At 38.6% G+C, this 115,343-nt stretch carries 108 protein-coding genes (2 of these 108 only partly in view); 74 read left to right on the top strand and 34 right to left on the bottom strand.

Annotation, left to right across the window (positions count from 1 at the left end; all coding sequences use genetic code 11):
- Positions 1-192: the 5' end (the start) of a glutamate--tRNA ligase gene (gene gltX, locus ACOQO1_RS14155; protein WP_420604338.1), read on the bottom strand. The gene continues 1,329 nt to the left of window position 1, outside the view; 192 of the gene's 1,521 nt are visible here — the first part of the coding sequence; it begins with the start codon at positions 190-192; the stop codon falls past the left edge of the window.
- A 129-nt stretch (positions 193-321) separates the two neighbouring features.
- On the opposite strand from gltX, the gene ACOQO1_RS14150 reads away from it, so the two are divergent.
- The 7 genes from ACOQO1_RS14150 to ACOQO1_RS14120 all read left to right on the top strand — a co-directional run bounded on the left by ACOQO1_RS14150 (position 322) and on the right by ACOQO1_RS14120 (position 11,116).
- Positions 322-3,771, top strand: a complete 3,450-nt coding sequence (locus ACOQO1_RS14150; protein WP_420603532.1) for a hypothetical protein — start codon at positions 322-324, stop codon at positions 3,769-3,771.
- Positions 3,764-4,183: an rRNA maturation RNase YbeY gene (ybeY, locus tag ACOQO1_RS14145; RefSeq protein ID WP_420603531.1), complete on the top strand. Its 420-nt coding sequence runs from the start codon at positions 3,764-3,766 to the stop codon at positions 4,181-4,183. The genes ACOQO1_RS14150 and ybeY overlap by 8 nt, the downstream gene beginning before the upstream one ends.
- Positions 4,184-4,185: 2 nt before the next feature.
- Positions 4,186-6,054 (top strand): tRNA uridine-5-carboxymethylaminomethyl(34) synthesis enzyme MnmG, encoded by a 1,869-nt coding sequence (gene mnmG, locus ACOQO1_RS14140; protein ID WP_420603530.1) that lies wholly within the window; start codon positions 4,186-4,188, stop codon positions 6,052-6,054.
- 95 nt (positions 6,055-6,149) lie between these two features.
- Complete coding sequence (locus tag ACOQO1_RS14135) at positions 6,150-6,695, top strand: hypothetical protein (protein ID WP_420603529.1); 546 nt, start codon at positions 6,150-6,152, stop codon at positions 6,693-6,695.
- Positions 6,673-7,503 (top strand): class I SAM-dependent methyltransferase, encoded by an 831-nt coding sequence (locus ACOQO1_RS14130; protein WP_420603528.1) that lies wholly within the window; start codon positions 6,673-6,675, stop codon positions 7,501-7,503. Before ACOQO1_RS14135 ends, ACOQO1_RS14130 begins: the two co-directional genes overlap by 23 nt.
- 240 nt (positions 7,504-7,743) lie before the next feature.
- On the top strand, positions 7,744-8,253 hold the full coding sequence (locus ACOQO1_RS14125; protein ID WP_420603527.1) for an OmpH family outer membrane protein: 510 nt from the start codon (positions 7,744-7,746) through the stop codon (positions 8,251-8,253).
- A 160-nt stretch (positions 8,254-8,413) separates the two neighbouring features.
- Positions 8,414-11,116 (top strand): hypothetical protein, encoded by a 2,703-nt coding sequence (locus ACOQO1_RS14120; protein ID WP_420603526.1) that lies wholly within the window; start codon positions 8,414-8,416, stop codon positions 11,114-11,116.
- A gap of 29 nt (positions 11,117-11,145) precedes the next feature.
- Here the strand turns inward: ACOQO1_RS14120 and ACOQO1_RS14115 are convergent, their stop codons facing one another.
- The 10 genes from ACOQO1_RS14115 to ACOQO1_RS14070 form a co-directional block, all read right to left on the bottom strand.
- A complete protein-coding gene (locus ACOQO1_RS14115; RefSeq protein ID WP_420603525.1) occupies positions 11,146-13,137 on the bottom strand; it encodes an amidohydrolase family protein in 1,992 nt (663 codons plus the stop codon).
- 106 nt (positions 13,138-13,243) lie between these two features.
- Positions 13,244-13,594, bottom strand: coding sequence for a cupin domain-containing protein (locus ACOQO1_RS14110; RefSeq protein ID WP_420603524.1), 351 nt, complete (start codon positions 13,592-13,594; stop codon positions 13,244-13,246).
- A 91-nt stretch (positions 13,595-13,685) separates the two neighbouring features.
- Positions 13,686-14,477 (bottom strand): helix-turn-helix domain-containing protein, encoded by a 792-nt coding sequence (locus ACOQO1_RS14105; protein ID WP_420603523.1) that lies wholly within the window; start codon positions 14,475-14,477, stop codon positions 13,686-13,688.
- 93 nt (positions 14,478-14,570) lie between these two features.
- Positions 14,571-15,209: a class I SAM-dependent methyltransferase gene (locus ACOQO1_RS14100; protein ID WP_420603522.1), complete on the bottom strand. Its 639-nt coding sequence runs from the start codon at positions 15,207-15,209 to the stop codon at positions 14,571-14,573.
- Positions 15,210-15,251: 42 nt separating this feature from the next.
- A complete protein-coding gene (locus ACOQO1_RS14095; protein WP_420603521.1) occupies positions 15,252-16,202 on the bottom strand; it encodes an alpha/beta hydrolase family esterase in 951 nt (316 codons plus the stop codon).
- Between the two features lie 127 nt (positions 16,203-16,329).
- Positions 16,330-17,109, bottom strand: coding sequence for a sterol desaturase family protein (locus ACOQO1_RS14090; protein WP_420603520.1), 780 nt, complete (start codon positions 17,107-17,109; stop codon positions 16,330-16,332).
- 76 nt (positions 17,110-17,185) lie between these two features.
- The gene (locus ACOQO1_RS14085) at positions 17,186-17,749 is read right to left on the bottom strand and encodes a Crp/Fnr family transcriptional regulator (protein ID WP_420603519.1); all 564 of its coding nucleotides are present in this window, start codon (positions 17,747-17,749) and stop codon (positions 17,186-17,188) included.
- 178 nt (positions 17,750-17,927) lie between these two features.
- Positions 17,928-18,437, bottom strand: coding sequence for a YdcF family protein (locus ACOQO1_RS14080; RefSeq protein WP_420603518.1), 510 nt, complete (start codon positions 18,435-18,437; stop codon positions 17,928-17,930).
- An 18-nt stretch (positions 18,438-18,455) separates the two neighbouring features.
- The gene (locus ACOQO1_RS14075; protein WP_420603517.1) at positions 18,456-18,851 is read right to left on the bottom strand and encodes a DoxX family protein; all 396 of its coding nucleotides are present in this window, start codon (positions 18,849-18,851) and stop codon (positions 18,456-18,458) included.
- Positions 18,852-18,863: 12 nt separating this feature from the next.
- Positions 18,864-20,015, bottom strand: coding sequence for an ATP-binding protein (locus ACOQO1_RS14070; protein ID WP_420603516.1), 1,152 nt, complete (start codon positions 20,013-20,015; stop codon positions 18,864-18,866).
- A gap of 132 nt (positions 20,016-20,147) precedes the next feature.
- Here ACOQO1_RS14070 and ACOQO1_RS14065 point away from each other — a divergent pair, with 132 nt between their 5' ends.
- The 3 genes from ACOQO1_RS14065 to ACOQO1_RS14055 all read left to right on the top strand — a co-directional run bounded on the left by ACOQO1_RS14065 (position 20,148) and on the right by ACOQO1_RS14055 (position 24,091).
- On the top strand, positions 20,148-21,338 hold the full coding sequence (locus ACOQO1_RS14065) for a phosphoglycerate kinase (RefSeq protein WP_420603515.1): 1,191 nt from the start codon (positions 20,148-20,150) through the stop codon (positions 21,336-21,338).
- 119 nt (positions 21,339-21,457) lie between these two features.
- Positions 21,458-23,092: a LysM peptidoglycan-binding domain-containing protein gene (locus tag ACOQO1_RS14060; protein WP_420603514.1), complete on the top strand. Its 1,635-nt coding sequence runs from the start codon at positions 21,458-21,460 to the stop codon at positions 23,090-23,092.
- 12 nt (positions 23,093-23,104) lie between these two features.
- Complete coding sequence (locus ACOQO1_RS14055) at positions 23,105-24,091, top strand: DUF4837 family protein (RefSeq protein WP_420603513.1); 987 nt, start codon at positions 23,105-23,107, stop codon at positions 24,089-24,091.
- A gap of 87 nt (positions 24,092-24,178) precedes the next feature.
- Here ACOQO1_RS14055 and ACOQO1_RS14050 read toward each other — a convergent pair whose 3' ends face one another.
- The 3 genes from ACOQO1_RS14050 to ACOQO1_RS14040 form a co-directional block, all read right to left on the bottom strand.
- The gene (locus ACOQO1_RS14050) at positions 24,179-24,349 is read right to left on the bottom strand and encodes a DUF6747 family protein (protein ID WP_420603512.1); all 171 of its coding nucleotides are present in this window, start codon (positions 24,347-24,349) and stop codon (positions 24,179-24,181) included.
- A gap of 268 nt (positions 24,350-24,617) precedes the next feature.
- Complete coding sequence (locus tag ACOQO1_RS14045; RefSeq protein ID WP_420603511.1) at positions 24,618-26,729, bottom strand: OmpA family protein; 2,112 nt, start codon at positions 26,727-26,729, stop codon at positions 24,618-24,620.
- Between the two features lie 175 nt (positions 26,730-26,904).
- A complete protein-coding gene (locus ACOQO1_RS14040) occupies positions 26,905-27,099 on the bottom strand; it encodes a twin-arginine translocase TatA/TatE family subunit (RefSeq protein ID WP_420603510.1) in 195 nt (64 codons plus the stop codon).
- A gap of 169 nt (positions 27,100-27,268) precedes the next feature.
- Here ACOQO1_RS14040 and ACOQO1_RS14035 point away from each other — a divergent pair, with 169 nt between their 5' ends.
- The 27 genes from ACOQO1_RS14035 (at position 27,269) to purD (ending at position 62,526) form a co-directional block, all read left to right on the top strand.
- Positions 27,269-28,138, top strand: a complete 870-nt coding sequence (locus ACOQO1_RS14035) for a M23 family metallopeptidase (RefSeq protein WP_420603509.1) — start codon at positions 27,269-27,271, stop codon at positions 28,136-28,138.
- On the top strand, positions 28,138-29,634 hold the full coding sequence (locus ACOQO1_RS14030) for a GH3 auxin-responsive promoter family protein (protein WP_420603508.1): 1,497 nt from the start codon (positions 28,138-28,140) through the stop codon (positions 29,632-29,634). The genes ACOQO1_RS14035 and ACOQO1_RS14030 overlap by 1 nt, the downstream gene beginning before the upstream one ends.
- Before the next feature lie 782 nt (positions 29,635-30,416).
- A complete protein-coding gene (locus ACOQO1_RS14025; protein ID WP_420603507.1) occupies positions 30,417-32,141 on the top strand; it encodes an Ig-like domain-containing protein in 1,725 nt (574 codons plus the stop codon).
- Between the two features lie 612 nt (positions 32,142-32,753).
- On the top strand, positions 32,754-34,439 hold the full coding sequence (locus ACOQO1_RS14020; RefSeq protein WP_420603506.1) for a DUF6909 family protein: 1,686 nt from the start codon (positions 32,754-32,756) through the stop codon (positions 34,437-34,439).
- Position 34,440: 1 nt separating this feature from the next.
- Entirely contained in the window at positions 34,441-35,427 is a 987-nt protein-coding gene (locus ACOQO1_RS14015) for a hypothetical protein (RefSeq protein ID WP_420603505.1), read from the top strand.
- Between the two features lie 25 nt (positions 35,428-35,452).
- Positions 35,453-36,496, top strand: coding sequence for a dTDP-glucose 4,6-dehydratase (gene rfbB, locus ACOQO1_RS14010; protein ID WP_420604337.1), 1,044 nt, complete (start codon positions 35,453-35,455; stop codon positions 36,494-36,496).
- A gap of 31 nt (positions 36,497-36,527) precedes the next feature.
- Positions 36,528-37,394, top strand: a complete 867-nt coding sequence (gene rfbA, locus ACOQO1_RS14005; RefSeq protein ID WP_420603504.1) for a glucose-1-phosphate thymidylyltransferase RfbA — start codon at positions 36,528-36,530, stop codon at positions 37,392-37,394.
- Positions 37,395-37,940 (top strand): dTDP-4-dehydrorhamnose 3,5-epimerase, encoded by a 546-nt coding sequence (gene rfbC, locus ACOQO1_RS14000; protein ID WP_420603503.1) that lies wholly within the window; start codon positions 37,395-37,397, stop codon positions 37,938-37,940.
- Complete coding sequence (rfbD, locus tag ACOQO1_RS13995; RefSeq protein WP_420603502.1) at positions 37,937-38,794, top strand: dTDP-4-dehydrorhamnose reductase; 858 nt, start codon at positions 37,937-37,939, stop codon at positions 38,792-38,794. The genes rfbC and rfbD overlap by 4 nt, the downstream gene beginning before the upstream one ends.
- Before the next feature lie 36 nt (positions 38,795-38,830).
- Entirely contained in the window at positions 38,831-40,255 is a 1,425-nt protein-coding gene (locus tag ACOQO1_RS13990) for an oligosaccharide flippase family protein (protein ID WP_420603501.1), read from the top strand.
- Positions 40,255-41,415: a hypothetical protein gene (locus tag ACOQO1_RS13985; RefSeq protein WP_420603500.1), complete on the top strand. Its 1,161-nt coding sequence runs from the start codon at positions 40,255-40,257 to the stop codon at positions 41,413-41,415. Before ACOQO1_RS13990 ends, ACOQO1_RS13985 begins: the two co-directional genes overlap by 1 nt.
- Before the next feature lie 68 nt (positions 41,416-41,483).
- The gene (locus tag ACOQO1_RS13980; protein ID WP_420603499.1) at positions 41,484-42,263 is read left to right on the top strand and encodes a hypothetical protein; all 780 of its coding nucleotides are present in this window, start codon (positions 41,484-41,486) and stop codon (positions 42,261-42,263) included.
- 24 nt (positions 42,264-42,287) lie between these two features.
- Positions 42,288-44,513, top strand: coding sequence for a T9SS type A sorting domain-containing protein (locus ACOQO1_RS13975; protein ID WP_420603498.1), 2,226 nt, complete (start codon positions 42,288-42,290; stop codon positions 44,511-44,513).
- A gap of 1 nt (position 44,514) precedes the next feature.
- A complete protein-coding gene (locus ACOQO1_RS13970; protein ID WP_420603497.1) occupies positions 44,515-45,840 on the top strand; it encodes a PhoX family protein in 1,326 nt (441 codons plus the stop codon).
- Positions 45,841-45,936: 96 nt separating this feature from the next.
- On the top strand, positions 45,937-47,100 hold the full coding sequence (locus tag ACOQO1_RS13965) for an O-antigen polymerase (protein WP_420603496.1): 1,164 nt from the start codon (positions 45,937-45,939) through the stop codon (positions 47,098-47,100).
- 42 nt (positions 47,101-47,142) lie between these two features.
- A complete protein-coding gene (locus ACOQO1_RS13960; RefSeq protein WP_420603495.1) occupies positions 47,143-48,870 on the top strand; it encodes an O-antigen ligase family protein in 1,728 nt (575 codons plus the stop codon).
- 285 nt (positions 48,871-49,155) lie between these two features.
- The gene (locus tag ACOQO1_RS13955; RefSeq protein WP_420603494.1) at positions 49,156-50,508 is read left to right on the top strand and encodes an MBOAT family O-acyltransferase; all 1,353 of its coding nucleotides are present in this window, start codon (positions 49,156-49,158) and stop codon (positions 50,506-50,508) included.
- Positions 50,509-50,519: 11 nt separating this feature from the next.
- On the top strand, positions 50,520-51,458 hold the full coding sequence (locus ACOQO1_RS13950) for a hypothetical protein (protein WP_420603493.1): 939 nt from the start codon (positions 50,520-50,522) through the stop codon (positions 51,456-51,458).
- A 214-nt stretch (positions 51,459-51,672) separates the two neighbouring features.
- A complete protein-coding gene (locus ACOQO1_RS13945) occupies positions 51,673-52,998 on the top strand; it encodes an MBOAT family O-acyltransferase (RefSeq protein ID WP_420603492.1) in 1,326 nt (441 codons plus the stop codon).
- Between the two features lie 83 nt (positions 52,999-53,081).
- Positions 53,082-54,728 (top strand): alginate O-acetyltransferase AlgX-related protein, encoded by a 1,647-nt coding sequence (locus ACOQO1_RS13940; protein ID WP_420603491.1) that lies wholly within the window; start codon positions 53,082-53,084, stop codon positions 54,726-54,728.
- Between the two features lie 56 nt (positions 54,729-54,784).
- Positions 54,785-55,516, top strand: a complete 732-nt coding sequence (locus ACOQO1_RS13935) for a glycosyltransferase (RefSeq protein ID WP_420603490.1) — start codon at positions 54,785-54,787, stop codon at positions 55,514-55,516.
- Between the two features lie 87 nt (positions 55,517-55,603).
- Positions 55,604-56,743, top strand: a complete 1,140-nt coding sequence (locus ACOQO1_RS13930) for an NAD-dependent epimerase/dehydratase family protein (RefSeq protein WP_420603489.1) — start codon at positions 55,604-55,606, stop codon at positions 56,741-56,743.
- 11 nt (positions 56,744-56,754) lie between these two features.
- The gene (locus tag ACOQO1_RS13925; protein WP_420603488.1) at positions 56,755-57,747 is read left to right on the top strand and encodes a hypothetical protein; all 993 of its coding nucleotides are present in this window, start codon (positions 56,755-56,757) and stop codon (positions 57,745-57,747) included.
- 48 nt (positions 57,748-57,795) lie between these two features.
- Entirely contained in the window at positions 57,796-58,776 is a 981-nt protein-coding gene (locus ACOQO1_RS13920; RefSeq protein ID WP_420603487.1) for an NAD-dependent epimerase/dehydratase family protein, read from the top strand.
- Between the two features lie 78 nt (positions 58,777-58,854).
- Positions 58,855-60,207 (top strand): undecaprenyl-phosphate glucose phosphotransferase, encoded by a 1,353-nt coding sequence (locus ACOQO1_RS13915; protein WP_420603486.1) that lies wholly within the window; start codon positions 58,855-58,857, stop codon positions 60,205-60,207.
- Positions 60,208-60,209: 2 nt separating this feature from the next.
- On the top strand, positions 60,210-61,196 hold the full coding sequence (locus ACOQO1_RS13910; protein ID WP_420604336.1) for a UDP-glucuronic acid decarboxylase family protein: 987 nt from the start codon (positions 60,210-60,212) through the stop codon (positions 61,194-61,196).
- 58 nt (positions 61,197-61,254) lie between these two features.
- Positions 61,255-62,526: a phosphoribosylamine--glycine ligase gene (gene purD / locus ACOQO1_RS13905; RefSeq protein ID WP_420603485.1), complete on the top strand. Its 1,272-nt coding sequence runs from the start codon at positions 61,255-61,257 to the stop codon at positions 62,524-62,526.
- Here purD and ACOQO1_RS13900 read toward each other — a convergent pair.
- A complete protein-coding gene (locus ACOQO1_RS13900; RefSeq protein WP_420603484.1) occupies positions 62,521-62,742 on the bottom strand; it encodes a DUF6341 family protein in 222 nt (73 codons plus the stop codon). The genes purD and ACOQO1_RS13900 overlap by 6 nt on opposite strands.
- Positions 62,743-62,781: 39 nt before the next feature.
- Between ACOQO1_RS13900 and ACOQO1_RS13895 the strand changes: the two genes are divergently transcribed.
- Genes ACOQO1_RS13895 through ACOQO1_RS13885 form a run of 3 tightly spaced genes read left to right on the top strand, consistent with a single transcriptional unit; the run spans position 62,782 to position 65,389 of the window.
- Positions 62,782-63,714, top strand: a complete 933-nt coding sequence (locus ACOQO1_RS13895) for a DUF6427 family protein (RefSeq protein ID WP_420603483.1) — start codon at positions 62,782-62,784, stop codon at positions 63,712-63,714.
- A 36-nt stretch (positions 63,715-63,750) separates the two neighbouring features.
- A complete protein-coding gene (locus tag ACOQO1_RS13890; RefSeq protein ID WP_420603482.1) occupies positions 63,751-64,356 on the top strand; it encodes a DUF4254 domain-containing protein in 606 nt (201 codons plus the stop codon).
- Complete coding sequence (locus ACOQO1_RS13885; protein ID WP_420603481.1) at positions 64,340-65,389, top strand: glycosyltransferase family 9 protein; 1,050 nt, start codon at positions 64,340-64,342, stop codon at positions 65,387-65,389. The genes ACOQO1_RS13890 and ACOQO1_RS13885 overlap by 17 nt, the downstream gene beginning before the upstream one ends.
- On the opposite strand, the gene ACOQO1_RS13880 is transcribed toward ACOQO1_RS13885, so the two are convergent.
- The gene (locus ACOQO1_RS13880; RefSeq protein ID WP_420603480.1) at positions 65,386-66,003 is read right to left on the bottom strand and encodes a TetR/AcrR family transcriptional regulator; all 618 of its coding nucleotides are present in this window, start codon (positions 66,001-66,003) and stop codon (positions 65,386-65,388) included. The two genes, ACOQO1_RS13885 and ACOQO1_RS13880, sit on opposite strands and share 4 nt — an antisense overlap.
- A 309-nt stretch (positions 66,004-66,312) precedes the next feature.
- Between ACOQO1_RS13880 and ACOQO1_RS13875 the strand changes: the two genes are divergently transcribed.
- The 9 genes from ACOQO1_RS13875 to ACOQO1_RS13835 all read left to right on the top strand — a co-directional run bounded on the left by ACOQO1_RS13875 (position 66,313) and on the right by ACOQO1_RS13835 (position 74,062).
- Positions 66,313-68,412 carry a M48 family metalloprotease gene (locus ACOQO1_RS13875; protein WP_420603479.1) on the top strand — a complete coding sequence of 700 codons (2,100 nt, stop codon included), beginning with the start codon at positions 66,313-66,315 and terminating at the stop codon, positions 68,410-68,412.
- Between the two features lie 128 nt (positions 68,413-68,540).
- A complete protein-coding gene (locus ACOQO1_RS13870) occupies positions 68,541-69,407 on the top strand; it encodes a Nif3-like dinuclear metal center hexameric protein (protein ID WP_420603478.1) in 867 nt (288 codons plus the stop codon).
- A 36-nt stretch (positions 69,408-69,443) separates the two neighbouring features.
- Positions 69,444-69,950, top strand: coding sequence for a hypothetical protein (locus tag ACOQO1_RS13865; protein WP_420603477.1), 507 nt, complete (start codon positions 69,444-69,446; stop codon positions 69,948-69,950).
- Positions 69,951-70,053: 103 nt separating this feature from the next.
- The gene (locus tag ACOQO1_RS13860) at positions 70,054-70,548 is read left to right on the top strand and encodes a hypothetical protein (RefSeq protein WP_420603476.1); all 495 of its coding nucleotides are present in this window, start codon (positions 70,054-70,056) and stop codon (positions 70,546-70,548) included.
- 183 nt (positions 70,549-70,731) lie between these two features.
- A complete protein-coding gene (locus tag ACOQO1_RS13855; protein ID WP_420603475.1) occupies positions 70,732-70,932 on the top strand; it encodes an AmiS/UreI family transporter in 201 nt (66 codons plus the stop codon).
- A gap of 52 nt (positions 70,933-70,984) precedes the next feature.
- Positions 70,985-71,476 carry a hypothetical protein gene (locus tag ACOQO1_RS13850; protein ID WP_420603474.1) on the top strand — a complete coding sequence of 164 codons (492 nt, stop codon included), beginning with the start codon at positions 70,985-70,987 and terminating at the stop codon, positions 71,474-71,476.
- 66 nt (positions 71,477-71,542) lie between these two features.
- The gene (locus ACOQO1_RS13845; protein WP_420603473.1) at positions 71,543-72,418 is read left to right on the top strand and encodes a HEPN domain-containing protein; all 876 of its coding nucleotides are present in this window, start codon (positions 71,543-71,545) and stop codon (positions 72,416-72,418) included.
- 51 nt (positions 72,419-72,469) lie between these two features.
- Complete coding sequence (locus tag ACOQO1_RS13840; RefSeq protein WP_420603472.1) at positions 72,470-73,186, top strand: hypothetical protein; 717 nt, start codon at positions 72,470-72,472, stop codon at positions 73,184-73,186.
- A 3-nt stretch (positions 73,187-73,189) separates the two neighbouring features.
- Complete coding sequence (locus tag ACOQO1_RS13835; protein ID WP_420603471.1) at positions 73,190-74,062, top strand: hypothetical protein; 873 nt, start codon at positions 73,190-73,192, stop codon at positions 74,060-74,062.
- A gap of 42 nt (positions 74,063-74,104) precedes the next feature.
- Here the strand turns inward: ACOQO1_RS13835 and arsS are convergent, their stop codons facing one another.
- From arsS to ACOQO1_RS13815, 4 genes are all read right to left on the bottom strand, one after another.
- Positions 74,105-75,193, bottom strand: coding sequence for an arsenosugar biosynthesis radical SAM (seleno)protein ArsS (gene arsS / locus ACOQO1_RS13830; protein WP_420603470.1), 1,089 nt, complete (start codon positions 75,191-75,193; stop codon positions 74,105-74,107).
- A gap of 66 nt (positions 75,194-75,259) precedes the next feature.
- Entirely contained in the window at positions 75,260-75,595 is a 336-nt protein-coding gene (locus ACOQO1_RS13825; RefSeq protein ID WP_420603469.1) for an arsenosugar biosynthesis-associated peroxidase-like protein, read from the bottom strand.
- Between the two features lie 190 nt (positions 75,596-75,785).
- Positions 75,786-76,487, bottom strand: a complete 702-nt coding sequence (locus tag ACOQO1_RS13820; protein WP_420603468.1) for a TIGR04282 family arsenosugar biosynthesis glycosyltransferase — start codon at positions 76,485-76,487, stop codon at positions 75,786-75,788.
- 390 nt (positions 76,488-76,877) lie between these two features.
- A complete protein-coding gene (locus ACOQO1_RS13815) occupies positions 76,878-77,927 on the bottom strand; it encodes an FAD-binding oxidoreductase (RefSeq protein WP_420603467.1) in 1,050 nt (349 codons plus the stop codon).
- Between the two features lie 124 nt (positions 77,928-78,051).
- Between ACOQO1_RS13815 and ACOQO1_RS13810 the strand changes: the two genes are divergently transcribed.
- Together ACOQO1_RS13810 and ACOQO1_RS13805 are read left to right on the top strand one after the other, a co-directional pair.
- On the top strand, positions 78,052-79,521 hold the full coding sequence (locus tag ACOQO1_RS13810) for a DUF5687 family protein (protein WP_420603466.1): 1,470 nt from the start codon (positions 78,052-78,054) through the stop codon (positions 79,519-79,521).
- A 64-nt stretch (positions 79,522-79,585) separates the two neighbouring features.
- Positions 79,586-80,281: an ABC transporter ATP-binding protein gene (locus ACOQO1_RS13805; protein ID WP_420603465.1), complete on the top strand. Its 696-nt coding sequence runs from the start codon at positions 79,586-79,588 to the stop codon at positions 80,279-80,281.
- Between the two features lie 45 nt (positions 80,282-80,326).
- Here the strand turns inward: ACOQO1_RS13805 and ACOQO1_RS13800 are convergent, their stop codons facing one another.
- The 5 genes from ACOQO1_RS13800 to ACOQO1_RS13780 are packed head-to-tail and all read right to left on the bottom strand — an operon-like array spanning position 80,327 to position 82,346.
- A complete protein-coding gene (locus ACOQO1_RS13800; RefSeq protein WP_420603464.1) occupies positions 80,327-80,698 on the bottom strand; it encodes a SnoaL-like domain-containing protein in 372 nt (123 codons plus the stop codon).
- 38 nt (positions 80,699-80,736) lie between these two features.
- On the bottom strand, positions 80,737-81,396 hold the full coding sequence (locus ACOQO1_RS13795; protein WP_420603463.1) for a DUF2461 domain-containing protein: 660 nt from the start codon (positions 81,394-81,396) through the stop codon (positions 80,737-80,739).
- 12 nt (positions 81,397-81,408) lie between these two features.
- The gene (locus tag ACOQO1_RS13790; RefSeq protein ID WP_420603462.1) at positions 81,409-81,699 is read right to left on the bottom strand and encodes a putative quinol monooxygenase; all 291 of its coding nucleotides are present in this window, start codon (positions 81,697-81,699) and stop codon (positions 81,409-81,411) included.
- Between the two features lie 3 nt (positions 81,700-81,702).
- Positions 81,703-82,029: a TfoX/Sxy family protein gene (locus ACOQO1_RS13785; RefSeq protein ID WP_420603461.1), complete on the bottom strand. Its 327-nt coding sequence runs from the start codon at positions 82,027-82,029 to the stop codon at positions 81,703-81,705.
- Positions 82,030-82,031: 2 nt separating this feature from the next.
- Entirely contained in the window at positions 82,032-82,346 is a 315-nt protein-coding gene (locus ACOQO1_RS13780; protein WP_420603460.1) for a hypothetical protein, read from the bottom strand.
- A 111-nt stretch (positions 82,347-82,457) separates the two neighbouring features.
- Here ACOQO1_RS13780 and ACOQO1_RS13775 point away from each other — a divergent pair, with 111 nt between their 5' ends.
- The 20 genes from ACOQO1_RS13775 (at position 82,458) to ACOQO1_RS13680 (ending at position 101,418) form a co-directional block, all read left to right on the top strand.
- A complete protein-coding gene (locus ACOQO1_RS13775; protein WP_420603459.1) occupies positions 82,458-83,471 on the top strand; it encodes a GlxA family transcriptional regulator in 1,014 nt (337 codons plus the stop codon).
- 160 nt (positions 83,472-83,631) lie between these two features.
- Entirely contained in the window at positions 83,632-86,142 is a 2,511-nt protein-coding gene (locus tag ACOQO1_RS13770; RefSeq protein ID WP_420604335.1) for a tetratricopeptide repeat protein, read from the top strand.
- 7 nt (positions 86,143-86,149) lie between these two features.
- Positions 86,150-86,581: a bactofilin family protein gene (locus ACOQO1_RS13765; RefSeq protein ID WP_420603458.1), complete on the top strand. Its 432-nt coding sequence runs from the start codon at positions 86,150-86,152 to the stop codon at positions 86,579-86,581.
- Positions 86,559-86,789 (top strand): AtpZ/AtpI family protein, encoded by a 231-nt coding sequence (locus tag ACOQO1_RS13760; RefSeq protein ID WP_097044397.1) that lies wholly within the window; start codon positions 86,559-86,561, stop codon positions 86,787-86,789. The genes ACOQO1_RS13765 and ACOQO1_RS13760 overlap by 23 nt, the downstream gene beginning before the upstream one ends.
- Entirely contained in the window at positions 86,786-87,196 is a 411-nt protein-coding gene (locus ACOQO1_RS13755; protein ID WP_420603457.1) for a DUF6168 family protein, read from the top strand. Before ACOQO1_RS13760 ends, ACOQO1_RS13755 begins: the two co-directional genes overlap by 4 nt.
- A gap of 101 nt (positions 87,197-87,297) precedes the next feature.
- Positions 87,298-88,434: a F0F1 ATP synthase subunit A gene (gene atpB / locus ACOQO1_RS13750; protein ID WP_420603456.1), complete on the top strand. Its 1,137-nt coding sequence runs from the start codon at positions 87,298-87,300 to the stop codon at positions 88,432-88,434.
- A 32-nt stretch (positions 88,435-88,466) separates the two neighbouring features.
- A complete protein-coding gene (atpE, locus tag ACOQO1_RS13745) occupies positions 88,467-88,658 on the top strand; it encodes an ATP synthase F0 subunit C (RefSeq protein ID WP_045801726.1) in 192 nt (63 codons plus the stop codon).
- An 83-nt stretch (positions 88,659-88,741) separates the two neighbouring features.
- Positions 88,742-89,242, top strand: a complete 501-nt coding sequence (locus ACOQO1_RS13740; protein ID WP_420603455.1) for a F0F1 ATP synthase subunit B — start codon at positions 88,742-88,744, stop codon at positions 89,240-89,242.
- A 3-nt stretch (positions 89,243-89,245) separates the two neighbouring features.
- Entirely contained in the window at positions 89,246-89,785 is a 540-nt protein-coding gene (gene atpH / locus ACOQO1_RS13735) for an ATP synthase F1 subunit delta (protein WP_420603454.1), read from the top strand.
- A gap of 2 nt (positions 89,786-89,787) precedes the next feature.
- The gene (gene atpA, locus ACOQO1_RS13730) at positions 89,788-91,368 is read left to right on the top strand and encodes a F0F1 ATP synthase subunit alpha (protein ID WP_420603453.1); all 1,581 of its coding nucleotides are present in this window, start codon (positions 89,788-89,790) and stop codon (positions 91,366-91,368) included.
- A 77-nt stretch (positions 91,369-91,445) separates the two neighbouring features.
- Positions 91,446-92,306, top strand: coding sequence for an ATP synthase F1 subunit gamma (atpG, locus tag ACOQO1_RS13725; protein WP_420603452.1), 861 nt, complete (start codon positions 91,446-91,448; stop codon positions 92,304-92,306).
- Positions 92,307-92,474: 168 nt separating this feature from the next.
- Positions 92,475-94,025, top strand: coding sequence for an arylsulfatase (locus ACOQO1_RS13720; RefSeq protein ID WP_420603451.1), 1,551 nt, complete (start codon positions 92,475-92,477; stop codon positions 94,023-94,025).
- Between the two features lie 160 nt (positions 94,026-94,185).
- A complete protein-coding gene (locus ACOQO1_RS13715) occupies positions 94,186-95,655 on the top strand; it encodes a lipopolysaccharide biosynthesis protein (protein ID WP_420603450.1) in 1,470 nt (489 codons plus the stop codon).
- On the top strand, positions 95,645-96,079 hold the full coding sequence (dut, locus tag ACOQO1_RS13710) for a dUTP diphosphatase (protein ID WP_420603449.1): 435 nt from the start codon (positions 95,645-95,647) through the stop codon (positions 96,077-96,079). Before ACOQO1_RS13715 ends, dut begins: the two co-directional genes overlap by 11 nt.
- A 34-nt stretch (positions 96,080-96,113) precedes the next feature.
- Positions 96,114-97,130 (top strand): sugar phosphate nucleotidyltransferase, encoded by a 1,017-nt coding sequence (locus ACOQO1_RS13705; protein ID WP_420603448.1) that lies wholly within the window; start codon positions 96,114-96,116, stop codon positions 97,128-97,130.
- Positions 97,131-97,165: 35 nt separating this feature from the next.
- Positions 97,166-97,642, top strand: a complete 477-nt coding sequence (locus tag ACOQO1_RS13700; protein WP_420603447.1) for a hypothetical protein — start codon at positions 97,166-97,168, stop codon at positions 97,640-97,642.
- 5 nt (positions 97,643-97,647) lie between these two features.
- Complete coding sequence (locus tag ACOQO1_RS13695; protein ID WP_420603446.1) at positions 97,648-98,568, top strand: tetratricopeptide repeat protein; 921 nt, start codon at positions 97,648-97,650, stop codon at positions 98,566-98,568.
- Positions 98,568-99,353: a DUF4292 domain-containing protein gene (locus ACOQO1_RS13690; RefSeq protein ID WP_420603445.1), complete on the top strand. Its 786-nt coding sequence runs from the start codon at positions 98,568-98,570 to the stop codon at positions 99,351-99,353. Before ACOQO1_RS13695 ends, ACOQO1_RS13690 begins: the two co-directional genes overlap by 1 nt.
- Positions 99,354-99,420: 67 nt before the next feature.
- Positions 99,421-100,578: a murein hydrolase activator EnvC family protein gene (locus ACOQO1_RS13685; protein ID WP_420603444.1), complete on the top strand. Its 1,158-nt coding sequence runs from the start codon at positions 99,421-99,423 to the stop codon at positions 100,576-100,578.
- Positions 100,579-100,581: 3 nt separating this feature from the next.
- On the top strand, positions 100,582-101,418 hold the full coding sequence (locus tag ACOQO1_RS13680; protein ID WP_420603443.1) for an aldo/keto reductase: 837 nt from the start codon (positions 100,582-100,584) through the stop codon (positions 101,416-101,418).
- 4 nt (positions 101,419-101,422) lie between these two features.
- Here the strand turns inward: ACOQO1_RS13680 and ACOQO1_RS13675 are convergent, their stop codons facing one another.
- Together ACOQO1_RS13675 and ACOQO1_RS13670 are read right to left on the bottom strand one after the other, a co-directional pair.
- Positions 101,423-101,935 (bottom strand): acyl-CoA thioesterase, encoded by a 513-nt coding sequence (locus tag ACOQO1_RS13675; protein WP_420603442.1) that lies wholly within the window; start codon positions 101,933-101,935, stop codon positions 101,423-101,425.
- Positions 101,936-101,993: 58 nt separating this feature from the next.
- Entirely contained in the window at positions 101,994-102,938 is a 945-nt protein-coding gene (locus tag ACOQO1_RS13670; RefSeq protein WP_420603441.1) for an SPOR domain-containing protein, read from the bottom strand.
- 105 nt (positions 102,939-103,043) lie between these two features.
- Here ACOQO1_RS13670 and dprA point away from each other — a divergent pair, with 105 nt between their 5' ends.
- Positions 103,044-104,150, top strand: a complete 1,107-nt coding sequence (gene dprA, locus ACOQO1_RS13665; protein WP_420603440.1) for a DNA-processing protein DprA — start codon at positions 103,044-103,046, stop codon at positions 104,148-104,150.
- Between the two features lie 9 nt (positions 104,151-104,159).
- On the opposite strand, the gene ACOQO1_RS13660 is transcribed toward dprA, so the two are convergent.
- The gene (locus ACOQO1_RS13660) at positions 104,160-108,035 is read right to left on the bottom strand and encodes a carboxypeptidase-like regulatory domain-containing protein (RefSeq protein WP_420603439.1); all 3,876 of its coding nucleotides are present in this window, start codon (positions 108,033-108,035) and stop codon (positions 104,160-104,162) included.
- A 29-nt stretch (positions 108,036-108,064) separates the two neighbouring features.
- Positions 108,065-109,213 (bottom strand): FecR family protein, encoded by a 1,149-nt coding sequence (locus ACOQO1_RS13655; protein ID WP_420603438.1) that lies wholly within the window; start codon positions 109,211-109,213, stop codon positions 108,065-108,067.
- Between the two features lie 133 nt (positions 109,214-109,346).
- Between ACOQO1_RS13655 and ACOQO1_RS13650 the strand changes: the two genes are divergently transcribed.
- On the top strand, positions 109,347-109,907 hold the full coding sequence (locus ACOQO1_RS13650) for an RNA polymerase sigma factor (RefSeq protein WP_420603437.1): 561 nt from the start codon (positions 109,347-109,349) through the stop codon (positions 109,905-109,907).
- 2 nt (positions 109,908-109,909) lie between these two features.
- Here the strand turns inward: ACOQO1_RS13650 and trpS are convergent, their stop codons facing one another.
- Together trpS and ACOQO1_RS13640 are read right to left on the bottom strand one after the other, a co-directional pair.
- Complete coding sequence (gene trpS, locus ACOQO1_RS13645) at positions 109,910-110,878, bottom strand: tryptophan--tRNA ligase (RefSeq protein ID WP_420603436.1); 969 nt, start codon at positions 110,876-110,878, stop codon at positions 109,910-109,912.
- A gap of 82 nt (positions 110,879-110,960) precedes the next feature.
- Positions 110,961-111,203 (bottom strand): GlsB/YeaQ/YmgE family stress response membrane protein, encoded by a 243-nt coding sequence (locus ACOQO1_RS13640; protein WP_420603435.1) that lies wholly within the window; start codon positions 111,201-111,203, stop codon positions 110,961-110,963.
- A gap of 58 nt (positions 111,204-111,261) precedes the next feature.
- Here ACOQO1_RS13640 and ACOQO1_RS13635 point away from each other — a divergent pair, with 58 nt between their 5' ends.
- Positions 111,262-111,996, top strand: a complete 735-nt coding sequence (locus ACOQO1_RS13635) for a lysophospholipid acyltransferase family protein (RefSeq protein WP_420603434.1) — start codon at positions 111,262-111,264, stop codon at positions 111,994-111,996.
- A gap of 11 nt (positions 111,997-112,007) precedes the next feature.
- Here the strand turns inward: ACOQO1_RS13635 and ACOQO1_RS13630 are convergent, their stop codons facing one another.
- The 3 genes from ACOQO1_RS13630 to ACOQO1_RS13620 form a co-directional block, all read right to left on the bottom strand.
- A complete protein-coding gene (locus tag ACOQO1_RS13630) occupies positions 112,008-113,171 on the bottom strand; it encodes a histidine kinase (protein ID WP_420603433.1) in 1,164 nt (387 codons plus the stop codon).
- A gap of 177 nt (positions 113,172-113,348) precedes the next feature.
- On the bottom strand, positions 113,349-114,938 hold the full coding sequence (locus ACOQO1_RS13625) for a hypothetical protein (protein ID WP_420603432.1): 1,590 nt from the start codon (positions 114,936-114,938) through the stop codon (positions 113,349-113,351).
- Between the two features lies 1 nt (position 114,939).
- Positions 114,940-115,343 carry the 3' portion of an RNA polymerase sigma factor gene (locus ACOQO1_RS13620; protein WP_420603431.1) on the bottom strand. 127 nt of this gene lie beyond the right edge of the window, so 404 of the gene's 531 nt are visible here — the last part of the coding sequence; its start codon lies beyond the right edge, outside the window; it ends in the stop codon at positions 114,940-114,942.

The following is a 115,343-nucleotide window of genomic DNA, read 5'->3' as shown; positions in this document are numbered from 1 at the left end:
GTTTAAAGCCTCAACAATATAATCCTCGGCGCCTTCCACATATCTATTTTGATCGGTGTCCTCAATACGAAGCACAAAATCTCCGTTATGTTTTTTAGCGAACAAGTAGTTGAAAAGGGCAGTACGAACACCGCCAATATGTAATGGTCCAGTTGGACTGGGGGCAAATCGAACCCGTACTTTTTGACTCATCATTATAATTTGAACGGCAAAGATACTATTTGACAGGGCAGTAAAAAACTGGAAATTAAAGGTGATTTAACAAAATGTTTTCAGGACTATTCAGAGCTATCGGGTATCTTGGTAATAAAATGACCCAATTTGGAAGGTTACAATAACATTATAAGAAAGCTCAACGAGTTTACAAGAAGGTATTACATCAAACAATTGATCAAGGGAGGTTTGTTGTTTATGGCTCTTGGACTATTATTTTTCCTAGCGGTTATGTCATTGGAATATATGCTCTGGCTAAACCAGAATTGGCGTTTGTTTCTGTTTTTGATTTTCATACTGGTTGAGTTGGCCCTGTTGTACAAGTTTATTTTGATTCCCATATTTTATCTTTTTAAGGTGAGAAAAGGACTGTCAAACAAAGAGGCTGCAAGACTGATCGGCAAGCATTTTCCAAACATTGATGACAAGCTTTTCAATTTATTGGAACTTTCTGAAAACCAAGAAAGGTCAGAGCTGTTGTTGGCCAGTATTGAACAAAAGAGTCAAAACCTGAATAGTTTTTCCTTTGCCAAAGCGGTCAATTTAAAAGAAAGTGTTGGCTATGCTAAATATGTAATTGTGCCAATTGCCATAATTGCCATAATTTGGCTTTCGGGAAATATTGCTTCTTTTTTTAGTTCGTATACCCGGGTGGTTAATTATGATGTTGCTTATCAACAACCCGCTCCGTTTGTGTTTAGGGTATTGAATGATAAGTTAGAGGTGTTGGATAACGAACCCTTGACCGTTCAAGTGGAAACAATAGGGAATGTTAAGCCGGAGAATGTTTTTATGGTAATTGATGGAGATGAGTTGTTGCTTCAAAAGAAAGAAAATCTGTTCATACATACTTTTGAAGCACCGGTCAGGGAGACCAATTTTTACCTTACTGCAAATGGTTGGGATTCCAAAGATTATAGCATTAAGAGTTTTAGCACGCCTGCGCTTGTTGATTTCAAAATGAATTTGATTTATCCAAAATATACGGGGCGTGTTGCTGAAGTTGTTACAGGAACGGGTAATGCTATAATTCCTGAAGGAACAAAAGTGACTTGGGAGATTGAAGGGAGAAATGTTGAGGATATCAAGATGAATTTAAGGGACACCATAATTTCTTTTGTTGGGGTAGGTGATAGCTTTAAGACAGAAAAAAGCATTTACAATAATTTCTCTTATGAGTTGAGCACATCGAATGCCAATGTTCGCAATTTTGAAAGGTTGGGCTATCAGTTGGAGGTTGTAAAGGATGCTTATCCCGTTGTGCGGGTCGAACAGCTTTTGGATTCCATTAATCCCAATCAATCTTTTTTCACTGGACAGGCATCCGACGATTACAGAGTGAATACAATTCGAGTTGTTTGTTACCCGTCGGATGATAGGGAAGATATTCAGAGAGTTGTTTTGGAATCGCCAAAATCCAATGTACACCAGTTTTATTATACGTTTCCTTCTGGATTTGAACTTGAAGATGGTAAGAATTATAAATTGTTCTTTGAAGTTGTTGATAATGATGGACTTAGGAATGGAAAGCTCACCAAAAGTAAGGTTTTTGATGCCTCACTACTTGATGATAATCAGCTGAAAAACAAGGAATTAGAGTTTCAGAACAATGTTTTGAACAATCTTGACAAATCATTGGAGAGGTATAAGGAACAGCGGGAAATACTTTCCAAAATCAATGATAAGCAAAAGGAAGAGAACAGCTTAAATTTTGATGATAAGAATGAGATAAAGGACTTTTTACGCAAGCAGGAGGAACAGGAGCAATTGATGGAAAAATTTAGTAGGCAGCTCAAAGAAAGTTTGAATAAGGAGGAAGGTTCTGATGAGATGAAGAAAATGCTGAAAGAAAGATTGGAGAGACAAGAATTGGAAGCCAGAAAGAACGAGAAACTATTGGAAGAGTTGAACAAGCTGTCTGAAAAAATCAACAAAGAAGAACTGAAAAAAAAGCTAGAAGAGTTGGGTAAGAAGCAGAGTTCAGGGGCCAGAAATTTGGAGCAGATTTTGGAACTCACCAAACGCTATTATGTGACGGAAAAAATGTCACAACTTTCTAAAAAGTTGGATAAACTTTCCGAAAGACAGGACATGCTCTCAAAGATGAAGATGGATGAGCAGTTGGATAATAAACTTCAAAAAGAGGAGAACGAGAAGTTTGAAGAGTTATCAAAAGAGCTTGACACACTCAGAAAGGACAACGAAAAGCTTAAAAAACCTTTAGACCTTGATGTAACTCCAAGAGATCAGGAATCCGTTAAAAAGGATCAGCAGGATGCACTCGAGGAAATCAACAAGCACCAAGGAAGTGAGGAGTCATCTGAAAGCCAAGAGAAACAAAATTCGGGAAATAAGGTTTCCCAGAAGCAAAAGTCTGCGGCGCAAAAGATGAAGGAGATGAGTGAGGCGATGCAACAAAGTGCCATGGGTGGAGGAGGCTCATCTGATGCGGAAGATGCCGAAATGCTGCGACAGATTTTGGATAATCTGGTCACCTTTTCTTTTAAGCAGGAAAACTTGTTTGATACTGTTGAAAATGCTGATGCTGACGTTTCTCAATTTTCAAGAACGGTTAGGGACCAAAAAGAATTGAGAAGATTATTTGAACATGTTGACGATAGTTTGTTTGCGCTTTCATTACGTAGGGCTGAATTGTCAGAATTTGTGAATGAGCAAATCACGGAGGTGTATTATAATATTGACAAGTCTTTGGAAAGTATTGCGGAGAATCAGATTTTTCAGGGAGCATCGTATCAGCAATATGTAGTTAATGCCACCAATGCTTTGGCGGATTTTCTTGCGAATGTGTTGGACAATATGCAGCAAAGTATGAAACCAGGTCAGGGAAGTGGACAAAGCGGTCAAGATTTTCAACTTCCAGACATCATACAAGGACAAGAAGGAATTGGAGAAAAGATGAACGGTTCAAGTCAAGGTAAAAAGGGAGAATCTGGAGAGACAGGAAAAGAGGGCCAAGGAAAAGAAGGAGAATCTGAAAACGGAAGTAGGGGTGATGATGGAACCAAAAACGGAAATGGTCAAGGTGAAGGACAGAACGGCAAGGATGGAATTAAAGGAAATGGAAATGAAGGTGCTGGAGGTAAAGAAGGTGATGGAGCTGTTGGTTCTGGAAATAGTGAAATGGGATTGAGCGAGATATATGAGATTTATAAAGAACAGCAATATTTAAGACAGCAATTGGAAAAACAGCTGGAGGATATGATTAATAATGCTGATAGAAACTTGGCTAAAAAGTTGATTCAACAAATGGAGAATTTTGAGAATGACCTATTGGAAAATGGAATCACGCAGCGTACCCGTAACAAGGCAAACACGATTCAACATCAGCTGTTGAAACTTAAAAATGCTTCATTAAAACAAGGTAAACAAAAGGAGAGAGAAAGCAACACCAACCAGAATAGATTTTCCAATCCGATTACTACCAAACCGGAAGTGCTTAAGGAGCACAAAAACGACATTGAAATATTAAATAGACAAGCATTACCTTTGCGGCAAAATTACGATAAGAAGGTAAAGGTTTATTTTAAGAATGATTGATTTCCATTTCAAGTCAGAGTTTGGCTTAGATAATAAAACGAAATTTTCCGATTGGATAACTAGGATTATTGTTTCTGAGAACTTTGAGGCAGGGCAGATTGACTATATATTTTGCTCTGATGATTATCTGTTGAACATCAATCAGGAGTATTTAAATCACGACACCTTTACAGATATTATCACCTTTGATTATTCAAATGGGAGTACTATTTCTGGAGATGTTTTTATCTCAACGGATAGGGTTAAAGAGAACGCTGAGACCTACAAAGTTGGTTTTGAAGATGAACTTTTACGAGTGATGAGTCATGGTGTTTTACACTTAATGGGGTATGGTGATAAGATTGAAGAGGAGCGCAAATTGATGCGGGAAAAAGAGGATGAAAAGATAAAATTGTTCCACGTGGAACCATAGTTATGTTTGAGAAGGAATATGATGTTATAGTTGTTGGTGGAGGCCATGCCGGGGCGGAGGCAACCGCTGCTGCTGCTAATATGGGGTCAAAGACTTTATTGGTCACGATGAACTTGCAGACCATTGGACAGATGTCTTGCAATCCTGCCATGGGAGGAATTGCAAAAGGGCAAATCGTTAGGGAGATTGATGCACTTGGGGGTTATAGTGGAATTATAACGGACAAGTCAGCCATCCAGTTTAAGATGTTGAATAAATCCAAAGGACCTGCCATGTGGAGTCCAAGGGCGCAAAATGACAGAATGCGTTTTGCGGAGGAGTGGCGGATTGCATTGGAAAGTACCCCTAATGCGGATTTTTATCAGGAGATGGTTTCTGGATTATTGGTGGAAAAAGACAAGGTGGTTGGTGTTAGAACCTCACTTGGAATTGACATTCGGGCCAAAGCAGTTGTGTTGACCAATGGCACCTTTTTAAATGGGCTTATTCATATTGGTGAGAAACAGTTTGGAGGGGGAAGAGCAGGTGAAAAAGCGGCAACTGGAATTACGGAGCAGTTGGTTGATTTTGGTTTTGATAGCGGTAGAATGAAAACAGGAACTCCGCCGCGTGTAGATGGAAGGTCGTTGGATTATTCAAAGATGATTCCACAGCCTGGTGACGAAAACCCGGATAAGTTTTCTTATTTAAACACGCCTATTTTAAAGGAACAACGGGACTGCCACATGACGCATACCAGTGCTTTGGTTCATGATTTGTTGCGTGAGGGTTTTGATCGCTCTCCAATGTTCAATGGGAGAATTCAGAGTATTGGCCCAAGATATTGTCCATCTATTGAGGATAAGATCAACCGTTTTGCGGAGAAAGATTCTCATCAAATTTTTGTGGAGCCAGAGGGCTGGCATACAGTTGAAGTTTATGTAAATGGATTCTCTACATCACTGCCGGAGGATGTGCAGTATAAAGCTTTGAAATCCGTTAAAGGATTTGAGAACGTAAAATTCTTTAGGCCAGGATACGCCATCGAGTATGATTATTTTCCGCCGACACAATTAAAGCACACCTTGGAAACCAAGTTGATCAACAACCTTTATTTTGCTGGTCAGATTAATGGAACTACCGGATATGAGGAAGCAGCTTCCCAGGGATTGATGGCGGGAATCAATGCGCATTTAAAAATCAATGAAAAGGAATCTTTTATTCTAAAAAGAGACGAAGCGTATATAGGCGTGCTCATTGATGATTTGATCACAAAGGGCACTGAGGAACCCTATCGTATGTTTACTTCTAGGGCTGAGTATAGAACATTGCTCCGCCAAGACAATGCGGATTTGAGGTTAACTCCGAAAAGCTTTGAACTTGGCTTGGCTACAGAGGAGCGCATGAAGCTAATGGAAGAGAAACAGGAGAAGTCGGATAAGTTTGTGGAATTTTTTAGGAAGACAAGCTTTGTTCCTGAAGAGATAAACCCCATTTTGGAATCCGTTTCTTCATCAAAGGTTAAGCAATCCGATAAACTTTTTAAAGTGTTTTCCAGACCAAAGGTTACCATGGACCACATGTTGAGTTTAAACTCGGTTTCGGAATTTGTAAAGAAAAATGAATTCAATGCAGAAGTTTTGGAGCAAGCGGAAATACAAGTAAAGTATTCAGGCTACATTGAAAAAGAAAAAAACAATGCGGACAAACTCCATAGACTTGAAAATGTAAAAATTCCGGAAAACTTTGATTATTCTAAACTAAAATCTCTTTCATATGAGGCAAGAGAGAAGTTGGAAGCGATACGTCCGGTTACTATTTCACAAGCTTCGAGAATAAGCGGTGTATCTCCTTCTGATGTTAGTGTACTTCTTGTATTTTTAGGACGCTAGGTATTTTTTGTTCCACGTGGAACATTTTTAGCTTGAATCAACTTCATTTGTTGTGGCTTGGTTTTTGATTCACAAAATCAATCAAACCAAAAACAATGAAACACCATCTACTCCTGCTTGTTTCGGTCATATGTTTAAGTTCATGTATTCCGCTCAGAATAGCTCCTACTATAAAAGACTATAAAGTGTCAAAAGGTAAAAGCTTTAAAAGAAGCCTACCTAAAAAGACCATGTTTATTTTTGAAGATCCCAAGGATGAAAATGAATTCTATAATTACGTGAACACCAAATTTCAATTGGAAGATTATTATGTGGATGTTGAAGTGCCTTTTGAAGTGAAAGGAGATGAATTTTATTTTTCCTTTTATGAAGTGGAGATTCCAACAAAGACCATCAATTTAATTCCGTTAATGATTGATGGCATTCTAGACCAAGCAGCAGATATGGATCCAATGTTGGAAGAAGCTCATACATCAAGAATAGGAAATTGGTATATAGCCATTGAAGTTTTTAGCTATACAGAGAAAGATTGTTTACATGAGGATTCCATTTTTAGACCGCAGCTTTTAACGTATCTTTCGCAACTCAAAAAAGAGTATTTGAATACTGTCAACTACAATGAAGTTGTTTTTAAAAACTAAAGATTTTTCAGTTTCAAAAGAAGGCTTTGAATTGCTGTTTGATACTGAGTTGGAGATGCTGGTTACCCATCCTCAACCAGAGAATCTTGCTTCTTACTACGAAAGTGAAACATATATTTCGCATACCGATTCCAAGGCTTCGCTAACGGACAGGTTATATCAGTTGGTGAAGCGGTATAGCATCAAAAAAAAGATTCAACTTGTTGAAAATCAAATAGTTAAATCAAAAAAATTACTCGATTTCGGTGCTGGAACGGGAGATTTTTTGGCTCAATCCAAAGCTAAGGGGTTCAAAGTCAACGGAGTAGAGCCAAATGATAAAGCGAGAACCCATGCGGCTAAAAAGGGTATTCCCTTATTCAAGGATGCAACGGAAATTCAAAATGAAACTTTTGATGTAATTACCCTGTGGCATGTACTCGAGCACCTACCCAATTTAGATGAACAGCTTGAACAATTCAATACATTGCTAGATGCAAATGGAACTTTGATCGTAGCTGTACCCAACTATAAATCGTATGACGCCAAACACTATGGTTCCCATTGGGCGGCATATGATGTGCCAAGACACCTATGGCACTTTTCAAAAACTTCCATTATCAGACTTTTTGATAAACACCGTATGGAAGTGGTTTCTATAAAGCCCATGATTTTTGATGCGTTTTATGTTTCACTACTTTCGGAAAAATATAAAGGCAACAAAATGTATTTGATCAATGCATTTTTTGTTGGACTATGGTCAAATCTCCGCGCATATTTTTCAAAAGAGTTTTCATCCCTTATCTATATAATTAAAAAGAAGAACTAGGCTTTTCCAAGCACTTTCTGGTCATTTCTACACCTGTTGCTTGGAATTACCCTGTTTAAAAAAGAAAAGCGCTCTGAGGTGGCTATTTACAATCAAATTAAATAAAAATATTCTATTCCATTTTAGGAAAATGATAGATGTTTTCTATTTACAAAGAAATGCCCTTTTTTGGATTCCATGTCAGATAATGTTAGTCATTAAAAAAGCTTTTCTATTTTTGCGCATCTTTAAACTGGAGAAATGAAAAAAGGTATAGTATTATTTATAGTTGCATTAACGGTAGTGGCTTGTCAGCAAAACAAGATTGGTTATGTAGACAATGTAAAGTTGATGGATGGCTATCAAGAAAAGATTGATGTAGAAGCCAAGTTCAAAACCAAAGTTGAGGCATTGACCAAAAAGAGGGACAGTATTTCCCAGGCATTTCAATTGGAGCTTCAAGCCTTCCAGACGAAAGCCCAAAAAATGTCTCAGAAAAACGCGCAGGAAGAATATGGTCTGTTACAACAAAAAGGACAATTTGTTGGGCAACAGCTACAACAAGAAGAGCAGCAATTGCAACAACAAAGTCAAACCGAAATGGATTCTTTGGTGAGTAAGGTAAAGAAGGAAATTAAAGCTTATGGAGCCGCAAATGGTTACACGTACATTTTAGGTGGAGGCGATGGTGGCGCTGTGCTTTATGGCGAGGATGCAAACAACCTTACCGAAGGTGTGCTTAAGATCCTAAATGACAAATACAAAAAATAGATTGAACTAATCTATTAAGTTGAAAGGCCCATTCTTTAGAATGGGCCTTTTTTTATTCATATTTCCCAATAAAACCCTAATCCCTAAATACGTTTCGACTCAATTTTGTAGTTTCATGCTTGTCTCAATGATGGCCGCAATGCACACAATTTCTTGCCTGTTGAAAAGAAGAACGAGGATGCTTATGGCAACCTGTATGCTTTTCAATGTTGTTTCTTTTTCGCAAGCAACAACAAACTTAGCTCCGGATGTAGATGTTCCTGAAAAAGTGTACTTACAACTAAACTCCAAAGAGTTTACTTCTGGACAAACCATTTGGTTCAAAGCTATTGTTACAGATTCCAGAAATCACATGCCGTCCAATCTTAGTGGAACACTTTATGTTGATTTAATAGATCAAGAAGGAAAGATAGTGGCCCATAAATTTTTAAAACTGACCGAAGGCATCGGCAACGGATTCATTGACCTAAAGGAGGATTTTAGCGGTCGGTTTTTAATAAGAGCCTATACCCGATGGAACCAGAATTTTGGCGATGATTTTTTGTTTGAGCAATATGTACAAGTCCATCCCCTAAAAAAACAACTGCATAAAAACCCATTTGAGAATCTTACAATAACCAATAATGAAGAAGGAAAACTTCTTTTATCAGGGAATCTGGATTTTGGTGAAAGGGAACAGGTTGCCCCAAGTGAAATAACTGTCCACTTGGATTGGGTCAAAGGCCGGGATTCAGCTCTGGTAAAAAGAAAAGGAGAGAACACCTATTTTATGGAATACCAAATCTCAAAAGGAACACCTTGGGTAGAGCTAACCCTTAAAAACCCTGTTGGATTTGATTATACCAAAACAGTTGTTCTAAATGACACTTTTCTTGATGTGCAATTTTTCCCTGAAAGTGGCAAAATGGTAAACGGATTCCAAAATAAAATAGGTTTTAAGGCGGTGGGATATGATGGAAAAGGAAAGAGAATCCAAGGAGAAGTTTTTGACAATCACGGAAATAAAATAACAGCTTTTGAAAGCAATTCTTTGGGGATGGGCACCTTTTATATGAAACCTGAGGGCAATATGACTTATCATGCTAGTATCATCTCGGAACAGCGTTCACCTGCAAATACTATATTCCCATTGCCCAAGGTTCATGCTTTGGGCAGTTCTCTATCCATTGAGCGCATAAAAGACAAAATTAGACTTGGTGTAACTTCCAATGAGCTTAAAGAAAATATTGTTATCAAAGCCAGTTGCAGAGGGGTAGACCATTATTTAATAGAAGGCAAATTGCAAAAGGGGCAATTGGTCTCTGAACTACCGTCCAATAGTTTTCCTGATGGCATCATTGTTTTCACTTTGATGGACAAAAAGAACACACCCATTGCGGAGCGACTTTACTTTAATGATTCTGGGATGGATGAGCTGCAGATTGAAATCGAAACGAATAAGCCCAAATATGGACAGCGGAAAAAAACGGAATTGAATGTCCAGGTATTGGATCAGAACAACAATTATTCCACTGCAAACATTTCCGTATTAGTGGTCAATAAGTCTCAATGGCGTGAAGGTATTGATGGCTTTATTCTGTCCCATTTTCTTTTGGAATCAGAATTAAGAGGAAACATTGAAAATCCAGGGCATTATTTTGATAAAACAAATACTAGTCGCCATGATGATATGGACGCTTTGCTGCTCACCCAAGGTTGGCGCAACTATAAATTTCCAGCAAAAAGACAAGGAAACCGGTTTTTTTGGCCAGAGTCGGGCCTTACAGTAAGAGGCCGGGTCAACACTCTAGGCTCGAAAAACAAAACAGATAGCCCAACTGATCTAACATTGGCCACTTTTGGAAATGAAACATCAATTTATACCCAAAGAACTGATAGCTTGGGAAATTTCCAGTTTTTGTTGGACGACAGCTTTGGTAAAAATATGAGGATAATGCTCCAGGCAAATTCCAAGGAAAAGAGAAAGAAGAACCATAGAATAGCAATAGACAAGTACCCCGAACCAAAAGTCAATTATAAGTACAAGCCATTTTTTCAAAAACCCGATACCACAACCAAAGTTTTAATAAGCGAACAGCAAAGACGCAATAGAATGGAAGTTGTTTTTGATTCCCTTTTCGGAGTAACCCAGTTGGATGAAGTGATTGTTGAAGATGTAAGATTAAATCCAGAACGCAGAGCACTTTATGAAAAATATGGAAAGCCCGATGTAATTATAACCGGCGATTCTTTAAAACAAAAGGAAAAAAAGTGGTCTTATGGTCTGTACAGCGTTCTTATGTTCAATTATGGCGATGAAGTTCAAATTGAACATTTTCCAGATGGATTTATGTTGGCACATATTGCCGGAGGACCCACATTGCTAATGGTTGATGGCAGGCTGTTGCAAAGGCACGAATATGACCGTGTTCCCCAAATGCCAACAGGAATCATAGAAAGTATAGATTTAATAAAGTTTGCTAAATTTTTTAAATCCAGGTACCTAACCGTATTTCCTGAAACCAATGTTTTGGAAGCACCATATGTGGGCCATATTATTTCCATAAACACCAAAGGGAAAGTGGGCTTACAAGGTTCGGACAAACCCAAACCGGGAACTCTTGATACTACTTTGGACTTGTTCTCGCCCATAAAGGAATTCTATACACCCAAATACGACAAACCTATCCCTGCCAATGAGCAAAAACCCGATCTAAGATCATTGGTTCATTGGAAACCTAACATAAATACTAATGCAATGGGAAAGGCAACAGAAAGTTTCTACAATGGGGATGTCCCCGGAGATTATGTCATCATTGTGGAGGCAATTTCCAAAGAAGGACAACTAGGCTATCAAACGAAGACGTTTTCCGTTGAGGAATAAGCGACGATTCATTTATCAACCCTTTGTGCTTATTTAAAGTGCTTCACTCCCAAAGATTGATATAGGTGTTCTGGGCGATAGATATTTCCATTTTTAATGGTAAGTTCCACGCGTCTGATGTCGCTTATATTTTCTGCTGGATTTCCATCTACCAAGATAAGGTCCGCTAGCTTTCCTTTTTCAATGGAACCGAGTCTGTCATCGGTATGAGTTACCCTTGCCGAGGTCAAAGTTGCCAGTTTGAGAACATCTGCTGCCGGGATTCCAGCTCTAACGTAATTTTCCAATTCCTTGTGCAATGCAAATCCGGGTGTTGCATCAGTGCCTGGAAGTATGGTAATTCCATTCATATGCAATTCATAAACGATATCCAATAGCTTGGAAAAAGAATCTTTGTATTGTTGTTCTTTCCCTTCGGGAATTGGCAACCCTCCCGAATAATAATTTCTACTGACCTGAATGGGAAGTCTATCCAAGATAGTTTCAAATTGTGGATCAGGTTCGCCAGCTTTCGTAATGAACATTCCTTCAAAAATGGAAACAGTGGGGTCAATTTCAATGTCTTTGTCCTTTAAAAGTTGGACGAATGCCTTGAATTCATCACCCTTTAAATCCAAATTGTGCGTATGCTCCGCAACAGCCGAAAAGCGCAAAGGAGTTCGGGTATCAATGGTGTCCGAAAGAAAATTCAGCGCCAGCATATTTACATGCTGAATTTCATCAAAACCATCTTTTATGGCATCTTCTGCCAACATATGGGCAGGGATATGACCACTCAACTTTAGACCAAGATCATGGGCTTTTTGAGCAAGGGGCTTGACCCAAGAAGGATCTATGGAACTATAAAGTTTGATTTGATGGTAACCCTTATCCTTGAAATTCTGGATGGCCTCCAAGCCTTCCTCAATATTGGTTATGGTCAATCCCGGACCGGCAAAGGGCCCTTTTTGATCAATGAATCCAGCCATGGTGACAACACGGGGGCCAATACTGCTATTTTCATCAAACTCCTTTTTCATTTCGATAAGTTCCATGGAATTGGCCATATCCCGAATTGATGTTACTCCCGCAGCTAGATGTAAAATACCGTCCTCGCGTTGCACATGGCAGTGATTGTCAAATAGGCCAGGTAATAACATTTTGTTTGTTCCATCAATAATTGTGGCTTCTGTTGGCAATGAATTCTCATCAGTTGAAATAGCCTCAATGGTATTGCCGTTGATGAGCACATGATGATTGGGTAAGGTTTCACCTGTATTGGAATCAAAAAGATTTACATTTTTAATGATGACGGGGCCGGTTGGCTTTTCCGTCAACTCCTTGGCCAAGGTTTTAAAAAACGAGTTTTCCTTTTCGGTTTGAATGGCCAAAAGCTTTTCAATATGTGCGACATTTTCTTCCTCAATTTTGGTGATCCAAGAAGATATGGAAGCAAAAACCCTGTCGTCAGTATCAATCCAAACATAAGATGGTACAAAACCAAAGCCTGTAATCTCCAAAAGACGCAAAGTATTGCCACCCACTTCAGCTTCTTGAATACTAATAATTTTGGCCGTTCCATTTGGCAATAGTTCAACAGAATGGTTCGGCGAAGCCAATAATCTTCTGATCAATAATTCTGTATCTCCCAATGTACCATTTGTACTGGCGTAAAATGCACTTCCATTGGATGCTTTTTCGCCTTTTTCGGAGGTGCTTTTCCATTGCGCTTTTCCATCACCAAAACTAAAAACCTCAGAAATGGTGTCCTTTAAATAGTTGACACCCGAAATTTCGAGGGAAGTAATAAAACCATCCTCATTTAGTTTAATTTTTTCTTCAATTTCCGGACCTCTTCCCCGATCATTATATTCATAGGTGTAGATATAATTTCCATCTGCATCTAAAGTGCTGGCATGGGTTCCCGCTAGATTACCTTGGATGTATACTTTGTACTCCTTTGGAGTATAATCCTGTTTCTGGTCTGAGGAATTGCAAGCAACCATTAGTAGGATGATGAAAAGGGAAAGGACAGTTTTCATGGTTTCGAGTTTTAGAAGTTGTCAATTGCTGACACCTTCAAATATACCAGATAAAAGTTGTCTTTTACGACAACTGCCAAAACCTCAGAAATTTAGCAGAATGAAACTATAAAATTTCTACCTCTTCTGGAACTATGAAGTAAAGAATGCAACCTGTTTTGGATGTGACGCCATGTTTGAAATTTGGAGGGGTGTACAGGTAATCGCCTTGTTTTAGGGTTGCCCCTTCAATGGTACAACTGCCCTCCAAAACCAATAATTCCTCTCCAGCGGGGTGGTTGTGATAGGGATAGCTTGCTCCCTTTTCAAATTTCAATAAAAAACTGGGTGGCCTACCCTCTTCTGTAAACCGCAAGGGCTTTACATAAATTCCAGCGGTTTCAATACCTGGCTCTTGCAGCGGTTTCCATTCCATGGAATCCGTTTCCACGATGTAATCTTTAATTTTTGTTTTCATATTGTTTTCTATTAGCGATAAATGGATAAAACAAAAGTGGGACAACCCCCTAAATTAAGGAATGGACAATTCTACAAAACCCATGTAAATTTTAAAACTTAAGTTGCTTAACAAAAGCTTGCGGAGATAGGCCCGAATGTCTTTTAAAAAAATTTGAAAAGTAGAAAGGGTCGTTAAAACCAAGAAGATGGGCAGTTTCCTTTACGGACAAATTTTCATAGAAAAACAACCTTTTGGCCTCTGAGATTATCAACCCATGAATAATCTGCCTAGCCGTTTTACCAGCATGTTGTTTGGAAAGCTCGTTCAATTTTCGCTCCGTTGTCATAAGTTTGTCGGCATAATATTTTAGGGGCAGGTCATGCTCAAAATCGGCTCTTGCCAGTTCTAGGAATTTCAAGAAAAGGGCAGTTGGTTTCCACACTTCTCCACCATGTAGAATTTTAGAACGGTTTATTTCTACCAACAGCAATTTAATTCTGGAATGAACAGACTGTTGGTATTGATATGGTTTTTCCTTCAGCTCTTTTTCAATGGTTTTCAAATGATTCTCAACAGTGTTTGGATCGTCCAATGTGATGACCTCGTTCCTATCGAAGTGACAGAAAAGGCCGTTTTGAAATATGAGTTCGATATCAGCATCATCTTTACAGAAAAAATCTAAAGTAAATTGGAGCACCACTCCTTGTGCATTGGAAATGTCTTTGAACTTGTGGAATTGACCGGAGGTGATTGTGGTAAGTGAATTAGCTTCAACTTCAAAATGGACACCATCTATTTCCATTTCCATTTGTCCCGTGGAACACCAGACCACCAAATACTTTTTGATTCTTTGATGGTTTTTGGGTAACAGACCGGAATTAAATCGTAAGAGTTCAACCATGGTTTTCTCCTTCAACCAAAAGTAATAATAGTTTTAATTGTGGTGGAGGTATAAAGGCAGTGCTAGAATCAAGAACGACATTGGTGAATATTGCTACTTTGTTGCCCGCCCTCTAATTTGAGGTATTATGGGAATAAATGGGGAATAGGAATTGTATTCTTCCAATACCAAAGTGCTAAAACCGGCTGATTCCAACAGTGATTTTGTATCCCTGTTGGTATTACAGCCCTCAAAAAACCAATGCCATGGTTTATGAGTCAAGTTTTGAATCAGTTCTAGCATGGTATTTTTTCTTGCCTTTACATGTTCGATAAACACAAAAACACCGGAGGGTTTTAATATTCGCTTTATTTGTTCTATACATTTAACCGGATCGGAGACTGTACACATAACAAGGGTGCATGCCACAAAATCAATGGAATTGTCTGGCAAATCAATGGATTCTCCCACAATGGTTTTGATTTCAAGATCTATCCCATATTTCTGGGCACTTTTTTTTAAGTTTTTATGCATATGGATATTGGGCTCTATGGCAATTAATTTTGTTCCTTTTTTAAGGTATCTCATATTAGCGCCAGCTCCAGGACCAATTTCTACTACTGTTTTAGGGTGATTCTTGAAAAGCTTCCTTTTTGATTTACCAAAAAGATAATCCATATACCCAGAAAGCGCTTTAAAAGTCCAGGAATTAATAGGGCCTAGAATGGCGTTACTTTTAAATTCAACACTCATGACATTAAAAAGTTGTTTTGATTATAAATATGTTAGGACCAATTATTTCCCCAACCCTTGGCGGTCTTGATATTGAATCTTATAAAAAAAGTTGATAACAATTTCTGGAATATTGATTTGCTTTTCCATTTCACCTCCAAGTTGAGGCCATTTCTTGGTGTTTGGATTGGGAAAGGAATATCCCCCTTTCATGATTTTCAAAAGCGAAACCATTTTGTTCTTTTCCTCAGAAGAGTAATCATATCTAATGGCTTGGGAATTTGATTTTTCAATGGACGTAACAATGGGCTTTGGAGCTGCTCCATTGTTTCCAAGCAAGTTTATCCAATGATTCAACGTTTCATTTGTGGATTTCACTTTTCCTATTGCAATTTTATTTAACGAGCTAACCTTGTTACCATTATCTGGAGTTATGGTATCTGCAATATCGTTTATGATGATAATAGAAACCGGTTTACTCGCTAAGGAACGACTACCATTGGAACTTAAAGACATATTTGTTCCTATAACCGCAAACCCTTTAAAAGCATCAGGAGCTGCCTGGGCCAATTTGTAGCACATACTTCCGCCATTGAAATAGCCAACGGCAAAGACGTTTTTGCGATCAATATGATATCTTCTTTCCATTCTTTGAACAATGGATTTGGCAAAGCCCACATCATCAACATTTTTTTGACCATGGTTCCAGACATTTTTATATCCTTGGGGATAAACAACTATGGTGCTGGCTGTTTTATCTGCTAGTTTGTTAAACTCAAAACCGGTGACCTCTTGAATAACTTTTGGGGTCATGTTGTTGTCGTGGAAAACCAACACCAATCTGGAATTATTTGAAGGAAACTGTGGAACATGGTATTCAAAAACCCTCCAAATGCCATCAACCAGGATGGAGTCTTTAATAATGTTTTTTTCATGGCCCAATTGCGCATTTGTAGTTGATATGCACAGCACTAAAAAAAGCATTGGCCAAACAAGGTTTTTTATACATTTCATGGCTTTGTTATTTTTATTGATAGGAGTTCTGCATTTATTGTTTCTTCTTCTGTGTATTTGAATGTGGGTTTTGGGTTTTTCTGCTTGCTACTTCTGCCCCAACCGAACCACATTACCTTGAAGCTTTTCATGAACTTTTCTTTGAGGTTATATCCTTAAACCGAAGCATTTCAAATATGCGATTGGATGCCCCAAAATAATATCCTGTCTCATGCTGGTAGGTTTTTGGATTTTTAAAAGTGCCGAACAACATATCTATGATGGCCAAGTCGGTATAATTGTATTTGTGGATTCCCCTAGCGTGATGTAGGTTATGGCTTTCAGGGCGTTGAATTATATAACCAATCCATCGAGGAGTATTGATATTGGAATGTTGGAAAACACCGAAGAAAGTCAACGATAAAACAATTATGGTTATGGCCTGAGGAGTCAACCCCATGATCAAGGCAAAGCTTACAGAACCAACTAAGGAAAGCCCAATCATGTCATTAATGCTCAGCATAAAAGCGCTAGGCACATCGATTCTTTCGGCACTATGATGTATTTGATGCGAAACCCTGAACAGGAAATCTGATTTGTGCATGCTTATGTGCCATCCATATTGAACCAGTTCAAAAACCAATAAACCAAGAATAACTTGTAAAAAAATAGGCAGGGAACTTAAATCAACCAATTGATGGGAAGCAAAAAAATCATCCCATAACAAGGGGAAGTAAGTGGTAAGAAGCATGTAAGCCAAAAAGAAAACCAAGCCCCTTAACTTCCAAAATTTAATTTTTGGGAGTTGTCGCGCTGGGAACATGAATTCCCAAAGAAACAGTCCACCAAAAATGACATAAACAATGAGCGAAATAGGGTCTAATAATATTTCTAGAGGTGTGGGTAATTGTGAAAATATTTCTTCCATAATCTTTAGTTTAAAAATTCGACCACAAATGTATATGCGGTAAAAAACTTAAACTAAAAAATGGACTTGACCTATGTTAGGAATTCATTTTCTTTCGTATTCTACTAAGGCTTTCAGGGTGTATGCCCAAGTATTTTGCAACCTTATTGACGGGGATAAAGGAAATATAATCGGAATGTGTTCGGAACATTTCTGCATATCTTTCCTCAGCGGTTTTTGTTAAAAGATCCTTTTCTCGATTAGACTTTCTTATATAGCCCTGCTCGGTACAAACCCTCCCAAACTTGTTTGCTTCAAGAGAAAACTCATAGGCCGGCAAAAGATCTTCACGTTTCAGCACTTCAATTTCACAATCCATCAAAGTGGTTATTTGAACATCGGTTGGTAGCTGGTCTAAAAAAGAAGTGTAACCACAAAACAGTTCAGCTTCAAAAAAAAAGTCTATAATCTTCTCTGTCATATAACTTTTGATGGTCATTTCAACGATTCCCTTGTTCATAAAGTACAGAGAATCTTCAACCTGCCCATACGTTGTTAAACAAGTTCCTTTCTCAACTCTTATGGTTTTCAAAGGAAAAGGCAAGTCTTCATAAGTAAACGAAGTGTTTAAAACGGCGTTGTAAAAATCAACAAACAGCATTTTACGTGGTTCTTATAAGGCAACTATTAAATTACTGTTTTTTTTGTTGAGTTCTATAGATTGAAATAGAATACAAATGAGATAAACCAAAAGAGTTTTTATGAGAATCATAAATTTTTGCTTCTTCCAAAGAAAATTGTAGTTTCTCGGAAATTAGGTGGAGGATTATGGAAATGTTCTAATAGTACAATCCATTTTCAAGAATTGCGGCTACAGCCTTTTTTTCATGAGCCAACAAAGCATCATATTCGTCTTTGTCCAATTTGCAGGAAACGCCAACAAATTGCATGGCGAACCCCTCTAATATTTCGTTGAAAATCAATTTTACCCTTACCAAATGGTAACCCGAGGTAATGATGGTAAGCGACACATCATCTTTGAGCGCGGATAAAATGGTTTTGACCTTAACAGCATCGTCAACCGTATTTTTAGACAGCGCAAAATCCAAAAAGGCATGTTCCAGAAGTCCTTTTTGTATTAGATATGTTTTTGCATAATGGGCATGCGGATAATCTGCAGTATTAAAATGAGGCCCCCAGCCACCTGTGCAGAGCACTAAACTTTCTTTTTCAAACAAATCAAGGCAACGATCTAGTCGGCTTTTGGAAATGGAACTTAATTCTCCTGAAGCTGAGTTTGGTGAGCCTAGGACAATCAAGACTTTTTTTATGGTTTTTCCACTAGCCAAGTGATGATTTTTAGATTGTTATTGCAACAGATAAATCAGAAAAATAGTTGGAATAAAATAGATCACAATGGTTTTTGCGCCTTCATAATCTTTGGCGACCCTTTGTCCAAAAAGCAGGAATAAAAGAGTAATTGCCGAAAGCAGCGCACCACAAAAGGCCATATTGCTTTCTCCAGAAGCTATAAATTGAAAGGCTCCCACAGCACATAAAATACCTGAAACCATTTCCATCAGCAATATAATTCCCAACAAGGCCGGAACCATTCCGTTGAAAATACTTTTGGAGAAATGTTCCTTGAGCCAAGTGACGTTTCCCTTCCAATCCATGATTTTATCAATGCCACTTTGTAATAAGGTAATGGTTAAAAAAAGCAGTAGAAGAATTTGGGTTGCATTAGAGAGTATATGTTCCATTGTTAGTTAGTTTTATGCTGCCTTGGTATGTAGCAACCGAGTGAGTTTTATAGAAAGGTCAGTGAATATGATTTTGGAGTTGCCATTGCGCTCCACGTGAAAAATGGCTTTTTCCAATTCTTCAACTATTTGCTCAATATTGTTTTCATGAACATAAGGAGCAAACTTGGACAGCGCAAAATTTTCCAGATGTATCTTAAGATACACCAGCTCATCAGCTTTATAATTTAACAGAAGAGCTTGCCGCATAGCCCTTAAGCAGTAGTTTAAAAATTGCTTTTGAACCTCCCTTCCGGTTTTGGCAACCTCATCGCTCCAAAGAATCAATTCTTGGATTGCCCCTTTATTTCCTTTGGCCTTAAAAGCACTTCGCACCCACTGCACAAACCAGCGCTCAAAAACCAGATCTTCCGAATCTTTGTTTAGTAAATCCAGTGCTTTATTAAAATTACCGTTGGCTTCATGGGCTATGGAATTGGCCTCGCTTTCAGGAATTCCCTGAGTTAAGAGTGCATTGGCAATCGCATTTTCTGCAAGCGGAGGAAAATGCAAAATCTGACAACGAGACCGAATGGTATTTATTATTTGCTCCTCCTCTTCGGCGACCAAAAGCAGCACCGTTTTTTCCGGAGGCTCTTCAATCAATTTCAAAAGTTTGTTGGCTGCCGCGATGTTCATCTTTTCGGCCATCCAAATAATCAAAATTTTATATCCGCCCTCATACGATTTCAAAGAAAGCTTTTTGACCACATCCAAAGCTTCGTCCACACCAATCTGCCCCTGTTTTTTTTCAATGCCAATGAGACGGTACCAATCAAACAGATTGCCATAAGGTTGTTCCATAACAAAGAGCCGCCAATCTTCCAAATAATGGTCACTGACCGCATGGGATTTTATCTTGTCCGAAGTAGCAACTGGAAAAGCAAAGTGAAGATCAGGGTGGGAAAGTGAATTGCATTTGATATTACAGACCTCGTTTTCTCCATTATTTTCACCACCTGTATTTCCGCAAAGTAGGTATTGCGCATAGGCAATGGCCATGGGCAGCGTTCCAGTGCCCTCTCTACCAACAAACAATTGTGCGTGGGCCACGCGGCCAGATTCGGCCGTAGAGACCAAATGGTTTTTGATATGCTCAAGGCCCAAAACATCTTTAAATAGCATATTTCAAAGATACATTTTTTAGGTTCTGATACATGGGGTGCTTTTTTTGTTGGAACTTTAAAAATATGAGCGGCTCAACCAATCTGGAAAGCAGGAAATCTTTACATTTGACCTCGCCATAAAATCAAACAGATGAAGACCATAGAAGATTTCAATTTTGAAGATAAAAAAGCGCTAATACGTGTCGATTTCAATGTGCCATTGGACGGGGAGTTCAATGTAACGGACACCAGCAGAATTGAAGCGGCCACTCCCACCATTTTAAAAGTTTTGGAAGATGGGGGAAGCGCGGTTCTAATGAGCCATCTGGGAAGACCAAAGGGTCAGGCAAACCCGGATATGTCTTTATCCCACATCTGTGAAAAGGTTTCTGAAATTGTTGGAGTACAGGTAAAATTTGTGAACGAATGTGTTGGGGATGATGTGGCGAAAGCTATTTCAGAACTTCAAAATGGAGAAGTTTTGTTGCTGGAAAACCTTCGGTTCCATGCCGAAGAGGAAAAAGGGGATGAAGCTTTTGCCGAAGCACTTTCCAACAATGGAGACATCTATGTGAACGATGCCTTTGGAACAGCACATAGGGCACATGCCTCCACAACCATTGTTGCCAACTATTTTCCAGAGAACAAATGCTTTGGATATCTGCTTGCAAAGGAGATCAAGGCCATTGAAAAAGTAATGCAAACAGGGGAAAAACCGGTAACCGCCATTTTAGGAGGTGCCAAGGTTTCTTCAAAAATCACCATAATAGAAAACATCCTGGACAAGGTTGATAATTTGATTATTGGCGGTGGAATGACCTACACCTTTGTGAAGGCCCAAGGGGGTAAAGTTGGGGATTCCATCTGTGAGGATGATAAAATGGAGCTGGCTCTTGACATTTTAAAACAAGCTGAAGCCAAAGGCGTAAAAATTCATTTGCCAGTGGATGTTTTGGCTGCGGATGCTTTTGATAACAATGCCAACACCCAATTTTTGGATGTAAATAAGATTCCGGATGGATGGCAGGGTTTGGATGCCGGCCCACAATCGTTGGAAATCTTCAAAAAAGTGATTCTGGAGTCCAAAACCATACTTTGGAACGGCCCTGTTGGGGTTTTTGAGATGGAAAACTTTGCCAAGGGAACCATAGCCATTGGAAATTTTATTGATGAGGCTACTCAAAGTGGGGCTTTTTCCCTTGTGGGAGGTGGAGATTCCGTTGCTGCAGTGAAACAGTTTGGCTTTGAGGATAAAGTAAGCTATGTTTCTACAGGAGGGGGTGCCATGCTCGAAAGTTTGGAGGGAAGAACACTTCCGGGTATTGCAGCAATATTGGGCTAACCTTCACGTTATGAAGTAATAGGCAAGGCGCTATTTTAAGAGATGTTTTAGACTGAAAACTTTAATATTTCAGAAAAAAACACCATTTTCGTTTGCCCCAAAACCAAACCTTGTCCAAAATGAACCAAAAATTAAAAATCGCCGTATCGGCGACGCTACTTTTTTCAGCTTCGATTCTCCGTGCCCAAGAGGTAGATTCTACAGCTGTAAATCAACAAGAGGTTAAGAAGGCATTGACTTCTGCCGAAGCAAAAGACTCTGTTTCGACACAGCCGGTTATAGATTTGAAAATAAGTGAGGAGAATATTGATGGGCAATATATTGTTAAGGCAGATAAGGACAATAAGTTCCACCTAAAAGACTTACAGGAAGCTCGAAATTATGACAGCCTTTGGTTAAAGGAGCTACATGCCAGCGCACAGTTGTTCAGTGAGATGCTGTTGGAAGTTCAAAATCCATCTGCTGCGGAAGAATTGACAGAAGTTGATTTGCCAACGGATACCCTGAAAGCCCGTTTGGCTAGAATGGATGAAAAAACACCCTTCAATATTTCCTATAATCCATCGCTGGAAAGAGTGATCAAATCCTTTTTAGTTCGCAAAAAAGATTTGATGCAGCGAATGATAACCGCCAGTCAGTTTTATTTTCCACTTTTTGAACAGGAGCTGGACAACCACGACATTCCTCTGGAAATAAAATATTTGGCCATAGTGGAATCGGCATTAAATCCGCGTGCAAGATCTAGGGTTGGTGCAAAAGGACTGTGGCAATTTATGTATGGAACTGGGAAAATGTACGGTTTGGATGTGAGCAGCTATGTGGATGAAAGGCACGATCCAATTTTGGCCACTAAGGCCGCAAGCAAGTATTTGTCCAAACTTCATGACATTTTCAATGATTGGGATTTGGCATTGGCCGCATATAATTCTGGCCCGGGAAACGTGAACAAAGCCATTAGAAGATCGGGAGGCTATAAGAATTATTGGAACATTAGAAGAAACCTTCCGCGTGAGACGGCTGGCTATCTTCCAGCCTTTTTAGCGACCATGTACATTTTTGAATATGCAGATGAGCATGGCCTTCAATACAAAAAAGCGGATAGACCCTATTTTGAAACGGATACGGTTCATGTAAAAAGCCTAATCACTTTTGATCAGATATCCAAGCTTGTGGACATTAGCAAGGAAGAATTGGAAATGTTGAATCCTGCCTATAAATTGAACATTATTCCTAAAATAAAGGGAAAAACATATGCATTAAGGCTGCCCATTACCAAAATAGGAAAGTTTGTGAGCAATGAGGAAGCCATTTACGCTTACGCTAAAAAAGAACTGGATTCATTGGAAAAACCTTTGCCGCAATTAACTGTGGCCAAGAATCAGGTTAGATATAAAGTTAGAAGTGGGGATTATCTAGGCAAGATTGCAGAGCGATATGGGGTTGGTGTAAGCCAGATCAAGAGATGGAACGGTTTGCGTAGCAACAATCTTAGAGTGGGGCAGCGTCTGACCATATTCCCTAGAAAACCATATATCCCAAAACGAACTGTAGCTAAAAAGAATTCTTCAAAATCAGCTAGCGGAACTGTAGCGGGTGGTTCAAAAGTGCATACGGTGCAGGAAGGGGACTCACTTTGGACGATTTCCAGAAAATATCCTGGAGTTTCTATCGAGAATTTACGAGAATGGAACGGTCTTAGTGGTAATAATTTAAAACCGGGCACAAAATTGAAATTGTGCGATTGTTCTTCGTAAATTTAAAGCAAGATGAAAAAATTTGGAACACTATTCTTCGCCATTGCAACCTTGGCGATGTTCTCATGTAATGACGGACCGAAACAACGATTTCTTCCACCTTCAACCGGAGGAATCAACTCCTTAATGGTAGTAATGGATACGGAATTGTGGAAAGGTAGCGTTGGCGATAAGATTAGGGAACGTTTTGCAAAACCGGCGCCAGGCCTTACACCCCAGCAGCCTATTTTTACTATAACCCAGATACCACCGCAAGTATTTAAAGGAGCCACAGCCTATTCAAGATCCGTGCTTTTTGTACAACAGGATACGCTTTCCTTGGCGCATATAAAAACGGATGTTTATGCCAAGCCACAAAAGATTGCCGTGATCAAAGGAGAAACGTATAACGACTTTGCCAATAATATAGATTCCTTGGCGGGGATGGCCATTGCGGCATTCAAAAAGGTTGAGATTGGAGAAGCGCAAAAACGTTTTAATCGTTCTTTAAACAAAGAAAAAGCTTTTGAAGAGGAGTTCGGAATCAGCCTAAAGGTTCCATCTCTGTATAAGCTTGGAAAACGGGAAAAGAATTTTGTGTGGATGGATATTCAAATCCCAAAAGGGACCATGAACATTATGGCCTATTCCATGCCATGGGACAGTTTTACCAACGACTCTACCTTTGTGAACGACATTGTAAAAATGAGGGATTCCATTGGGAAGAAATATATTCCCGGGCCTTATGACGGTACTTTTATGATGACAGAGAAGGCTTTTGCCCCGTATATTTTTCCAGCACAGATTGGCGGAAAAAAAGCGGCAGAGGCCAGAGGTATATGGGAAATAAACGGCTACCCGATGGCGGGGCCATTTTTGACCTATATTATCAATGATAAGGAAAACAACAGAAAATTGGTGTTGGAAGGATTTACTTTTGCTCCTTCCGAAGAAAAGCGGGACTATATGTTTGAACTGGAAGCAATCTTAAAGACAGTTAAGTTCGACTCAGGTTCTTGACCTTAAATAAGCAAGACAAAAAAGCCCAGTAAAATCTCCCCAGATGTTCTGGGCTTTTTTGTTCTTTAAATGCTTAAACAAGGATTATTAATCAAATGCGAATCCGGTTGCAATTCTATAAACGAATGCGTAAAGCACAATAAAGAACATTACAAAACTGAACCAGGCAAAGATTTTAAAATACTTTTCTATAAGAAAATGACCAAGGTTTCTGAAACCTTCAATATAAATTTCTTTTACGAGTAATAGTTTTTTCATAAGGTTAAATTTTAAGATTTAAAGACAGGACAAAGATTAGGTCAAATCTGAAAGTCTGAAAAACAAACAGATGAAAACCCAAAAAAGAGTGATGAAAACCCTTGATACTCTTAAAACCCTATAAAGCAAACTTTTTCATCGATGAAACACATACCTGGTAAAACAGGATATCGGGAAAAACCCTCGATGTAATACAACTTTTAGAAAAAAGGCATTAAAAAAGCCCCAATAAAATAATTGAGGCTCTATATATAGGTTGGTTTAGAAGCTACATTTCTACAATGATAAATTCTGAGCGCCTGTTTTCTTGGTGTTTGTTTCTAGGACATCTTTTACCGTCCCCACAATTATTCAACAAACGTTCTTCGCCATATCCAACGGCACTTTCAATTCTTGAGGCATCAATCCCTTTGGATATAATATAATCCCGAGTGGATTTAGCACGCTTATCCGATAGATATTTGTTGTACGCCTTTTTACCAATGGCATCGGTATGGGATTCAATCTTGATCACCATATCAGGATATTCGTTCATTACCGCAACAAGCTTATCCAGTTCGGCCGCCGCTTGTTGTTTAATATTGAATCGGTCAAAGTCAAAATAAATGGTTTCCGTCTCCAGTGTGAGTACACCCTTTTCTTCAACAATAATCTCCTCCATCGGTTTTAAGGACTGCGTCAGGGTTACGTTGATATTGTTTTTGGTAGAGATTGGCGCACTTTCTTCAAAGTAGCCTTTCTTAACGGTTTTAACCGTGTATTTGGTTAATGGCTTAAGGTTTTTAAAGATAAAGCTTCCATCCTCTTCCGTTCTGGTCTCCGCAACGCGGACATTGTCCTTATCAAACAAAATTATATTGGCATTGGCAATGGCCTCGCCGGTAACCTCATCTGCTATATCCCCTGAAATTGCATTAAGATTCAGAAGATGTTTAAAGGAATAAATATCATCATCGCCTTTTCCTCCTTTTCTGTTGGAGGCGAAATAGCCTTTTTCACCCTTTTCATCAATAATATAGGAGAAATCGTCCCTATTACTATTAATAGGCTCCCCTAAATTGATTCCAACACTGAAGAGGTCGTCCACATAATCCGCTTTATAAATATCCAATCCGCCAACTCCCATGTTTCTATCCGACGAGAAGTATAGCGCATTCTCTGTGATATACGGGAACATTTCTTTGCTGCTCGTGTTTATGGTTCTGCCCAAGTTTTGGGGTTCGGAGAATTTGCCGTGACCTAGAATGTCCACCATGTAAACATCGGTTCCACCATAACCTCCTGGTCTGTCCGAGACAAAGTACAGTTTTTTACCATCTGGACTTACTGAGGGGTGGCCTGTTGAGAAATTTTCACTGTTGAAGGATACTTCAACCGCCTTGGTCCATTCACCATCAATAAGCTTGGATTGGTATATTTTAAGGTGATTGATTCCATTTTTACCTCGTTTTAGCTTTTTTCCATAATTGTTTCGGGTAAAGTATATGGTTTTTTGATCAGGAGAGAAAGCTACCGAGGCCTCGTGATATTTTGTATTGATTTGTTTTGAGAATTTTCTAGAACTTGTTAAATCACCCTCTTCATTGTCCGCCTTGGCCACATAAAGATCTAAAAAGGGCTGATTGTTCCATCGGTATCTACGGGTGGTCAAAAATGAAGAATCATGTGCAGAGGCAAAAACAACCTCAGATTCATTGTGGAACATGGGTGAAAAATCAGAATATTTTGAATTTATGGCCATGTTTTTAATTTCCACCAGCTTTGGGGTGTTGGATATGACATGGTCTTTTGCCAGCTCTTGAAGCGGTTCGTTCCTTTTTTGTCGGAACAATTTGGTAAGCTTGGCGGCTCTTCTATAGCGCCCAGTCCCTTTTAAGCTATGGGCATATTTAAAGAATTTTTCTTCGGTAATGCGATCTTTAAAGGTTTCGTAGAGCTCATGGTACCATTTATAGGATTTTTCCAGATTGCCACTGTAGTAATGGGAATCACCGGCATTTGACAACAATTCAAAAGTGTGTTTTGCCTCACTTTTTTCCAAAACCATATCATAGATCTTGGCCGCTTCGGCATACCACATTTTGCCAAAATACTCATCGGCTTTTTTTATGAGCTTTTCAGTTATGCCCTTTTTACGCATAATTTTGGACAACTGTCTGTTGCTTAGCCCTTCAAATTGTTTGGAAATAAGAGATTGTTCGTTTGAAGTTGATGTAGTTGATAGGCCTGTTGCCAGTTCTTCGTCCTCAAACTGCAATAGGGATACCTCCTGGGATTTAAGTCCAGGTGCAAGAATTAAAAATATAAGTAATATCAATCGCTTCATAATCACTCCGTCAGCACAAATAAGCTTCAGGTGATCAATTTGAATGTTAAGCATTACACCTAACATAAGTTTCAAACGCTAAAATAGAATAAGGTAATAGCGTTTATAACTTTTTGTTGTGAAAGGGGGAATTTATGGCGTGTATGCAACAAATATGTGGTTCTTCATCGACAAACCCTTTAAACACAGGGATTCACGAAGTAAGAAAAATCGGTATAATTAAATGGAATTAGGAGTCGGACTCTTGGCCGCTTTCTAGTTTTTCGTCTTCTTTTGAAGCATCTTTAAATTCTTTGATTCCGCTGCCCAGGCCTCTCATAAGTTCGGGAATTTTTTTACCTCCAAAAAGCAAAAGAACTACTACTACTATAAGCACTATTTGCCAAGGGCCTAGCATACCAAGAAAAAAAGTTTGAGCAATCATAACATCAACGCCTTTAAATGAAAGGTAAAATTACTAAAAAGAACGCTAACGCTCTAGCCCATTAACGAAAATTAGTGATTAGAACCGCTTTTGGTACTATTTTACGGAGTTGCCATATTTTAAAAAGCTTAACAGCTAAAATGAAAATCTAAGGTTATATTTGTCCATTATGGCTAAGGACAGGAAGAAGAGAAAAGAGATAAAACGTAAGCTTTTACACAAGTATCGCTTGGTTATATTGAACGAGAACACCTTTGAGGAAAAGATATCGTTTAAACTGAGCAGGCTCAACGTATTTGTTACCGGAACGCTGTTTATCATTGTTTTGATCGGCCTTACCACACTGCTTATAGCCTTTACCCCCTTAAGGGAGTATATCCCGGGCTATTCTTCTACCCGATTGAAAAGACAGGCCACGGAATTGACCTATAAAACGGATTCCCTGGTCACCGTATTAAACTATACCAATCGGTATTTGGATAATGTAAGGCTTGTTCTGCGCGGAGATATTGAAAATAACGAAACAAACAGGGACTCACTCTTTGAAAAATATAAACTTGACCCTTCCACAGTAGATTTGACCCCAATTAGGGAAGATCTGTTGTTGCGGGAAGAAGTGGAGTTGGAGGATAAGTACAATCTGTTTGAAAGAAACGTTGAAAACGTAGGGAGCTTACTTTTTTCCCCATCCAACGGAACCTTATCACAAACGTTTGACCCCAAGACCAAACATTTTGCGGTGGATGTGGTTGCACCAAAGGATTCCCCGGTCAAATCCATTGCGGACGGAACTGTTCTTTTTGCGGAATGGACCTCAGCAACAGGCTACGTTATTATCATAAAGCACCAAGATGCCCTTACATCGGTGTACAAGCACAACGGTTCTTTGAGCAAATCACAGGGAGATTTGGTAAAAGCGGGTGAAGTTATCGCCTCCATTGGCAATACCGGTGAGCTTACCACCGGGCCACACCTGCATTTTGAGCTCTGGAAGAACGGAAAACCCGTCAACCCTTTAAATTACATCGATTTTAACTAATGTCATTAAAAGCATTTGCAGCAAAGGTTTTTGCCAAGAACATTGTCAAAAAAACTGCTAAATGGGTAAAGGATCCAGTAACTACCCAACAAAAAGTCTTTGCAGAGCTTATTTCTACGGCCCAAAACACCCAATTTGGCAAGGACCATGATTTTTCCAACATAAAAAGCCATGCCGATTTTACCAAAAACGTGCCTGTTAGGGATTATGAGGAGCTAAAAGGGTACGTTGAAAGCATTATTGCCGGTAAAGAAGATGTGCTGTGGCCTGGCAAACCCGTTTATTTTGCCAAAACCTCCGGTACAACGTCCGGTGCAAAGTTTATCCCTATCACCAAGGAATCCATAAAATATCAGGTTGAGGCCTCCCGAAATGCGATTTTGACCTACATACACGAGACGGGCAATGCCGATTTTGTGGATGGAAGGATGATTTTTTTGCAAGGCAGCCCAATTTTGGAAGAAAAGGGAGGTATAAAATATGGTAGGCTTTCCGGGATTTCGGCCCATTATGTACCCAACTACCTGCAAAAGAACAGATTGCCCAGTTGGGAAACCAATTGTATGGAAGATTGGGAGACCAAAGTGGACAAGATCATCGAGGAAACCGAAAATGAGAATATGACCGTGATTGCGGGAATTCCATCATGGGTACAGATGTATTTTGAAAAGCTGAATGCAAAATCCAACAAAAAGGTTGGCGAGCTGTTCAAGAATTTTGAGCTTTTTATCTACGGAGGGGTCAATTACGAGCCGTATCGCGCCAAGTTTGAGAATCTGATTGGCAGAAAAGTGGATAGTATAGAGCTTTTCCCGGCCAGCGAGGGCTTTTTTGCCTATCAAGACTCCCAAACCGAAGAAGGCATGCTCTTGCTTTTAAATTCAGGTATTTTCTACGAGTTTATTAAAGCGGAGGAATTTTTTGGGGAAAATCCCAAACGATTGACCATTGCCGAGGTTGAACTTGGGGTGGATTACGTGCTGATTATCTCAACAAATGCAGGTTTGTGGGGCTATAACATTGGAGATACCGTTCGGTTTGTTTCTTTAAAACCCTTTCGGGTTGTGGTTTCCGGAAGAATAAAACATTTTATTTCCGCTTTTGGCGAACACGTGATCGCCAAAGAAGTGGAGGAAGCCATCAAAACAGGAATTGAGCATACAGATGCCTTGGTAAACGAGTTTACCGTGGCACCACAGACCTCACCGGAGAATGGGGAATTACCATATCACGAATGGTTCATTGAATTTGAAAAAATCCCATCGGATATGGCAAAATTTTCTGGACATATAGAGGAAAGCATGCAAAAACAGAACAGTTATTATTTTGATTTAATCGATGGAAACATCCTGCAACCCTTAAAAATCACTCCGATCAAACCATCAGGATTCCAGGATTATATGAAGACCATTGGCAAATTGGGTGGGCAGAACAAAGTACAGCGCCTTTCCAACGACCGTAAAGTGGCCAATGGGCTGCAACCATTTCAACTTTAGGTTTTTCTTTTTACAATTATCAGTTGACAGTAGACAGTTGACAATGAATAATTATCAGTAATCAGTGAACAGAATCCGTGCAATTAAAGTAATTCGTGTCTACCAAATCCCAAATCCCAAATCCCAAATCCCAAATCCCAAACCCCAAACCCCAACAATCCAGAAATCCAACCATCCAACTTCACCCTACACCCTACACCTTTCCCCGTTCATTGACCCACTGCCAATAACTTACAACTTACAACTGTCCACTTAACACTGACCTCCTTTTCCCTTTTCACTAACTCACTGTTCCACTAACCCACCATCAACTAAAACTCCAAACCCCAAATTCCAAACTCCAAATTCCAACAATCAAATAATCTAACAATCCAACCATCCAACTTCCCACCCTTCACTAACTCACTGTTTCACTAACCCACCATCAACTAAAACTCCAAACTCCAACAATCGAACAATCCAAAAATCCAATCATCCAACTTCACCCTTCACCTTTGACCCTTTCCCCTAAACTCCAACCATCCAACTTCCCACCCTTCACCCTTCACCCTTCACTAACTCACTGCCCAACTATTCCACCATCAACTGAAAACTTAAAACTGTCCACTTAACACTGACCTCCTTTTCACTAACTCACTGTTTGACTAACCCACCATCAACTAAAAATCCAACCATCCAACTCCCCCATCCATCAACCCAAACGGGGCATCCATCAATTGGTAGCATCCGCACTGCGTTTTTTCATTTTTCTTGGCCCTTTAAACCCTTAAAATCAAAGAGTCATGAAAAAGAACAGCTACTTTTACCTTTGTTTGCTTACCCTTGGTCTAATGTTGTTGGGCTGCAGCAAGGACGACGGCCCCGGGGATACGGGTCCAGATATCAAAAGTTTCAGCCCCCTATCTGGACCGGTGGGCACCAGCATCTTCATTACCGGGAAGAACTTTGGCGCCACGGCCGCTGCCAATACGGTAAAGATCGGTACCACAACGGCCACGATCACCAGTGCCAAGGCCACGGAAATCTTTGTAACGATCCCCGAAGGTGCCACAACGGGCAAGATAAGCGTTACCGTGGACGGCAAAACGGACACGGCGGGCACGTTCACCGTAACGGAGTCACAGCCCTTGGGCATAGTGCTCAACAAGAACCAGACAACACTCTACCCCTACAATACCTATAAGGAGACCCTTTCGGTGACCTCCGATCTGGAGGGCAACACGGTTACCTGGACCAGTGACGACGAGACCGTTGCCACGGTGGACCAGAACGGTGTGGTGACCCCCTTGAAGATCGGTGAGGCCAAGATCACGGCAGCAGCCGGTGGCGGAGCTGCGGAATGTAAGATTAACGTGGTGGACGGCCCGGTGGCCACACTGGAGCTGGACAAGGAGACACTGGAACTTTTTAGGGACGGGACGGCAACCTTGGAGATAGCGGTTCTGGAGGCCGCTGTGGAGAACACCACCCCTGCGGTATGGAGCAGCGACAACGAGGCCGTTGCCACGGTGGACCAGGAAGGGAACATAACGGCCATTGCCCCCGGACAGGCCAACATTACCGCAACGGTGGACAATAAGTACGCTACCAGTGCCCTTACCGTAAACCCTGATGTTTATGTGGGAGGGTATGAAAATTTCGATGGCGATTTTGTGCCCACAGTATGGAAGAACGGGGTCCCTACCCACCTGCCCATGGAAGAGGGGGAGGACTTTGGTTTGGTAAGCGCTGTTTTTGTGACCGACTCAGGGGTATATGCGGTTGGGCGATCACAAGTTGGAAATCAATTTCCTACGGCCAGGTTATGGCACAACAATGCCCTTGTTGACCTCGAACTTGGTGAAGGTGGTTTTTCGGAAGCCTATTCCGTTTATGTGGACGGGCAGGATGTCTATGTGGCGGGGAGTGATAATGGAGGCACAGTTTGGAAGAATGGGGAAGTGCTCTACAAGTTGGGCAATAGACTCAATGCTATTTTTGTGAACGGGGACAAGGTATATACGGCGGGACATGAGCTTAATGATCAGGATGAGCCCAAAGCCATGGTATGGGAAAATGAAACCGCTACGGACCTTACGGCGGGGAGCGGCTCAGGGGATGAAGGGCTATCCGTACATGTGGACAAACAGGACGTTTACGTAGCGGGCACAAAGGATAGAGTTGCCACGGTTTGGAGGAACGGAGAAGTGCTACATAGCCTAACGGATGGTATGAGCAGCGGTTTTGCCTATTCCATAGTGGTGAGCGATGGCAAGGTATATACCACGGGCAATGATGGCAACGTTGCCTATGTATCGAAAAACAAGAACATACTGTATAACCTTACAGAAGGCACTTATGATGCAAAGGCAAGCTCCATTCAGGTATATGGGGAAGATGTTTATGTCGCCGGTAGTGAGCGTATTGATAATAATACTGGTGTGGCCAAGGTGTGGAAAAACAATAGTGCCATGGATTTGGGTGATGGCATTTTTGCTTCCAATGCCAATTCCATTTTTATATGGTAAGGTTTAACAGACCATAAAAAACAAGCTTCTCCCCTGTCACATCGAGCAGCTTGTACTGAGCGTCCACCTTCCGAAGTATCGTACGGAGGACAGGGAGTCGAAGTAAGCCGAAGTATCGAAGGAACGGTCGAAGGGAAAGACTAGTCAACACATTTGTGACAATTGGTGCAATTCGTGTCCACTAGGATAACGTAGAAAAACAATTAGATGGATTAGTTAGATTATGCAATGTCAAGGCCCCTTGTTCTTGTTAAAAGGCGGGGGTCTTACTTTCATCTAAATCCCAAACTCCAAACTCCAAATTCCAAATTCCAACAATCCAACAATCCAATCATCCAACTCCGTACTTCCCACTTCTTTTACCCTTCGCCTTTTCCCTTTCCACTAATTCACTACCCCACTATTCCACCACCAATTAAAAACTTACAACTATCCACTTAACACTAACCTCCTTTTCACTAACCTCCAACAATCCAACAATCCAACAATCCAGCAATCCAACTTCGTCCCTCCAACCCCTGCGTCTGTCCATCTCCCATCCCCATCAACCATAATAGCTAACACAATAGTTCAACTTTAGTAGGAATTCATGTATTTTTGCCAGAACAATTTATGGCAGCCAAAGTAAAACAAACTACACGCGCACAAGAATCCACCAACGCCATTGAGCGTTTGTACATAACCATGAGGCACTTGCTCAATCGTGGTTTTTATAAGCCCTCCGGGGTTTCGGGGAATGCATTGCGCAACGCCCTTTTGCTTTTAAGACCAGAGATCTATGGCTCTGTAGCCGAGGAAAAAGCAGAACTCAGCGGACTTATTTATGTGCTGGAACGCCTGCCCGAGGGAATAGAGGAATGCAGGTTTATCAACCTTACTTCAGATGAAGGCTTTTCCAAATCGCACTTAAAGGCCATTGTTCCACCAAAGCGTAGAAGAAATTGCTATCGTATAGACGATGAGCAAATGAACATTGAGATAACCCGGGGAAGAAGTGACATTTATGACATCCTTACCCACCTTACTTTTTTGTTTATTGAGTCGGGGAAGATCAGCAAACGCGTCTTGGTAGAAGATGGCACGGCCACAATTCGCGATTGGGATAAATTGGCAGCATTTGTTCAAAGCGAGGAAAAAGAAGAATCGGATAGGGAAATTGCGTTGATCCATACCGCAAATATTTTGGGAAGGACCTTTGAGGAAGTGGTTGAGATTTTAAACCAACTTAAAACGCCCAAAGATCCCGATCGTTTTTTAAATGTGATCTATTGGTTGGGTAAACTGGCCATAGAAGAGGAGACCACAGGGAACAAACGCACCATAACCTTTAGTCCATTGCTTCGTGAAAGGTTGGGCCACCACATACATGGAGAACGATGGGCAAACAAAATAAAGCAAACACTCAGCAAACATAAACTGTTGGATAGGCCCATCCATATCATCAGTGCCAATATGCACAGTGTTATGAATTCACTGTTTGCAAAAAAGGTGCTGGCCAAGGAGTTTCCAGATTCCAAATCCTTGGATATTTATGAGGCCCTGAGCTCATCAAAAAACAAAACCCTGCGCAAAAAGGTCATGGATGCCGGGGAAAAGAACGGGATGATCTTTATTGATGATGCATCTGGTGCCAACATTGATGTGCAGATTTTTGATTCTGCCAAGTTTGGGAAGGACACCTGTTGTTATCCGCTTCCCAAGGACATTTCAGACGATGAAAAACCCGTTATTTTTGTGATGGATTATGCCTTTGGCGAGCAAGCCTACGAAACCATTGATGAGCTGTTAAAGCCCATTGATGAAGGCGGCCAAAAGCGATTTTTAAACGTAGATTCCATATCCATAATGGGCAAAGCAGGCATTTTAGAAGGAGGTAAGGGCGATTTAATGATTCCTTCGGCACATATTTTTGAGGGAACAGCTGATAATTACCCATTTAAAAACGAACTTTGCGCCGCAGATTTTGAAGGCTACGGATTAAAGGTATTGGAAGGCACCATGGTAACGGTCTTGGGAACATCACTTCAAAACAGGGACATATTAAAGTTTTTCCATGAGTCTACATGGAACGTCATTGGACTGGAAATGGAAGGAGTGCATTACCAGAAGGCAATTCAATCCGCATCAAAGATTCGGAAGAGCACCAAAAAAGATGTAAAGGTAAGGTACGCTTACTATGCATCGGATAACCCGTTGGAAACCGGAAGCACCTTGGCCTCTGGAGGCTTGGGTACAACGGGCGTAAAACCAACATATTTGATTACAGATAGGATTTTAAAACAAATATTCAGCACATAACATGGCAGAGCAACCAATAAACCAGAATACATCGGATGAAATAGATTTGGGGCAGTTGTTCCAAATGATTGGAAGAGGGTTCAACAAATTAGGCATTGCTTTCTTGAGATTGTTCTTATACTTAAAGAAGAATGCTTTCATATTGGGAGGGCTTTTAATTATAGGTTTGGCAGCCGGGTATGGCCTTAACAAGATTACAACCAAGAAAAAGAAAATAGAAGTTATTGTAAAGCCCAATCTGGACAGTGAAAACTACTTGTATGATGTAGTAGAACAGATAAACAATAACATTAAATCCAAGGACACACTGTTTTTTGAAAGCATAGGCATTACCACATTAAATTTATCACAGCTTAAAGTCTCTGTTGAACCCATAGAGCAGGAAGGGGACAAAAAGGGAGATTTGGAATATCTGGAACTTCTTGAAAAGTTTCAGGATAACGGTCAATTTTCAGATGTAATACGTGTTGAGCTATTGAGCAGGAGCGCTATTAACCATAGAATTACCTTTTTGTTTAAAGATGCGTTGGAGGGACAAGTTTTTGCGCAAAAAACTATGGAATACATAAACTCCAACAAATATTTTGAAGAACTGGTTACCATATCTAAAGAGAATGCTGTTGAAAAAATCAAAAAGAATGAAGTTTTAATCAATCAGATTGATGGATTAATTTCTGCATATTCACAGAACTTGACTAAGAACAACAACCAAAATACGGATGGTCGCATTGTACTGGATGGCAATGAAAAAATGGATGTAACGGGTCTTTTTCAACTGAAAAACTCCCTAATTCGGGATATTGAAAGGAAAAAACTAGAGATAAAAGAGCAGGATAAAGCTTTAAGCGTTGTGAACTTTGGCAATGCGCAAGAGGTAAAAAAATCCTTTTTAGGAAAGCAGATCGTTCTGATTCCTTTGATTTTTATAGGAGGATTTTTTCTTTGGTCAATTCTCAAGTATTTAAACGACAAGGCCCGGGAACTTTAATCAAAAATAGAAGCACATGACTAAAATGAAAATACTCATCACTGGAGGAGCAGGCTTTATAGGTTCCCATGTGGTGCGAAGGTTTGTTAGCAATTATCCAACATATGAAATTTATAATCTGGACGCCCTCACCTATGCGGGAAATCTGGAAAACCTAAGGGATGTTGAAAATAGACCTAACTATAATTTTGTTAAAGGGGATATTGTTGATGAAGAGTTTATCAAAGATCTTTTTGAAAAGCACACATTTGATGGTGTGATACATCTTGCGGCCGAATCACATGTCGACAGGTCCATTACCGACCCCCTTGCCTTTGTCCGGACCAATATTATTGGTACCGTGAACCTGTTGAATGCTTTTAGGGATTTATGGAAAGACAATTTCGACGAAAAGCGCTTTTATCATGTAAGTACAGATGAGGTATATGGTTCTTTGGGTGCGGATGGGTTGTTTACCGAAACTACAGCGTACGATCCCAATTCACCGTATTCTGCATCTAAGGCCAGCTCTGACCACTTTGTCAGGGCCTACGGAGAAACATACGGCCTGCCCTATGTAATGTCAAACTGCTCCAATAATTATGGCCCAAACCATTTCCCTGAAAAATTGATTCCCCTGTTTATCAACAACATCATTGAGAATAAGCCGTTACCAGTCTATGGTGATGGAAAATATACACGGGACTGGCTTTTTGTTGAGGATCATGCCAGGGCCATTGATATGGTGTTTCATAAAGGGAAAAACCACGAGACCTATAACATAGGTGGGTTTAATGAATGGCAAAATATAGATTTGGTAAAACTGCTCTGTGACATTATGGACAGAAAATTGGGAAGAACTCCTGGAAGTTCACAGGAGCTGATAACCTACGTTAAGGATCGTCCCGGTCATGATTTGAGGTATGCAATTGATGCCGATAAAATTAATAAAGAATTAGGATGGGAACCCTCGGTTACTTTCGAACAAGGTCTTGAGAAAACCATTGATTGGTTTTTGGCAAATGAGAAATGGCTGAATAATGTTACTTCGGGCGAATATCAGGAATACTATGATAAAATGTATTCGTAAACAATAGTTGAAGGAATATCACTAACAAAAGATGAAAGGAATAATTTTAGCAGGAGGTTCAGGAACCAGACTGCACCCACTTACTTTATCCGTGAGTAAGCAGTTAATGCCTATTTACGACAAGCCAATGATCTATTATCCTCTATCAACTTTGATGTATGCGGGAATAAATGAGATCTTGATCATTTCCACGCCAAAAGACCTTCCGCTATTTAAAGAGTTATTGGGTGATGGAAAGAAGTACGGATGCTCTTTTTCATACGCTGTACAGGAAGCCCCAAATGGTTTGGCCGAAGCATTTATTATTGGTGAGGACTTCATTGGTAAGGATAAAGTTGCCCTAATACTCGGGGATAATATCTTTTATGGGTCTGGGTTGGCCAAGTTACTTCAATCCAATAATGATCCTAAAGGAGGTATTATCTATGCGTATAGAGTTCATGATCCGGAAAGATATGGCGTAGTTGAGTTTGATGATGACGGCAAAGCAATTAGTATAGAGGAGAAACCTGAAGAACCAAAGTCCAACTATGCTGTGCCGGGAATATATTTTTATGACAATGATGTTGTAGAGATAGCCAAGAATATTCCACCGAGTCATAGAGGGGAGCTGGAAATAACCGATGTGAACAAGGTATATTTGGAAAGGGGCAAGTTAAGCGTGAGTATTTTGGATAGGGGAACCGCCTGGCTGGATACGGGAACGTTTCAGTCCTTAATGCAGGCATCACAATTTGTTGAGGTCATTGAAGAACGGCAGGGGCTTAAAATTGGAGCCATTGAAGGAGCGGCCTATGAGATGGGCTATATTGACAAAGCCCAGTTCAAGAAATTGGCAGAGCCTTTGATGAAAAGTGGATATGGAATAAACCTATTGGGGATATTAAATAAAAAATAAATGACATTCACCGAGACTAAGCTCAAAGGGTGCTTTATATTGGAGCCTACTATTTTTAATGACGACCGTGGTTATTTTCTGGAATCATTCAATAAAGAAAGATTCAATAGCGGAGTTGGAGCGCAAGTGAATTTCGTCCAGGACAATCAGTCGTTTTCCTCAAAAGGTGTTATACGTGCAATCCATTACCAAATTGGCGAGCATGCCCAGGCAAAACTGGTAAGGGTCCTTAGCGGAACTGTATTGGATGTTGCCGTTGATTTAAGGAAAGATTCACCAACTTTTGGGGAGCATGTGGCCATAGAATTAAGCCATGGGAACAAAAAACAACTTTTTATTCCCAGAGGGTTTGGGCATGGCTTTGTAGTGCTTTCCGACACAGCGGAATTTTTCTATAAATGCGATAATTACTATAACAAGGAAGCAGAAGGCGGAATCATTTATAATGACCCAACATTAAACATCGATTGGAAAATGTCACAGGAGGATATTAAGGTTTCGGACAAAGACCTGGTATTACCAAAATTAAACGAGGCCATATTATGAAAAATGTGTTGGTGACTGGCGGGAAGGGACAGTTGGGCAACTGTATTAAGGATGTGGCCAAAGGACTGGACAATTGTAACTTTATTTATGTTGATGTCGACGAACTTGATATTACAGAGGCAATTGCTGTAAATCAGTTTTTTAAGGACAAGAAAATCACGCATTGTATAAACTGTGCGGCTTATACGGCCGTAGATAATGCAGAATCAAATCAAAAATTAGCTGAAAAGATTAATGTGGAGGGTGCTAAAAACCTTGCTGAAGCCTGCAGCCATAACGGAGCTATTCTAATTCATATTTCAACGGATTTTGTATTTGATGGCAATCAAACAAATTTATATACCGAGAAAGATAAAGAAAACCCATTGGGAGTTTATGGCCTCACCAAGTTGTATGGGGAAAGGGAAGTGATTAAAGCCTTAAAAGAGCATTTTATTGTTAGAACTTCATGGCTGTATTCCGAATATGGAAACAATTTTTTGAAAACAATGCTCAAGTTAGGTGCTCAGAGAGAAACATTGAGCGTGGTCTGTGATCAAATAGGAACACCCACTTATGCTGGTGATTTGGCTAAATTGGTAATAAATATAGTGCAGGAGGATAAATCGGAATACGGAACGTACCACTATAGCAATGAAGGTGTAACAAGTTGGTATGATTTTGCTAAAGCTATTTTTGATGAAAGCGATACCAATGTAATACTTTCACCCATTAAATCTGAGGCATATCCAACACCAGCAGAACGACCTAGGTTTAGTGTAATGGATAAATCTAAAATAAAGGAAGAATTGAAGCTGGAAATCCCATATTGGAGGGACAGTCTTAAACGATGTTTACTGAAGTTGGACAAATAGACATTGGTTATTTCTTCCTAAACAAAAACATATTATGTGAGCAGTCTGGCCAAGGGAAGTTTGCTTATTGCAGGTGGAACGGTATATAAAATACTTTTAACCATATTGATAGACAAATATCTGGCTACCCAATTGGGCGTTGAAGATTTTGGACAGTTTAAATATGGCATTACCATAGTGTTGCTGCTAAGTACATTCTGTACTTTGGGCTTTAACTCGTCAATAGTTCGGTCGATAGCCATTCAGAGCTCATTTGATAAGAAGAAAATCCTGATTACCATTTCCCTCGCTTTAACAGCCTTTGTCTCTTTATTGGTGCTGTTGCTGGGTGTTTCAAAACATACACTTTTTGGTATAGACTCACCATTTTTATATGCTACGGTCTTTTTTAGTCTGAATACACTTTATAGTGGGGTATACAGTGGTTTGGAAAAACCAAATTTAAAAGTTTGGATTAATGATGTGTTTGGTTTTACCGCTTATCTGTTGTTTCTATGGTCTTTTTTTAGATTCTTCGACAATGCAGATAAAATCGCTTATGTTTATTTGGGCTACGCCATTAGCGTTTTTGTTATTAACCTTTTTGCATCTAGAAAGTTTTACCACAAAGTTGAAGCAGGGGTTTTTAAAAGTGAGATTTTCAAAGAATATGTGAGCTATACAAAACCACTGTTCGGGGTATCCATTTTAATAATATTAAGCGCTAACCTTGACAAGGTGATCTTAAATTACTTTGTATCCGAAGAGCAGTTGGGAATTTATTATTCTGTATTTAACATCAGTAATCTACTACCCCTTATCCTCACTATATTGGTGTTTATGTATTTGCCGAGAATGAGCAAGTTTTTGGAGAGGAAAAAGATGAATCAGGCTACACTTTTAAGTAGTTATTCTTCAAAGTGGACCATGATCATGGCCTCCATTTTTTTTGGCTCCATTTTTTACTATGGAAAGGATATCATAACAATCTTGTACACTGAAAACTTTGTTGGCGGGTTGATGGTATTAAAAATTTTGGCGCTGGGACAATGGATTAACGTATCACTTGGTTTTACAGGACAAAACCTTTTGGCAATAGGAGACAGTAAAAGCCAACTTTACATTAGAACCCTCACGTTTATATTAGGGGCCATTTTGCTATATTTTGGCTCAAAATTATATGGAAACATTGGTGCAGCAATATCAATTTTAATTGCTTTGACCTGCTCCAATGTACTTCAGATTATTATTTTAAAAAGAAAGCACAAGTTTGTAGGGTACAGGAAACAAAACCTATTTGCTTTTATAATGGTTCTATTGATAGGACTTTTACTCTCATATTTGCATAAATCCTCTTTTTTCTTACAGTTGAACTTTCTTGTTTCATTAGCTTTGGACCTAGGTATTTTCATAAGTATTTTGTTTATGTCCAAAGTATTGGGAAAAAAGGATATTAAAGTTTTAAAAATAGCAGAAGGTTAATGGCAGAAAAAGAAGCTCATGTTTTTATAGTTTGGAGCAAGGGACTTGACCAAAGAAAAAGAATCATAAAGGATATTGAACAGCGCTTTGAAATAGTGCAATGTATAGATACCACTTGGTCCAAAAGCAAGTTCTCCGAAAACTTATCTCGTTTTTATGGAGAGAACTTACCTAAGAATTCTTCTAAAGAGAAGCATTGCGGCACAGACACCTTTTTAAGTGTAATCATCTGGGACAACAATCCTGTGTATGAATTAAGGGAAACTTCCAAGGGCATAAAGCCAGTTAACATCAACATGTTTGATGCCAAGCAACTATATCGTGATTGGACAGGTGGGGGGCATAAAATACATGGTTCTGACAATGTCACAGAGTCAAGGAGCAATATGTATCTTTTATTTGGCATCAAATATGAAGATATATTGAATGTAGAAGAGAAGAACATTCAAAGAAATTATGAAGGTGATTTGGTGGGAGCCCATGGGTGGGACTCTTTGGGTCAAATTTTTGAGGCGTTTAATGAATTGACTAATTATGTGGTTCTAAGGAACTTCGCAAACATTGAGGATGAATTGAACAACCTTCATCCAGACATAGATGTTCTAACCGATAATAAACGTCTTGTCGCTGATGTTTCCAATGGCAAACCCACTTACAAAGATAAAAGAAGGGTACAGCACTTGGTCATGGTTAACGGTCAAAAAGTGTTTTTCGATTTCAGGTTTGTGGGCGACGGATATTATGATTATAAATGGCAGCAACAGATTTTGACGACTCGAGTAGTTTATAAAAATATGTTTGTGCCCAACGGTAAAAACCACTTTTTTTCACTGATGTACCACGCCTTTCTACATAAAGAAAAGTTGATTTCCGACTATGTCGTTAAACTGATAAGCCATTCAAAAGAGCTGGATTTAAACTACAATAACAGGTCTTTTTTGGATTTTGCTGTGTTAAAGGACTTGAACAGTTTTATGATGACAAACAATTATGACTATGTGGAACCTCGAGATCTTACGGTATTTTATAATACCAAACTAATAGAACCATTTAAAGACATTGTTATTACCACAGACAGACAAAATTATGAACGGGTAAGGGATGTAAAAAAATTCATCAAAAAAGTGCTTAAAAAGCTAGGAATTAAAATTGGCAATTAATTGTGGGGTTTTGTTTAATCAAATAATATTCTCTAGATAAACCCTGGTTATAATAGTACAAAAGTAAAATGTCTACATTTAAAAGTTCTTTAGGGTCAATATATAGATCAATAAAAAACAGATTTTTCTATTATAGGAAAAAGAACTTTATACATGGGTTCTTTAAAGAAAATGGTTATAGCAATATTAAGCCTTTTAACCTGCACAAATGGCACCATGACCTTTATCTTTTTACGGCCATGGATAAGGATGGCAAGCCCGTTTTTATAAAATTGACCAACCTACCCAGAATATTGAAAAATGAAAATCGGGCATATAAAAAAATACGGAAAAACGATATTCTAAAAAACCATTTGATCGAGCATAAGGCATATATAAAAAAAGAGGGTTACAAAGCGTTGATCCTTCAAAGATCTAATGGTACCGTACTTAATGAAGATTGGGCAAGCAAGAACATCCCTGAACTTCGGGCATTGATTGATATAGTGGATGGATTCACAGCTATGTCGTTGATCCATAGGGACATTAAATTGGATAATTTCATTTACGATGATGGTGTCATCAAAGTCTTTGACTTTTCATTTATGATAGACATGACCGAAAACAAAAAAATGAAAGAAATCGACCTAGCCAACAATGATAATATGATAAAGCTCGTTACTATGGGTGTAGGGTATAAACCAGCTCCATTAAAATGGGATGATTATTATGCTTTACATGTGGTTTTCAAAGAGCTGTTGCAAAATAACGCTTCTAATATCCCATTGGAGCAAAAAAGACTATTGGAGCAGTACAAAAATGAATGCTATGATAAAATAGGGGTAAACAGTTACACTATTTTAAAATAAGCTCTTTGGTTATACTTTAAAAGAATGGGCAAGATTCGCACAAATGATTTAGTTCTGTGGTTGTTCACTGCTTTAATTGGAGGTATGGCCATATGCCATGCATCATCAATGTCCAAAGCTCTAACCATTGGAAGGGGAAAACCGCACAATCCTACCAAACTTGCGCCAACAGCTTCCGTTATTAGGGTGCCCCAGGATTACAGTACCATTCAAGAAGCTGTAGATGCTGCCCAAGATTATGATATGATCATTTTATCCCAGGGCACTTATCAGTTATCCGAAACTATTTTTGTTGACAAACCCATTACCTTGACTTCAGAATATATCAATTCTAATGATGAATCTGATATTAATGCCACGGTTATAACAAGTGATGTCAATTTAGATCCGCTTGTGCTGTTCGACAAGAACGCTTCGGATTCTAAATGTATTGGATTAACGTTTAGAGATGCCCATAAACAATTGACCACAGAAAGTGAATACATTGAAGTGACAAATTGTAGTTTTTATGATAATGGCAGTGATGCCCTGAGCATTGAGGCTGGGGGAGGTTATTTTGCACATAATTATTTTGAAAACAATGGTGATGAAGCCATTGATGCAGACGACAGCTTAAGTTGGGTGGCCGAATATAATACTATAGTGAACCCGGGGGATGATGGGTTTGAAATTAGACTGCATAACAATGATGGGTCGGAAAGATTGCACGTCATTCGTTACAATTACATTTCAGGCGCAGATGAAGATGGCATTCAGTTAATAGATTACGATGGCGATTCAGGACGGGAGTTCCAGATTCACCATAATATCATCCGAAATAGTGCAATGGTAGGACTTGGTTGTACAAGTAATGGCAATACCGTTGAAAATTTTGAAGGTTCATACATGGAGGAGGAAACCTTTGTTTACAACAATGTGTTTGACAATAACGACCATAGTATTACAGGGGCAAACAAGATGCTTGTTTTTAACAATATCATCTTAAACAGTACAACTGCAGCCATCAAGAAATTGGACAATGATTCCAGTTCAGATTACAACTGTCTGTTCAACAATGGAACTGATTTTATAAACGCATTAACAGGAACCAATAATATCTTGGAAAATCCTTTGTTAAAATTAGACTATTCCTTGGAAGAGGAGAGTCCCTGCATAGAAGCCGGTATAAAAACATATGCTGTAAATGGGCTAGGTCAAACCGTGGATGATAAGGATATTTTAGGTGAGTTTCCGGATATTGGAGCCAAGGAGTTCGCGCAAGATTTACCTGTTGAAAACATTGCTCCGTCGGTTTCTTTGGCAGAAAACCAAGTGCTGTTACACCCTAATAATACATTGTTGCTTTCAGGCCTGGTTTCTGATGATGGTCTACCAGAGAACAGTGATATAATGGTGCAATGGACTTTGGAATCTGGCCCTGAAGGAGAGGATGTAATTTTTACCGATGCCAATAGTGCGGAAACCGAGGTCACCTTTGATGTGCAAGGCGTCTATGAGTTGAAATTAACAGCTACTGACGGAGAGAAAACAAGTAGTGATAAAATAACGGTTTTTTTCGTAAACGATTTTAACGATTCAGTTATCGAGGTAAGCGAGAGTCTGTTTATTGAGGCTGAAGACTATAGATATTTAGTGGGCAGCGCACAGGTTATGAGTGTAGAGGGTTCAAGTGCCGGGCAGATTGTGAATGCTCCCATTGATGAGGGGGCTTATGCCTACAGCGAGCACCGTTTAGTGACTTTTACAGAGGGCACGTACTATGTTTGGGTCAATGCCACTAGGTTAGATGGTATGGGCAACAGCTTAAAAATAGCTTTTAACGACTTAGAAAGGGAATTACAAGTTGAGACGTTGACCACAAATAGCTTTGGAGGTGAAAGTTGGGTGAAGGTGGTTTTCGGTAATATTCCTGAGGGGGTATACCCATTACGTATCGCAGCTAACAAAGAAGGCGTGGCCTGGGATAGGATTTTCATAACCACAAATGAAAATGAAGCTCCTTTTAATACAGAGCCAGAAGTTTTGAACATATACCCTGTACCAAATACCGGTCAATTTACCATAGCACTTAAGAATACAGAACCTACAAAAATTAAGGTTTTTGATATACAGGGCAGATTGGTATTTAAAACATCTGTTAGCGATACCTTTTTTGCTCTGGTGGATATTCCAATAATTGACAAGGGAATGTATGTTGTTAGTATTGAGAATGATACTGAAATGACGACAAAAAAAATTGTAATCAATTGATATGGCAAAAAAAATTGTCCTATTGTTGACCATTATTGTAGTTTGTTCCTGTTCAAACGCTGACGATAATCTTAAAGAAAAAACTATTGAAGTAAAATCCATTAGCGAGTTTACATCCGTTGAGCCCGGTATTCAAAGTACGGATTTTGTCTTCCCAACAACACATACTTTTCAAAAAATCATAGAGGCCGGAGATCCACTTACGGCAGGGGGTACACTTCCACCGAGAAACGATTTTACAGGATACGTACCTATAAATGGAAGCAGCACCAAAGGATATCTGAGTATAAATTCTGAAACTAGTCCAGGAGGAGTGACCATTTTGGATATTGACTTTGACCCTGAATCAAAATTGTGGCGGGTAAACACATCTGAAGCGGTTGATTTTTCGGATGTTGGGGGCACCAAGAACAATTGTTCCGGAACGGTGACCCCATGGAATACCATAATCTCATGTGAAGAAAGGGTTCAGGTAATCGATGACAATAATGACGGATACAACGATTTTGGCTGGGCGGTAGAGATTGACCCTGCAACCAAAAAGGTTATAGACAAAAGATGGGCCTTGGGTAATTTTGCCCATGAAAATGTTACCATTCATTCAAATCTTCGCACGGTTTATGAAGGGGCCGATTCTAACCCTGGATATCTTTATAAGTTTGTAGCGGACAATGAAAGAGATTTAAGTTCTGGCAAACTCTTTGTCTATGTGGGGAGCAAAGAGGGGTCGGGGAACTGGATGCTTTTAAACAACGCTACGATCGAGGAAAGAAATACAACTCTTGAGCAAAGTGAAATGGCAGGAGCCACTATATTTGGAGGCATTGAAGATGTAGAGATAGGCCCGGACGGAATGGTATATTTTGCTGTAAAAGCTGAAGACAGGGTATATCGCTTTAAGGACTCGGACCCAATAACCGGGCTCGATCTTACAATGGAGACCTTCGTTGGAGCAATGAAGTATTCCATAGTGCATGAAGGACAAGAAACTGAAGTTTCATGGGGAACAGGAAATGATAATTTGGCATTTGATGGTGAAGGCAATTTATGGGTTTTACAAGACGGAAGCGAAAACTATATTTGGGTCGTGGAAAAGGGTCATACCCAAACCCAACCAAATGTTAAGCTGTTCGGAATTGCACCTTTAGGTTCAGAACCCACTGGAATAACCTTTACCCCCGATTATAAATACCTTTTTATGTCCATACAAGGACCCGACGCGGCAAACAACAGTACGGAGCAGATAGATGCAGCGGGTAATGGTATTGAATTTGATAATCATACGTCATTGGTCATTTCCAGAAGAGAAAATTTAGGAAATGAATGAGCTGTATTTGCCACATTTGATGCAATAAAGATTAATTTAGCCATTCAATATGAGTAATATTGTTTGCCAAATATTGGCTTTGGTAATAGATATTGAATGTTCAGACTCCTAAGAAATCCTTTTTTTATTTATATTTTGGGTTTTACACTCGCTTTCTTTGTGTATGCCTTGGATTGGTCTGAAATTTATCCTTCTTTGACTACGGAAGTAAAGATATTCTTCACGATAACCTTTATAACATTCATTTTTTTTGCAATAGCTGTTCATCAACTAAAACTTATTAGAAGGGCACCTGCAACAACCAAACAAAAACTGATCACTATTTGTTTTTATCTAATTATTGCACTGTATTTTTTGGAATTCTTGTACGAAAGGGATGTGCCGCTATTGGCTAAATTAATGGGTAGACCTGGTATAGATTATAAAGAATTTGGCATTCCCCTTTTACATGGAACATTGATTTCGTTCAATTCGTTTTTAATTGCCCATTCCTTTACCGTATACATGTCGACAAAAAGAAAAAAAGCGTTGACGTATTACTTACTTCTGTACGTCCCTGCCCTTTTTATTCTTAATAGGAGCATTATTGTTTTTGGTTTATTGACCTCACTTTTTATATACATGCATTTTATTGGAAGAATAAAAGTGAAGAACCAGTTAAAGTTGGCTGTTTTGGCATTCACTGCCCTATTTTTGTTTGGAGTGGTAGGAAACCTTAGGTCCGGAGGAGATTATATTTATACCCAAAGCAAGGCTACCAAAGATTTTATGGAATCTTCAATGCCCAAAGAATTTTATTGGACTTATCTTTATGTAGCATCTCCACTTGCGAACTTTCAGAATACAATTAACAAGAAAAGTGTAGGAGAATATGATTTTATGGGGTTTGTGTTTTACGAAAATCTCCCAAGGATCATCTCTAAAAATTTAGGTGGGCCCCTACAGGTTGAAAGGAAAGATTTGGTAAGAATTGTTCCTTGGCTTACCGTTGGAACCACATATGCCAGATCTTTCTCGTACTTAGGCTGGTATGGGCCTTATTTGCTTTTTTTTTCGAACCTTCTGGTATATTTAATGGTAATCTATCTTGTTCCAAGGAGGAGTAGCTATCACACGACCACGATCGGGGTTTTATCCGTTATTGTTCTACTGAATATTTTTACCAATATGTTGATAGTAACGGGAATTTCTTTTCAATTGGCATATTGCGTGATTTTTGCATTCTTTGAAAGAAAAAAAATTGTTCTCAAAACGGGTTGAATTTTGTGTATGTTGAATAAGGAGTGCTAAAAGAAAACAGCAGTGACCAAAAATAGAATCCAATTTCTTTACTTCATACCATTATGCATTATTGCATCGTTGGTCTTGTCCTTCTTTTATGCGAATTCAATAAAACAAAAAATAGTCCAAGATTTTCAAGGAATAAAATTCATAGTTGATTCAGAAACCGATTTCAACTCAACCTTGGTATATACCTATTCTGATAAGATAAATGGCTCCAACAAGCTGAGCAATATTTTAGGAGGCTCGGACACCTTGCTTTTTCTATTTCCGGACACGGAAAAAGTTGTCAAAAAACTTAGGTTGGATTTTGGAAACGACCCTAAAATTGAATCCGTACGAATTCAACAGTTACAGTTACTGTTCCAAAACGATACCATGGTACTTGATCAAGATGAAGTTTTTGCCGGTCTTTACAATGTTAGCTCCTCTGTTGATCTGGACAAAAAAAATCAAATCATCCAATTCAAGAAAAATGTTGACCCTTTTGACCCTTATATCATTTTTTCACCATTGGGAGAATTGGTATTGCAGGAATCAAATTACAAAATGGTGCTGTTATTGCCCTTTTTCATTTTTTTAATCGTATACCTGATTGTTCATTGGAAGTCTTACCAAATAACGCTACTGGATTTCTTAGTACTGCTGTTCATTATCTGTATTCCCTTAAAAATTGCCTGGACAACTTTTTTTGCAATTCTTTTGTGCTTATACGGGGTGGTCCGTTTTTTTAAAACGAGAAAGGTTCAATTTAAATATCAGGGCGTAATTTTTATAGGGGTATTTTGCTTATACGCAATTTTTGGAAGGCCTTCCAGTTTTTCATCTTTTGACCTGCAATTGTCGTATTTAATGTTTGCAGTTATTGGTATGACAATATCATTTTCAAGAAATACGATTTTCAGGTATTATGCCTTCTTTTTTTTAATGTTAAATGCAATCATGTTGGTCTCGGGCGTAAATTTCTTGTTGTGGTTCAATGATTTTTATGGTTTGGGAATACTGGATTATTATAGAGACATTAAGATCTATAGCGGCGATATAAGACAGTGGTTATATTATGACCATGCGGCATTTCTTTCCTTTTTTGGTTTAATAGGAATGTTGTTCTTTCACAAACTTCATGAGAAGAAGGAAGTCAATACCGCACTATTGTGTTTATATCATGTTTTGCTTTTATCTTTTATTGTCCTATCGGCCACAAGAATTTGCCTATTGATTTATGCGGTTTACCTTATGAATTTGGCATTCAAATGGAAGGGAAAAAAACTCGTCAAAATAAATGCCTTGCTATTTGTTCTGGTGGCGACGTTCTTGGTTTTTAACATTGGAAAAATTGACTCCAACAGAAATTATTTATGGCAAGTTTCCTGGAAAGCGATAAAAGAGAAACCTTTTTTTGGTTATGGGGTCAATCAATCTGAACATGTTTTGCAGAACGATGTTTTCATTGACAATTTGAAGGTCACAAACTCCATGGACCTCAACCATTCCCATAATCAATTTCTGACCTTTTTAATTGAAATCGGCATGGTAGGGCTGTTGCTGTTAATCATAGGAGGGTTTTATCTTTTTTATAAGTCAAAGCTCTATCAAAATTCGTTCCTGACACTGTTTATTTTTGGCTTAGTCTATATTTTTCTGACCGAGTCAATATTACAGACATCTAAACCCTTGTACGTTATATGTTTTTTGTTTTTGGCCATGAGTGCTGAATATTGTAGAATAGAAGTAAAAGGGAAGCCTTAAAATTATTTATACAAAATAGATTGATAAATTTGTGGCTGTCTATTAAAATGATTTTGGTTTAGAAAGACGTATTCATTCATAACTAAGAGTTATTTACAGTAAAGAAGTTAGTAATACAATTCTATAAAACAAGCCTTATTATCTGCCATATAACCACCACCCGCAAGTATGCTTTTTAACTCTTTTGGCTTCCTTCTCTTTTTCCCTGTTGTAGTCACCTTATATTTTATTTTTCCAAAAAAAGTAAGGTGGTTGTGGTTGTTGATTACCAGTTACTTTTTCTATATGAGCTGGAATCCAAAATATGCCTTGCTATTATTGATTTCTACTCTCATTACGTTTTTAAGTGGTATTTACATTCATAAAGTGAATAAGACCGGCAGGGGCAACAAAAAACTTTATGTGGCCATCAGTTTTATTTCAAACCTTGCCATTTTAGTGGGGTTTAAGTATTTCAACTTCCTTAATGAGAACTTGACAAATTTGTTTGACTATTTGGGCCTAAATTGGACGGTTTCCAATATCAATGTTTTATTACCTGTTGGAATATCCTTTTATACGTTTCAGGCACTTAGTTACACCATGGATGTTTATCGTGGAAAAATTGAGGCAACGAGGAATTTTGGCAAGTATGCTCTATTTGTGTCATTTTTCCCTCAACTGGTAGCAGGACCCATAGAGAGGTCGGTTAACTTGCTTCCTCAATTCAAACACCCAAAGTCTTTTGATTATTACCAAATCAGGGAAGGGTTGGTTCTAATGGCTTGGGGATTTTTTAAAAAAATGGTAATTGCGGATAGATTGGCGATTTTGGTCGATACCGTATATAACAATCCAACGGAATACAAGGGAATAGAACTTATGGTAGCAACATTTTTCTTTGCTATCCAAATATTATGCGATTTTTCTGGATATACCGATATCGCCATCGGAGCGGCAAAAGTATTTGGGTATGATCTTTCCAAAAATTTTGATAGACCATACTTTTCTAAATCAATACCAGAATTTTGGCGTAGATGGCACATTACTTTAGGGGCATGGTTTAGAGACTATTTGTATTTTCCACTTGGTGGAAACCGAGTGACCAAATGGAAATGGTATAGAAATATCATGATTGTTTTTCTGGTAAGCGGGCTGTGGCATGGAGCCAGTTGGAATTTTTTGATATGGGGTTTTCTTCATGGGGCATATCAAATCATAGACATAACTTTTACGCCTTTCTTAAAAAGAAGCTACCAAAGTTTAAAAATTAACCACAATGCTTGGGGATACAAAGCCTATAAAGTTGGCCTTACTTTTACCTTGGTAACTTTTGCATGGATTTTTTTTAGGGCAAATACGCTAGGGGATTCCTTCTATATTGTTAAAAATTTGTTTTTTTTCAACCCTGAAGTGATTATCGGAAATGGGATATACAAACTTGGATTGGACAGAACCGAATTTAAAGTTGCCTATATTGCAATTTTACTTTTGTTTCTGGCAAATGTATTGGAAAGAAAGTACAACCTTATGGAGATACTTAAAAAACAACATTTGGTTATAAGATGGACCTTCTACCTTACCCTTGTCTTCTATATTCTGATTTATGGAGTATATGGAGGCAATGAGAAAGCTGCATTTATATATTTTCAATTTTAAAAGACTAAGAGGTGGCAGTAAAGCTATTTATTAAAAGCATAATACTTTTTGCACTGATTCTTATTATTTCTTATTTGGCAATGTTTCTTAATCCAGATTATAAAATAGAATACATTGCTGGAGTAGCACCAAAGTTGGAAAAATTGAAGATGACCCAAGGATCCAAAATAGTTATAATTGGTGGTAGCAATGGTAGTTTTGGGATAGATTCCAGCTTGATGGAAAAAGAACTTGGGGTCCCAGTTGTTAATATGGCTTTACATGGCGGGTTGCCTTTAAAATATACCATAGAACAGGTAAAGGGGTATTTGCGCAAAGGAGATGTTTTAATACTGACCAAAGAATATGGAGGTTTGCGAAACCAATATTGGAATAAAATGAATGGTGTTGAACTGCCAAAAATAATAACATATGACTTTTCACAGATAGGAGCTTTATTAAATGATAAAATACTCTTGAAATCTACATTTTCAGGGCTGTTCAAAACAATAAATCATAATATTAAACGATTCCCCTCCAAAGCAAAAAAAGACAGAAACTCTGTATACAGTATAAAAGCTTTTGATGGAGACAACCTTAAGTCCGAGCGCTTAATGGGAACCTACGAAAAAGAGGTCACTGAACATAAACTGCCTAAACTGACAGAAAAGTCGTCATTGATAAAAAACCTCCAGGATTATAGTAAATATTTTAATAAAAAAGGAATCGAATTCTATATAACACCACCCGTGATAGTTGAAGGGTATTATGACATGAAGGAGATATTGCCTTTTTGGCGGTTTTTTTCCAGTTCGGCAAGGATTCCCCTATTGAATGAAACGAAAAGTTATGTGTATCCGCGGGAATATTTTTTTAATTCACATTACCACACTAATCAGTTGGGAAGGGAAATACGAACAATCTCCTTGATTGATGACATTAAGAGCAGGGGAGTCCAGATATTAAATTAGTTGGATCAGTGGTTTCAATAAGGATATTTCTTCAAAAGAAGAATTAAGGCTGCAATATTATTATGTATTGTATATTTTTGCTCCCTCTACTAAAGAATAAATAGATAGGCATAGATTTTATATGGTTTTCAGCTCTACGATATTTTTATTTATTTTTTTACCACTTGTTTTAATCATAAACTATTTATTAAAAAAAGACTATAGAAATGTTTTTTTGCTAATAGCAAGTTTGCTGTTCTATGCATGGGGAGAAGGTTTATTGGTTTTGTTAATGCTATCCTCAATAAGTATCAACTATATTTCAGGCATAGGGATTGTTTATTTTTTTGAAAAGAAGCGTAAAATTTCCCAATTAGTCCTAGGGGTTGCTATTGGGGCAAATTTGGCTCTGTTGTTTTATTATAAATATGCCAACTTTATTATAGCTAATCTTCAAGAAGTAGGGCTATATGTTGACTATGACCACACCAATATACTTTTACCCATAGGCATTTCATTCTTTACCTTTCAAGGAATTTCTTATTTAATAGACGTATTCAGAAAAGATGCCGAGGTACAGAAAAACCTTTTACACTTAGGGCTTTATATATCGTTTTTCCCTCAGCTGATAGCTGGACCAATTGTGAGATATCACGATGTTGATCTACAAATTAAAAAGAGGCAGATTACGATTCCATTGTTTACCGAAGGAATAATACGATTTGTTCGCGGTCTTGCCAAAAAGGTCATTATAGCCAATAATGCAGCGTTTATTGCAGACCAAGTATTTTCGGTTTCCGCGAATGAAATTTCCACAAGTTCTGCCTGGTTAGGTATTTTATGCTATACTATTCAAATATATTTTGATTTTTCCGGGTATTCGGATATGGCAATTGGTTTGGGAAAAATGCTTGGATTCAATTTTAAAGAGAACTTCAATTACCCCTATATATCTACTTCAATTCAAGATTTTTGGCGCAGATGGCATATTTCTTTGTCAACATGGTTTAGAGATTACCTTTACATACCGTTAGGGGGAAACAGAGGCGGCCTTTTTCATACGTATAGAAATTTGATAATTGTTTTTTTTATTACGGGTTTATGGCATGGCGCCAGTTGGAACTTCATCTTTTGGGGTCTTTTTCATGGAGCTTTTTTAATATTTGAAAGAGCAAAAATCCTTAAAACGAGCAAGTGGCCCGGTTTTCTTCAACATTTGTATGTTTTGGCAATTGTAATCTTTGGCTGGGTGTTCTTCAGGGCCGAAACAATGAAAGAGGCAATAGTGTTTATAAAAAGTATGTTGGGCCTCACAACAGGGGAAAATGAAATGGCATTTATTTATTTGAATCCATATACCATAATAATGATCTGTTCGGCTATTGTATTTGCAATGCCCGTTAGAAAAAAGTTTGCCCAGCTATGGGCAAACATCTCCAAAAAATCTATGAGGTCAATGAATGATTTGGTTAGATTTTCGTTTTACTTGGCACTGTTCTTACTTTCAATTATTGAATTGGCACAGTCAAGTTATAACCCATTTATATACTTTAGATTCTAAGCTTTATGCCGATAAAAACTGCATATAAAAAATATATATTAGTAGTATTTGGGTTACTGTTATTTTTGAGCTTGGGCTTTTCTTTGAAAAAAATAAAGACGGCCTCACATGATAGGCTTCAAGTAATACTAACTGCTAAGGTGATTCATGACGATGTGTTTCAGCTATTTCATTCGCAAGAGGGCGAAACAGGTTTTACGACCAAAAAATCTATAAAGACAAGGGTTCAAGGAAATACAGATTTTCAAGACATTGTGTTTAATGTGCCAAGCATAAATAATCTAAATAGATTGAGATTGGATATAGGGACCAATAAAAACCAAGGACCTATTTCAATAGAAAAAATTGTCTTTCTAAACGACAGGGAAAAAATTGAATATGATATAGAAGCCTTTAACCGACTTTTTAAAACGAACAATTATATAAAAAAAATAGACGACAAAGGAACGTTTAAAGGGTTGGTTTCTAAACGTAAGAAAAAAGACTTCTATGACCCTTATTTTGTGTCAAGACAAACTTCAAGGGAGTTGGATGCGTTACGAAGCCAAAACCTTGTGAAGTATCCTTTTCTTGTTTCGATGCTTGCTGCTTTGGTAATACTTTTATTCGCGTTTTATAATATAGAGTTCATTCGTATTTCCAAGGAAACAGTCTTTATCGCAATCTTTTTGATTATTTTAATACTGCCGGCTTCACAAAGCTTGTTTTCGATCATAAAACCTGCAAAAAATCTTGAAAAAAGGACATTGACCCCCAAACCAGAGTTTAAACTATCTGAAGAGTATCCCCAAGAATATGAAGCATATTTTAATGATAATTTCGGATTAAGAAACTACTTGATAAACTGGGGAGGGGCGTATAGAACAAAACTGTTTCGTTCCTCTATGCATCCAGAACTTGTAAAATTCGGCAAAAATGATTGGCTTTTTTACAATAGGGTCCAGGGTAAGATTTTCAAAAGCTATACTAACTCCAATCTTCTCTCGAAAGATACATTGAACAGGGTGGTAGCTAAGTGGGAGAAAAACAAGAAGCGTTACAATGGCAAGGGAATAAAGTATTTTTTGACTTTCTGGCCTAACAAACATACAATTTACCCAGAGTACTTACCAGGCACAATGAACGCTCAAATTAAAGACACCATATCCAGAGTAGACCAAATATTGAATTATTTAAAAGACACCAAATCCCCAATAATGTTATTTGATCCCAGACCAGCCTTAATGGAAGGAAAAAAGAGGAACCAACTTTACCACAAGTTTGATACACATTGGAATGATTTAGGAGCTTTTTTGGGATACCAAGCTTTCTTTAATGCGAATAGGGATGAATTGGGCATTAGGCCCAAGAGTATTGATGATTTTAATATTGAATGGGCTGATTTTAAGAAAGGGGAATTAATACAGATGTTAGGAGTAAACAATGATGGTTATTTTGTTGAAAAAGCTCCAAAGTTTGATTTAAAGGATAATGAAAATCAAATAGAATTTCTATCTGTTGATGGGTATCCCAAACAAACTAAAATTACTCGAAACAAACATTGCGGAAATAAACTGAAAGTGCTTGTTTTTAGAGATTCCTTTACAACAAAGCTCATACAGTTTTTGTCTTTGCATTTTTATGAGGTCACTTATATCTGGGGGCACAGTGAACGCTTTGTCGATGAATTAAAACCTGATATAATTATTGAAGGATATGTTGAAAGAGGTACTGGTCAAAAAATACAATGATTTTTATTGGCTCTTAAAAGGAGCTCAAATTGTTAAGCAAAAAATAAATTGCCTGCATGATGTCTAAAAAAAGAATCTCTGTTTGTATGGCGACCTTTAATGGGGAAAAATATATTGAAGAGCAGTTGCAATCCATACTTCCACAATTAAAAAGTTCTGATGAGGTAATAGTTTCAGATGATGGATCTACAGACAGCACAATTGAAATAATCAAATCGTTGAACGACTCAAGAATAAAGCTTTTTCATAATTCCTTCAGAAACGTAATATTAAATTTTGAGTTTGCCATTGGCCGGGCATCAGGGGATATCATTTTTCTGTCGGACCAAGACGATGTGTGGTACGGGAATAAAGTTGAAAAAACACTTGAACTATTAGAAAGGTACGATCTGCTTTTTACCAATTTAAGTGTGTTTTCTACAACTCTTGAAGACAGTCACGATATGTATTCGCCAAACAAAAACCATCGGGGATTGCATCGGAACTTCATAAAAAATCATTGTGTAGGGGCAACACTGGCATTTAAGGCCCATTTACTAAAATATGCTTTGCCATTTCCGCGGAAAATTGAAATGCACGATATGTGGATTTTCTTTATAAGTTCCTTCTACGGCAAAACCTTTTATTATAACAAACCACTTGTTCATTATAGAAGACATGGCTTAAACGTATCCAACACTGGAGGTAAAACCACCAATTCGCTGTTAAGAATTATTGAAATAAGAATTTCATGGGTGATCTACCTCATAAAAAGGATTTTGAAAGTTACTTTTGGAACAAAGAATTAATAAACATGATTATCCATGTGTTTTGGGTTTTGTACCTTAGAACAGATGATTTTTTAATGAAAATCTAAAGAATTAAATATCATAAAATTGAACAAAAAAATACTTATTACAGGAGGCTCTGGTTTTATAGGAACGAACTTGGCTCTAAGTCTTATTGAAAGAGGTCACGAAATTACCGTATTGGATAATTTGTCTGAACAGATACACGGTGAAAATCCTGAGACATCTGAACTTTATAACCTGACAAAAGATAAAGTCAATTTCATAAAAGGGGATGTAAGAAACCGGAATGATTGGTTGAAAGCTATTAAGAATCAGCAAATTATTGTTCATTTTGCAGCTGAAACAGGCACAGGTCAATCCATGTATGAAATTGAAAAGTACACAGATGTAAATATAAACGGCACCGCGATTTTTTTGGATATTCTGGCAAATGACAAAGAACATGGCATTGAAAAAATAGTTATCGCTTCATCCAGATCTATTTATGGTGAAGGCAAATATCAATGTGAAACCCACGGCATTGTTTACCCAACAGAAAGACAGGAAAAAGATATGTTGAAAAGCGACTTTTCAGTAAAATGCCCCATATGTGATTCAAATGCTATACTCTGTGCTACGGATGAAAACAGTAAAATACATCCTTCATCAATATATGGATTGACCAAACAAGCTCAAGAAGATATGTGCATGATTGCTGGCAAATCCTTGAAAATACCAGTGGTAGCTTTTAGATATCAAAATGTATATGGCCCTGGTCAGTCCTTATCCAATCCTTACACGGGGATACTGTCCATATTCTCGACGAGAATTAAGAATGGCAACGACATCAACATTTTCGAAGATGGGCTGGAAAGCAGAGACTTTGTTTATATACAGGATGTTGTTGATGCTACAATTTTGGGTATTGAAAAAGAAAGTGCAAATTATAATGTATATAATGTGGGTTCAGGTGTGCGGACAAACGTTTTGCAAGTTGCTGAAGCATTGATAAATCAATATAATAGCGACGTAAATTACTCGGTCTCTGGTAATTTTAGATTAGGGGATATAAGGGATAACTATGCCGATTTGACCAAAATCAAAAGGGACTTGGGATTTGACCCAAAAGTAGATTTCAAAGAAGGGATCAGACGATTTTGTAATTGGGTTTCGTCTCAAGAAATACAGAAGGACTCCTATAACAAATCGATTGATGAAATGAAGGATAAAGGCCTTTTAAAATAAGATATCAACTTATGTTCAAAGGCAAGAAAATACTCTTCTTCTCAGCAAATTTTTTTGGTTATCAGAATGAAATTAAGAATGGTCTGGTAAGATTGGGGGCCCATGTAGATTTTTATGATGAACGTCCAAAAAATACTTTTTGGACAAAGGCGCTTATTCGACTTGACAAAAGAATCATGAAACCAAGGATTCAAAGATACTACAGCAATATCATCGAATCCACATCCCAAACAAATTACGATTATGTGCTTTTTTTAAAGGCAGAAGGAATCAATCTTAAAATGTTGAATAAACTAAGAAATACCCAACCACAGGCAAAGTTTATTTTATTTATGTGGGATTCCATAAAAAATAGCAGTAAGGACATAAAAGAACTTTTCCCTTTGTTTGATAAAATACTGTCATTTGACAGAAAAGATGTTGAAAGAAACACGTTCATGTTTTTTAGGCCGCTATTCTATGTGGATGATTACAAGAACATTGGTGAAATTGAAGAAGAAATAAGTTACGATATAACCTTTATAGGCACTGGCCATACCGATAGATTTGCATTGGTTTCAAAAATAAAGGCCTTTTGCAATAACAATGATTTAAAAGGATACTTTTTTATATACCTACAAGATTTAAAGATATATCTGGTTCGCAAGCTATTTAAAAGAACCTATAAAAATGCCCGAAGAAGAGATTTTAGTTTTAATCCTCTCACTAAAAATGAAATTATTGGAATAATCAAAAAATCCAACTGTATTCTCGATATCCAAAGAGTTGTTCAGTCTGGCCTCACCATGAGGACATTGGAGGTTTTGGGCGCAAGAAAAAAGTTGATTACAACAAATGAGGATATTGTAAATTATGATTTTTTCAACCCTAATAACATTTATGTGGTTGATCGGGAGAACCCTAGGGTTCCAATGGAGTTTATAAAAGGAAAATATCAAGATATTGATAAAGAAATCTATGAAAAATATAGTATTAATAGTTGGTTACAAGAAGTTTTTAAGTAAGTCTTTGGCATAGACAAGATGGGAGAAACGGTTTATATAAAATAGGATATGGGTCAAACAGCCATAATTTTTGGAGGGTCAGGATATATTGGAAGGAATATGCTCAGTGTTTTCCTTAAAGAGGATAGATTTTCTAAATATATAGTTTGTGATATAAAACCTTTGTCAGGGTTTGAGGATGAGAATAAGGTTCATTTTGAAAAAATAGATGTAAGAAGAGAGATAAAGATAGAATCGGATCATGATTCCAATTCATGGATATTTAATTTTGCGGCCATACATCGTGAACCAGGACATGCCTACAAAGAATATTTTGACACAAATATTCCTGGTGCTGAAAATGTTACAGAATTTGCCAGAAAAGCGGGAATTAAGAATATATTCTTTACCAGTAGCATTGCACCATACGGCAAATCTTTAGAGAAACGAAATGAGAGCTCTACTTTATACCCAGAAACAGCTTATGGAATTTCAAAGGCGTTAGCCGAGAGAATCCATCAAGAATGGCTTGTTGAAGACAATGAAAGAAGATTGATTATCGTAAGGCCAAGTGTAATCTTTGGACCCAAAGATCCCGGTAATGTATATAGAATGATTAAAGCCTTAAAAAAAGGCACCTTTGTCTTACCTGATGGGGGCAAAGTGATAAAGGCTTATGGGTATATTTACGGTCTTGTTGATAGTATATTATTTACAATGAATCTTAAAGATAATTTCATTGTATACAATTATGCGGAAAATCCATTGATTCCTTTAAATGAGATGACCGAAATAGTTAAGAAGAGATTTGATTATAATAAGCCTGTACTTAAAATATCGGTTAAAATCCTTTCGTTGATAGCACTTTTCCTAGTTAATTTTTTAAAGATTATCGGAAAAACCACCGACATACACCCTGTAAGGGTTAGAAAGGCTGGATTTCCAACTAACATCGAGCCAAAGTTTTTAATTGACCGCAACTTCGTTTTTAAATACCATTTTGAGGCGGCTTTGGAACACTGGAAAGAAGAGTCCCCCGAGGACTTTTAAAACATATAATGAAGGCAGGTACAAGTTAAGTAACCAAATAAGTATATTTGACTTATATCATTTTACCACTACGGACGCATGTTTTTTAAGCAACACAGATTTTCCAATTTAATAATTCCTATTTCCTATTTATTGGATTTGTTAATTATTAATGTGCTTGCCTATTTACTTCCAATCCAATTTCAAACACCTTTGCTTTTTCATACATATATCTCCATTGGATGGATAGTTATCTCCTTAAAAAATGAGTTCTATAAAGTATATCGCTATACAAAGGTTGCATATATTCTTATGCTTCTTTTTACTCAGTTCATATTCTTTTTTTTGATTCTCTATGCTTTTATCGGATTTTTTAAGCAACCCATAATAAGCCGTTTGGCAATGGGACAATATTTTGTATTTGTTTTTATCGCTGTTTTTACCCTCAAGTTTTTGAACTATACGTTTTTCATGAAATATCGGGAGCGGATAAAAGGAAATATTCGAAATGTAGTAGTAATTGGGAAAAATAAGAAAACTGACCAACTGATTTCCGTATTTCAAGAAAGAAGTGAGTTTGGTTATAATTTCGTTTGTCAATTTTCTCCCAAACTTCTTGACTTTGACATAGAAAACTGTTTTGAGTTTTTATTGAACAATAATGTTGATGAAATATATTGTTCGGTCTCGGAATTAAAAAATGAGGAACTAACTCAAATCATCAATTTTGCAGATAATAACTTAAAGACTTTAAAATTCATCCCCGACAACAAAAACATCTTCTCGAAAAAGCTAAAATTTGAATACTACGACTATATTCCAGTTCTATCCTTAAGGGATATACCGTTACATAATCCAATAAATGCCTTTCTAAAAAGAAGCTTTGATGTTGTTTTTTCACTGATTATAATTTTTGGGCTATTATCTTGGCTAATCCCTTTATTGGCCATTATTATCATATTGGAATCAAAAGGCCCGGTTTTTTTTAGACAAAGCCGAAATGGTATAGATAACCGGGAATTTTATTGCTATAAATTCAGATCAATGGCACCCAATAAAGATGCGGACAATTATTCTGCAACTAAAAACGATATGAGGGTCACCAAAGTAGGAAGATTCATTAGAAGAACCAGTATCGATGAACTTCCCCAGTTCTATAATGTTTTGTTCGGAACAATGTCGGTTGTTGGGCCTAGGCCACATATGGTGAAGCATACTAACGAGTATTCTGCAAGTGTTGATAAATATATGGTTCGTCATTTTGTAAAACCAGGTATTACAGGTTTAGCTCAAGTTCGAGGTTATAGAGGTGAGATTGAAACTGAGGCTGATATTCAAAATCGCACCAAATTTGACATCTTTTATATAGAAAACTGGTCCCTGTTCCTAGATTTTAAAATTATGGTACAAACCATAATGAATGCCTTTAAAGGTGAAGCAAAAGCCTATTGATGATTAAAAAAACTCTAATTACTGGCGCAGCAGGTTTTCTAGGTTCACACCTTTGCGATAGGTTCATTGCAGAAGGACATCATGTCATAGCTATGGACAATCTTATAACAGGAGACCTTAAAAACATAGAACACCTGTTTCCTCTGGAGCGGTTTGAGTTTAAAAATCATGACGTATCCAAATTTGTAAAGTTGGATGGTGACTTGGATTATATTCTCCATTTTGCATCTCCTGCCAGTCCAATAGATTATTTAAAAATCCCAATTCAAACATTAAAAGTTGGTTCTCTTGGCACACTCAACTTATTGGGGCTGGCCAAGGTAAAAAAAGCCAGGATTTTGGTGGCCTCTACTTCCGAGGTTTACGGAGATCCCTTGGTTCACCCCCAAAATGAGGACTATAACGGAAATGTTAGCCCAATTGGCCCAAGGGGAGTGTATGATGAGGCCAAAAGGTTTATGGAATCAATTACCATGGCTTACCATCGTCATCACCAACTGGATACCCGTATTGTTCGAATTTTTAATACGTACGGCTCCCGGATGCGGTTGAATGATGGCCGAGTGGTTCCTGCATTTATGGGCCAGGCACTTCGTGGAGAAGATTTGACGGTATTTGGTGATGGTTCGCAAACAAGATCGTTCACCTATATTGATGACCAGGTAGAGGGTATTTTTCGTTTGTTGATGAGTGATTATGTGGAGCCCATCAATATTGGGAATCCTGATGAGACGACTATTCTAGAATTTGCCGAAGAAATCATAAAACTTACAGGGACAGACCAAAAAATTGTGTTTAAACCCTTGCCAATTGATGATCCTTTACAACGACAACCTGATATTTCAAGAGCAAAGGAAATTCTGGGTTGGGAACCTAAAGTCCATCGTTCTGAGGGTTTGAAAAAGGTGTACAAATACTTCAAATCATTATCGCCGGAGGAATTGTACCAAAAAGAGCATCGCGATTTTTCACATCTGAACGGCAAATAAATACAGATATCAGATAGCAAAAACCTGAATTGGGTTATTTTTGCCAAAATTTTGATCAATGAACATTCTTATCCTTGGTTCTGGAGGTCGCGAACATGCGATTGCCCATAAGATTTCGCAAAGTCCAAAAATTGGCAACTTATTTGTTGCCCCAGGTAATGCGGGAACATCCCAAATTGCCACCAATGTTGAGGTTGGGGTAAATGATTTTGACGGGATAAGGACCTTGGTTTTAGATGAAAACATCAATTTGGTTGTGGTTGGGCCGGAGGATCCATTGGTGAACGGCGTTCATGATTTTTTCCTAAATGATTCTGAACTTAAAAACGTTCCGGTAATTGGACCACAAAAAGCTGCAGCGGAATTGGAAGGGAGCAAGGAATTTGCCAAGGAATTTATGATGCGCCATAATATTCCAACCGCGGCTTATCAAAGCTTTACTTCGAACAATTTGGAAGAAGGCTATGCCTTTTTGGAAACGCTCAGGCCTCCGTATGTACTTAAAGCAGATGGATTGGCGGCTGGGAAGGGAGTTTTGATTCTTCAGGATTTAAATAAGGCTAAACAGGAGCTTAAGGCCATGTTGTTGGACTCTAAATTTGGAGACGCCAGCGCCACTGTGGTTATTGAAGAGTTTTTGGATGGAATTGAATTAAGCTGTTTTGTATGGTCAGATGGAAGCAATTATAAAATCTTGCCTACGGCAAAAGACTACAAACGTATCGGTGAAGGCGACACCGGACTCAATACGGGTGGAATGGGAGCCATTTCTCCGGTTCCTTTTGCCGACGAGATCTTTATGCAAAAGATTGAGCATCAAATTGTAAAACCTACGGTAGAAGGGCTTAAAAAGGACAACTTGCCCTATGTAGGATTCATTTTTATTGGATTGATCAAAGTGGGTGACGAACCCAAAGTGATCGAATACAATGTGCGCATGGGAGATCCCGAGACTGAAGTAGTTGTGCCCCGATTAAAATCGGACCTTGTTGATGTACTTGTGGCCATGTCCGAAGGAAAGCTAGATCAAATCAACTTGGAAATTGATGAGAGAGCAGCCACGACAGTAATGGCCGTCTCCGGAGGTTATCCAGAAGCTTATGAAAAAGGAAAGGAAATCACGGGAATAGAAAGCATTCAGGATGCTTTGGTTTTTCACGCAGGAACCAAGCTAAAAGATGGAAAGGTAGTGACCAACGGTGGCCGAGTGATTGCCATTACTTCCTTCGGAAATGATTTCAAGGAAGCATTGGAAAAATCCTATCAAAATATAGAAAAACTACATTTTGATGGAATGTACTACCGAAAAGATCTTGGGTTTGACCTATAGATAAGAATGGGAGGTAATACTCTTGTCCTCCTCACCATTGTCATTGAAAATCTTAAGCTCTTTCATCCAGTAAACCATGGCAACAAAACCAATAATGGCGAAAATCCAGTTTACGGAGTTGGAACCCCACCAGTTTCCCATAAATCGAAAGAAATCATAAGGCGCAAAAAGACCGTTTACAAATAAGTCTTCAATGCCGTACCAAAACTTGCTCATCTTAGCTATATTTACTTTGCAAAAGTAGTAAAACCCAACATGATTTCAAGCTTTTTCGGGAAAACAAAACCGATAAATTATATTGTCCTATCTGTTTTTCTCTTCCTTTTTTATGTTGTTTACTTATTTTTTGGTGCTGATCGGGGACTTACTCTGGATACTCTTCCATCAGACTCCTTGGTGCTTGGCACCCTGCTACTTTCTATTTATGTTATTAGCAGAATGGTTAAGACTGAGAAAGTTACAGGTCTTAGCTCATTTGCCATTTTGTTCTTTACGCTGCTCCTGGGCGTATTTTCAGATGCCCTAGGCGATAGCAATGCCATTTTTGCCAACTTTTTTTTGCTGCTTGCCATTTGGAGATTGTTAGCCATAAAATCAGTTCGAAATGTAAAGCATAAGATTTTTGACGCCTCCTTTTTGATATGTGCTGCAAGTCTTTTTTATGATTGGGCACTTATTTTTATGATACTTGTCTTTGTGGGAATCAATGTTTATGACAGAAAACCACCTAAAAATTGGATGGTTCCTTTTTTGGCCATGGTAACAGTGCTAATATTGTCGTTCACTACTTTAATAGTGTATGATTCCCTCGATTTTTTTGAAAATCATTATCGGTTTACCATAGACTTTTTATCCAATGATTTTTTAGGACAAGATGGAATTGTTAAGCTACTGATCTATTTGTCCATAATGTTGGCAATTATGTTTCTGGTTTTTCTGAAAGTGAGGAAAAAAGGTGGTGGAAAACTGGTTTTACTGCGAATGGTATTCTTGGCATTTGTTTTGGGAGCGGCAGTAAGTTTTTTGAGGTTTAATGAAGCATCACCGGTCCTGATTACTTTTTTCCCAGCTGCGGTTTTTTTGACCAATTATTTAGAGACCATTAAAAAAGCCAAATTAAGGGAACTGGTAGTGGTCATTTGTATTCTGACGTCATTATTGCTTTTTGTCTTGGAACTTAAGCTGTAAAGGATAAAGCAATATCTTTGCCCCAAATTTAAACACATGTTCAGTTCCTTTGCCTTCAAGATCTTTCAGGAGAGTATAGATACCTATCATATCAAAGATGATGTTTATCAAGAATTTGTAAACCCCTATCCAAAGGATAAGGTGGAACACTTGCTTTATAGAAAAAACTGGATTGATACCGTACAATGGCATTATGAGGACATTATTCGCGACCCGGACATTAATCCCGTCGATGCTTTAGATCTCAAGCGAAAAATTGATGCCAGCAATCAGGACAGAACAGATTTGGTGGAATATATAGATAGTTATTTCTTGGACAAGTATAAGAATGTAGAAGTAGGTAACAATGCCACCATCAATACTGAAAGCCCTGCATGGGCCCTAGATAGGCTTTCCATTTTGGCTTTAAAGGTTTACCACATGCAAGAAGAAGTTGATCGTACCGATGCGCCTGCAGAACATACCGAAAAGTGTAGTAAGAAATTGGCTGTTCTCTTGGAACAAAAGAAAGACCTTTCTACCGCTATTGATCAATTGTTGGAAGATATTGAGGCTGGCAATAAGTACATGAAAGTCTATAAACAGATGAAAATGTACAACGATGATGAGCTAAATCCGGTACTCCGTGGACAAAAAGGGTAGGCAAACCCATCTTTTGGTCATTCGCCTGTCTGCCATGGGTGATGTTGCCATGACCGTTCCGGTTTTGAGGGCATTACAGGACCAACATCCGCAGATAAAAGTCACTGTACTTACCAAAAAACCATTTCTTCCCATTTTCTCTGGATTGGAAAATGTTGATGTTTTTGTGGCCGATGTCAAAAAACGACATAAAGGGCTGATGGGATTATGGCGGTTATACCAAGAACTAAAAACGCACCAAATTGATGCCGTGGCCGATTTGCACAATGTGCTACGAAGTAGGGTTCTTCAAAAGTACTTTGGAATGGGCAAAACCCCGTTTGCACAATTAGATAAGGGCAGGACAGAGAAAAAAGCACTGACCAGAGCCAAAAACAAAACATTCGAACAGTTAAAAAGCACACATCAGCGCTATGCTGATGTATTTGCAGAGCTTGGTTTTCCAGTGGATTTAGCAAAAGCAAAGCTTTTGGAACGCGTTCAGCTTTCGGATAAAGTATTGGGATTGGTACAGCAAGATTCCAAAAAATGGGTGGGAATTGCCCCTTTTGCAGCACATGAGGGCAAAATGTACCCATTATACTTGATGAAAAACATTATCCAAAACTTAAATAATACCAATAAGTATAAAATGTTGTTATTTGGCGGCGGAGCCCATGAAATTCAGCAACTGGAGGCCATTGCCAATGTGGGTGAAAATGTTTTGAACATGGCCGGTAAGCTAAATCTTTCGGAAGAACTGGCCTTGATTTCGAACCTAGACATAATGTTGTCCATGGATAGTGGAAATGCCCATTTAGCGGCTAATTATGGTATTCCAGTGGTCACGCTTTGGGGGGTTACACATCCTTTTGCGGGGTTTTATCCTTTTGGTCAATCCACGGAGAATGCTCTGATGGCTGACCTGGAACGTTTTCCATTGATTCCTACTTCGGTCTATGGAAACAAATTGCCAAAGGGTTACGAAGCTGCAATGGAAACCATAGCACCCCAACAGGTGGTAGCTAAGATTACCACCGTATTGGAGGGTTAGGCTACCGCCTGTCTTTCGGTAATGGAACTGAAATACTGTTTTAGCTGTTGCAGATACTGGTATTTTAATTGTCTACCATTGTTTTCTGATAATAAGGAGCGCATTCCTAGATAAGAGGCAATGATATAGGTGGCAACTCCTTCACAATCAATATGACGGGCAATATGGCCATCCAACTTACCACGTTTTAATACAGAAACCAGATTTACTTCCCATACTTTAAGAATATCCTTTAAATAAGAACTAATCTCGGTATTTCGCTTATTAAATTCAGTCATAAAGTCGTGCAACATAAAGCCATAGGCCATTTCATTGCTTTTGCCGGGTTCCAAGGCATTTTCTAAACTGTCTGCAATAGCATGCAATGGATTTTCGTTCACGTTCAACGGCTCCACCAGTAGGGCATATACCTTTTGCACAATCAGATTTTGGATAATGCTGATGAAATAGTCCTCTTTAGATTTAAAATGATGGTAAAAGGCTCCTTTGGAAAGTGATAGTTCCTTTAAAATATCATCCAAACTAGTGTTGTAGTAGCCCTTTTCATGAAAAATTTCAAGGCCCATAGCATGCAATCGGTGCATGGTTTCGCGTTTTTTTAGGTTTCGTTCCATAAGATTTGGTTTTGGGTTCAATTAGACCGTTAAGTCTGTTACAAAGTTTCTGCAGATTGGTCTCAACCTCAAGAATCAAGGATGTATTTGTGAGAAAAATCGGTGAAATGTGAAAAATGACCCCAAAATTGAATATGCCAAAAATGTTGACCGACCAGCGGGTCGGTTTAAGTGCACAAAAACTTCGGGCTATGGACTGTCAATATTTTGTTATGTAGTGGGATTCTTAAATTACTTATCAAATAAAGATTGCAAAAAATAGTTATTATTGTCCTATAACTTTTTAATCAACCATAAACCATATTTAGAATGTCCTTGACCTACTATCCCACTAGCCCCGTGCAGGTGCCTAAAAAACTTACTGCCCTTACATCATCATATCAGCTAAAAGCTTTTCTGGCAGTATTGGCCATAATTCTCTTTTTTGTTCTGTACACTGCCATGGTGGTTGGACTAGGTTATTTGTTTTATTATTCCATTATATATGATATGGGGGTTGTAAACAAACTCACCATTTTAATGAAGGTTGGTGCAATAGCTGGGGCGGGAATGCTTTTCATATTTACCTTGAAGTTCATTTTTAAGTTAAAAAACCATAAACCGAATAACCGTATTAAACTGGAAAAAGCAAAAAACCCTGATTTATGGAGCTTTGTGGAACAGATTTGTAAGGAGACGGGAGCTCCAAGGCCAAAATCTATTTATGTTGACCCAGACGTTAATGCCTACGTGGCGTATTCCAATGTTTGGCTGAGTCTTTTTTTACCCGTTAGAAAGGAACTGACCATTGGCATGGGACTAACAGATTGCTTGAACCTTTCTGAATTTAAAGCGGTCATGAGCCATGAGTTTGGACATTTTGCCCAACGAAGTATGAAAATTGGAAGCTATATCATATCGGCAAATACCATTATCCACGATATGATCTTTGAACGCGACAAATGGGATGACCTATTGGATCAATGGCGGGCTTCTGATATTAGATTGTCGGCGGCGGCATGGGTAATTACTCCGATTATTTGGATTGTACGGCAGATGTTGAATCTATTTTATCAGTTTTTGAATATCATGCATTCTTCACTTTCCCGAGAAATGGAATTTAATGCGGATAAAGTTGCGGTTCATACTTCCGGAAGTGATGCCATCATTTCCGCTTTGTGGAAATTGGATGGAGGATCCACCGCATGGATGGGCACATTGAATCATGGAATTTTAGCAGGTAGAAAGAACATTTTCGTCAAAAACCTATATGTCCATAATGCGCTTTCGATTGAAAGAAGCTCGGATACACAAAACGATTTGTTTAGCGCATTGCCCGCTGATCCTAGGGGAGGCAAAAAATACTTTTCAATTTCGGAGCATTCTAAGGTGGGCATGTATGCCAGTCATCCACCTAACAATATGAGGGAAGACAGCGCTAAAGTACCTTATGTTGCGTGTGAAATGGATACACGTTCTCCTTGGATTCTTTTTGGAAACAAGGAGGCTCTGCAAGAAGAGATGACCCAATTGCTTTACCAATTGTACCTTGAAAAGAAACCAACAGAGCAAAGCGATATCGAAGTCTTCGAGCAGTTTATCAAATTGGAGACCCAAGGGGCGGATTTGGCCAAAGAATATGAAAACACATTTCTAAACAGATACTTGGTAATTCCTTCTAAAGAGAAATTGACAACAGCAATTTCAAACCAAACCAAACCAAACAAGAAATTGTTGGGGAGTCTAAAGGCGGAACTAAAACAATTGATGGAACCGGTGGGAGAAATCGAAGGACTTTTGGTAAAAGCTCAGCAGATAGCAGAGGGGACCACCAAAGAGCGCTCATTTTCATTTAAGGGAATTGAATATTCAAAGAAAAATCTGGAGAATGGCTATAACTTTTTGATTACCTCTAGGGAGGAGCTGTTCAATACCGCATTCGAGGAATGGGACACCAAGTTTTGTGCTTTTTTTACAGCATTGGCGAAGGAACAAGGGAAAGGAAAAGAGCTTAACGAACTTTATACACAACACCAGCTGTTGTCCGAGTTTTATAGAAACACTACGACTAATAAGAATGAGATTTATAATGCCGTTATCGAACTTCAATCGAAAGGGGAGGTCACCAAAGAACAATTGCATTCCCTTACTGCGCGTGTGAAAGACTCGTTTAAAAAATTAAATGAGGCTTTGGCCGAAATGGACAATGCATCCTTCGTAAAAATGCCCAATGTTGAGACTATCCAAGAATTGAAGGAAGCTCTTGTGGATAATGGGGAGTTCAAGATTGAGCACGGATTGATTTTTGAAAATGGTGGATTCCAAAAAATGATGGAACAATTGGAAAACACCATTTATAATTGTCAGAGAATAGACCAAAAAAGCATTGGCTGTATTCTTTTGTTCCATAAGGACCTCGAACCCATTTAAAATAACTGAAGAGTTTTCTATAGTTACGTGAGAAGGGATAAACCCAAAAACCTGTAACTTACTTGCCCGCTCTGGATTTATTTCAAGTGCTTCGATATTGGCCATAAACAATTCAAAACCAACAATTAATGAAAAAGCTGTTCAACCTTATTATTATAAGCGCACTGCCACTGTTCCTTTTGGGTCAAAACGCCGCGACCAATACCAGTAGTTCCGCAGAACAGCTGATTGAGATTATAATTAAAGAAACAGGTGCTGACTTGGTACCCAACACGGTGGATGTTATTAAAGAAGGAAACCCAGAAACACAGGTCACTGGTATAGCAACCTGTATGTTTGCGACCATGGATGTTTTAAGAAAGGCGGTCAACAAAAACTGTAACCTTATCATTGTTCATGAGCCTTTGTATTATAACCATTTGGATGAAACGGCACAATTTCAACAGGATTCGGTATATCTGGAAAAAAAGAAATTTATAGATGACCATAATCTTGTAATTTGGAGATTCCACGACTACATACACCGTATTCCATCCGATGGAATTGTTTCTGGCATTGTTGAAAAACTGGGTTGGGAAGACCATAGGGCAAAAGACAATCCGTACAAGTTTACGTTCGCCAACATCACATTAACGGATCTACTAAAAAAATTGAAGAGCACATTTCCAGAAAATAATTTTCATGTAATCGGGGACCCAGAAATGCAACTTTCCAATGTGATGTATGTACCAGGGGCATCGGGCAGTGGAGCCCAAATTGCACAATTACAAAACAGTGAGGTTGACGTTGTGGTTGCTGGAGAAGTGCCACAGTGGGAAACCTATGAATACGCTAGGGATGCCATTTTACAAGGAAGAAAAAAAGCGGTTGTTTTTATAGGGCATATCAATTCAGAAGAATATGGCATGAAATTTTGCGCCGATTGGCTGGGCAAATTTGTTAAGGATATTCCCATTCATTTTGTGGAATGTGGCTCTTCGTATTGGTCCTATTAAAATGATTATTTACTCAACCTTTTAGGCTATATTTCAATGAAAACTCTATTAATCATAATTTTTACTTTATCAATTTCATGGAGCCCAGTTACTCGGCAAACTCCTGATTTACTGATAATTGATCAGGATACGCTTTATTTGATGTCTTTCCCACTTGAAATGCTTGAACTGGAGCATAGGCCATTTGGACTTACCAGAAGAACAGCACCAAGCACAGCTTGTTGGAGAGGATACAAAGCTGTTTGGAGGATTGAAAACAATACCATTTTCCTTGAAAAAATTCTTAGTTGTAACCGGAAAAGTAATGAGGAAGAAAATATTTTACAGCTGTTCCAAAAAAACGGAATTGACCTTGTCCAAAAAAATGGAATGATAAAGGCAGACTGGTTAAGTAAGGGGCTCGAACCTTATAAATACTCTTCACCACCTCAGTACAAAGACAAAATATATGCTTTTGAGGATTGGGACAAAGATGAAAAAGATAAAGACATTATTCTAGGATTTGAAAAAGGAGTTCTTGTAAAAAATATCTTGGACAATTAAAAAAACAACATAACCTAAGCTTTAATTTGTAGCCAAAACCAATAAGCACTATCCCAAACTTCCAGTGCCGATAAAACATAGATCAACTTAAAATCACGCAGATATGAAAAATACAGTTAGTATTCTCTTTGCAGTTGCTCTTTTTCTAAGCTGTAATTCGGAAAAAAAAGAGTCTTCCATCGACTTGACCAATGACAAATTGGTTATTGACCAAACCATCAAGGATTGGGACAAGGCTTGGGAAACAAAGAACCTGGAACTGGCATTGAAACATTATGCAGATCAAACAGATTGGACCAATGCATTTGGCGACAGGGTCCAATCCAAAGAGGAATTAAAAGACCTGCTTGGATTTATTTTCAATATGGATTTTGTAATGGCCGGAGAGAATAATTATGGAGAAAATGAAATAACATTTATTAACGACAGTACCGTCACGGTTAGATCCCAAAACATCAGAAAAAACCAAGAATGGGCCGATGGCACAAAAATGGACGATAGATATATCAACCATTTAAGAATCTATCAAAAAAGAAATGATGTTTGGCTTATAACAAATCATATGATAAGCCAGGCATGGCCAAAAGACCCTAAATAATGCCATCTCCAAAAATTCCAGTGCCGATCAAACACAGGTCAATTAAAATGGGTCATTGATGATTTCGTGTTGGACTTTCATCTCAAAAACCTGTAACTTCACTTGCTTGTGCATTAGAATTATTAAAACGATTTTTAGTTCAGATGTTGTCAGCAACATAAAACCTAGAAAGAAGACATATTTATGGGTAAATCACAAAAAGTAAATAGAGGACTGATACTTATTTTTGTTGGATTTTTATTTTCAATATTAGGAGTGACACTATTGACAAAGAATGAGCAAAGAAACTTGCTTTTAATAGCATTGATTTCAGGAGCGTTGATTGTTGTTTTAGGTTTATATAAAATATTTAAAGCAAATAGTGCAAATAAAAAAAATCTTTAGAATCGCTCATTAATCATTAAAACGATTATTGTCCTGAACGTTGCGTATAATTATGAAAAAACGAATTCTGGTAATCTTTGTACTACTAATTTCTTTGAAATCTTTCTCTTGTTCCTGCGAGTGTAATTGGAATTGTAATTTTGGCGCAATTTCAGACAATCAAGAATTTGTAGCATTGGTCAAAGTAATTGAATATACTGACTATTTTGAACATAGAAATGAGAAATCACCTTATTCAATGACAGTTGAAATAATAAAGAAATATAAAGGTTCGGAAGATAGAAAAAGGATAAAAATTTGGGGAGATAACGGAGTTTTATGTAGACCATATGTTGAGAAATTCCAAATTGGAAAATATTATCTAATTGCACCGTCAAAAATCGAAGATGATTCGGAACCTGAACAAAAAGACGACTATGATTTCTTTTCTTGTTGGACGGATCATTTAAGTGTCGACTATAATAAGAAAATGGCGTATGGTAAATACTCTTGGTGGAGAAAGGAAATTAGTTTGGAAACTTTCGAGAGAAAACTTAATAAATAGCGATGTACAACAAAACCCCAAAGTGCCTCCCATAAACACAAACCCAAAATCCCTTACCTTGCATTTGTGAAAAAAGAACTTAACCACCTACCAAAATCCAAACAAGAAGAACTGATGTTGCTCACCGATCAGCTATCCGCCCATAAATTGGTGGAAATGGTGATTCTTTTTGGCAGCTACGCACGGGGCAACTGGGTAGAGGACCAATATGTGGAAAAAGGCATCACCTACGAATACCGCAGCGATTTTGACATTCTCGTTGTGCTCACCCACGAAGATTTAAAGCAAAAATTCCGTATTGAGGACAAAATCAAGGCCGAATTGGTGGTCACCGGAAAAGTTACCACTCCCGTAAGCCTGATTTTTCATGGCATAAAGCAACTGAACGCTTCTTTAGCCATGGGCAACTACTTTTTTAAGGACATTAAAGAAGAGGGCATTGTGCTGTACGATTCCCAAAAGTTTAAGCTCGCCCACCCCAAAAAACTGACTGCGGAGCAGTACCAACAAAAAGCACAAGAATATTTAGACCAATGGCTTAAAAATGGAAATAATGCCTTGGAAAAATTTGAATTCAGTTTCGAAAAGAACATGTTGAACGAAGCTGCTTTTGATTTGCACCAAGCCACGGAGCGCTATTACACCACCATTTTGTTGGTCTTTACCGATTATCGCCCCAAGGACCACAATTTAGAAACGCTCGGTATAAAAGTGGAAATGTGCGACAAGCGTTTTGCCGTTTTCCCCAAGACCACGGACAAGGAAAAGCACCTTTTTGAACTCCTAAAGCGTGCTTATATTGATGCCCGCTACAAAATGGACGAATACGAAATCACCAAAACCGAACTGGAATACCTTGCGGATAAGGTAGGGCAGTTAAAACAGCTTACCCAAACCATTTGTGTGAAAAAGATATTGACCATCGGAAAAAACAAATCGTAAAACTATGTTTGGCTTTAACGTTGTATGTAATTCAGAAACAACACAGTAAACATGAGTATATTCTCTTATCATCTTGTTAAAATGCCATTTACATTGGCGATAAAAGGATTATTCTCAGACCTAATCAATAAGAAGACAAAAGGCTTAATTCATTCTGAATACATGACGGCAATGACATTAGGTTCTCCAATTTTATCTCCTTCTAGATTTCTATTAAGACAAGTCGTAATTTTCGCACAGTGGGAAAATGAAGAGGCTCTTGAAAAATACTTGAAAGAAGAAAAGTTTGGTGAAATATTGACTAAAGGTTGGCATGTTCGTTTGACTTTTATTAGAGAATGGGGTAAAATAAAGGGATTCAGAATTCCTGAAAAGAAAGCAAAATTGGAAAGCGCATCATCTCCAGTTGTTGCAGTTACAATTGCTAGAATGAAACCTTTAGCCGTTCCAAGATTTATACATTGGGGAAGACCAGTTGAGAAATTAGTTCGTGATCATGTAGGAATCACACTTTCATTGGCGTCATTTAGATTTCCTAATACTGTTTCTACCTTTTCAATTTGGAAAACAGAAGAAGAAATGACTAATATGGTTCATGGACATAGTGAAATGCCTAAACCAAAAAGGCATTCAAACGCAATGAAAGAAAGGGAGCGAAAAAATTTTCATTTTGAATTCACAACATTACGATTTAAACCGATTTTTGAATTTGGAACTTGGAAAGGAAAAGAAAGTTATATCCCTAGCCTTAAATTGAATAAGTTATAGGAAATGGGAATCGCGGCCTTAAAGCAAAATTTTCAAGATTGGATGACCCAACAGTGGGTGATTCTATTTGGTAAAAAGATTACTCCCGAACAAAATGAATGGTTATTAGGCCCTTTTGGTAAAACCAAAGGAATTGGTCAAAAATTCATCAAGCAGCTAGAAGCAGATGAATATTTAGAAATCGATAAAGGTGAACATGAAAGAGGACTAATTCAGTCAATAAATCAACTAAACTTATCAAGGGAAGAACTTGATAACTTATCGAGGAAAGTAATTGACTTTTATGAAAACACAAGTAGTTACGAATTTGATTTAAAGGTCAAATGGAATCTATTTTTTAAGGTTTTTGGAGGCTTATTAAAAATATTGTTCAGTAATAGAATTGAACAATTAAATCTACCAATGGAAAACAACAAGGACTCTAAGACTTTAAAGAGTGAAATAATTCATTTAGTTGATAAAAAAACCAAAGTATTAAAACGAACGATTTGGCTCAGAACTTTCAAAAAATCAGAACAGGTAGTTTATTCAGGTGTTTATGAAACTTGTACTATTCCGAACGGACAGACGTGTATAAAAGCTATTTTTCCTTTACCTAACGGAAATGCAACTGTAATACTGAAACCAAGAGTAGGAAAGAATGGAGAACTAATTTTAAAATCTTCCGGAAAAAAAATAGGAGATAGCGGCTTTTATTTTTTACTTAATGACTACAAAGGAAACCTATGGACAAAATACATTAAGCCATTTAAAGACACATTAATCGTCAGTTCTGAAAGTAGTAACATCACCGCAAACCAGACTTTAACCTTATGGAATTTAAAAGTCGTGGAGTTTAAGTACAATATGAAAAACCGGATATACCAAAACCAATAACTCACCGCAAACTGCATACGCCCACAGAAGTGACCAATCAAATCAAGCCACCGTCCCCTGACAACTGCTCCCTGCACCAGCGGTACAGCCATAACAATGTTGCGAGATAATGATGTTTCGGTCGTTTAAAACATCTTCGTTATAATCCTTAATATGTTTCACTTTACTGGCGACCTTTAGGTCGAGCATTTGGTTAAAGTCGCAATCGTACAGCCAGCCATCCCAACTTATAGAGATGGTATTGGTGCACATCACATTGGCCACTGCAGCTGGATTGTAGGCCTCTACCAGTGCATACATATAATCCTCATAATTTTCTGAAGCGATCAGATAATCCAAAAAGCGGGAAATGGGCAAATTGGTAATCGCAAAGAGGTTGTGGAACTGAATACCAAAATCCTCATCCAATGCTTTTTTAAAGTCACGCTCCATGGCCATTTGATCACCTGGCAAAAATGCTCCAGAGGGATTATAGACCAAATCCAACCGCAATGGGCTATCCGGCATGCCATACCCAACAGCATTCAATTCTTGTAATGCTTTTATGGACTTATCAAAAACCCCATCGCCACGTTGTTTGTCCGTTTTGCCACGGGTATAATGCGGCATTGAGGACACCACATGTACGTTGTGTTTTTTAAAGAACTCAGGCAGATCGTAATATTTTTTATTGGCCCGGATAATGGTCAAATTAGATCGGACAATAAAGTCTTGGATACCCGCTTTAGCGGCCTCTTCCACAAACCATCTAAAGTTGGGGTTCATCTCTGGGGCACCTCCGGTAAGGTCCAAGGTATGCGCTCCGGTATTACGGATTACCTCCAAACATTGCTCCATGGTCTCGCGGGTCATGATTTCCTTTCGGTCGGGTCCGGCATCCACATGGCAGTGCTCGCACACCTGGTTGCACATATAGCCCACATTGATCTGTAGGATTTCCAACTTGTTGGGTCGAAGCGGAAAATGGCCTATTTCCGAAATTTTATCCTTAAAATAAGGAAGCTCACCATCGGCAAAGATTCCTCCGTTCAAGATTTCCAATTGCTTGTTGGTCTCAGCCAACACATTGTCCTGCGCCTTAAGGGATTTTTTGGCCGCCTTTTTTATCTGGGGCATGATACTTTGTTCCATTTTTCTATGGTTGTTCGTTGTCAGTTGTTTGTTGATTTAACCATCAACTATTGACCAACAACAGATTTACATACTCAATTTGTTGTACTTGTTCATCATCTGCACCCCGTGCACCAACGTAGCACCACTTTCAATAGCAGCACCTGCATGAACGGCCTCCATCATTTCCTCTTTGGTGATACCTTTTTGCAACCCATCTTTGGTATAGGCATCAATGCAATATGGGCATTTGACCACATGTGATACTGCCAGTGCGATAAGGGATTTCTCCCGGGCACTGAGTGCACCTTCTTCGAAGACCTTTCCGTAATAATCAAAAAATTTGGTACCAAGCTCTTCGCTCCATTCGGTGATCTTTCCAAACTTTCTTAAATCTGCGGGGTCGTAATAATTATTTGCCATTTTAAACTTTTTTGGTTGTCATTCCCGTACTTCGTCTTGCTCAGCATAAACTCCGACAGGAATCTTTTGTTTTAAACTGATCCATTTAACATGAACCTTGGATATATATTTTGAATTGAAACGCCCATTTCAACCAGAGGAGATCATATGATCTAAACCAGATGTGTTTGGGCAACGTTTGTACTGCGAATCATCCGCAGAACGAGAAAAGGAAAGGTGACCCCTTGTTATTGTAGTTGGGCGCAAAGTGTTTGGTGGGATTTCCGATATGCTTTAAAGCAATTGGAAAGCTATTTTTTATGAAAGATTGAAGGATGCTAAAGACAGAAAAGGGTAGTTGCCTGAAAAAATTCAGCAGTGTTTTAACATCCGATTTGTTGTCAATATCATGTAATACTTGAAGTTGATATAAATCTGAGCCTATGTTTTTAAACAATTGGGAAATCTTGTTGAACAGGCCAAAACGTTGCCAGGGCAATCGAACAAATAGCTCGGCATTAAAGTTGGATCGGTGAAGCCCCATCAAATAAAAGCCGCCGTCATGGGCAGGTCCCAAAACCGTTTTGCCCAGTTTCAACTGTTTATCGGCCTCGGTCAAATGATGTGTCCTTAATTCTGGACTGTCATTGCCAATAGTGATTATGTTTTCATAGCCTTTATCATAAATAGCTTGGATAGCATTGGAAAAACGTTCTCCAAAAGTGGTTCCGTATTGATCTGTTTCGGTAATATGGAAAAATGGCAAGCCAGATTTCTCTACCGTTTTGATCGTTTGGGAAGTCAATGCGTGGAATAGCTCAACATTGGACACGGCAATTTTGGTGCGTGCATCCACATTGGCGGAGTTCGCAAAAATCAAAACAGCGGTATCCTTTAAATTGGTATTCCTCAAAATTTAGGCTTGAATCCTAACCCTATATTAATGATTTTAGGTCGAAAAGAAGCCCATTGAATTACAATTTAGGACCATTTATGCCGAATTTTAACATTCCGACCGGCTAGTCGGTTTTTAAAAATCGACTCTAAAATTCTTCAAGATTAAAATCGAAGCAATACCGATAAAGTGCAAAAAAGGCATCCATTTTTGAAGAAAACAAACTGGGTGGTCGGTAAATATTCCCAGAAAAAGGAACAGAATGTGAGGTTTTTAGGTGTTTGTTAGGCAGTATTTGCTATAAAAACATTGATAGTTTATGTCAGGTTGAGCGCAGTCGAGACCTATGAAAAAATAAGACTTCTCGACTGCGCTCGAAGTGACAGCTTGTACTATAGATTTACTCCATTACACATCATCATAGTCCACTTTCAAGGTTGGCGTAAGCGGATGTGCCTGACAGGTCAATATCAATCCTTCGGCCACCTCACCATCGGTTAGAATCTGGTTTTTGACCATTTCGGCCTTGCCTTCTGTGATTCGGGCAATGCAACTACTGCAAACTCCACCTTGGCAGGAGTATGGGGCATCAATGTCTTCTTTCAATACTGCATCTAGGACCAAGACCTTTTTATCCATGGAAAACGAAAAAGTTTCATCATCAACGGTCACCTCTACTTTGGTCTTTCCGTCCAAATCTTCGGCCAAAGTATCTTCTGTATCTGTTGATGTGAACAGTTCAAACAAAATTTTGTCCTCAGCAACTCCGTTGTTTTTTAAGGTGTTGGAAACCGTATTGATCATTTCCTCGGGTCCACAGAGGTAGAAGGCATCAAAATTGGTTTCCTTGAACTTGTTTTTTACGATAAAATTGACCGTGGAGGTCTCTATTCTGCCAAATAATGCATTTTCTTCTTGGGCACGGCTGCAGACATGTTGAACAAAAAACCTATTGGTATATTTTTCTTGAAACGTCTCAATCTCCTTTAAATACATGGTTTCTTGCAGAGACTGGTTTCCAAAAACCAGCACAAAAGTGTTTTCCGGAGAGCTTTCCAAAACGGTTTGCGCAATGCTCATTATGGGTGTAATTCCACTTCCAGCGGCAAACGCAGCTATATTTTTTGGTGCCGAATCTTTTTCAAAAACAAAGCGACCTTCTGGAGGCATTACTTCTATAACATCACCAGACTTAATGGTTTCATTGGCATAAACAGAAAATGTTCCGTTCGGTACTTTTTTGATTCCCACCGTGATTTTGCCTGATGAAGGAGCAGAAGAAATGGAATAGGCCCTACGCACTTCTTGGCCGTTTACTTTGTGTTTTAAGGTAATATATTGGCCAGCAGTGAAGGAGAAAGCTTCTTTAAGGTTGTCTGGAATTTCAAAAGTCAGGGCTACCGCGTTTGGGGTCAATGCATCTACTGAAGAGATTTTTAGTGCATGAAAGTCGCTCATGTAAGATAATTTTTTTGCAAAGCTACGGATTCGGGTAATTTTGATAAGCGGGTTTTTAAAAAAAGGTGATGCTTTGTAACAAATCATTTCTATTGAATACTAACTTGTTGAAAAATCACCAGCCATGTTCAAACGTTTTGTAGATCTTCAGTGGAAAGCCTTCTTCCGGTCCTCATCTTTTGGTAAGAGTCTGGCGATAAAAATCCTGATGATATTTTTTACGCTTTATTTGCTGGCCACTTTGGTTGGTGTTGGCGTTGGACTTTATTATATCCTAAGAGAAGTGTTCCCGGATCAAAACCCCATGTGGATGTTGAGCAGATATTTGGTCTATTGGGTGCTTGTTGAGCTGCTTTTTAGGTATTTCATGCAAAAAATTCCGGTAATGGATGTAAAGCCTTTGTTGTCCATGCCCATCAAAAAAAGCAGTATCGCCCATTATATTTTAGGACGTTCCACGGTTTCTTGGTACAACATTTTGGCGTTATTTCTTTTTGTTCCCTACGGAATTGTACTGGTATACCATGGATATCCCATTTTAAATGTATCGCTTTGGATCGTTTCCGTTTTTGCTATTGTAATCTGCATTAACCACGTCAATTTTATTGTGAACAAAAGTGATAAGGCTTTATACGTTATTGGTGGAATCATCGCCATACTTTATGGATTAGATCACTTTGGGGTTTTACCGGTAAAAGACTTTTTTGGCCCCATTTTTCATGGGCTTTACCAATACCCGCTAACCGTTCTGGTTCCCATAACATTGGCAATTATTGCATATTGGGTGAACTTCCTTTTTTTAAGGAACAAGCTGTTTTTGGATGCATCCTTAAAAACTAAAACAAAGGAGGCAAAGACTTCGGAATTGGCCTGGACCAAACGTTTTGGGGACATGGGAACCTTTTTGCAATTAGATCTTAAAATGATTTGGCGCAACAAAAGAACAAAGGCGCAAGTATTCATCTCATTGCTGTTTGTGTTTTATGGTCTTATTTTTTATTTGCAGGATATCTATGCCAATATGGCGCCCATGTTTGCTTTTTTGGGAATTTTCATGACGGGCATTTTCCTTACCAATTTTGGACAATTTATTCCAGCATGGGATAGCAGTTATTACGGCATGATGATGTCGCAGAACATTCCCCTGCGCAAATATTTAGAATCCAAGGCAAGCTTGATCTCAGTAAGTGTTGTGGTCATGTTTTTGCTCACAATCCCCTATGTATATTTTGGTTGGGACAAACTGGCCATAAATTTTGGAAGCGCCTTGTACAATTTGGGAGTCAACATTCCAGTGATTCTATATTTTGGTTCGTACAACAAAAAACGGATTGATCTGGAGAAAAGCCCCATTGGGAATATGCAGGGGACAAGCGCTACCCAGTTTTTGATCATTATCCCGGTTTTGGGGTTGCCCATTTTAATATTTACTGCTTTTTATTACCTGATTTCTGTTGAAGCCGCCGTGGTTGCACTTTCACTCTTGGGGATTATTGGTTTTGCAATGAAGAACAAATTATTGAATATGATTACCGAGCAATATCGAAGAAAAAAGTACGGAATGATTGCCGGGTTTAAAGAGAAGAATAATTAAAAGTATTGTCCCCTTGAGGGGACTTTAGGGGTGTGCCTCAAACATTTTGATTTAATATATAGATATGATCACAACAGAAAATCTAACCAAAAAATATGGGTCGCAATTGGTGCTGAACATTGCATCTTTGGAAATTCCCAAGGGACAAAGTTTTGGACTGGTGGGAAACAACGGAGCAGGGAAGACCACTTATTTTAGTTTGCTTTTGGATTTGATTCAGCCAACATCGGGAAAAATAGTCAACAACAATGTGGAAGTAAGTACCAGTGAAGATTGGAAACCTTTTACATCTTCTTTTATAGATGAATCCTTTTTAATAGGGTATTTGACCCCTGAGGAATATTTCTATTTTATTGGTGATCTGCGTGGTAGAAACAAAGCTGATGTGGACAAGCTACTATCCTCTTTTGAAGATTTTTTCCACGGAGAGATTTTAGGTCAGAAAAAATACCTGCGCGACCTTTCCAAAGGAAATCAGAAAAAAGCAGGTATTGTTGCCTCCTTTATCGGAAACCCCGAAGTAGTGATTTTGGATGAACCTTTTGCCAATCTGGACCCCACAACTCAGATCAGGCTCAAATCGATTATAAAAGACTTGGCTGCCAAGCATGATGTAACCGTTTTAATATCGAGCCATGATCTTATGCATGTTACCGAAGTTTGCGAACGTATTGTTGTGCTGAACAAAGGAGAGATTGTAAAGGATATCCAGACCTCGGCAGAGACTTTAAAAGAGTTGGAAGCTTTCTTTGGAGAATAAAAAAGGCGATGGAACCCATCGCCTATATCAATTTAGTGTTTGGGATTATCCTCCGAACATTGAAGGGTCATAAAAGAATTGGGCCTTTTTTATTTTCCCATTTTCCACCTCATAAACACAAAGCTCTTCCATTTTACACCTCCCCATTCCCTTAAAGGTCACGTCACTGATCATGGGAACCGTAAAATGATTTCCGGCCACCACTGGATCGCCAATGGAACCACCGTGCATTTCTTCAATACTGTTGGCCCAAGTTTCATAACCTTTTAAAATATTGTCTATACCCTGGGTTTTTTCATTGGGTACTCCGGGCATTTCAATGCTCCAGGCATCTTTTGCATATAAGCCGTAGGCTTCTTGATGTTTACCTTCCCTACAAAGGTTCACTAATTTGTCTGCTACTTCTTGTGTTGTCATTTTGTATTTGTTTTAGTGATTAATAAATAAATTTATTGTCAATTGAACGCTTGGTTCAAATAGGTGTTCAAAGGTTTAATGGCCTCAAAATGATTTAAGATCTCATCATTCAACTTCTCCGAATCGTAAAAAGGCTCCAATGGAAATTCGGCCATGGCGTAAAACTGCTTGTTATAAATTAAGTCCGTTTTTTCCGCTGCGGAAATCAGGCTTTTATCCAATCGTTTCGATTTTTCCCCGCTGAGCTTTCCAAAATTCTGAACAAAGGTTGAAGACTCAGTTATCTTTTTCAATGCCGAAGGATCATTGGCAATATGGTTTCTCACTTTTGAAAGTTCAGGGGGTCTCAACATAAAAAGTCCACCTCCAACATGAATACTGGTAGCATCAATGCCCAAATAATAGCCTGGAAGAATGGATTTTTTGCCATTTGGGGAAAATCCGGCCTTTAATATGGTGTGATAAGGTGCTTTGTCTTTTGCAAAACGTACATCCCTATTGATTCGGAATATTGCTTTTTTAGGATCTGAAAGAATTCTAGGGTCCCATTCCGTAAGGGTGTTCAAAAGTCCCTCCAACAAATTCAGGAATGGCTCTTTTGCGTCATGTTCATACCTTTTTTTGTTCGCATGGAACCACTCTTTGTTGTTGTTCCTTGCCAGTTCTTTGAAAAAGGATGTGTAGGCTTTAGTAATCATACCAGATACAATTTAATTAATCTCGTTTTGGGTTATGGGTTTGGGCATTACCTCACATAAAGGGTACAGCACATCCGTGAACGCACGACAATAAGTGCTTTTTTTGTGAATCATTTCAGCTTCTGAATCAGCGAAGGTCATAATGTGGGTAAAAAAGGTTGGGTCATCAGCTTGTTGAAATGATTTGTAGAACAGAGTTCCCGGTTCGTTTCTATTTATTTCTGAAATGAATTTGGAAACTATCTCTTTTACCTTTTCAATGGATTCAGGCTTCACTTTGTATGGAACAAAAACATGGATCATGGTTTACTTTTTTGAAATTTTTATGGATTTCTCTACCCATTCGATGAGCAGTTCGTGATTGTTCAAAACACTCTCAGGAATGGAATAATAGGGCATTTTACCATGTTTATGTGCACCTGCCTTTTCAAAAATTTCTAGGATAGTATCATCGGCTTTTAAATAAGCCGCTCCTTTGGAATCCACTATGCCAAACATTTTGCCTTCATGAAACACCCCATGTCCACCAAACATTTTTTTGGCTGTAACAGCACCTATCGATTCAAGCTTTTGAACCAAAAGCTCTGCGGCCAGCACGGAATCATTCGTCATTTTATCACCTTTTGCTCCCATTTTCAATTCGATTTTATCTGTTCAAGTGCTTTTATGGTCAGTGTTTCCCATTTTTGGTGATGCGCAAAATCAACCTCGTACCAACCTGCCAATGGTTTTTTCTTTTTAAAAGGATTGAACTTTGAAACCTCAACCCCAAGTTTGTCCAGAGGATAATCTTTCCCCAACTTGAAGACCATTTTGTGCTTTCTTGAAAAAAAGGCGAACACCTTTTTATTATAATGTATAGCAGGGGAGCTCATCATTTTTCCTTCGGTGACCTCAGGGTACTTTTGGCAAAACAATTCGCGGATTTCCATAAACTTTTCCAACTCCATTTCCCAAAGCTACAAAAGAGGAAAAAGCCAAAATAAGGGCAAATAAGACACTTTAAAGGGTTGAATGTGCCAAGGATAACCCTTACATTTATAGCAGTAAAAGTTTTGGCTATGAAACATGTAAGTATTTTGGTGCCAAAGGGCAATGCCATTTTAAGCAATGTAGTGGGGCCGTTCAAGGTATTAATGGCGGTAAATCAATTTTTAAAACAAACTGGCGCTAGGGATGATAACTTTTTTGACATCCATTTGGTGGGATTGGAACATGATTATTCCCTATACGATGGCTTGTTCAGCATTCATTGTAATAGCACAATTACGGATATCGAAAAAACAGATTTGGTGCTTATCCCTGCACTTAGACCAGATAAGCTTGATGAGGATTTGGAGCAGAACAAAGACTTTATCCCTTGGATATTGCACCAGCGCAATGTTCATAATGCAGAGGTGGCCAGTATGTGTATGGGTGCTTTTGTATTGGCGCAGACCGGATTGATTGATGGCAAGCAATGTGCCACCCACTGGGCAGGGATGGAGCTTTTTAAAAAAATGTTTCCTAAAGTGCATTTGGTTTCCAACAAAATTGTGACTGAGGAAGATGGTATTTACTCAAGCGGGGGAGCGTTTTCTTTTTTGAACCTGATGCTCCACCTTGTTGAAAAATACTGCGGTCGTGGAACTGCCATCTATATTTCCAAGTTTTTTGAGATTGATATGGACCGTGTGGATCAGAACCAATTTGCCATTTTTCAAGGCCAAAAAGACCATGACGATACGGCCATCAAAGAAGCCCAAAAATATATTGAGAGCAATGTGAAGGATAAAATATCCGTGGAACAACTGGCAAAGAAATATGCCATCAGCAGCAGGAACTTTGTCCGCCGTTTTAAAAAGGCCACCCAGAATACACCATTGGAGTATATTCAACGGGTTAAGATTGAAGCAGCCAAACGGACCTTGGAATCAACAGAACAAAATGTAAATGAGGTAATGTACCAGGTGGGTTATGCAGATCAAAAAGCGTTTAGAACGGTGTTCAAAAAATACGCTGGATTATCCCCTGTGGCCTACAAAAGCAAATACAATCGCAGCAGGGTCAATTTTGAACGTCCCACGGCTTGGTAAACATCCAGCTTTTATAACTATTTGATCAATGCCAAAAAATTATTGCATTTTACCGATGAGCCTTATAATAAACTGGCAGTTTTTCAGTTAAGGTAAAACACGATTACCTATAATTTTGAAGCTTCAACACATATTCTTTATAGCAATTATTCTGGGAGGGATGGTTTTTAACGCTTGTTCTACCAAAAAGGACAAGTTTATGAATCGCAATTGGCACGCCCTAAACACCAAATACAATACGTTGTACAATGGCAATATTGCCTTTGAACAAGGTAGGGAAGAACTCAATTCAAGTTACAGGGACGACTATTGGGAAGTATTGCCGGTAGAACGTTTGGAAGTAACCGAAGAGATAAAGCTGGATTCTGAGGATAACAACCCCAACTTTATCATTGCCGAGGAGAAAGCCACCAAGGCTATCCAAAAGCACAGCATGGACATCAAAGATGAAGAACGGAACCCGCAGACCGATGAAGCATTTTTGCTATTGGGCAAGGCACGATACTTTGACCAACGTTACATTCCGGCTCTCGAATCTTTCAATTATATCCTTAGAAAATATGTGGAAAGCGATAAATTAAACGAAGCCACCATTTGGCGGGAAAAAACGAATATGCGCTTGGACAATCCCGAGCTGGCCATCAAAAACCTAAAAAGACTCTTCAAGTTTGAAACCTTAAAAGATCAGGAATATGCAGATGCCAATGCGGTGTTGGCCCAATGCTTTATCAACTTAAAAGCAAAGGATACGGCCATTCAAAAACTAAAAATCGCGCAAGCGTACACCAAAAAGAATGCTGAAAGAGGGAGATACTTGTTCATTATTGGGCAGTTGTACAACCAAATGGGTCATAAGGACAGTGCCAATTATGCTTTTGATAAAGTAATTGCACTGAACAGAAAGTCGCCACGCGTGTATATGATCAATGCACATCTGAAAAAGATTCAGAACACGGAGATTACGGATACCAATCGCGAGGGACTCTTGGAATATTTGACGGACTTGGAAGAAAACAGGGAAAACCGCCCTTTTTTGGATAAAATCTATCGTGAGATAGCACAGTTTCATCTGGCCAACCAATCGGATAGTTTGGCGATTGTGTACTACAATAAATCGCTGAGGGCCAACAACGGAGCGCGCAAGTTGAACGCGCTTAACTATCAGAGTTTGGCGGACTATAACTTTGATCAGGATGAATACAAAACAGCTGGGGCCTATTATGACAGCACCCTAACAAATCTTGCTGAAAACACCAGAAAGTATCGCCGAATTAAAAAGAAGCTGGACAATTTGGAGGATGTGATCAAATATGAGGATATAGTGCAGCATGCAGATAGTGTTATCACCGTTTATGAAATGCCGGAAGCGGAACGCAAGGTCTATTTTGAAGACATTATTGCCGAATTGAAACGCAAAGATGAAGAAGCAGCCCAAAAGGAATTGGAAAGGACCACTGCCGGATTTGCCGCTTTTGCAGAGACCAAGGGAGGAAAGGAGAACAAAGGAAAGTTCTACTTTTATAACATTACCAGTCTGGGGTATGGCAAGAACGACTTTAAAACGCGTTGGGGCACTAGGCAACTGGAAGACGATTGGCGCTGGAGCAATAAAGCAAGAACATTAATATCTGAGGCTACTGGGGAAGAAGTTACCACAAATGCGCAATCCCTTGATAATATCCCTGATGATAAAAAGTACTCTTTGGAATTCTATTTGGAACAGATCCCTACGGATGTTACGGTGATTGACAGTTTGCGTGGAGAACGAAACTTTGCCAATTATCAATTGGGATTGATTTATAAAGAAAAATTCAAGGACAATCTATTAGCTGCTGCCAAGTTGGAACGGGTTTTGGCTTCCAACCCAGAAGAAAGATTGGTGTTGCCATCCAAATACAACCTCTTCAAGATATACGAGGAATCGGAAAGTCCGTTAGCTGCATCAATGCGACAGGATATCATTACGAATCATCCAGATACCCGATATGCAGAAATTTTGCTGAATCCGCAAGCCGTACTGGAAGGGAATACCGATAGCCCAGATGCACGCTACGCGTCCCTGTACAAGCTATATCAGCAACAAGAATACCTTCAGGTAATTACCCGATCCCAAGAGTATATCAACAAATTTACCGGAGACCCCATAGTTCCAAAGTTTGAAATGTTGAAGGCCAATGCCATTGGGAGACTTCAAGGATTTGAACCCTTTAAGGAAGCCCTCAACTATGTTGCGCTCACCTATCCCAATAATCCAGAGGGAAAAAAGGCAGAACAAATGGTGGCCGATCAATTGCCAAAATTGGAGACCAAGGAATTTTCACCAGAAACAGGATCCACCGGCGCAAGCAATTGGAAAGTAGTTTTTCCTTTTAAGATAGCCGACAACGAAAATGCTCTGAAGCTTAAAAAGCGTTTGGAAGAATCCATAAAAGACCTTAAGTATAAAAACATTGTTTCCAAGGACATATATAATTTGGAAGACCAGTTTGTGGTGGTACATGGCTTTAGATCCAAGGATTTTGCCTTGGGCTATACCGAACTCATAAAAAAGAATAAGGACTACCGAATCAAAGATGAGAATTTTGTAGTTTTATCAAACAATTACAAAATCATCCAGGTTCACAAGAATTTAGAATCATACAAAGAACATATTTCAACCCCAAAACCCTAAGAACACCATGTTTTCAGACAACAAAAAACCTCGCCCTATGACAGAATTTGGAGGACAACCCAACAGAATTGAGAAGAACACGAAGATAAAAGGAAACATTACTTCCGAAGCAGATTTTAGAATTGATGGAAAGCTGGAAGGTAATGTAAAAACATCCGGAAAAATAGTGATTGGCAAAGATGGCTACATCAACGGAAAAGTAGAATGCGTAAATGCCGATATTGAAGGTAAATTCAATGGAGAGTTAGCTGTTAAAGACTTGCTTTCACTTAAAGCTTCTGCCATAATTGAAGGCACCGTAAGTGTTTCAAAATTGGCCGTAGAACCAGGAGCAACATTTAATGCTGCCTGTACCATGGGCAAGGGAGCCGTTGAAGCCGCTTCCAGCTCACCAAAGCTACAGTCCACAAAAACAAATGAACCAGCAAAAGTCTCCTAAAAAGAAAAACAATTTTAAGAATGCCGCAATGCTCTCGGGCATTGCTTTTGAAATGGGCGCAATTATTTTTTTGGCCGTTAAAGGCGGAAAATGGTTGGACGCCCACTACCAAAACGAAAAGAATATTTTTACGGTAATTGCCACTTTATTGGGAGTGGCAATTTCTATTTGGGTAGTTTTGCAACAACTAAAACGAATCAAATATTGAAGCCCAAGCTCAATTTTCTCACTCAATTTTTAGTGCTTTTGGTCCTATTGTTGGTCATTTCATTTGGATTGCACATTCTTGTTTTATCTGCTAAAGCCCTGCCCGTTTTTGACAATCTTATAGTTCGTTCCTATGTAGTAAATGGACTTTTAGCGGCAATTATCTTTGTATTGCTCTACAAGTTTCGTCAAAAATTGAAAAACCAGATTGGTTTTTTGTTCATGGGGGGGAGCCTCTTAAAATTTGCATTTTTCTTTCTTCTGTTCTACCCTACCTATAAAAGTGATGGGGACATGTCTGGCTTAGAATTTGCCGCTTTTTTTATTCCCTATGCGGTGGCGCTTTTTTTGGAAACATTTTACACCTCTAGAATGCTTAAAAACTTAGAGGAAACCGCCAAAAAATAACGCTCTCAAGATCCTCAAAAATAAAAGTTTGAAAGCTTTTTTCTTTTTGTAAGAAAGACTTACATTTGCACCGATTTTGAGAGACCGATATTTTGAGCGAAATGCAAAAAACTTTTTTTAAGGGAATACTCGTTGTAACAGCACTATTGTTAGGTCAGTTCACTTTTGCAAGTGAAAAAGAAAACGAGGCCGGGGATCACGGCAAAGATCTTAAGACTGAAATTAAGGAATACATCTCCCATCACCTTCAGGATTCACACGACTTTTCATTGTTTTCTTACACCAAAGAAAATGGTGAACATAAGTATGTTGGATTTCCATTGCCAGTTATTTTATGGGATAATGGATTAAAGGTTTTTTCATCTTCCAAATTCCATCATGGAGAAACCTTGGCGGAGGTCGATGGAAATTATTATAAGCTTTATCACAGCAAAATCTATAAAACGGACGCAGAAGGTGCCATCAATTATGATGAAGACCATCACGCAACCAACATAAAACCTTTGGATTTTTCGATCACAAAGAATGTGGTCATGATCATTGTTACTGGATTGTTAATGCTTTGGTTGTTCACCAGCTTGGCAAAATCCTACACAAAAAACAATGGCATTCCAACCGGAGCTGGACGTTTCTTTGAGCCGATTGTGATGTATATCCGAGACGATATTGCTAGACCTAATATTGGGGAAAAGCGATACAGAAAGTACATGCCTTTCTTGTTGACCATATTTTTCTTTATCTGGTTTTTGAACATTTTTGGGTTGACCCCACTTGGTATAAATGTAACAGGAAACATTGCGATAACAGTTTCTTTAGCGTTGATGACATTTGTGATTACCAATGTAACTGGAACCAAGGATTATTGGATGCACCAGTTTGATCCGCTAGGAAAGTCATTGCCATGGTACGGAAAAATACCATTGTACATCATTTTGGTCCCTATTGAATTGTTGGGATTGATCATTAAGCCATTCTCACTATTGATTCGTTTGTATGCCAACATGCAGGCGGGGCACATTGTATTGATGAGCTTGATCGGTTTGATGTTCATATTTAAGAGTTGGTTGGGAAGTCCATTATCCTTCGGATTGGCCTTTGCAATTTCATTGATTGAAGTATTGGTAGCATTGCTACAAGCATATATTTTCACCATGTTAAGTGCATTGTACTTTGGATTTGCTTCAGAGGACCATCATGAGGAAGGTCACGAAAACGATCCAGAGTTGGCACATTTATAAGATTGAATTTTTAATTTTTAAACTAGATAGATATGGAAATTCCAGTAATGGTAGGAGCAGGTTTAGTTGTTATCGGTGTTGGTCTTGGTATTGGTAGAATCGGTGGTTCTGCTATGGAGGCTATTGCACGTCAGCCTGAAGCTTACGGAAAAATCCAAACAGCGATGTTGATTGCAGCAGCGTTGATTGAAGGTATTGGTTTCGCTGCACTTTTCGCAGTATAATCAAAACATCTAAGGCAAATGGCTGTAACGGTTGGTTGCAGCCCTTGCTTTGTTTAAAAATGTATACAAATTAGAAAGTAATTATGGCAAAGTTATTAGAAGAGTTTTCGTTGGGACTGTTTTTCTGGCAAACACTATTGTTCGGACTATTGTTGTTCCTTTTGTGGAAGTTTGCATGGAAACCTATCCTAAACGCAATCAATGATCGTGAGGAAGGTATCAAAAATGCTTTGGATGCAGCCGAAGAGGCCAAAAAAGAAATGCAGAATGTTACTGCAGATAGCGAAAAGCTATTGAAGGAAGCTAGAGCTGAAAGGGAGGCTATGTTGAAGGAAGCTCGTGAAATCAAAGATAAGATTGTTGCCGATGCCAAGGAACAAGCCCAGGTTGAAGGGGATAAGTTGGTAAAGCAGGCACAAGCCACTATAGAAAGTGAAAAGAAAGCTGCAGTTGCTGACATCAAAGAGCAGGTGGCAAATCTTTCCATCGATATTGCGGAAAAAGTAATCAAAGAAGAATTGTCCGATAAAAAGAAGCAGCAAAAGTTGGTTCAGGATATGTTGGGCGATATCAAATTGAACTAAGAAATGAACGAGAGTAGGGCAGCCATACGCTACGCAAAAGCAACCTTGGATTTCGCTATCGAAAAGAAAGCGGCAGATGCCGTTGAAAAAGATATGCGGGAGATTTCAGCCACAGTTTCCGAGAACACGGAACTTCAAAATCTTTTGGAGAGTCCAGTGGTAAAAGGAGAGGTGAAGAAAAATTCCCTGCAACAGATTTTCAAGGGGTCCAATGAAATTACCAAAGGTCTTATCGGAACATTGACCGATAACAAGCGAATTGCATTATTGCAAGAGGTGGCCTTAAAATATATCATTCTACATGAGCAGTTAAAAGGAGAGGACGTAGCTTATGTTACTACTGCAGTTCCTTTGACTGGCGATCTTGAAAAAAAGATTTTGAGCGAGGTGACCAAAATTACAGGCAACAAGGTCACCATTGAAAATAAGATTGATGAAAGCATCATAGGAGGATTTGTACTTCGCGTGGGCGATTTACAATATGATGCCAGTGTTGCCAACAAATTGAACGGATTAAAAAGAGAATTTACAAATAGTCTATAAAAATGGCAGGAGTAAAAGCCGCTGAGGTATCAGCAATTTTGAAAGAACAATTAGCAGGTTTCGAAGCTACCGCTTCCTTGGATGAGGTAGGTACCGTATTACAGGTAGGTGATGGTATTGCCCGCGTGTACGGACTTTCCAATGCTCAATATGGTGAGCTTGTGGAGTTTGATGGTGGAATGCAGGGTATTGTTTTGAACTTGGAAGAAGATAACGTTGGTGTGGTATTGTTGGGACCATCCAAAGAGATTTTGGAAGGAGCAACCGTTAAGAGAACACAACGTATCGCATCTATCAATGTTGGTGAAGGAATTGTTGGCCGTGTGGTTGATACTCTTGGTAACCCAATAGATGGAAAAGGACCAATTGCTGGTGATACTTACGAAATGCCATTGGAGCGTAAGGCCCCTGGGGTTATTTACCGTCAGCCGGTAAACGAACCGTTGCAGACAGGGATCAAGGCGGTTGATGCCATGATTCCAATCGGTAGAGGTCAGCGTGAGTTGGTTATCGGTGACCGTCAAACTGGGAAAACTACCGTTTGTATCGATACCATCTTGAACCAAAAAGAGTTTTTCGATGCTGGTGAGCCAGTATATTGTATTTATGTGGCTGTAGGACAAAAAGCTTCTACGGTAGCCGCCATTGCAAAGACATTGGAAGACAAAGGAGCTTTGGCCTATACAACTATTGTTGCGGCTAACGCATCCGATCCTGCTCCTATGCAGGTATATGCTCCGTTTGCAGGTGCTGCGATTGGAGAGTACTTTAGAGATACAGGTCGTCCAGCTTTGATCATCTATGATGACTTATCAAAACAGGCGGTTGCGTATCGTGAGGTATCACTTCTTTTGAGAAGACCTCCAGGTCGAGAAGCATATCCTGGTGACGTTTTCTACTTGCACTCAAGATTGTTGGAGCGTGCTGCAAAGGTTATCGCTGATGATGATATCGCAAAGGACATGAACGATTTACCTGATTCTCTTAAGCCAATGGTAAAAGGTGGAGGTTCTTTAACAGCACTTCCAATTATTGAAACACAAGCAGGTGACGTATCGGCATATATTCCAACCAACGTAATTTCTATTACGGACGGGCAGATTTTCTTGGAGCAAGATTTATTCAACCAAGGTGTTCGTCCAGCGATTAACGTAGGTATCTCTGTATCCCGTGTTGGTGGTTCCGCTCAGATTAAATCCATGAAAAAAGTGGCAGGTACCTTGAAACTGGATCAAGCACAGTTCCGTGAATTGGAAGCGTTTGCCAAATTCGGTTCTGATTTGGATGCTGCAACCTTGAACGTTATTGAAAAAGGGCGTAGAAACGTTGAGATTTTGAAGCAGGCACAGAATGATCCATTTACGGTGGAAGATCAGGTAGCTATCATCTTTGCAGGTTCCAAGAACTTGTTGAGAGATGTTCCTGTGGAGAAGGTAAAAGAGTTTGAAACTGATTTTATTGAGTTCTTGAACGCCAAGCACAGAGGTGTTTTGGATACCTTAAAGGCTGGAAAATTGACCGATGAGGTAACAGAAACCTTGACTTCGGTTTGTAAGGACCTTTCAGGAAAATATAGAGCATAAATGATTGTCATTCCTGCGAAAGCAGGAATCCTTAACAAATAGATTCCGCATTAGGTGCGGAATGACAAACAAAAAGAATGGCAAACTTAAAGGAAATACGAAATAGGATAGCCTCGGTGTCTTCAACCATGCAGATTACCAGTGCCATGAAAATGGTATCTGCTGCAAAGTTGAAAAAGGCCCAGGATGCCATTACAGCGATGCGACCCTATGCAAATAAGCTTACTGAATTACTGCAGAGCCTTAGCGCAAGCTTGGATGGCGATGCCGGAAGCAAATTTGCAGATAACAGGGCTGTAAACAAAGTTTTGGTGGTGGCCATTACCTCCAACCGTGGATTGTGCGGTGCCTTTAACTCCAATATCATTAAACAATCCAACGTATTGTTGGAAGAAACCTACGCGGGGAAGCAGGTTGATTTTATTGCGATTGGAAAAAAGGGGAATGATATTCTAGGAAAAAAAGGAAATGTAGTTGCAAATCACAGTGCTGTTTTTGATGATTTGACCTTTGACAATGTTGCGGAGATTGCTCAGGACCTAATGAATCATTTTACCGAAGGTGACTATGATAAAATTGAGTTGGTCTACAACAAATTTAAAAATGCAGCTACCCAAATTGTGATGACAGAGCAGTTTTTGCCTTTGGTTCCAGTTGAAGGAGATGCTTCAGGCGCTGCTGATTACATTTTTGAGCCGTCAAAGCCCGAGATTGTAGAGCAATTGATTCCAAAATCATTGAAGACACAATTGTACAAGGCTGTTCGTGATTCTTTTGCCAGTGAGCACGGAGCGCGTATGACAGCAATGCACAAGGCAACTGACAATGCCACAGAGCTTAGAGATCAATTAAAATTGACCTATAACAAAGCAAGACAAGCGGCCATTACCAATGAAATATTGGAAATTGTTGGTGGTGCTGAGGCACTGAACAATTAGGCGGAACAAAGTGAAGCCAAATATCTAAGGTGCAGAAGCACTTAACAATTAATACGATCACACTGGGCAGTTGCTCAGAATACAATATTGAAACGGTGCAATTCTTTAAAAGGGTTGCGCCGTTTCTTTTTTGTTTGGATTTTTACAACGACATCAAATGCGGTAGTAATGGGAAAGCACAAACATAGATGGATTCTTAAACTTCTTTTGTTAGGGTTGATTTTTAACTCTTGCAAACCATCGCCTCCTAATGAAGAGAATGATCAACCCAATATTGTATTGATTTTGGCAGATGATTTGGGATGGTCAGATTTGGGCAGTTATGGAGGCGAAATCCTTACCCCTAACTTAGATCAACTGGCCACAAATGGAATACGGTATACCCAGTTCAACAACACTTCAAAATGTTTTCCATCCAGAGCATCATTGCTCACGGGTCTTTATGCGCATCAAGTTGGGTTTGCAAAGACACATACCAATCCTATAAAAAATGCTATTACCTTAGGTGAGTTATTAAAATCTGTTGGTTATAGGACATTGTGGTCTGGCAAGCATCATGGCATCGAAAATCCCTTGTCCAAAGGATTTGACAGGTACTTTGGATTACTGGACGGGGCATCCAACCATTTTAATCCAGGAATACAGAGAGAAGGGGAAGCAATACCTGCGCAGAAAAGGCCAGATAGGACATGGTATATCGATTCAACCATGCATCGCCCATATACTCCAAAAAAAGAATTTTATACTACAGATGCCTTTACAGATCATGCTTTGGATTGGATAGATGAATATAAGGATGAGACCTCTCCCTTTTTTCTGTATTTGGCCTATACGGCACCTCATGATCCCTTAATGGCGTGGCCAGAGGATATTGCAAAATATCGTGGGAAATATAAAGTAGGTTATGACGCAATCCGAAAAGAAAGGATTAGGAAACAAAGGGAAATGGGACTTTTGCATGATAGTTCCATGATTTCCGATCCAACTTTTGAGGAGTGGACTTCACTTTCACCGGAAGAGCAGGACAGAGAAGATTTGCGAATGGCTGTTTACGCTGCCATGATAGATAGAATGGATCAAAATATTGGGAGAGTCATCCAAAAATTAAAGATGTTGGGCAAACAGGATAATACCCTAATTATTTTTGTGTCGGACAACGGCTCTTCCAGTGAAGTGGTAAAAATTGGTGGGAACGGTGAAATTGGTACTGTTGGTCATTGGGAATCATTGGGAAAAAATTGGGCCAATGTTAGTAACACTCCATTTAAATTCTATAAAAATTATAGCTATCAGGGTGGTATTGGAACCCCATTGATTGTTTCTTGGCCCAAGGGAATAGAACAAGTAAATACAATAAATGGTTCCGTAGGTCATTTTATTGATGTGTTACCCACTTTAATGGACGTAGCGGGAGCATCCTATCCAAAAGAATACAATGGGAAAGCAGTAGAACCTTATGAAGGAATCAGTTTTTTACCCACTTTTTCGGGATTGACCATAAAAAGAGAGAAGCCGTTGTACTGGAAATGGTCTGATGGTAAGGCCATGCGTAAAGGAGATTGGAAAATAGTTTCCGAAGGGACAGACACGCCTTGGGAATTATACCATCTTGGCAATGACCCTAATGAGACCAGGAATTTAGCCCATGAAAACCAGGAAGTGGTAAGGCAATTGGACTCGCTTTACCAAATTTGGCAATCAACACATGAGAATTATTAGCCGCCGTAATCGAAATTAGAAAGTAATTTTGAGGTATTGCACTAAACGCTGCCAGACTATCAGGAGAACATCTTTTGTACAAAGAACCTTAATACCTATTTTTATAGAATGGTTCTGCCCTTAAAAAATTCAGGGTGATCTTGTTAACCCTTTTTTTTCATTGAATTTGCTCAAAAAGCTTTTTAAACAAACTTTTATTTACGGCTTGGCAACGGTTTTGCCCAGGGTGATTTCTTTTTTTCTGCTTCCATTGTACACTTCCATTTTCGAAAATGCTTCAGGATATGGGCAGTATACCAATATCTATTCTTGGATTGCCATTTTCAATGTGTTTTTGGCCTATGGGATGGAAACGGCGTTTTTTCGCTTTTACCATAAGGGAGAAAACAAAAGTACCATTATATCTACCTCTTTGATTTCACTTTTATGTTCCTCCCTACTGTTTTTGGTACTGGCACTTTCCATGAAGGAAACATTGGCAGAGCTTACCAACATAAATATCGATTACATAAAATTCACTTCCTATATTTTGGTTTTGGACGCCCTGGTGATTATTCCATTTGCATTACTTAGGGCCAAGGAAAAACCAATGAAATATGCATTTATTAAGATAATAAATGTTGTCATAAACCTTTCGTTCAATGTCTTCTTCCTGTTGATTCTTCCAAAAATGGCACAGGAGGGGAGCAGTGGTTTCTTTAACAGTATTTACAAAGAAGGTTGGGAAATCCAATACATCTTTGTTTCCAATATCATTGCCAGTGGACTTACATTGTTAATTTTATTGCCAACATATTTTAAAGTATCCTATAAGTTTGATATGGGCATTTGGAAACAGATGCTCAAATATGCAGGTCCGGTAATGGTGGCGGGGGTGGCGTTCACCGTCAATGAGGTTTTTGACAAGATTTTATTGATAGAAATTTTACCCGAGGATATAGCCGAAACACAAGTTGGGATATATGGTGCATGTTACAAGCTTGCGCTTTTTATGACCCTATTTGGCACCGCTTTTAGAATGGGGATAGAACCATTTTTCTTTAGCCATGCAAAAACGGAAAAACCGCAAAGAACATATGCCCAAATAACCAATTATTTTGTAATTCTGGGCAGTATAATATTGCTCGGCGTAGTGGTTTTTGTAGAGGTACTGGGAAAACTATTTCTTGGAAGCGAAGTATATTGGGAAGGTCTCGATATAGTTCCCATAATATTGTTGGGGAGTTTTTGTTTGGGAATCTATCATAACCTGTCCGTGTGGTATAAGGTTACCGATCAAACCAAGTTTGGCGCATATATTTCCTCAATTGGTGCTCTGATCACATTGATCATCAACATTGGGTTAATTCCTAAAATTGGATATATGGCTTCTGCTTTGGCAACCTTGATCGCTTATGGAAGCATGATGTTATTATCCTACTATTTCGGAAGAAAGTACTATCCAGTCCCGTACAATATGCGCAAGATTGTTTTTTACCTATCTGTTTCAATTGTGTTTTCAGCACTTTCCTTTTATGTTTTTCACAGAAATTTAATAGCTGGCAGCATACTACTTTTGTTATTTTTGGGGTTAGTTTACAAAATGGAAGGAGACAAATTAAAAGCCATATTTCTACAACGTGAAAATTAAGATAATAAACAAGTCAAACCATCAGTTGCCCCATTACGAAACACCTGCTTCTGCAGGGATGGATTTAAGGGCGAATATAGAGAATCCCATTACGCTAAAGCCATTGGAGAGGGCGATTATCCCCACGGGTCTTTTTATTGAACTGCCTGTTGGATATGAGGCTCAAGTAAGGCCACGTAGCGGTCTGGCTGCAAAAAAGGGAATCACCGTATTAAATGCCCCTGGGACTGTCGATGCTGATTATCGTGGTGAGATAGGGGTTATTTTGGTGAATCTGTCCAATGATGATTTTACCATTGAAAATGGTGAGCGCATTGCCCAAATGGTCATAGCCAAACATGAACGTGCTGAATGGGCTCAAACGGAAGTCCTGTCAGAAACAGATAGAGGCGCAGGAGGTTTTGGAAGTACTGGAGTACAATAAAACTAAACACTAAATACGTTATACTAAAAAGCTTATGAAAATTATAGTACCCATGGCGGGAAGAGGTTCCCGTTTGAGACCACATACGTTAACGGTTCCAAAACCTTTGATTCCGGTTGCCGGAAAGCCAATTGTACACCGATTGGTTAGCGATATTGCCAAAGTATTGGGCGAACCCATAGATGAAGTTGCCTTTATTTTAGGTGACCCTGCCTTTTTTGGGGATGATGTAGTGGAGAGTTTAATGCAATTAGCGGAAAGCCTTGGCGCTAAGGGCTCAATTTATAGACAGGACGAACCTTTGGGAACAGGACACGCTATTATGAGTGCCAAAAATTCTTTGAGCGGTCCTGCTGTAATTGCGTATGCGGATACCTTGATTCGTGCAGATTTTGATTTGGATAAAACTGCGGATAGCGTAATCTGGGTCAAGCAGGTGGACAGACCGGAGGCTTTCGGGGTGGTTAACCTGAACGAACAAAACGAAATAGTGGAACTCGTTGAAAAGCCACAAGAGTTTATCTCAGATTTGGCGGTGATAGGAATCTATTACTTTAAAGATGTTGGGGTGCTTAAAAATGAACTGCAATATGTTTTGGACAACGAGATCATAAACGGGGGAGAATATCAGATTAACGATGGTATTAAACGGATGATGCAAAAAGGCATGAAATTTGTCCCTGGAAAGGTTGATGAATGGATGGACTGTGGAAATAAAAATGTAACGGTGGAAACCAATCAGCGCATGCTCAACTTTTTGGAAAAAGACGGGGAGGGATTGATTGCAAACTCAGTCAAAAAAGAGAATGCTAATATTGTTGAACCCTGTTTTATTGGTGAAAATGTGGTGTTGAAGAACACTACGGTTGGCCCATATGTTTCGGTAGGAGCAGATACCATATTGGAAAATTCAACGATTAAGAATAGTTTGATACAAAGCAGTAGCGTTATTAAAAATGCCAATTTGGATAATGCCATGATTGGCAACCATGTGGTCTTTGATGGTAATTTTGAAACCATAAGTATTGGCGACTACTCAGTTATGGAATAATTGTTGTAATCAATTCACATGTAAATTATAATGTGATGTTGCAACGCGAATGCATATTGAGTCTTATCATCTGCTTTAGCTTTTTATATGTGAAAGGTCAGTTGATAAAAGAGCGCGATTTAGAGTTTATTCAGAATGAATGGGCGATATCTCGCCTTGAATCTGATGAGAATAAGATTGTTTATAGGGTTAAAAACCATTTTTTCGTTAATAATAATTATTATGAAGCATCATCTACTTCAACATTTTCTGAAAAATACATTGTAAGAAATGCAATCAATAGACCGAGAAGGATATGTGGAAATGAGTATTTCAGTAAAAACAATAAACAATCAGCCAAGCGTAACTTCACCTATAAAACAAAATGGGAATTGATAGATATAGGCGAATTACAAATCTTAAAAATCAGTAATCTTAAAGTGAATGACTTTGAAGAAGTAGTACTTTTGAAAGAAGAGTTTTTTGAACTAGAAGAACTTACTAAAGATAAAATGGTTTTGACTAGACTATAGAAGAAATGATTTGGCTAAGAAAAAATATAACTTTTTTTGTCTTTGGATTATTACTGGCCAATTTTCAAATCACTGCCCAAGAAGAAGAGCAAAGTGCCGAAGTTTTTTTGGAAGAATATACCGATGAGTTTCAAGAAAGCTTTTTTGAAGCCCTAAAACAAAAGGGAATCCAAAACTACGATAGGGCCATTGATTTGTTTTTGGATTGCAAAAATTTGGACCCTCTGAACAGTGTTGTTGATTATGAGTTGGGGAAGGCCTATTTCTTGGACAAACAATACGTTCAAGCGCAAGAGTACGCTATTAAGGCCTTGCTAACTGAACCAACAGATTTTTGGTATTTGGAAAGTTTGGTGAACATTCTGGAAAAACAAGGGAGTTCAGTGAACATTATTCAGCGGAGCATTCCTTTTGAGGATCGTAAGTTGCAGGAAAACCTTGCTGTGATTTATTTTAAAAAGAAAAAGTACCAAGATGCCTTAAAAGTATTGAATGGACTTGGCAATTCTAAATTTGCTTCTGATTTAAGCTTGAAAATCAATGATTCCCTGCAGAAAAGAAATGAAAAGGTGACTCCGGCTGTCGTAAAAGACCTTCCTAAGGAAGAAGATCCGGTTATGCAATATAAAAACAGGATAGAAGATCTGCTGGGAAAATCCGATTATGGACAGATGGAGATGGTATCAAAGGAAGCTCTGGATACTTACCCTTTGCAGCCCTATTTTTATTTTGCTTATGGCACAGCTTTGAATAGGAAGTCCAAACCGGCAAAGGCAGTGGAAGTATTGGAAAGTGCGTTGGACTATTTGCTGGATGATGATGTGTTGGCAAATAAAATTTATAAAGAGCTTTCAAAAGCCTGTACAGCAATTGGAAATACATCCAAAGCACAAGAATATTTGAATAAAGTAAAACCAGGTTTGTAATGGGTGGATTTCACTTACATATAATCAAAAAAACCATACCGGCGCTTTTAACAGTGTTGGTTTTCAGTGCTTGTAAATCCACAAAGGCCATAACAGGGGGTGAAGTGGATAGCAGAATTTCTGCCAAGCGCATCATAGAAAACCATTATGCAAATCAGACCGATTTCAAAACGTTGAGTGGACGGGTTAAGATTGATTATTCTGATGGCAAAAGCAACCAAGGAGTAAATGTTAGCTTAAGAATGGAAAAGGACAGGGTGATTTGGATAAGCGCTCCCCTAGGAATGGTCAAAGCACATATTACTCCAGAAAGGGTATCTTTTTATAACAAGCTTCAAAATGAATATTTTGATGGCGATTTTGGGTATTTGAGCAACCTTTTGGGAACAGAGCTCGATTTTAATAAAGTCCAGAACCTGTTATTGGGCGATGCCATCTATGATTTAAGGGATGGTAAATATTCTTCTGAAGTCAATGATGGTAAATATCAATTAAAACCTAAAAGAGCACAGGAGTTATTTAAGATTTTGTTTCAGGTAGAACCGAAAAACTTCAAAATTGCAACGCAGCAAATAGCACAGCCAGAAGAAAACCGACGGCTTCAGGCAGAATATACCTATCAGGATATTTCTGGTAAGGTTATGCCGAACGAAATCCACATTGTGGCACTGGAAAATAGGAACAGGACTACAATAGACCTAAGCTTTAAAAATGTCGAATTGAATAGGAATCTCAACTTTCCATATAAAATTCCAAAAGGATTTGATGAAATTATATTAAAGTAATATGATATATAAAACTTCATATTGTCTTTACTGCTTGATTTTTACACTATTTCTTTCAAGTTCATTGATGGCACAGACCAGTGAACAAAAATCTTTGGAGGCCAAACGTGAAAGATTACAAAATGAGATTAAGGAAATCAATCGATTACTCTTTGCCGAAAAGAAGGAAAAGGGAAATGTTTTGGACCAAATGCAAGCTTTGGACCAAAAAATAAATGTTCGGCAAGAGCTTATTCGCGTAACAAACCAACAATCCAATCTACTCAATAGACAGATCAACGTCAATATCAGAAGTATTAGCAAGTTAAGGGAAGATCTTAAGATTCTGAAGGAAGATTATGCCAATCTCATCCAGAAATCCTATCAGAACAAAACGCAAAGTAACCGATTAATGTTTCTGTTATCTGCAGATAATTTTTATCAGGCTTTTAAAAGACTCCAATATATGGAGCAGTACGCGAAGCACAGAAAAAAGCAGGGCGAGGATATCATTATTAAGACAAAGGAGCTGTCTGTGTTGAATAATGATCTTGTCGCGCAGAGAAAGTCCAAGGAACGTTTGTTAGCTGAAAATAGGAAGGTCAAAAAAGAACTTTTTGGAGAAATTGAAACCCAAAAGGATTTACTACGAAGCATCCGGCAAAATGAGAACAAATACACTGCCGCCATAGCTCAAAAAAGGAAAGAAGCACGTAAGATTGATCGTGAAATTGAACGACTTATTAAAAGTGCCATTGCCAGTACTAACAAAAAGGCCGGGAAATCCAGTAGAACTAAATTTGTGTTGACTCCAGAGGCTAAATTGGTGGCCAACAACTTTTCAGCCAATAAAGGAAAATTGATTTGGCCGGTGGAAAAAGGAATAAAAAGCCAGGGATACGGGGTATATGCAGACAAACTTTATCCCGGAATAAAACACCGTAACAACGGAGTCACTATTGCAACAGATCAAGGGAGTAAGGCCAGAGCTATTTTTGAAGGCGAGGTCATTGCGATTCTGACTGTTCCAGGAGGTAGTAGAGGAGTGCAGATCAAGCACGGTAACTATATAAGCACTTATTATAATTTGTCTAAACTATACGTAAAAAAGGGCGACAGGGTAGCTGTTAAGGAAGTGCTTGGCGATATATATACCAATCGGTTTGACGGCACAACAAAGCTTAAGTTCTATCTTTATCAGGATTCCAATAGATTAAATCCTGAAGATTGGATTTACCAATTATAACTTATGAGAACAATTTCTGATTTACAAGGAACATTTGAATTGAGCAATGGGGTTAAAATGCCCTATTTTGGCTTAGGGGTTTATCTATCTCAAGATGGAAATGAGGTGACCAATGCCGTCAAGGATGCTTTGAATCATGGATATCGACATATAGATACCGCATCTATTTATGATAATGAAAAGGGGGTTGGTGATGGAATCAGGGAAAGCAATGTTGACCGAAAAGATGTTTTTGTGGTCAGTAAGGTTTGGAACAACGATCAAGGATATGAATCAACCCTAAAAGCGTTTGATGATAGTCTTGAGCGTTTGGGATTGGATTACTTAGATCTTTATTTGATTCATTGGCCGAAAGGTGAAAAATCCAAGGAAACTTGGAGGGCCATGGAACGACTTTATGAAGAAAAGAAGGTCAGGGCCATTGGTGTCAGCAATTTTATGCAGCATCATTTGGAGGATTTATTGACCAGTGCCAACATTGTTCCCATGGTCAATCAAATGGAATTTCACCCATACTTGGTACAGCAAAAATTAATCGATTTTTGCCATACTAAAGGGATTCAATACGAAGCATGGTCCCCTATGATGCAGGGTAATATTTTTGATCTTCCCCAACTAAAGGAATTGGCCAACAAATATGGCAAGACAGTGGCCCAAATAGTGTTGCGTTGGGACCTTCAAAAAGGAGTCATTACCATACCAAAGTCCTCCAAAAAAGAACGAATTGTTTCTAATGCTGACATTTTTGACTTCGAGTTAAGCGAAACGGATGTTCAACTGATGGATAATCTGGATAGACAACAACGATTTGGCCCCGACCCTGATAATTTCGATTTTTAAATAGTTATGAAGTAAACAAGGCCTTGAGCTCAGTAGCTTTATTGGGTTCCATTTTACCCGCCAAAACCAAGCTCAACTGCTTTCGCCTAAGCGCTGCTTCAAAACGCTCTTTTTCCAAATCCGTTTCGGGCTTCAAAGGAGGAACTTCTGTTGGGATTCCCGTTTCATCCACAGCCACAAAAGTATAAATGGCCTCATTTGCCTTGGCGCGTTCTCCGGTAAAACGATCTTCCATCCAAACATCAATAAAAATCTCCATAGATGTTCTAAAAGCTCGAGAAACAGATGCTTCTACAGTGACCACACTTCCTAAAGGAACCGACCTATTGAATGCAACATGGTTGACGGATGCCGTGACGGTAATCCTTCGGCTATGTCTTCTTGCAGAAATACTGGCCGCCCTGTCCATACGAGCTAAAAGCTCCCCTCCAAAAAGATTGTTCAAAGGATTGGTTTCACTGGGTAATACCATATCGGTCATTACAGTACGTGATTCGCTTGGAGTTTTTGCGCGCATAAGATTTAAATTTTGCGCAAAGATATTGAAGTGGATATTGGTTTTAAAGAAAGAAAGATTATTTCTCTGATAGCAACCAGGCATCTGAAGATACCGTGCGTTTTATCTTTCTAAGAAACTTAAGTGCTTCCTTGGGATTTTCAAAGCTATCGTAAGCTACTTGGTGTAGCCCAAATTTATTTGTCCCCAGATAAAAGGCATTATAACCTTTCTCCTTAAGGAGGGCTACCTTTTTTTCTGCATTCTGCTCAACTCTAAAGGCACCGGCAATTACATGATGTTTTCCCAGTTTCTTTTTGTTGACCTTAATATTCAATGCAGGGAGTTCCAATGGCGCACTTTCAAAAAATGTTGCTTCCTGTATTAAACGGGAAACCTGTTGTTGTGCATCTTGCTGCACCGTAACTTGCTTTTGCTGAAGTTCATTATAGGTGCGATAGGATGTAGATCCCAAGGAAACCGCTAATAAAATTACAGCAGCATACTTTAACCATGGCCTAAAGGAAGATTGTTCTCGTTTTTCAGGAGTGATAATAAACGGAATCTTCTCTTCAATTTCTTCAACCTCTTCCTTCAAAACTTCACGTTGAATTGGAGTAGCGGCAAAAGCTGAGAGACCAAATGATGAAGTCAAATAATTGATTTTGTTTTCCGGTTGAAACTGAATCTTATGTTCACGATTTAACCAAAGCTTACCAATGCCAAAAAGTTCAATGCTATCCCCTTGCTGCAATCTTTTCTTCCAGTCTTTGGCAACACTTTCCACTTCTTCCAAAAGCTCCTCATACCCAAGATGCTTATTCTTGGCAATATGCGACACCAACAGACCATCATTTTCGGTAAGTTGTGCATTAAAGGATATGGTTTTTGTTGGAGGAATTAAAGTATTGGTCGCAAAATCGACTTCAGCGGACTTTCCATGTGCCAAAAAGGCACCAAATCCAGGGACTACAACACAATTGTAGTCGTAAAGTAATTTTTCTATGTAAGACTCAATCCGCATCGCCACAAATATTGCAAAAAAACCATCAGAACAAAATAGTGCTTGTCACTTTTTATTAACATTTGAATTTCGGTATTTTGTGAACAACTACATTCCCAAATCGAAATGACTGAACCTGAAATTATTGCGGCGCTACGGCTGCAGGCCATTCCAAATATTGGAGATATCACCGCTAAAAAATTAATTGCCCATTGTGGGAGTCCAAGCGCAATTTTTAAGGATAAAATGCGACACCTTCTAAAAATTGAGGGTATTGGGCAAATTACCTTAAAGGGACTGCACAATTCTGTTTATTTAAAAGAAGCTGAGGTCGAATATGAATATATGCGGAACAAGAAGATTGCTTTCTCCTATTTTGAAGATGAGGATTACCCCAAGTATCTCAAACATTGTATTGATGGACCCATACTTCTTTTTAGCAAGGGAAATATCGATTTGCAAAACAAGAAGATCATAAGCGTTGTTGGTACGCGGAACATTACAGGTTATGGCACTAAATTTTGTGAGGCTTTCATTGAAGCAATTTCTCCCTTAAATCCTATTATTGTTAGTGGTTTTGCCTATGGCGTTGACATCACAATTCAGAAATTGGCCATGGAGGCTGGACTGCAGACCATTGGCTGTTTGGCTCATGGATTGAATCAGATTTATCCAAAGGCACACAAGAAATATATATCGAAAATCCAGGAGAACGGAGGTTTTTTAACCGAGTTTTGGAGCACAAGTAATCCTGATCGCGAGAATTTTTTAAAGCGAAACCGGATTATTGCAGGATTGAGCGAAGCTACCATTGTAATTGAGTCTGCCGAAAAAGGAGGGAGTTTGGTCACAGCGGAAATGGCCAATGGATACAACAGAGAGGTTTTTGCGGTACCTGGAAGGGCAACGGACAAGTTCAGCAAGGGCTGCAATGACCTGATCAAACGGCAGAAAGCCCATATGCTTACTTCTGCTGCTGAATTGGTCTATCTTTTAGGGTGGGAGTTGGAAGACGAAAAGGAAGAATCTGCTGTTCAAAAACAATTGTTCGTTGATTTGGACAAAACAGAACAGTCTATCTATTCTTACTTGCAGATGAACGGTAAACAATTACTGGACACCGTTGCTTTGGAGTGCAAATTACCCATTCACAAAACATCATCCACACTTTTTAACATGGAAATGAAGGGGGTAATTCGGCCTTTGCCCGGTAAATTGTTTGAGGTGATTTAAGGTTTTGTACTAATCCTTTTCACCAAAAAGTTTAAGATAGGTTCCTGGTGTGCCATTTTGTGATAAACCTTCAATAGCTACTTGAATTTGACGTGCATTGTCCGAATTATAAAACATTACTCGAGCATTTCCATTTTTATCTGTAGTGAAAGTAGGATTCCAATATAAGGTTGACCGATAATCAGGAATGTTGTTTTCTTCAGCGCTAACATCATATTTTGGAGAATAAAACTCTCTTTGTATTGCATGTCCTGTAATTGTAAAATCAGCTGGCTGAGGAGGTGGCTCGTAATCCGACCCACCTTGCTTTGTATAAACCAATATCACCCCGTTGGCGCCCCTTGACCCATAAAAGGCTGCTGCCCCTCCTTTTAAAAGCTCCACACGTTCAACAGTAAAAGTATCCATATTCTGGATAAATGTAGGAGCAGGAACTGGTCGTAGGGTCTTTGCCAGAACATCTCCTCTGTCCAATGATTCATTTTCTCTTGCGGCCGCCACTTCTGTTTGAATGGAGGCAAGGCCAGATCCAAGATTGTCATCAAAGACAGGAACACCATCTACTACCCATAAAGGCGAACCTTGATTCCTTATGCTAACTGTGGCATTTCCCGACAATGGATCTCCTGAGACGGTTACACCCGCAAACATTTGTACCAAATCTATCACTGTGTGTGCCGATTTATTTTTTGAAGCATATAAAGTGGCATCTGGATTTTGCCCTAAGTTTGAAGGTCGTGAGCTGCTAATCCTTTTTATCTTTTTGTCAGTCACAACCACTTCATCCAACATGGTAATGTTTTTGGTTTCATGGAAGGTGAGGGTATTTTTTCTAACCGTTGAAAACCCTGAATATTTTTCGGCTTCGTTTATGTTTATGGGAACAAAACTCCTGAACTTGGGCTGAGGAACCACTATTTTGTTCTTTTCAAGGGTCATTTCAAAATCTATTGCTTTATTCTTATTATTGGTGGCGCTAAACACGAGCTCGGTTGGTCCATTGAGATTAAAGTTTGGAATTGAAAATGTTCCATCTGGAGCAGTTTTTACAGAGAACATCTCATAATCCTCACCAGACTTGGCAATTGCATTTAATGTAGCATTGGGGAAAGGTTTTTTATAAATGCCACGAACAATTCCGGAGAGTGTTATCCCTTTTGAAAACTGAAATTCCTTTTGCGGATATATGGCATTTTCAATTTTTTGCCATGAAAGTTTCCTCCAACCATGGGTAAGCATGACCAGATCCAATTTGTGCATGGTAGCTCTTTTCTGGTCTTGAAAAAGAAGACCGGGATTATCAATATGGCCTTTTATATCCGATTCCAATAAAAGATGGGTCAAAATGTTTGATGACTTTTTGCCCTTTACCACTTGCCCCGCATCTGTTACCGCAATAGAGAATTCACCGGAAATTGGTCTTCCGTTTGGATCGGTAACGTTTATTTCTATGGACATGGCATTTCTGTTTCCAAAAGTTTTTGGGTCAAGCTTTGTGTTTATGACCAATTCTTCCTGATTGTTAATGAAAACTGCACGTTCGCATCTGGGAATCTTATCGCTATCAAAAAGTGTTAGGGTCATGACACCGCTTGGCATTCTACTTTTTGGAATTTCAAAGCTTACTATTTGCCTGTCACCAAATTCAAACTTTCCCTGATAGTATTTTTTGCCATTTATATGTCCTATTACATAAAATTGCCGGTTTTTAAAAAGTGAGCTGGCTTGGACTTTTACCTCAATGCTTTTTTGACTTATATTGGTTGCTGTTAGGACATACCCCTGCGGTAGTATTTCAGGAAGGGAATACCTTTGGCCGGTGCTCAAAACGGCCTCATATTTTTTTCCCGCTTGGGGTTCCAAGGAAAAAAAACCTGCACCCCTGTCAATTGTACTAAGGGTTGCAATGTATTCACCATTTGAATCTAATATTTGCCCTGTCAGTTTCTCATCAAAACCATCACCTCCAACGGCTTTAAAAGCTATTCTACCTTTCAACCCTGTAACGGCATACCCTCCTTCAGGAAAAAATTGAAGATCAATTTCATTTTTGGCGGTTGAAGAGTTATTGTAAGCGGGTTTTTCATCTACAAGTTTTATTGTTTTGGTAAAAAAGAAATCATCATCAAAATTTCGCATCCAATCGGTATATGCTCGAAGTTGATAATTCCCGGACAACAGGCCTTCTGGAATTTTGATGGATCCACTTGCTTTGCCATCAATGATTTCCTGGGTCTGTGAGCTTACTATTTCATTGTCTGAGTTAATAAAATCAATATGTAATACTTTGCTCGCCAAGGAAAAGTGATGATAAGAGCCCAAAACAACATACCCACTGAACCAAATGGTTTCCTCTTTGGAGAATAAATCCTTGTCCGTATGCACATAAACTTTTTCAATAGGATTGTTGTTATTGTACAACCTTAAGTTTGTTCCCAATTCCTTTATAAAAGGATCTTTGGAAATGTTTGATTGCATTAAGGCCACTCGATCTCTACTATTTAGAAAAATAGAGCCAAAGGCCTTGTCCTTTTCAAAAGCTGAAATGACCTCTTTCTCCACAGGGGTTCTTTTAACGATTGGATTTTCTGCCCAGAATTTTTCGTTGTAACCAATATCGTCCAGCCTGTCCCAATCACTCTTGTTAAACCTGTAGAAACCTCCCATTTTTTTTCTGGATTTGGGAAAGTAGTGTTCAAAAAACATAAGATTTGAAGAGGAAGAGGTATGAAATTTAAAACTGTCATTGATGTAATAATCAAAACCCTGATCTATCTTAATATAATCAAGGGTAGCGTTTAGAACAGCGTCCTTTTTATAAGCTATCTCATAGGAAATACTGTAATTTTTCCAAGAGCCTTTTTTCTCTGATAACTTTACAAGCTTTATTTCATCATGTGAAATCTTTCCAACTATCTTGAGTATGTCATGAGAATTTATCTCGATATAAACCTCTGCCTCAAAAGTTGGAACCTGGGAGTCTTTTCTGGGTTTGAACCGGACCACTGCAATTTTATCTTTTCCAGAAGTTATATAATCTATAATGCTTAGGTTGTAGAACGCCTTAAAACTTGTGTGCATGGGAAAAACAAGCTCGTCCGTAGCAGGTTGCAAAGGGGTTATTAGCCGAGATAGAAGGGTGAAGTTTTTATTGTGCACACCACCGGGTTTAAGCGCATATCTCCCTTCAAGAATTTCCCAATCCTCAATTTCCCTATTGTTATATCTGATATCATAAATGATTTCGGAGAATTCTGAATAATTATCCCCATTCTTGCTTTTTTGCCGGTAAAAAGCTTTGCCATAATGGGAAATATTAGAGTTTTGAAATGCTTTTTGAAATGCTTTTCGGACTAGTTTGGTAGCATAGTTGTCATTTTTTGATGCAGTAACTGTGACTTCGTTAAGATCATGGGTCAACGGCTCAAGTTTTATAACTACAGTATTGCTTTGTGAAACTTCCACTACCTGTATTTCATAGTTGATATGTGAGAAAATTAGCTTTACAGGTAGTGCATCAACCGTAATGACAAACTCACCAAGCTCATTGCTTGAGGTTCCAATTGTTGAGGTTTCTGTGCCAATATTACAATAGGGGATGGTTTCACCTGTTTTTTTGTCAATGACTTTTCCAGTTATTTGGTGTTGTATAGGCTTTCTGTTGATGATAAGATCAGCATCATTTTTAATGAAAGAAAGCTCGGTTTTGCTCTCAAATACTTTGGACAGGTCAAGGTCTTTCAAATTCAAACTTGTTTGGGTGTTTGAAGGAAAATCCGATGCGTTTATTTGAAAAAAAGCTAGAACAAAGAAAAAAATGGAAACCCTTAGACCAAGTTTTGAAATGGTTCTAACAGAAAATTGTTGTGTTCTGGTTTTTTTCATAATATTTGGTTTTTTGAGGCAATTCAACGTCATTGTTTTGATGTGGTATCCTCAATGATGATTTTATTCTTGGTCAATTTATACTCAAATGCGGTGTGACTTCGAAAAGCATCCAATATTTGAGTTAATGTTTCTGTTGTAAAAGTGCCTGTATATCGTAAGTCATTTAACTGTGGTGATCTGTTTTCAATTACAGTATTGAAATGTCTTTCCAGTTTTTTAATAATTTCCCCAAAACGGTCATTGACAAAATGTAGTTTGTTTTCAGACCAGGCGATATATTTTTCGGGATCAATCTCTTGGACAATAAACACATCATTACTTGTGGCGACTCGTTGCCCTGGTTTTATGACAAGGAGCTTTTCTTCATTGAAAGGCAAAATGGGATTATACACGGCAATACTACCCTCGGTCAACACTGCAGAAACTTGATTGTCGTCCTTGTAGTTGGTAACATTGAATTTTGTACCATAGACCCTAACGTTCATTTTCTCCGTATGAACAATAAACGGTTGACTTTTGTTTTCTTGAATATTAAAAAACGCTTCCCCTTCTAAATAGACTTCCCTATTATTTTGACCTGTAAAGAATCTGGGGTACTTTAATCGACTTCCTGCATTCAGAAAAATAGTGGATCCATCAGACAATTTTAACTCAAAACGCTTTCCGTAGGGTACCGTTAACTGGTTAAGGGTTGAATCTATTTCAGATTTTTTTGAACTGTTATAGACAAGTGTACCTTGTTTTAAGGTCGCTATTGATATGTTTTTTTCATTGAAAATTGTACCACTTCCATTTTTTTCCAGGGTATGGAGCGCACCTTCACCTATTTCCAATGTAATTTTTGGATTATTATCAGCTTTGCCAGACCCATATGTATTTAAAAGGGAGCGTATTCCCAATACGGTTGAAAACAATACAATTAGAATAGCCGCATACTTGGCAAAAATTCGATATTTTTTTCTTGTTGGTCTTTCAATGTTTTCGGAAACCCCAAAAGTTTTTTGATAGGCCGATTCAACATCAATGGGCATATAACTAAGATCCAAATTTTGATTTACCTTGGACAAAACCTTGAAAATATGCTGGTTCTTGCGCGACTTTAACCAATCAAATAAGGTTAGAAGTTCCTCATCTGTGATAGTATCGGTGAGGTATTTGATTACCAGTTTTATCAAAATAATTAGTTTTATTGATTATAGATGCGCCTGTGAGACGTGAAAAAGAAGAAACACCCTTAACAAAAAACAGATTTTTTTAGTCTATATGGAATATTTTATATGAAGCCTACAAAATCCAATCAAGTAAACAATGGATGAGGAAGATTTGTACAGACTGATAAAACAGGATGATACAGGGGCAATGAAAGAGCTTTTTCATCGACATTATAGACCATTATGTATTTACATCATCCAGTTTACAAAGTCCTCGCAGCAAGCTGAGGATATAGTTCAAGATGTTTTTGCAAAACTTTGGGCAAGCCGCAAAGATCTCACCATAATCTCCTCACTTAAATCCTATCTATATCGCTCCGCCTATAACAGTTACATTGATAGGTTTAGAGAAAACAAAAAGGAAGGTTTGTTATTGAAAGACCTTAAACATGAGGCGTTGTCATCTCAAGCTGAGGAAGATAACATTTTGCTTCAGCGTAAAATTGAAAAAATCAAGAAGTTGGTGGACGCTTTACCGGAAAGATGTAAGGAAATAATCCTGTTAAGCAAAGAAAAAGGATATAAAAACAGGGAAATTGCAGAAGAATTGGGAATTTCAATAAAAACCGTAGAAGCACAAATACGAATAGCTTTCAAAAAAATTCGTAATGGCTTTGAAGATGATAGCCTCCTGTTTTTCTTGCTATCTAGATGGTGATTTTAGTACCCTAGTTTTTCCCTAACCCGATTCAATACTTCATCCGCTACTTTCCTGGCTTTTTCCGCACCAATGGCCAGGGCCTCATCCACTTCCTCCAAGTGGTTCATGTAGTAGTCAAATTTTTCTCGAGGTTCTGCAAATTTTTCCAGAATTACTTCGTAAAGCGCTTGCTTGGCATGTCCATAACCATAACCACCTGCTAAATAATTGGCACTCATTTCCTCAATTTGTTCAGGAGAGGCCAATATTTTGTATAAAGCAAAGACATTGTCGGTATTGGGATCCTTTGGGTCTTCCATTGGAGTACTGTCCGTTACAATGCCCATTAGCTGTTTGCGCAATTTTTTATCGGGTTGAAAGAGGTTGATAATATTCCCTTTGCTCTTGCTCATCTTTTGTCCATCAGTACCCGGAATGTACATGGTCTCCTCCTGCACTTTGGCTTCAGGTAGTACAAACGTTTCTCCCAATTGATTGTGAAATCTGGATGCTACATCCCTTGTCATTTCCAGATGCTGCAATTGATCCTTCCCTACAGGAACAATATTGGCATCATATAACAAAATATCGGCGGCCATAAGCATGGGGTAGCCGAACAATCCTGAATTCACATCTTCCAATCGGTCGGCTTTATCCTTAAAAGAATGTGCTAGAGTAAGGCGTTGGTATGGAAAAAAACAACTTAAATACCATGCAAGCTCGGTTACCTGGGGGACATCACTTTGACGATAAAAAACCGTTTTTTCAATATCTAGCCCAAAAGCGAGCCAGGTAGCCGCAGTGGCATAAGTGTTGTTTCTTAGTTCCTCTCCATTTTTTATTTGGGTGAGGGAATGCATGTCCGCAATAAAAAGAAAGGACTCGTTCTTTGGGTTTTGGGCCATTTGAATGGCAGGAATAATTGCCCCTAAAATATTTCCCAAGTGGGGAGTTCCTGTACTTTGGATTCCGGTTAAAATTCGGGCCATACCTAATATTTAGGGCGTAAAAGTAAGCATCCGAATGGGATAAAAAAAGTGCTGGACCTCTGGAGGTGAAAAGAAGTAAAGGTTATTTTTTAAACAATCCTGCAACAAAAAGTACAACGACTGCCCCAATGACACCTGTGAGCAAATCGCCAACAATTCCTGAACCAATATGAACGCCCAAAACACCAAACAGCCAATTGCCCACAATACCCCCAACAATACCTAGAATAATATTTATGAGTGCGCCAAAACCACCGCCTTTCATAATTTTACCGGCAAGCCAGCCTGCTGCGGCCCCAATCAACAAAGCATAGAGTAATCCCATTATTTTAAGATTTTATGGTTATTCCAATAAAGATATTCAAAAATTCTACTTTTGGTGCATGTTTGTCTTTCTCAAGAACATAGGGCATGTTTTGTACCGAATCTGGTTTTATGTACTTGTGACAGTCCCAATTGTTATTTTCTTTCCTTTTTTATTGTTGACCACATTATCCGAAAAAACATATAAACAATTTTTTTGGTTGGCCAGAAATCTATGGGCAAAAACGATTCTTTATGGGATGGGCTGTTTTCCAAAAATTACTAGGGAACAAACTATGGAAAAAGGGAAAAGTTATATGTTGGTGGCTAATCATACCAGCATGTTGGACATCATGTTCATGCTGATGGTCAGTAAGAACCCCTTTGTTTTTGTAGGGAAGAAGGAATTGGTAAAGATTCCCGTTTTTGGGTTTTTCTATAAAAGGGTCTGCATTATGGTGGATAGGGACAATATTAGAAGTAGAACGGGGGTCTATCGTCGTGCACAACGAAGATTGGATCAAGGGTTGAGTGTCTGTATTTTTCCCGAAGGGGGAGTTCCCGAAGAACATATTGTTTTAGACCAGTTTAAGGATGGGGCTTTTAAGATGGCGATTGCCCACAAGATTCCAGTTGTTCCTATTACATTTTATGATAATAAAAAGCGTTTTTCATTTACTTTTTTGAGTGGAGGACCTGGAAGAATTAGAGCAAAGGTGCACCACTTTTTTGAAACGGGTATTTTAGGTGAAGAAGATAAATCGACTTTGCGGGAGGAAGTTCGTGAAGTTATTTTAAAGGAACTTGAACAATAATCATAATAGGTTTAAATAAGGTTGGGGAGTTTTAGGGAAATTGTTCCTCCATTAAAACCATTTTCTTCTGTTGTAATAATTTCTTTTTCAATTTTATAGGGTTTGATGGCATTGATCAATTTTATTTGATCCTGCCATTGGATGATGTTTTCCCGATACCCAGGATTGTATACAGCCTTGGTTTCATCACCTTGATGACGGTGCTTAATTTGGAGGATTACGATGTCAGAGGAAACATTAAAACCAATATCCAATCGCTGATTTTTGTGTTGATGGAAAATAGAACGTTCCACAATGTTTTCAAAAAGGGTCTGTACCACAAAGGATGGAATGACAGCTCCTGATACGTTCAGGTCCTTTTCCACTACAATGGAATACTCAAACTTGTCATTGTACCTAAGTTTCTGCAACTCTAGATACCAATGCAACATATCAACCTCATCCCTTAAATTTACGACTTCTTTGTCCAAGTGTTTCAGATAAAATCGGATGAGTTTGCTAAAAACAGATAGATATTCCAGCGCCAGTTTTTTGTTTTCAGAAGTGATAAAGCTTTGAATGGCATTTAGTGCATTGAACACAAAGTGTGGGTTGAGCTGTGAGTTTAGGGCCTTTAATTTGAGCTCCACCATTTCCTCTTTGATTTTGAACAATCGGTTCTGCTTGTTCAAAAGAGCCTTGTTCATGCGAACGCTCTTAATTTTTATGGCACAAATGGAAGCCACGGCTGAGAGCATCTTAAGGTGCTTGTTTGTGAAGAACTTTTTTTGCGGGTGTTCACAATCGATTACGCCATAAATGGTATCCTCATCAGAAATAGGGACACATATCTCTGATAAACGGAGCTCATCATCCTCAATATAACGTGGGTCCTTGGAAGTGTCATCAATAATCTCGGGTTTACCTGTAAGGGCTACATGTCCTGTAATTCCTTCGCCAAGAGCAATTTCAACAGGTTTGTATAGGGTATTGTCTTTTGGATTTTTTGGACCATAAGCCGCTTTTTGTATCAACAACTTGTTCCCTCTATCAACCAGATAAATAACGCAATCAACAAAACCAAGTTTGGCAATACAATTCTTTGCTAAATCCCAAAGAATTTCCTCTTCATTTTCTTTGCCAAGAAGGGATTTTGAAAAATATACAAGTATGTCCTCAAACTGTCCAGTTTTCAATTCATTATGGTTGAAAGGGGAATAAAAAATACTAAATTTTTTCTGACTAGCTGATTTTTCGGGATGAAGGAACTGGAAGACACAACATTAATAGCAGAAATAAAAAAACACCCCGCAAAAGCGAGGTGCTTAATTGATTGCCTAAAGGGGCAACCTTCCTAACCAACTTCTTTATACCTAGAACTTAAAACGAACACCGCTGTAAACTCCAACGGAAAAAGGCCTAAATGAACCGGCGGTTTCAGAAAAGGTGTTTAATTGGTATTTAAAAACAGGCTCTAGGCTTAACTGCACTTTAGGAGAGAACTCATAATTTAGACCAACACCTGCATTGGCACTAAAATTTACAGAATTGGCATTATTGGCCTCTCCAATTTCTGTTACCAAATCCTCTGATTCCAATAACACGGAGTTTTCAACTAAGAAAAGTGAGCTGACTCCTCCAATGATATCGACCCCAAATTTTTTGTCTATCAAGGCATAATTGACCTCAAGGGGAACTTCTATATAACCCAGTTGCTGAACCATTTTTCCATCAAAAGATGGGTTTTCGTTTGCTGCCAATTCCAAGAAGGCATCATTTGCCGTCCTTTCAGTAGGATTGTCTTGACTTTCAACCACAATAGTACGAGAAGCCTGACTATAATCAATATTGGCGATTTTTTCATCAGAGGAAACAGCCAATGATGATGAAAATGCAACATTATTGGTGTCATAACCAAAATTGACCTTGTGTACTCCAGAACGGACTTTAAGTTTTTTGCCAATGTTATAGGCCACTGTAAGACCATAGCTTAGGTTTACGTTCCCAGATTTTGAATTGGATGAAAAATTGGAATGAATGGGAGATCCCTCACCGGAGCCATTAAAATATACAGGGGCCACAGAGGGTCCTACAGACCATTTTCCGCTGGTACTTTCTGCAACAACCTCTTCTTCGCGTTCCTCAATTACTTCAAAAATGGACCTCTCATCGGGTTGTTTATTTTCTGCATTATTTTGGGCAATACCCTCATCTTCCGTAACACTTTCTATGGTTTTCCCTTGGTGGGATGAATCTTTCTGGAGATTACCTTCGGCAGGAACATTATTCCCAATTTTTTCATCACTTACGACAGCAACGGAAGTAGCATCACTATTTTTTCTGTCAAGCTCCATCGGATCTGTCTCCCGCTTCTCAATTGCTATATCTTTATTTGGAGTATTATTGGTAACAACAACTTCTTCACCAATACCTAATTGTTCTTTTTGATTTGTACCTGTAACGGTTGGAGAATTTTTGTTTTCAATGGATTCCCTTTCCTGTTTGGCTTTTGTTGATACTAGCTGCTGCTCGGATTTTATGCTACTATTTTTGTTCAAAAAGGCGTCTCTATCATTTTCCGTAATTGAGGAGTCACTATTGGTAACATCACCTTTTGTACTGTCTTCCGAAGATGATTCCACCAATTGTGTATCGTCCACATCTGATGACTGCACAGACCTATTGGAATCTTCCGAAACACCTTCATTAAAAGTGTCGTTGTTTTCAACATTGGTTATAATGGTTTCACCATCACTTGCCTTATCCAATGGATTGATAACATAAAATAGGATGGCCAGCAAAGCGGCGACCCCTCCGAGGCGCCACCAAATTGGAATGACCCTCCTTTTTCTTTTCTTTTTGTCCAGCGACGCTTCAATGGAATCCCAGACCTTATCATCCGGAACTACGTTAAAATCATCAAACGTCTCTTTGAACAATTGCTCTAAATTCTTTTTCCCCATCTTAAGCAATGTTTATACTTTCCTTTTCTATTTTTTCCCTCAAAATCATTTTGGCCCTGGCCAAATTGGATTTCGATGTACCAGTGGATGTCCCCAACATCTCACTTATCTCTTTATGGCTATAACCATCCAAAACATATAGATTAAATGTCAACCTATATTTATTGGGCAGCTCTTGAATATACCCTAGCAAGGTGGACAGACTAATGTCTGCTTGGTTTGTGTCCACATTGATTTCTTCAGCAATATTTTCTGAAACCACATTTAAATATTGCTCTTTTCTATATTTTTGAAGTACCGTATTTACGGTAATTCGCTTGATCCAACCCTCAAAAGAACCTTTAAAATTAAATTGGTCGATCTTACTGAAAATTGTCATAAAACTGTCGTGCAGATTATCTTCGG

The organism is Flagellimonas sp. (genome assembly GCF_965222555.1).
Taxonomy (GTDB): Bacteria; Bacteroidota; Bacteroidia; order Flavobacteriales; family Flavobacteriaceae; genus Flagellimonas.
The sequence above is the reverse complement of the archived record's forward strand: the minus strand, read 5'-3'. Positions and strand labels throughout refer to the sequence as shown.

What these genes read in the sequence shown, in the direction of transcription:
- ACOQO1_RS13740 (WP_420603455.1), top strand. Translation starts at nt 88,742, where the DNA reads ATGGCAAAGTTATTAGAAGAGTTTTCGTTGGGACTGTTTTTCTGGCAA.
- ACOQO1_RS14075 (WP_420603517.1), bottom strand. Translation starts at nt 18,851, where the DNA reads ATGGAACATATACTCTCTAATGCAACCCAAATTCTTCTACTGCTTTTT.
- ACOQO1_RS13975 (WP_420603498.1), top strand. Translation starts at nt 42,288, where the DNA reads ATGGGCAAGATTCGCACAAATGATTTAGTTCTGTGGTTGTTCACTGCT.
- ACOQO1_RS13675 (WP_420603442.1), bottom strand. Translation starts at nt 101,935, where the DNA reads ATGCGCGCAAAAACTCCAAGCGAATCACGTACTGTAATGACCGATATG.
- ACOQO1_RS13875 (WP_420603479.1), top strand. Translation starts at nt 66,313, where the DNA reads ATGTCCTTGACCTACTATCCCACTAGCCCCGTGCAGGTGCCTAAAAAA.
- ACOQO1_RS13770 (WP_420604335.1), top strand. Translation starts at nt 83,632, where the DNA reads ATGGTTTTTAACGCTTGTTCTACCAAAAAGGACAAGTTTATGAATCGC.
- ACOQO1_RS13685 (WP_420603444.1), top strand. Translation starts at nt 99,421, where the DNA reads ATGGCACAGACCAGTGAACAAAAATCTTTGGAGGCCAAACGTGAAAGA.
- trpS (WP_420603436.1), bottom strand. Translation starts at nt 110,878, where the DNA reads ATGGCCCGAATTTTAACCGGAATCCAAAGTACAGGAACTCCCCACTTG.
- ACOQO1_RS13720 (WP_420603451.1), top strand. Translation starts at nt 92,475, where the DNA reads ATGGGAAAGCACAAACATAGATGGATTCTTAAACTTCTTTTGTTAGGG.
- ACOQO1_RS13965 (WP_420603496.1), top strand. Translation starts at nt 45,937, where the DNA reads ATGTTCAGACTCCTAAGAAATCCTTTTTTTATTTATATTTTGGGTTTT.
- ACOQO1_RS13920 (WP_420603487.1), top strand. Translation starts at nt 57,796, where the DNA reads ATGGGTCAAACAGCCATAATTTTTGGAGGGTCAGGATATATTGGAAGG.
- ACOQO1_RS13955 (WP_420603494.1), top strand. Translation starts at nt 49,156, where the DNA reads ATGAGCTGGAATCCAAAATATGCCTTGCTATTATTGATTTCTACTCTC.
- atpB (WP_420603456.1), top strand. Translation starts at nt 87,298, where the DNA reads ATGCAAAAAACTTTTTTTAAGGGAATACTCGTTGTAACAGCACTATTG.
- purD (WP_420603485.1), top strand. Translation starts at nt 61,255, where the DNA reads ATGAACATTCTTATCCTTGGTTCTGGAGGTCGCGAACATGCGATTGCC.
- atpH (WP_420603454.1), top strand. Translation starts at nt 89,246, where the DNA reads ATGAACGAGAGTAGGGCAGCCATACGCTACGCAAAAGCAACCTTGGAT.
- atpG (WP_420603452.1), top strand. Translation starts at nt 91,446, where the DNA reads ATGGCAAACTTAAAGGAAATACGAAATAGGATAGCCTCGGTGTCTTCA.
- ACOQO1_RS13800 (WP_420603464.1), bottom strand. Translation starts at nt 80,698, where the DNA reads ATGACAACACAAGAAGTAGCAGACAAATTAGTGAACCTTTGTAGGGAA.
- ACOQO1_RS13860 (WP_420603476.1), top strand. Translation starts at nt 70,054, where the DNA reads ATGAAAAATACAGTTAGTATTCTCTTTGCAGTTGCTCTTTTTCTAAGC.
- ACOQO1_RS13670 (WP_420603441.1), bottom strand. Translation starts at nt 102,938, where the DNA reads ATGCGGATTGAGTCTTACATAGAAAAATTACTTTACGACTACAATTGT.
- ACOQO1_RS14030 (WP_420603508.1), top strand. Translation starts at nt 28,138, where the DNA reads ATGTCATTAAAAGCATTTGCAGCAAAGGTTTTTGCCAAGAACATTGTC.
- atpA (WP_420603453.1), top strand. Translation starts at nt 89,788, where the DNA reads ATGGCAGGAGTAAAAGCCGCTGAGGTATCAGCAATTTTGAAAGAACAA.
- ACOQO1_RS13925 (WP_420603488.1), top strand. Translation starts at nt 56,755, where the DNA reads ATGTTCAAAGGCAAGAAAATACTCTTCTTCTCAGCAAATTTTTTTGGT.
- ACOQO1_RS13870 (WP_420603478.1), top strand. Translation starts at nt 68,541, where the DNA reads ATGAAAAAGCTGTTCAACCTTATTATTATAAGCGCACTGCCACTGTTC.
- ACOQO1_RS14050 (WP_420603512.1), bottom strand. Translation starts at nt 24,349, where the DNA reads ATGAAAAAACTATTACTCGTAAAAGAAATTTATATTGAAGGTTTCAGA.
- ACOQO1_RS14025 (WP_420603507.1), top strand. Translation starts at nt 30,417, where the DNA reads ATGAAAAAGAACAGCTACTTTTACCTTTGTTTGCTTACCCTTGGTCTA.
- mnmG (WP_420603530.1), top strand. Translation starts at nt 4,186, where the DNA reads ATGTTTGAGAAGGAATATGATGTTATAGTTGTTGGTGGAGGCCATGCC.
- ACOQO1_RS13785 (WP_420603461.1), bottom strand. Translation starts at nt 82,029, where the DNA reads ATGGGAGCAAAAGGTGATAAAATGACGAATGATTCCGTGCTGGCCGCA.
- rfbD (WP_420603502.1), top strand. Translation starts at nt 37,937, where the DNA reads ATGAAAAATGTGTTGGTGACTGGCGGGAAGGGACAGTTGGGCAACTGT.
- ACOQO1_RS13765 (WP_420603458.1), top strand. Translation starts at nt 86,150, where the DNA reads ATGTTTTCAGACAACAAAAAACCTCGCCCTATGACAGAATTTGGAGGA.
- ACOQO1_RS14130 (WP_420603528.1), top strand. Translation starts at nt 6,673, where the DNA reads ATGAAGTTGTTTTTAAAAACTAAAGATTTTTCAGTTTCAAAAGAAGGC.
- ACOQO1_RS14060 (WP_420603514.1), top strand. Translation starts at nt 21,458, where the DNA reads ATGAACCAAAAATTAAAAATCGCCGTATCGGCGACGCTACTTTTTTCA.
- ACOQO1_RS13695 (WP_420603446.1), top strand. Translation starts at nt 97,648, where the DNA reads ATGATTTGGCTAAGAAAAAATATAACTTTTTTTGTCTTTGGATTATTA.
- ACOQO1_RS14040 (WP_420603510.1), bottom strand. Translation starts at nt 27,099, where the DNA reads ATGATTGCTCAAACTTTTTTTCTTGGTATGCTAGGCCCTTGGCAAATA.
- ACOQO1_RS13700 (WP_420603447.1), top strand. Translation starts at nt 97,166, where the DNA reads ATGTTGCAACGCGAATGCATATTGAGTCTTATCATCTGCTTTAGCTTT.
- ACOQO1_RS14125 (WP_420603527.1), top strand. Translation starts at nt 7,744, where the DNA reads ATGAAAAAAGGTATAGTATTATTTATAGTTGCATTAACGGTAGTGGCT.
- ACOQO1_RS13890 (WP_420603482.1), top strand. Translation starts at nt 63,751, where the DNA reads ATGTTCAGTTCCTTTGCCTTCAAGATCTTTCAGGAGAGTATAGATACC.
- ACOQO1_RS14135 (WP_420603529.1), top strand. Translation starts at nt 6,150, where the DNA reads ATGAAACACCATCTACTCCTGCTTGTTTCGGTCATATGTTTAAGTTCA.
- ACOQO1_RS13970 (WP_420603497.1), top strand. Translation starts at nt 44,515, where the DNA reads ATGGCAAAAAAAATTGTCCTATTGTTGACCATTATTGTAGTTTGTTCC.
- ACOQO1_RS14015 (WP_420603505.1), top strand. Translation starts at nt 34,441, where the DNA reads ATGGCAGAGCAACCAATAAACCAGAATACATCGGATGAAATAGATTTG.
- ACOQO1_RS13640 (WP_420603435.1), bottom strand. Translation starts at nt 111,203, where the DNA reads ATGGGATTACTCTATGCTTTGTTGATTGGGGCCGCAGCAGGCTGGCTT.
- ACOQO1_RS13810 (WP_420603466.1), top strand. Translation starts at nt 78,052, where the DNA reads ATGTTCAAACGTTTTGTAGATCTTCAGTGGAAAGCCTTCTTCCGGTCC.
- ACOQO1_RS13795 (WP_420603463.1), bottom strand. Translation starts at nt 81,396, where the DNA reads ATGATTACTAAAGCCTACACATCCTTTTTCAAAGAACTGGCAAGGAAC.
- ACOQO1_RS14065 (WP_420603515.1), top strand. Translation starts at nt 20,148, where the DNA reads ATGAAGACCATAGAAGATTTCAATTTTGAAGATAAAAAAGCGCTAATA.
- ACOQO1_RS14035 (WP_420603509.1), top strand. Translation starts at nt 27,269, where the DNA reads ATGGCTAAGGACAGGAAGAAGAGAAAAGAGATAAAACGTAAGCTTTTA.
- ACOQO1_RS14100 (WP_420603522.1), bottom strand. Translation starts at nt 15,209, where the DNA reads ATGAGTGTTGAATTTAAAAGTAACGCCATTCTAGGCCCTATTAATTCC.
- rfbC (WP_420603503.1), top strand. Translation starts at nt 37,395, where the DNA reads ATGACATTCACCGAGACTAAGCTCAAAGGGTGCTTTATATTGGAGCCT.
- ACOQO1_RS14020 (WP_420603506.1), top strand. Translation starts at nt 32,754, where the DNA reads ATGGCAGCCAAAGTAAAACAAACTACACGCGCACAAGAATCCACCAAC.
- ACOQO1_RS13790 (WP_420603462.1), bottom strand. Translation starts at nt 81,699, where the DNA reads ATGATCCATGTTTTTGTTCCATACAAAGTGAAGCCTGAATCCATTGAA.
- ACOQO1_RS13690 (WP_420603445.1), top strand. Translation starts at nt 98,568, where the DNA reads ATGGGTGGATTTCACTTACATATAATCAAAAAAACCATACCGGCGCTT.
- ACOQO1_RS14095 (WP_420603521.1), bottom strand. Translation starts at nt 16,202, where the DNA reads ATGAAATGTATAAAAAACCTTGTTTGGCCAATGCTTTTTTTAGTGCTG.
- ACOQO1_RS13865 (WP_420603477.1), top strand. Translation starts at nt 69,444, where the DNA reads ATGAAAACTCTATTAATCATAATTTTTACTTTATCAATTTCATGGAGC.
- ACOQO1_RS13980 (WP_420603499.1), top strand. Translation starts at nt 41,484, where the DNA reads ATGTCTACATTTAAAAGTTCTTTAGGGTCAATATATAGATCAATAAAA.
- ACOQO1_RS13880 (WP_420603480.1), bottom strand. Translation starts at nt 66,003, where the DNA reads ATGGAACGAAACCTAAAAAAACGCGAAACCATGCACCGATTGCATGCT.
- ACOQO1_RS13760 (WP_097044397.1), top strand. Translation starts at nt 86,559, where the DNA reads ATGAACCAGCAAAAGTCTCCTAAAAAGAAAAACAATTTTAAGAATGCC.
- ACOQO1_RS13775 (WP_420603459.1), top strand. Translation starts at nt 82,458, where the DNA reads ATGAAACATGTAAGTATTTTGGTGCCAAAGGGCAATGCCATTTTAAGC.
- ACOQO1_RS13705 (WP_420603448.1), top strand. Translation starts at nt 96,114, where the DNA reads ATGAAAATTATAGTACCCATGGCGGGAAGAGGTTCCCGTTTGAGACCA.
- ACOQO1_RS13850 (WP_420603474.1), top strand. Translation starts at nt 70,985, where the DNA reads ATGAAAAAACGAATTCTGGTAATCTTTGTACTACTAATTTCTTTGAAA.
- ACOQO1_RS13855 (WP_420603475.1), top strand. Translation starts at nt 70,732, where the DNA reads ATGGGTAAATCACAAAAAGTAAATAGAGGACTGATACTTATTTTTGTT.
- ACOQO1_RS13805 (WP_420603465.1), top strand. Translation starts at nt 79,586, where the DNA reads ATGATCACAACAGAAAATCTAACCAAAAAATATGGGTCGCAATTGGTG.
- ACOQO1_RS13825 (WP_420603469.1), bottom strand. Translation starts at nt 75,595, where the DNA reads ATGGCAAATAATTATTACGACCCCGCAGATTTAAGAAAGTTTGGAAAG.
- ybeY (WP_420603531.1), top strand. Translation starts at nt 3,764, where the DNA reads ATGATTGATTTCCATTTCAAGTCAGAGTTTGGCTTAGATAATAAAACG.
- ACOQO1_RS14055 (WP_420603513.1), top strand. Translation starts at nt 23,105, where the DNA reads ATGAAAAAATTTGGAACACTATTCTTCGCCATTGCAACCTTGGCGATG.
- ACOQO1_RS14085 (WP_420603519.1), bottom strand. Translation starts at nt 17,749, where the DNA reads ATGCTGTTTGTTGATTTTTACAACGCCGTTTTAAACACTTCGTTTACT.
- ACOQO1_RS14045 (WP_420603511.1), bottom strand. Translation starts at nt 26,729, where the DNA reads ATGCTTAACATTCAAATTGATCACCTGAAGCTTATTTGTGCTGACGGA.
- ACOQO1_RS13635 (WP_420603434.1), top strand. Translation starts at nt 111,262, where the DNA reads ATGTTTGTCTTTCTCAAGAACATAGGGCATGTTTTGTACCGAATCTGG.
- rfbB (WP_420604337.1), top strand. Translation starts at nt 35,453, where the DNA reads ATGAAAATACTCATCACTGGAGGAGCAGGCTTTATAGGTTCCCATGTG.
- ACOQO1_RS13625 (WP_420603432.1), bottom strand. Translation starts at nt 114,938, where the DNA reads ATGGGGAAAAAGAATTTAGAGCAATTGTTCAAAGAGACGTTTGATGAT.
- ACOQO1_RS13780 (WP_420603460.1), bottom strand. Translation starts at nt 82,346, where the DNA reads ATGGAGTTGGAAAAGTTTATGGAAATCCGCGAATTGTTTTGCCAAAAG.
- dprA (WP_420603440.1), top strand. Translation starts at nt 103,044, where the DNA reads ATGACTGAACCTGAAATTATTGCGGCGCTACGGCTGCAGGCCATTCCA.
- ACOQO1_RS13985 (WP_420603500.1), top strand. Translation starts at nt 40,255, where the DNA reads ATGGCAGAAAAAGAAGCTCATGTTTTTATAGTTTGGAGCAAGGGACTT.
- ACOQO1_RS13900 (WP_420603484.1), bottom strand. Translation starts at nt 62,742, where the DNA reads ATGAGCAAGTTTTGGTACGGCATTGAAGACTTATTTGTAAACGGTCTT.
- ACOQO1_RS13650 (WP_420603437.1), top strand. Translation starts at nt 109,347, where the DNA reads ATGGATGAGGAAGATTTGTACAGACTGATAAAACAGGATGATACAGGG.
- ACOQO1_RS13895 (WP_420603483.1), top strand. Translation starts at nt 62,782, where the DNA reads ATGATTTCAAGCTTTTTCGGGAAAACAAAACCGATAAATTATATTGTC.
- ACOQO1_RS13815 (WP_420603467.1), bottom strand. Translation starts at nt 77,927, where the DNA reads ATGAGCGACTTTCATGCACTAAAAATCTCTTCAGTAGATGCATTGACC.
- rfbA (WP_420603504.1), top strand. Translation starts at nt 36,528, where the DNA reads ATGAAAGGAATAATTTTAGCAGGAGGTTCAGGAACCAGACTGCACCCA.
- ACOQO1_RS13915 (WP_420603486.1), top strand. Translation starts at nt 58,855, where the DNA reads ATGTTTTTTAAGCAACACAGATTTTCCAATTTAATAATTCCTATTTCC.
- ACOQO1_RS13660 (WP_420603439.1), bottom strand. Translation starts at nt 108,035, where the DNA reads ATGAAAAAAACCAGAACACAACAATTTTCTGTTAGAACCATTTCAAAA.
- arsS (WP_420603470.1), bottom strand. Translation starts at nt 75,193, where the DNA reads ATGGAACAAAGTATCATGCCCCAGATAAAAAAGGCGGCCAAAAAATCC.
- ACOQO1_RS14070 (WP_420603516.1), bottom strand. Translation starts at nt 20,015, where the DNA reads ATGCTATTTAAAGATGTTTTGGGCCTTGAGCATATCAAAAACCATTTG.
- ACOQO1_RS13840 (WP_420603472.1), top strand. Translation starts at nt 72,470, where the DNA reads ATGAGTATATTCTCTTATCATCTTGTTAAAATGCCATTTACATTGGCG.
- ACOQO1_RS14090 (WP_420603520.1), bottom strand. Translation starts at nt 17,109, where the DNA reads ATGGAAGAAATATTTTCACAATTACCCACACCTCTAGAAATATTATTA.
- ACOQO1_RS13935 (WP_420603490.1), top strand. Translation starts at nt 54,785, where the DNA reads ATGATGTCTAAAAAAAGAATCTCTGTTTGTATGGCGACCTTTAATGGG.
- ACOQO1_RS13680 (WP_420603443.1), top strand. Translation starts at nt 100,582, where the DNA reads ATGAGAACAATTTCTGATTTACAAGGAACATTTGAATTGAGCAATGGG.
- ACOQO1_RS14110 (WP_420603524.1), bottom strand. Translation starts at nt 13,594, where the DNA reads ATGAAAACAAAAATTAAAGATTACATCGTGGAAACGGATTCCATGGAA.
- ACOQO1_RS14105 (WP_420603523.1), bottom strand. Translation starts at nt 14,477, where the DNA reads ATGGTTGAACTCTTACGATTTAATTCCGGTCTGTTACCCAAAAACCAT.
- ACOQO1_RS14115 (WP_420603525.1), bottom strand. Translation starts at nt 13,137, where the DNA reads ATGAAAACTGTCCTTTCCCTTTTCATCATCCTACTAATGGTTGCTTGC.
- atpE (WP_045801726.1), top strand. Translation starts at nt 88,467, where the DNA reads ATGGAAATTCCAGTAATGGTAGGAGCAGGTTTAGTTGTTATCGGTGTT.
- ACOQO1_RS13835 (WP_420603471.1), top strand. Translation starts at nt 73,190, where the DNA reads ATGGGAATCGCGGCCTTAAAGCAAAATTTTCAAGATTGGATGACCCAA.